This is a genomic window from Streptomyces sp. NPDC048353 (assembly GCF_055587165.1).
This window is the reverse complement of the sequence record NZ_JBVJGU010000001.1, coordinates 846,740-958,349: the sequence shown is the minus strand read 5'-3', so window position 1 is coordinate 958,349 and position 111,610 is coordinate 846,740. Positions and strand designations below refer to the sequence as shown.

Below are 111,610 nucleotides of genomic sequence, written 5' to 3'. Positions count from 1 at the left end.
CACGAGCTGACCAAGGACAGCGCGGGCGACCTGAAGAAGCTCGACGGGCAGCTCGCCACCCTGCAGAAGCAGGCCGAGGACCTCGCCAAGGCCGCGCCGACCCTCGAAGAGGACCTCGACGGTGCCGTCGCGAAGATCAACAAGCTCAACACCGGGGCCCAGAAGGTCGCCAAGGGCGCCGACCGGCTGCACACCGGCCTCACCACCGCCAAGACCGGCTCCAAGAACCTCGACAACGGGGTCGGCAAGCTCAAGAAGGGCGCCGGTGAACTCGACGGCGGCCTGTTCAAGCTGGTCGACGGCTCGGGCGAGCTGGCCACCGGCCTCCACGACGGTGTCGGCAAGATCCCGGACTACGACAAGCAGGACCGCGACCGCCGTACGGAGGTCATGGCCGACCCGGTCGAGCTCGCCTCCCAGTCGATGCACAAGGCGCCCAACTACGGCACCGGTTTCGCCCCGTACTTCATCCCGCTCTCCCTCTGGGTCGGCGCGATGGTGGCGTACATGCTGATCCAGCCGCTCAACCGGCGCGCCCTGGCAGCCGGTGCCTCGGCCTGGCGGATCGCGCTGGCCGGCTGGCTCCCGGTCGCGGCGATCGGGCTGCTCCAGGTCGCCGCGCTGATGTCGGTGCTGCACTGGGGCCTCGGCCTGCAGATGGCCAGCGCCGCCGGGACGGTCGGCTTCCTCGCCCTGGTGACCTGCTGCTTCTCCGCGATCATCCAGTGGCTCAACGCCCGCTTCGGCGCGGCGGGGCGGATCCTCGTCCTCGCGGTGCTGATGCTGCAGCTGACCTCGGCGGGCGGAACGTACCCCGTGCAGACCAGCCCGGGCTTCTTCAACGCCATCCACCCCTTCCTGCCGATGAGCTACGTGGTCGAGGCGCTGCGGCGGCTGATCACGGGCGGCGGGACCGGTCCGGTGTGGCAGGCGGTCGCGGTGCTGTCCGCGTTCACGGTGGGCGCCCTGGCGCTGACCGCCCTCTCGGCCCGCGGCAAGCAGGTGTGGACCCTGGACCGCCTCCACCCCGAACTGTCCCTGTGACACCGGGACCCCGACAGCCGCCGCACCTGTGAGAATCGAGCCATGGACAGCAGCAGCACCAGACGCCGGGCCACGCGCGCGAAGCTCTACGAGGCCGCCGTCACCCTCATCGCCGAGCAGGGCTTCTCGGCGACGACGGTGGACGAGATCGCCGAGCGCGCGGGCGTCGCCAAGGGCACGGTGTACTACAACTTCAAGAGCAAGACCGAACTCTTCGAGGAGCTGCTGCGGCACGGCGTGGGCCTGCTCACCGCCTCCCTGCGGGACGCGGCCGAGGAGACGGAGAAGCGGGGCGGGAGCCGGGTCGACGCGCTCGACGCGATGATCCGGGCGGGCCTGGTCTTCATCGACCGCTATCCGGCCTTCACCCAGCTGTACGTCGCCGAACTGTGGCGCACGAACCGGGCGTGGAACGAGACCCTGCTGGTGGTCCGTCAGCAGGCGGTGGCCGTGGTGGAGGGCGTCCTGCGCGAGGGCGTCGAGGGCGGGGAGCTGAGCGAGGAGATCGACATCCCGCTGACGGCGGCGGCGCTGGTCGGGATGGTCCTGGTAGCCGCCCTCGACTGGCAGGCGTTCCAGCGGGAGCGCTCGATCGACGACGTGCACAGCGCGCTCTCCCGGCTGCTGCACGGGCGCGTGAGCGGCCGCTGACGGCAGACGAAAGACGCCGGTCCGATGAGGCTCGATCCCCCCGAGCCTCGCCGGACCGGCGCTTCTTTCATCCCCCGTGCACCCCCGTTACGGCAGGTGCGCGGCCCCGATCCGCAGCCCCGTGTCCGCGGTTGCGGGGCCGCGCCCCTTCCGTGGTCTCCACTCTGCCGTCCGCGCAGGTCGGAGCCCATCCGCGCGGCTACTCATCTCCGCGCCTGAGTACGGGTACTCACGGCCGCGTCACGGTCCCCACGCGCGCGTGGCGCCCGCTGGCTACGATCGCGTGCGTGTCCGTACTCCCCCTGGTCTTCACCAGCGGCTGGGCGAGCGGGATCAACGCGTACGCGGTGGTCCTGCTGCTCGGCCTCTTCGGCGCGACCGGTCTCACCGACGAGGTGCCCGCGTCGCTGCAGCGCACCGACGTCCTGATCGCCGCCGGGGTGCTCTTCCTGTGCGAGGCGGTGGCGGACAAGATCCCGTACGTCGACTCCGTCTGGGACTCCGTCCACACGGTGGTCCGCCCGGTCGCGGGCGCGGTGGTCGGCGCGCTGCTCGCCGGGCAGTCCGGTTCGCTGCCGGAGCTGGCCGCCGGCGCGGTGGGCGGCTCCACCGCCCTGCTGAGCCATGTCGTCAAGGCCGGGACGCGGATGGCGATCAACACCTCGCCGGAGCCGTTCTCCAACATCGCGGCGAGTGTCGCGGAGGACCTCGGCGTCGCCGGGATCATCACCTTCGCGATCTTCAATCCGCAGGCCGCGGCGATCATCGCCGCCGTGCTGCTCGTCCTCGGTCTGGTGATACTGGGCTTCCTCGCCCACCGCATCCGCCGCTTCCTGCGCCGCCGGGCCCAGCGCCGGGAGGAGAAGCGGCTGGCTGCCGCCCGGCCCCGCCACCCCGGCGGATAGGGTCCCTGACATGGCACGGATTGTGGTGATCGGCGCCGGCATGGGCGCCATGGCGGCGGCCGCGCGGCTGGCCGTGGCGGGCCACCGGGTGACGGTGTACGAACGCACGGAGACCTACGGCGGCGCGGTGCGCCGCCTCGCCCGCGACGGGTTCGCCTTCGACACGGGGCCGGGGCTGCTCCATCTGCCCGCCGTCTACCGCGATCTGTTCGTCAAGACCGGCAAGGAGCCGCTGGAGGAGTGCGTCGAGCTGACGCAGGTCGACCCGGCGAGCCGCCATGTCTTCGCCGACGGCACCCTGGTCGACCTCCCCAACGCCTCCCGCGCGGGGACGGTCGCCGCCCTGGACGCGGCGCTCGGCGCCGGCGCGGGCGAGCGCTGGGGCGCGTTCATGGTCCGGGCCCGCGAGGCCTGGGACCGCACCCGGCGCCCGCTCCTGGAGGAGCCGCGGACGGCGGACACCGCGGCGCTCGCCCGGGAGCCGTATCCGGCGCCGAAGGCGGGGCTGTTGCGCCGCCCCACGACGACGCTCGCGCGGATCGGGTCGCGGGAGCTGCGCGACCCCCGGCTCGCCGCGCTCCTCGACTCCTACGCCTGGGCGTACGGCTTCGATCCGGCCACCGCCCCGGCCGCGGCCGCCGTCCTGCCGTACATGGAGCAGACGTTCGGGACGTGGTACGTCCGGGGCGGTCTGCGGGCGCTCGCGGACGCGGTGTACGCGCGGTGTCTGCGGCGGCGGGTGGAGTTCGTCTTCGACGCGCGCGTGGACCGGGTCCTGGAGAAGGACGGGCGGGCGGCCGGGGTGGTGCTGGCCGGCGGCGAGACCGTGGCGGCGGACCACGTCGTCGCGGGCGCGCCCGTGCCCGCGCTGTACCGGGACGGGGTGGTGGCCCGGGCTGCCGGGGGCGACGGGCCGGGGCACCAGGCCGACGGGACGGGCCGGGTGACGGTCTGTCTGGCGCTGCGCGGTGCCCGGGAGGCCGGGGCCGCGCACCGGACGGTCGTGCACGCCTCCGGGGACCGCCCCACCACGACCGTGCTGCGGCCCGACGATCCGTCTCTCCGCCCCGACGCCGGCCACGAGTCGGTCACCCTCACGGCGGCGCTGCGCCTCGACCCGGCGTACGACGCGACGGCGGTCGGCGAGGCGATGGTGACGGCGGCGGAAGCCGCCGTGCCCGGGCTCCGGGAGCGGCTGCTCTGGCGGGAGGTCCGCACCCCGGACGACACCCTGCGCGAGACGGGCGTCGCCGGCGTGCCGGGTCCGGCCCTTGCGGGCGGCTCGGGCGCCTTCCTGCCCGCCGCCAACCTCTCGCCGCTGCCGGGCCTCTACTTCGCCGGAGGCTGGTCCCACCCGGGCGGCGGGCTGGCCCACGCGGGCATGTCGGGGGCGCTGGTCGCCGGCCTGATCGTGGAGGGCGACGACTTCCGCGGCTCACGGTGAGGGGCGGACGGCTTTCTCCTGCCGTCTAGTACCGGTACTGCTGGTCGTTGCCGTAGTCGTGGTGTTCCTGGCCCTGCGGGTACGGGGGCTGTTCGCCGTCGCGCTGCTGCGGCACCCAGACTCCGCCGGGCGGCGTGTCGTAGCCGTAGGACGGGGCGTACGGGTCGGCGTAGGGCTGCTGGCCGCCGGTGCCGTAGTCGTACGTGCCGTACTGCTGGCCGTCCGTCGTCGGGCCGATGTACGGGTCGGAGTAGGCGGCGTACTGCTGCTGTCCGCTGCCGTAGTCGTAGCCCGGCTGCTCGTACGCGGGCTGGTCGTAGCCCGGCTGGTGGCCGTAGCCCGGCTGCTCCTGGTGGGGCGCGTACGGGTCGTAGCCGCCGTAGGCGGGGCCCGCCTCGGACCGGGCGGCCGTCTGGTCGTAGGCGCCGGCGTAGACGCCGTACTGGCCGGTGTCGTCGGGCATCGGCTGGGGCTCGTACACCGCGGTCCGCTCGGCCGCGGAGGGCTCGGCCGCCGCCGGCTCGTAGGCGACCTCGGTGACCTCCAGGGTGGGGCCGGCGGCCTCGGCCGGCGCGGTGGACCTGCGGCGGCGGCTCGCGCCCGGGTTGCCGCCGATCGCCCATCCGGTGGAGAAGCCGCGGCGGAAGGAGAGCGTCACGTAGGTCTGTCCGACGGCGAAGGCGACGGCGCCCGCGATGATCACGGCGACCGAGGGCAGCAGGACGCCGAGGACGACGCCGAGGAAGCCGCAGAACGCCAGGACGCGCCAGCGCAGCCGCGCCTTGTACTGCAGGAGCACCTCACCCAGCAGCCACAACGCCACGACACCGAACGCGATGTAGAGGACCGTCCACCCCATGCCCGCCCCTCTCCTACGGCCACCGCCGCGGGTCTGGGGCGGGTACGCCGGTCACGACTGCACGTGCAGTCCGAGATTCTCGTAGATCTCCAGCGTCGCGGTGGAGTTGTTCAGCGTGATGAAGTGCAGTCCGGGGACACCCTCGGAGAGCAGACGCGCGCAGAACTCCGTCGCGAACTCGATGCCAATGGAGCGTACAGCGGCCGGATCGTCCTTGACGGCGAGGATGCGCTCTTTCACATCGGCCGGGAACGCGGCGTTGCTCAGCTGGGGCAGCCGGTCGAGGGTCTTGACGTTCACAACGGGCATGACTTCGGGGATGATCGGCGTCTCGCAGCCGGCCTTCTGGACGCTGTCGCGCATCCGGAGGTAGTTCTCCGGGTCGAAGAACATCTGGGTGATGGCGTAGTCGGCGCCGGCATGGCACTTGTCCACGAAGTGCCGGATGTCCGTGTCCCAGTCGGTGGAGCGGGGGTGCATCTCGGGGAAGGCGGCGACGCCGACGCAGAAGTCGCCGGACTCCTTGATCAGCCGGACCAGGTCGGCGGCGTACCGCACGCCCTCCGGGTGCTCGATCCACTCCCCCAGCGGGTCGCCCGGCGGGTCGCCGCGCAGGGCGAGCATGTTGCGGATCCCGGCGTCGGCGTACTGGCCCAGGACGTTGCGCAGCTCGGCGACCGAGTGGTCGACGGCGGTGAGATGGGCCACCGGGGTGAGGACGGTGTCGGCGGCGATCTTCTGGGTGGCCTTGACCGTCCCGCCGCGGGTGGACCCGCCGGCGCCGTAGGTGACGGAGACGAAGCTGGGGGCGACCGCCTCGATCCTGCGCAGGGCGTTCCAGAGGCTTCGCTCGCCCTTCTCCGTCCTGGGCGCGAAGAACTCGAAGGAGTACGAACGCTTGCCGGACGCGAGGATGTCGCGGACCGTACGAGCGCGGTCCGAGCGGGTGGAAGCGGTTCCTAGGGCCATACCGGCAGGTTAGACGGGGTACCTCCGCCGACGAAGCGGAGTCCGAAAGATGGACGTCATCCGGCCGCCCGCTCGTGGACGCGCTTGGCCAGGCGCGCGGTCGCCGCGGCGGGGTCGTCGGCCTCGGTGATCGCCCGGACGACGACGATCCGGCGGGCGCCCGCGTCCAGGACCTCGTCGAGGGTGGTCTCGTCGATGCCGCCGATGGCGAACCAGGGGCGCTCCTGGGGCAGGGAGGCGGCGTACCGCACGAGCCCGAGGCCGGGAGCGTACCGGCCGGGCTTGGTGGGGGTGGGCCAGCAGGGGCCGGTGCAGAAATAGTCCACGCCCGGTTCGGCGACGGCGGCGTCGACCTCGGACTCGGCGTGGCAGGAGCGGCCGATCAGCACTCCCCCGGACTCGGTCCGGGGGGATTCCCAGCCGAGGATGGCGCGGGCGGCGGGGACGGGCAGGTCTCCCTGGCCGAGGTGCAGCACGTCGGAGCCGATGGCGTGGGCGACGTCGGCCCGGTCGTTCACGGCGAGGAGCGTGCCGTGGCGGCGGCAGGCGTCGGCGAATACGGCGAGGTGCTCCAGCTCCTCGCCGGCCTCCAGGCCCTTGTCGCGGAGCTGCACGATGTCCACGCCGGAGGAGAGCACGGCGTCGAGGAACGCGGGCAGGTCGCCCTGGCGCCTGCGGGCGTCCGTGCAGAGGTAGAGCCGGGCGTCGGCGAGCTGCGCGCGTGGCGTGGACATGGGTGGTTCCCCCCGTGGGCTGCGGTGGTGCCGTGGGGCCGGGGCGGGCCCGGCCCCACGGGCCTCCTGTGGTGGCGTGGGTGCGTCAGACGGCGAGCGCCTGGGCGCGGCGCTTCACCTCCGTGCCGCGATTCTCGCTGAGGGCCTGCGCGGGCGTGCCCGGCAGGGTCGGGTCGGGAGTGAAGAGCCACTCCAGCATCTCTTCGTCGGTGAAGCCGTCGTCCTTCAGGAGCGTCAGGGTGCCGCTGAGGCCCTTGACGACCTTGTCGCCGTCGATGAAGGCGGCGGGCACCTGGAGCGCCCGGTTCTCTCCGCGGCGCACGGCGATGAGCTGGCCCTCCTTGACCAGCTGCCGCACGCGCGTCACCTCGACATCGAGCATTTCCGCGATGTCGGGGAGGTAGAGCCAGGCGGGGACGAGAGCATCGATTCTTGCGTCAATCTCGGTCACGGGAACAAGCCTGCCATCTGGGACTGACAGTCGGTAGTCGGGCCCCGTGGAGTGTCCGCGCCCGGCCGGGGCGGGGGCATGGGCGCGCGGCTCCGGCCGGGCCGCTGGGCACGTCTCAGAGGACCGCCGTCTTCAGGGCGACGGCCGGGTCGGTGGCCCGGGCGGGGTCGAGGCGGGCGGCCGCCTCGATCAGCTTGCGGCCCTGGGCCAGGTCGCGGGGGCGGCCCACGGCGAGCAGGGCGACCAGGACGCCCGCGCGCAGCCAGAGGACGGACCAGGAGGCGCCGGCGGGGTCGCCGCGGCGGACGAGCGCGTCGGCGGTGGTGTGGTGGCCCGCGTACTGCACGAAGCGGCCGAACTGCTCGGACCAGAAGTACGGCACCGGGTCGTAGGCCCCGGGGTTCTCGCCGATGATGTCGGCCGCGACCGTCCGCGGGCCCTGGAGGGCGTTGTCCCAGTGGTGGACCAGGAGCCGCTCGCCGTAGCGGGCGGACGGGAAGGAGGCGCAGTCGCCGACGGCGTACACGCCGGGTACGGAGGTGCGCAGCCGGTCGTCGGCGGTGAGGGAGCCGCCGGCGTCGAGGGTGACGCCGGAACCGGTGAGCCAGTCGGTGGCGGGGCGGGCGCCGATGCCGACGACGACGGCGTCGGCGGGCAGCCGCCGCCCGTCGGCGAGGACGACGCTGCCGGCCTCGAAGCGGTCCACGCGCGCGTGGGTGAGGAGAGCGGCGCCGCTCTCCTCGTACCAGCGGGCCATGGGGGCGGCGACCTCGGCGGGCAGGGCGCCCGCGAGCGGGTGGTCGGCGGCCTCCACGACGGTGACGGCGCAGCCCGCCTCGCGCGCGGCGGTGGCGAACTCGGCGCCGATCCAGCCGGCGCCGACGACCACGATGTCGTGGCGCCGTTCCAGGACGGGCTTGAGCCGGGCGGCGTCGTCGAGGGTGCGCAGCAGATGGACCCCGGGCACGCCCTCGGTGCCGGGAAGGGTGACGGGCTGGGCGCCGGTGGCGACGACCAGGACGTCGTAGGGGACGGGCCCGGCCTCGGTGTCGATCTCGCGGTCGCCGGCGCGCAGGCCGGTGACCTCCAGGCCGAGGCGCAGCTCGATGGCGAGTGCTTCGAAGTCGACGTCGAAGGCCGAGTCCTCGGCCTTGCCCAGGAGTACGGCCTTGGAGAGCGGGGGCCGGTCGTAGGGCTGGTGCGGCTCGGCTCCGATGAGGGTGACGGGGCCTTCGAAGCCCTGTTCGCGCAGGGCGACGGCGGTCTGCACCCCCGCCATCCCGGCGCCCACGATCACGACGTGCTGCTGTGCCTGCTTCTGCTCGCTCACCCGATCACCTTACGCAGCTGACGTGCCGTCAGGAAGGCGGCGGTCGCACCCGCGACGGGCCGGCTCCTCCCGCCGGGGCCGTCCGCCCGGCTCGGCGCCTCTTCCCGCCCGCGCCCCGGGGGAGGCGGGAGGCTCCCTTACCGGCCGCCGAGGGCGGGGGTTAGTCTGACCGTCAACGTAGAGCACTCGCGGGAGCCCGGACGCACCGGGCTGAGAGGGAGGCTGGCCGGCCTCCGACCGTACGAACCTGATCCGGGTCATGCCGGCGAAGGGAGGGGCTGGACGCCCATGCCATCACGTACGCCACACCTCGGTGCGCCGTCCGCGCGCACCCCGGACTCCGGTGCGCCGTCCGCGCGCGCCTCGCACGTCCGGACACCGCACGTGCACACCGCGCACCCCGGGACACCACCCGCCCGTGCCTCCTCGGACGTCCTCGTCATCGGGGGCGGGATCATCGGCCTCGTCACGGCCTGGCGCGCGGCGCAGCGCGGGCTGCGGACGGCGCTCGTCGATCCGGAGCCCGGGGGCGGGGCGGCGCGGGTGGCGGCCGGAATGCTCGCCGCCGTCACCGAACTCCACTACGGCGAGGAGACCCTGCTCGGCCTCAACCTCGCCTCCGCGCGCCGCTATCCCGACTTCGTCGCGGAGCTGCGGGACGCCACCGGCCAGGACGTCGGCTACCGCTCCTGCGGGACGCTCGCCGTCGCGCTGGACGCCGACGACCGGGCGCACCTGCGGGAGCTGCACGCCCTGCAGACGCGGTGCGGTCTGGAGTCGGAGTGGCTCAGCGGGCGCGACTGCCGCCGTCTGGAGCCGATGCTGGCCCCGGGCGTCCGGGGCGGGCTGCGGGTCGACGGCGACCACCAGGTCGATCCGCGCCGGCTGGCCGCCGCGCTGGTCACCGCCTGCGAGCGGGCCGGGGTGGTCGTCCACCGGAGCGTCGCCGAGCGGCTGACGGTGGTGCGCGACCGGGCCGTGGGCGCGGTCCTCGCGGACGGGACGGAGCTCGGCGCCGACCAGGTCGTCCTCGCCGCCGGCAGCCTCAGCGGCCGGCTCGACGGCGTACCGGAGGAGGTGCTGCCGCCCGTACGGCCCGTCAAGGGGCAGGTGCTGCGGCTGAGCGTGCCGCCGGCGTACGCACCGTTCCTCTCCCGGACGGTCCGGGCCGTGGTGCGCGGCAGCCACGTCTATCTGGTGCCGCGCGAGAACGGGGAGCTGGTCGTCGGGGCGACGAGCGAGGAGCTGGGCTGGGACACCACCGTCACGGCGGGCGGGGTGTACGAACTGCTGCGCGACGCGCACGAGCTGGTGCCCGGCATCACCGAACTGCCGCTCACCGAGACCCGGGCGGGCCTGCGACCCGGGTCCCCGGACAACGCGCCGCTGCTCGGGCCGAGCGCCCTGCCGGGGCTCCATCTGGCCACCGGCCACTACCGCAACGGGGTGCTGCTCACCCCCGTCACCGGCGACGTCATGGCGGAGGTGCTGACCACCGGCACGCTCCCGGACGAGGCCCGTCCCTTCACTCCCCGCCGCTTCTCTCCCGTACGTCTGGAGCAGCCCGCATGAACGTGCTGAACGTGTCCGTGAACGGGGAGCCGCGCACGCTTCCCGGCCCCGTCTCGCTCGACGCCCTGGTCGCCACCCTCACCGCTGCGCCCTCGGGGGTGGCCGCGGCCGTCAACGAGACCGTGGTGCCGCGCGGCCGGTGGGCCGTGACGGTCATCGGCGACGGCGACCGGGTCGAGGTCCTCACCGCCGTCCAGGGAGGCTGAGCCGATGTCCGACGACACCTTCGTCCTCGCGGGTACGGAGTTCTCCTCGCGCCTGATCATGGGCACGGGCGGGGCGCCCAGCCTGGACGTCCTGGAGCGCTCGCTGGTCGCCAGCGGCACGGAGCTGACGACGGTCGCCATGCGGCGACTGGACCCGACGGTGCGGGGCTCGGTCCTCTCCGTCCTGGAGCGGCTCGGGATCCGGGTCCTGCCGAACACGGCGGGCTGCTTCACGGCGGGCGAGGCGGTGCTGACCGCGCGCCTGGCCCGGGAGGCCCTCGGGACCGACTGGGTCAAGCTGGAGGTCGTCGCCGACGAGCGGACCCTGCTGCCGGACGGGGTGGAGCTGCTCGACGCGGCGGAGACGCTGGTGGACGACGGCTTCACGGTCCTGCCGTACACCAACGACGACCCGGTCCTCGCGCGGAAGCTGGAGGACGTCGGGTGCGCCGCGATCATGCCGCTCGGTTCGCCGATCGGCTCCGGGCTCGGGATCCGCAACCCGCACAACTTCCAGCTGATCGCGGAGCGGGCCGGGGTGCCGGTGATCCTGGACGCGGGGGCCGGGACGGCTTCGGACGCGGCGCTCGCGATGGAGCTGGGGTGCGCGGCGGTGATGCTGGCGTCGGCGGTGACCCGGGCGCAGGAGCCGGTGCTCATGGCGTCGGCGATGCGGCACGCGGTCGAGGCGGGCCGGCTGGCGTGGCGGGCGGGCCGCATCCCCCGCCGCCATTTCGCCGAGGCGTCCTCCCCCGCGGAGGGCCGCGCCGCCCTGGACCCGGAGCGTCCCGCGTTCCGATGACGTGATCCCGGCCACCCCGTCCCGTCACAGGTGCGCTGCAGTCGCCGGTGGCGGCGACGGGGTGTCCGCGGGGACTCGTAAACTCGGGGCCGTGGACACGACCCTTCAGGACCCTCTCGTCGGGCAGCTGCTCGACGGCCGCTACCACGTCGACGCGCGCGTCGCCGTCGGCGGGATGGCCACGGTCTACCGGGCCGTCGACACCCGCCTCGACCGGGTGCTCGCGCTCAAGGTGATGCATCCGGCGCTGGCGACCGACGCCACCTTCGTCGAGCGGTTCATCCGCGAGGCGAAGTCCGTGGCGCGGCTCTCCCACCCCAACGTCGTCGGGGTCTTCGACCAGGGCGCGGACGGGGCGTACGTCTATCTCGCGATGGAGTACGTCGCCGGCTGCACCCTGCGCGACGTGCTGCGCGAGCGCGGCGCCCTGCAGCCCCGGGCCGCGCTGGACATCCTGGAGCCCGTCCTCGCGGCGCTCGGCGCCGCGCACCGGGCCGGTTTCGTCCACCGGGACATGAAGCCGGAGAACGTCCTGATCGGGGACGACGGCCGGGTCAAGGTCGCCGACTTCGGTCTCGTACGGGCCGTCGGCTCGGCCACGAACACCACCGGCTCCGTCCTCGGCACGGTCTCGTACCTCGCCCCCGAGCAGATCGAGCACGGCACCGCCGACACCCGCGCCGACGTGTACGCCTGCGGTGTCGTCCTGTACGAGATGCTGACCGGCGGGAAGCCGCACGGCGGGGACACGCCCGCCCAGGTCCTCTACCGGCACCTGAACACCGACGTCCCGGCCCCCTCGGCCGTCGTCCCCGGCCTCGCGGTCGAGCTGGACGAGCTGGTCACGGCGGCCACCGCTCGCAACCCGGAGATCCGCCCCTACGACGCCGTCGCGCTGCTCGCCCTGACCCGGGAGGCCCGGGCGGCCCTCGGTGACGAGCAGCTCGACGCGGTGCTGCCGGGGGCGCGCGCCGAGACATACGGGGCGGGCGAGGACGGCTCCGAGGACCGGACCAGCGTGATCCCGCGCACCGCCGTGCCGCAGCACACGAGCCGGCTGGCGATGCCCCCGGAGCCCGAGCCGGAACCGCGTCCCTCGCGCCGGGCAGGCGGCTTCGCGGGCGCCGGTGGCGTGGGGCCCGGTGCGCGCCGGCTGCCCCGCCCGCGCGGTCCCCTGCTCGTCCTCGCCCTCGTCCTGGTGGCCCTCGGGCTCGGCGGCGGCGTCTGGTACATCAATTCCGGCCAGTTCACCCGGGTCCCCGCCATCCTCGGCCAGAGCGAGGCCCAGGCCACGCAGCGGCTGGAGAAGGCGGGCCTGGAGGTCGGGAAGACCCGGCGCGCGTTCAGCGAGGTCTACGAACGCGGGACGGTCATGGCCACGGACCCGGCCCCGGGCGAGCGCATCCGCGGAAACGGCACGGTGACGCTTACCCTCTCCCGCGGCCCGGAGATCGTGAAGGTCCCCCGCCTGGAGGGCAGGACGCTCGCCGAGGCCAAGCGGATGCTGACCGAGGAGGGCCTGGCCCCCGGTGTGGTCACGGAGGCCTTCAGCGAGGACGTGCCGCAGTCCGCGGTGATCGGCTCCGACCCCGGGCCCGGCACCGAGCGCTCCCCCGACTCGGCGGTCGCCCTGATCGTCAGCAAGGGCGCCCCGATCGAGGTTCCCTCCGTGTCCGGCGAGTCCGTGGCCGACGCCACCCAGACGCTGCGGAACGCCGGGCTGAAGGTGCAGGTCGCGGCCGAGCGGATCGACTCCCCGCGGCCGGCCGGTTCGGTCGCCGCCCAGTCCCTGGCCGAGGGCAGCCGCGCCGCCCGCGGCGACACGATCACCCTCACGGTCTCCAAGGGGCCGAGGATGATCGAGGTGCCCGACGTCATGGGCGAGCAGATCGACACCGCGCGCGAGCGGCTGGAGGGCGCCGGCTTCGAGGTGGAGGTCAAGAAGACCTTCCCCTTCCTCGGCGACACCGTCTCCGCCCAGTCCGTCGAGGGCGGCTCCACCGCCCCCGAGGGCTCCACCGTCACGCTCACGACCAAGGGACTGTAGAGACTCATGCGCAACCCCGTCGGCGGCCATGTCCCCGTGGCCGGCGGCCTCGCCACGACCGGCCTGGCCTACGCCCGCGAGCTGGGCGCCGAGGCCGTCCAGGTCTTCGTCGCCAATCCGCGCGGCTGGGCCACCCCGGTGGGCAACCCCGCGCAGGACGAACGGTTCCGCGCCGCCTGCGAGGCCGCTTCGATGTCGGCCTGGGTCCACGCCCCGTACCTCATCAACTTCGGCTCGCACACCGAGGCGACGGTCGAGAGGTCGGTGGAGTCGCTGCGGCACTCGCTGCGCCGGGGCCGGGAGATCGGCGCCAAGGGCGTGGTGGTGCACACCGGCTCGGCGACCGGAGGCCGCCCGCGCGAGGAGGCGCTGGCGCAGGTGCGGGAGCGGATGCTGCCGCTGCTCGACGAGCTGACGCACGAGGACGACCCCTTCCTGCTCCTGGAGTCCACGGCCGGGCAGGGCTCCTCGCTCTGCTCCCGTACGTGGGACTTCGGGCCGTACTTCGACGCGCTGGACCACCACCCGCGGCTCGGGATCTGCCTGGACACCTGCCACATCTTCGCGGCGGGGCACGACCTGACCGGCCCGCACGGCGCGACGCAGACCCTGGACCTGCTGGTGGAGACGGTCGGCGAGGGCCGACTGAAGCTGATCCACGCCAACGACTCGAAGGACGTCGTCGGGGCGCACAAGGACCGGCACGCGAACATCGGGTCGGGCCACATCGGCCAGGAGCCGTTCCGGGCGCTGATGCGCCACCCGGAGACGGAGGGCGTGCCGCTGGTCATCGAGACGCCCGGCGGCAAGGAAGGACACGTGGCGGACGTGGAGCTGCTGAAGAAGCTCCGCGGCTGACGCCCACACGTTGAGGAATACCCCTAGGGGGTATACGGTTCTTGGAGAGGCAGGAACCGCTATCCGACGTTGGGGGCTCGTCATGGAGCACGAAGCGCACACCGGCCACCCCGGCCGGCAGGACCACCGGAACCCTCACGACCACCACGGAGACCACACGGCCCACGGGCACCACGGCGGCGGCGCGGTGTCCTGGTCGATGGCCGTGAAGGCGACGCTGCACTGCCTCACCGGATGCGCCATCGGCGAGGTCCTCGGCATGATCATCGGCACGGCCCTCGGCTGGGGCAACGCCCCCACGATGGCGCTCGCCATCGCCCTGGCCTTCCTCTTCGGCTACTCCCTGACCCTGTGGGCCGTCGTCCGCGCCGGGCTCTCACTCAAGGCGGCCATCGGCGTCGCGCTCGCCGCCGACACCCTCTCCATCACGGTGATGGAGATCGTCGACAACGGGGTCCTGCTGCTGGTCCCGGGCGCCATGGACGCGCATCTGTCGGACGCGCTCTTCTGGGGCGCCCTCGCCTTCGCCTTCCTCGTCGCCTTCCTGATCACCACACCCGTCAACAAGTGGATGATCGGCCGCGGCAAGGGCCACGCGGTGGTCCACCGCTACCACCACTGACCCCGCCGCCCGGCTCGGCGACCCGGGGCGGCTACAGCTCCGGGCCGTCGCCCGGCTCCTCCTGGTAGGAGTAGCGCTGCTCCGTCCAGGGGTCGCCGATGTTGTGGTAGCCGCGCTCCTCCCAGAAGCCGCGGCGGTCGGCGGTCATGTACTCCACGCCGCGGACCCACTTGGGCCCCTTCCAGGCGTACAGATGGGGCACCACGAGCCGCAGCGGGAAGCCGTGCTCGGCGGTGAGCAGCTCCCCGTCCTTGTGGGTGGCGAAGATCGCGCCCTCGGCGGCGAAGTCGGAGAGCCGCATGTTGGCGCTGAAGCCGTACTCGGCCCAGACCATGACGTGCGTGACGTTGGCGGCCGGCGGGGCGAGCTCCAGGACCGTACGGGCGGGCACACCGCCCCATTCGGCCCCGAGCATGCTGAATTTCGTGACGCAGTGCAGATCGGCCACCACCGTCGAGAACGGCAGGGCGGAGAACTCCTCGTGGTTCCAGCACCGCTTGTCGCCATCGGCGGTCGCGCCGAAGACGCGGAATTCCCAGCGGTCGGGCTTGAACCTGGGCACGGGGCCGTAATGGGTGACCGGCCAGCCGCGCTGCAGCCGCTGCCCCGGCGGAAGATCCGACTGCGCCGCTTCCCGGTGTACTCCGCTCTCCGGCTGACCCATGTCCTCCATGGTGACAGACGGCGAGGGGTGGTCATGACCAGTGAACGCCGGGGTAGGAGCCTTTCGGGGCAACTCCCACTAAGCCTGCACTTACTGGACGCCCCCCATCCGTGGTGCAAGGATGCGGCCATCCTGCCCAGTCATTACGTAGACATGCGTGGAAGGAGCCTCTGCGATGCAGGGCGACCCCGAGGTCCTCGAGTTCCTCAACGAGCAGCTGACCGGCGAGCTTACGGCCATCAACCAGTACTGGCTGCACTACCGCATCCAGGACAACAAGGGCTGGACCAAGCTCGCGAAGTACACCCGCGAAGAGTCCATCGACGAGATGAAGCACGCGGACAAGCTCACCGAGCGCATCCTGATGCTCGACGGGCTGCCCAACTACCAGCGGCTCTTCCACGTCCGGGTCGGTCAGACGGTCACCGAGATGTTCCAGGCGGACCGCCAGGTGGAGGTGGAGGCGATCGACCGCCTCAAGCGGGGCATCGAGGTCATGCGCGCCAAGGGGGACATCACCTCGGCGAACCTCTTCGAGGAGATCCTGGCCGACGAGGAGCACCACATCGACTACCTCGACACCCAGCTTGACCTGATCGAGAACCTCGGTGAGTCCCTCTACATCTCGACGCTGATCGAGCAGCCCAGCTAGGTCTAGGCGGCTTCGGAGAGCTCGTCCGGGACCGGCAGGTCGGTCGCGAGGGCGGGCATGCCCTGGTCGAGGAGCTCGCGCCGGGGGCAGTTGCCGCGGCCGAGGATGGCCTGGATACGGCGGACACAGGAACCGCAGTCGGTCCCGGCCTTGCAGGCGGAGGCGATCTGGCGGGGTGTGCAGGCGCCCGCGTCCGCGTGGGCCTTCACCTGCTTCTCCGTGACACCGAAGCATGAGCAGACGTACACGCGGTTCACCTCCTGCCGAGATCGATAAGGCTAACCTAACCTTACCCGGCACGCCCGGCGCGTAAAAGCCCCGTGAACGACGGTGGGGCGCGGATCACATGGATCCGCGCCCCATCGTCGTAGGAACACACCTACTGATCGCGACCGCTAGTCGCGGTACAGCTCCGCCACCAGGAAGGCGAGGTCCAGCGACTGGCTGCGGTTGAGCCGCGGGTCGCAGGCCGTCTCGTAGCGCTGGTGCAGGTCGTCGACGAAGATCTCGTCGCCGCCGCCCACGCACTCGGTGACGTCGTCGCCGGTGAGCTCGACGTGGATGCCGCCCGGGTGCGTGCCGAGGGCCTTGTGGACCTCGAAGAAGCCCTTGACCTCGTCGAGCACGTCGTCGAAGCGGCGGGTCTTGTGGCCGGAGGCCGCCTCGAAGGTGTTGCCGTGCATCGGGTCGGTCACCCAGGCGACGGTCGCGCCGGAGGCGGTGACCTTCTCGACCAGCTCCGGGAGCTTGTCCCGCACCTTGTCGGCGCCCATGCGGACGATGAAGGTCAGCCGGCCGGGCTCGCGCTCCGGGTCCAGGCGGTCGATGTACGTCAGCGCGTCGTCGCCGGTGGTCGTCGGGCCGAGCTTGATCCCGATCGGGTTGGCGATCCGCGAGGCGAACTCGATGTGCGCGTGGTCGAGCTGGCGGGTGCGCTCACCGATCCAGACCATGTGGCCGGAGGTGTCGTACAGCCGGCCCGTGCGCGAGTCGGTGCGGGTGAGGGCGCCTTCGTAGTCGAGCAGCAGCGCCTCGTGGGAGGCGTAGAACTCGACGGCCTTGAACTCGGCCGGGTCGGTGCCGCAGGCCTTCATGAAGTTCAGCGCGTTGTCGATCTCGCGCGCCAGCTGTTCGTAGCGCTGGCCCGAGGGGGACGACTTCACGAAGTCCTGGTTCCAGGCGTGCACCTGGCGCAGGTCGGCGTAGCCGCCGGTGGTGAAGGCGCGCACCAGGTTGAGCGTCGAGGCGGACGCGTTGTACATCCGCTTCAGGCGCTCCGGGTCCGGGACGCGGGCCTTCTCGTGGAAGTCGAAGCCGTTGACGGAGTCGCCGCGGTACGTCGGCAGCGTGACGCCGTCACGGGTCTCGGTCCCCTTCGAGCGGGGCTTGGAGTACTGCCCGGCGATGCGGCCGACCTTGACGACGGGCACGGAGGCCGCGTACGTCAGGACGGCGCTCATCTGGAGCAGCGTCTTGAGCTTGGCACGGATGTGTTCGGCGGACACGGCGTCGAAGGCCTCGGCGCAGTCGCCGCCCTGGAGCAGGAACGCCTCGCCACGGGCGACGGCTCCCATCCGGGCGCGCAGCTGGTCGCACTCGCCCGCGAAGACGAGCGGCGGATACGACTCGAGGTCCGCGATCACATCGCGCAGAGCCTCGGCATCGGGGTACTCGGGCTGCTGCGCCGCGGGCAGGTCTCGCCAGGTCGCCTTGGCGACGGCGTGGGAATCAGCGTTCACGGTCACACCACCACAGTACGTGGCGGCGGGCGCCGTCCAAGCCACTGACCGCTTGCTGAGACGGATGAGAGGGACACGACAGAGCCGATGGGCTACGATCTCGGCCATGTTCGCGCAGACGACCCGTAACTGGTGGTGGACCGCTCATCCGGCGGCCCACTGACTGCGCGTACCCGAACACGCGAAGGCCGCCCGAGGGGCGGCCTTCTCTGTTTTCCCGGGCCGTTCCTCTCCGCTCCACGGAAGGAACGCATCGATGGACCTCTCCCGCCTCCTGGACGACTCCTGTCCCCCGTTCGCGCTGCTGCGCCGCCGTACCCCGGGCCGTGACCACGACACCGTCGAGGTGCTGATCGGCGCGGTGCACGAGGCGGAACGGCTCGCCGACCTGCCGGTCGGGCCGCTGCCGACGCTCGCGCTCGTGCCGTTCCGGCAGATCCGCGAGCGGGGCTTCGACGTCCGCGACGACGGCACACCGCTCTCCGTGCTGGTCGCCGAGGAGGCGTACGAGCTGCCGCTGGCCGCCGTGACGGAGCGGCTGCCGGCCCATGACGTACGGGTGGAGGGCGGCGGGTTCGACGTGTCGGACGCGGCCTACGCCGCCACCGTGCGGCGGGTGATCGACGAGGAGATCGGGTCCGGGGAGGGCGCCAACTTCGTCATCCGGCGCACCTACACGGGCGAGATCCCGGGCTTCGGGCGGGCCGACGCGCTGGCCCTGTTCCGGCGGCTGCTCACCGGCGAGCGGGGCGCGTACTGGACGTTCGTCGTCCACACCGGGGAGCGGACGCTGGTGGGCGCGAGTCCGGAGGTGCACGTCCGGATGTCCGGGGGCACCGTCGTGATGAACCCGATCAGCGGCACGTACCGCTATCCGTCCGGCACCGCGCCGACCCCCGAGGGCCTCCTCGCCTTCCTCGCCGACCGCAAGGAGACCGAGGAGCTGTCCATGGTGGTCGACGAGGAGCTGAAGATGATGTGCACCGTCGGCGACCGGGGCGGGGTGGTGATCGGGCCCCGGCTCAAGGAGATGGCACATCTCGCCCATACGGAGTACGAGCTGCGCGGCCGCTCCTCCCTCGACGTGCGGGAGGTGCTGCGGGAGACGATGTTCGCGGCGACCGTCACCGGGTCCCCGGTGCAGAACGCCTGCCGGGTCATCGAGCGCCACGAGTCGGGGGGCCGCGGCTACTACGCGGGGGCTCTCGCGCTGCTCGGCCGGGACGAGAGCGGGGCCCAGACGCTGGACTCGCCCATCCTGATCCGTACCGCCGACATCTCCGCCGGCGGCCGGCTGCGGGTGCCGGTCGGCGCGACGCTGGTCCGGCACTCCGATCCGGCGGGCGAGGTGGCCGAGACGCACGCCAAGGCGGCCGGGGTGCTCGCCGCCCTGGGGGTACGGGAGGGGCGGCCCGGCGACGGGGCGGCGCCGGCGGGTCGGCTCGCCGACGATCCCCGGGTACGGGCGGCGCTGGACGCGCGGCGGGCCGACCTGGCGCCGTTCTGGCTGCGGATGCAGGTGCGGTCGGCGGAGCTGAGCGGCCACGCCCTGGTGATCGACGCGGAGGACACCTTCACCGCGATGCTCGCCCACCTGCTGCGCTCCTCCGGGCTCGACGTCTCGGTGACGCGCTACGACGAGCCGGGGGTGCGGGAGCTGGCCCTCGCGCACGAGGGTCCGGTGATCCTCGGCCCCGGGCCCGGCGACCCGGGGGACACGGCCGATCCGAAGATGCGGTTCCTGCGGGGGCTGACGGCCGACCTGGTCCGCGACCACCGCCACGGCCTGCTGGGCGTCTGCCTGGGCCATGAGCTGATCGCGGCCGAGCTGGGTCTGGAGATCGTCCGCAAGCGGGTGCCGTTCCAGGGGGCGCAGGTGCGGATCGACCTCTTCGGGCAGGAGCGGACGGTCGGCTTCTACAACAGCTTCACGGCCCGCTGCGACGACCGGACGGCGACCGAGCTGGCGCTGCACCGGATCGAGGTGAGCCGGGACGCGGAGACGGGCGAGGTGCACGCGCTGCGCGGGCCGGGCTTCGCGGGCGTGCAGTTCCACCCGGAGTCGGTGCTGACAAAGGAGGGGGCGGAGCTGACCGCGTCGCTGCTCGCCGGGGTGCTGGTCTAGGGGTTTGCCCCAAGGGGTCAGGGGGCGGCGGGGACCAGGACGTTCTCGCTGCGCCGGCCCTCGGTGTAGTCGAGGACGTTGCGGAGCGTCGTGGCGACGATCTGGCCGACCGCGTCGACGGTGTAGTACGCCTGGTGGGAGGTGACCACGACGTTGGGGAAGGTCACCAGGCGGGCCAGGGTGTCGTCCTCGACGACCTCCAGGGACTTGTCGAGGAAGAAGAGCCCGGCCTCCGCCTCGTAGACGTCGAGTCCCACCCCGGTGAAGCGGCCGGCCCGCAGTTCGGTGACGAGGGCTTCGGTGTCGACGAGGCCGCCGCGGCTGGAGTTCACCAGGATGGCGTCGTCCTTCATGGCCTTGAGCGCGGCGGCGTCGATGAGGTGGCGGGTGGCCGGCATCAGCGGGAGGTGGAGGCTGACGACGTCGGACTCGGTGAGGAGCCGGTCCTTGTCGACGTAGGCCATGCCGAGGTCGGCGCAGGCCGGGTTCGGGGAGACGTCCCAGCCGAGCAGCCGCATGCCGAAGCCGTGGGCGATCCGGGTGAACGCCTCGCCGATCTTGCCGGTGCCGAGGACGCCGACGGTGCGGCCGCGCAGATCGCGTCCCATGAGCCCGTCGAGCCGGAAGTCGAAGTCGCGGGTCCGGTTCGAGGCGCGCACGATCCGCCGGTTGACCGCCATCGCCAGCGTCCAGGCGAACTCGGCGACGGAGTAGGGGGAGTAGAAGGAGACCCGGGCGACGGTGAGGCCCAGGCGTTCGGCCACGTCGAGGTCGATGTTGTTGAAGCCGGTGGAGCGCTGGGCGATCATCCTGGTCCCGCCGTCGGCGAGGGTCCGCAGCACCCGGGCGCCGAGGTCGGCGTTGACGCTGGTGGAGACGATGGGGTGGCCGGCGGCGAGGGGGGCGGTGTCCTCGGTGAGGAAGACGTCCAGGCAGCGGACCTCCTGGTGGCCGTGGAAGGCCGCCTCGATCAGCGGCTTCTCGTCCGCCTGCACACCGAACGCCAGGATCTCCACGGAGCCCCTCCGGGGGTTTGCCGGTTTTGTCTGGTACTCGGCGAATATACGGTCCCCGGAGGCGGCGCGCGTGCCTCAGGTGAGGAAGCCCCCCGCCTCCGTGCAACGGACGGGGGAATCGTCAGGCGTCGTCCAGGCCGCGCTCGATGGCGTAGCGGACGAGCTCCACGCGGTTGTGCAGCTGGAGCTTGCCGAGGGTGTTCTGGACGTGGTTCTGCACCGTGCGGTGCGAGATGACCAGGCGTTCGGCGATCTGCTTGTAGCTCAGCCCCTTGGCGACCAGGCGCAGGACCTCGGTCTCGCGTTCGGTCAGCTGGGGGGCCTTCGGCTCGTCGGCGCCCGCGGTGGGGGCCGGCTCGGAGGCGAGCCGGCGGTACTCCCCGAGGACCAGGCCCGCCAGGCCCGGCGTGAAGACCGGATCGCCGACGGCGGTGCGGCGGACCGCGTCGATCAGCTCGGCCGTGCTGGCGGACTTCAGCAGATAGCCGGTGGCGCCGGACTTGACCGCCTCCAGGACGTCGGCGTGCTCGCCGCTCGCCGAGAGCACCAGGACCCGCAGCGCCGGGTCGGCGCCGACCAGCTCCTTGCAGACCTGGACGCCGGGCTTCGCCGGCAGGTTGAGGTCCAGGACGAGGACGTCCGGGCTCACCGCCGTGGCGCGCCGCACCGCCTGTTCGCCGTCACCGGCCGTGGCGACCACGTCCAGGCCGGCCTCGGCGAGGTCGCGCGCGACCGCGTCCCGCCACATCGGATGGTCGTCGACGACCATCACCCTGATCGGCCCGGCCGTCGAGGACCCGTCCACCCGCTGCTCGCTCATCTGTCCGTTCACCTTCCCCCGTGGCTCCCGCGCTGACGCGGGACCTTCAGTTCCACTTCCGTGCCCTGGCCGGGGACCGAGATCAGCTCGGCCGTACCGCCCAGGTCCCGCAGTCTCCCCCGGATGGACAGGGCCACGCCCATCCGGCCCTCGCCCTCGGCCTGCGCCAGCCGCCCCTCGGGGATGCCGGGGCCGTCGTCCCGTACGGTCACGATCACCTCGTCCGGCCAGTCCTCGACCAGGATCCACGCCCGCGCGTCCGCCCCCGCGTGGACCCGGACATTGTCCAGGGCGGCACCGACGGCGGCGGCCAGTTCGCGGGCGGCGGCCGAGGGGAGCAGGACGGGAGCGCCGGGGTCGGAGAGGGTGACCCGGGCCCCGGCCCGCGGGGCGAGCAGGGACCGCAGATCGACCAGGGCGGTCGCGGAGGCCGCCGTGCCGGCCTCGTCCTCGGAGACGTCGACGTAGCGGACGACGGCTCCCTCGGACTCGTCCTCGGAGACCAGGGAGGGCCGGGTCAGTCCGCCGGCGACCAGGGTGCGCAGGGCGACCTCCTGCTCCCCGGCCATCCGGCCCAGCTCGGCGGCCTCGCCGCCGAGCGCCGTGCCCCGCCGCTGCACCATCGCCAGGACCTGGAGCACGCTGTCGTGGATGTCCCGGGCGAGCCGCTCCCGCTCCCGGGTAGCGGCCTCGATCTCCAGGGCGCGGGCGAGGGTGCGCTCGGAGGCGCGGGCGACCTCGACGACGTAGCCGATGGCGATGGAGGCGACCCAGACGAGGAGCACGTTGTGCAGGGTGTCGCGGCTCGGGTGGCCGCGCTCGATGATGTTGGCGACGGCGACCAGCGAGGAGGCGAAGCCCGCCCAGCGCCAGCCGCCCTTGATGGCGTACGCGAGGACGGCCCCTGCGGTCCATATCGACGGCAGGGTGGGGCCGTCGACGGTCCGGGCCTGGTCGTCGGCGAGCGGGGTGAGCAGGATGCCGGTCAGCGCGACGGTGAGGTCGGCGACCAGGAAGCGCCGGGTGCAGCCGGCGGCGTTGGCCACCTTCGGGAGGGTGGCCAGGTTCCAGACGCACAGGACGGTGAGGAAGCCGATGGCCACCCAGGGCCGCTCGAAGGAGTCGCGCGAGAAGACGAAGAGCAGCACGGCGTAGACCATGGTCAGGACACGGTAGGCGGTGAGCGCCCGCCACAGCGGCTGCTCGACCGACATCCGCACGACTCGCTCGCGTTTGGCCATCTCCCCCACCCCACGACGCCCCCCGGCAGGGGTCAGGCGCCGGACTCTTCCCGTGCCGCGATCTCGGCCTTGACGGCTTCCCTGGCGGCCTTCTCGGCTTCGGCGATCTGCCGCTTCGCGGCCGTCGCGTAGATGTCGACGTACTCCTGGCCGGACAGCTTCATGATCTCGTACATGACCTCGTCGGTCACCGAGCGCAGGATGAAGCGGTCCCCCTCCATGCCGTGGTAGCGGCTGAAGTCCAGCGGCTTGCCGATCCGGATGCCCGGGCGCATCAGCTTGGGGACGACCTTGCCGGGCGGCTGGATCTTCTCGGTGTCGATCATGGCGACCGGGATGACGGGCGCGCCGGTGGCCAGGGCCACGCGCGCGAGGCCGCCGGGCTTGCCGCGGTAGAGCCGGCCGTCGGGCGAGCGGGTGCCCTCGGGGTAGATCCCGAAGAGTCCGCCCTTCTCGATGACGTCGATCCCGGCCTTGATCGCCGCCTCGCCGGCGCCGCGCGCGCCGGAGCGGTCCACCGGCAGCTGGCCGACGCCCTTGAAGAAGGCGGCGGTGAGCTTGCCCTTCACCCCGGGCGAGGTGAAGTACTCGGCCTTGGCGATGAAGGTGACCTTGCGGTCGAGCACGGCGGGGAGGAAGAAGGAGTCGGAGAACGACAGGTGATTGCTCGCGAGGATCGCCGGCCCCTCGTCGGGGATGTTCTCGAGGCCCTCCACCCACGGCCTGAAGGCCAGCTTCAGCGAGCCTCCGATGGAGAACTTCATTGCGCCGTAGATCAACTCGGGTACCTTCCGTGTGCCGTCGGACAGACCATATCCCGCCGTGTCCCACGCCCCCGCGCCGGAGCGGCCCACGGCGGGGCACCTTCGTGTCTACGGACCTGGTCGGTGTCGGTCCGGTCGCGTACCGTGAAGTCCTTCCCTCTTGCCGTCGCTTCGTCGTACCTCCCGAAGCCGAACCCCGAACAGGAGACCCCGGTGCCGGTCCTCCCTGGAGCCGAGCCGTACCGCCATGAGGGCGGAGAGGTCGGCGTCCTTCTCTGTCACGGATTCACCGGATCCCCGCAGTCGCTGCGGCCCTGGGCCGAGTACCTCGCCGAGCGCGGGCTGACGGTGTCGCTGCCCCTGCTGCCCGGGCACGGCACCCGCTGGGAGGACATGCAGCTCACCACCTGGCAGGACTGGTACGCGGAGGTGGACCGGGCCCTGCGGGAGCTGCTCGCCCGGTGCGAGCGGGTCTTCGTCTTCGGCCTGTCGATGGGCGGGGCGCTGGCCCTGCGGCTCGCGGCGAAGCACGGGGACGCGGTCCGGGGCCTGGTCCTGGTCAACCCCGGCAACAAGGTGCACGGTGTCGCCGCGCACGCGCTGCCGGTGGTCCGCCACCTCGTCCCCACGACGAACGGCATCGCCAGCGACATCGCCAAGGAGGGCGTCACCGAGATCGGGTACGACAAGGTGCCGCTGCACGCGGCGCACTCGCTGCGCCGGTTCTTCCGCACGGTGGACGCGGAGCTGCCGCAGGTCACCCAGCCGCTCGTCCTGCTGCACAGCCCGCAGGACCACGTGGTGCCGCCGGCGGACTCGGCCCGCATCCTCAGCCGGGTCTCCTCGACGGACGTCCGCGAGGTCCTGCTGGAACAGAGTTACCACGTGGCGACGTTGGACCATGACGCGGAGCGGATCTTCGAGGAGAGCTGGGCGTTCGTCGGCCGGCTCGCTCCGGACGTCGTAGGGGAGAAGGGGAGCACGAGCGGTGGCTGAGCAGCAGGACGGGGAGCGCGAGCCGCAGCCCATCGACGAGGAGGCGGCCTGGGCCGCGATCGTCGCTGGGTACGGCGAGGAGCCGACGGATCCGCCGGGCGCGCGGCCCTTCCGGTCGGTCGAGGACTTGGCGCTGCCCGAGCCGGTGGAGAGCGAGAGCGAGAGCGACGGCGACACCGAGGACGAGGCCGAGGACGAGGAGCCGGAGAGACCGGCTCTCGGCAGCTCGGTCGTCTTCGCCCCCGGGGTGAGCGTGGGCGGCGGCCCGCGTGACTACCGGCTCGCGGACCCGGACGAGGAGCCGGCCGAGGAGCCGGCCGAGGAGACCGGGGACGGCGAGCCCGGCGCGGGGAGCAAGACCGGCAAGCGCGCCGCGAAGGACGACGACGGCGAGGGCCACTTCGTCCCCCCGGAGCCGCCGCCGCTGCCGGAGGCCGACGCGACGACGAAGTTCGCGTGGCTGGGCGTGGTGGGCGGCCCGGTCCTGATGCTGCTGGCGGTGCTCCTCGGGTGGGACATGACCTGGTGGATGACGACCCTGTGCGTGGGCGGCTTCCTGGGCGGCTTCGCGACGCTGGTGGCCCGGATGAAGCACGACGACGACGAGGACGGCTTCGACGACCCGGGCCGCGGCGCGGTGGTGTGAGCGGGGCGCGGCCCTCGACAGGCCGGTGACCAGGACCCCGGGCGGGGGCCGAGGCCCGGTGGGGCCGGCGGTGGCGTGACCGGCGCGCCCACCCGCTTCCGGGCGCCCGGGCGGCGTGCTCAGCCCGCCGGGCCCCGCCTGCTCAGCCCGCCGGGATCCGCACCGCCGCCGGGCCCCGCGTGCTCAGCCCGCCGGGATCCGCACCGCCGCCAGCACCGGCAGGTGGTCCGTCGCCGCCCTGAGGTCCGCCTCCGGGAGGCCCGTCGGGACACCGCAGCCGAGGAACTCGACCCCCGGGGTGGCGAGGATCGCGTCGATCCGCTGGTACGGATCGCCCGGCGGGAAGGTGCGCTCCCCGCCCCAGGGGGCGACCTGCCACCCGTCCCGCAGCTCCTTCGCCAGCCGCGTGAAGCTCCGGCCCTCCGGGCGCTCGTTGAGGTCCCCGGCCACGATCGTGTGCGGCACGCCCATGGCCGCCACCCGGTCCAGGACCATCCCCGCCTGCGCGTACCGCTCCTCCTCGCGCAGGCTCAGATGGCAGCTGATCAGCCCGACCCGCGCCGCCCCGAACCGTACGACCGCCGTGGCGAGGCCCCGCCGGTGCTGCCCCGGGGTGAGCGGCAGCAGCACGTCCTCGGTGCGTTCCACGGTCGCCCGCAACGAGCACATCAGCAGCGGCCCGGCGGCGGTGGCGCCCCCGCTCAGCACATAGAGGTCGCTCTTGGCGGCGAGCCGGGCCGCGTGCTTGCGCCAGCGGAAGAAGCGGGGCGCCTCCTGGACGAAGACGAGGTCGGGCGCGCAGGCCCGGATGACCCGGGCGAGGGCGTCCTCGTCGTCCCGCTGGGAACGGACGTTGTAGGACAGCACCCGGACGACGGCCGAACCGTCCGCTTCGGTGCGGGAGTTGGGCAGCTCACTGATCGCCATGCCCAGCAACATACGACAACCGCCCGCCGTACCCCGAGGGGCACGGCGGGCGGAGTCATGAGGAGTACGGGACGGTGTCAGCCCTGGCGGGCGAGGTCCGCCGCGCCGACCAGGCCGGCCTCGCCGCCGAGCTGGGCCGCGAGGACCTGCGCGTGCGGGCGCCACTGGCCGCCGATCAGCCAGCGCCGGAAGGACTTCCGGATCGGGTCGAGCACCAGCTCGCCCTCGTCCGACACACCGCCGCCGACGATGAACGCCGACGGGTCGAACAGCGACGCCAGGTCGGCCAGGCCCGCGCCCGCCCAGCGGGCCAGCTCGCGGAAGGAGTCCACGGCCACCGGGCAGCCCTGCCGGGCGGCCGCGCTGACGTGCTTGCCCTCGATGCCCTCCGGGGTGCCGTCGCCCAGCGCGAGGAGGATGGCGGCGTTCTCCGGGGTGGCGTTCGCGCGCTGCCGGGCGTACCGGACGAGGGCGCGCCCGGAGGCGTACTGCTCCCAGCAGCCCTGGCTGCCGCAGCCGCACAGCAGGCCGTCGGGGACGACCCGGATGTGGCCGAACTCCGCGGCGACGCCGAAGCGTCCGCGGCGGAGCTTGTTGCCGATGATGATGCCGCCGCCGAGGCCGGTGCCGAGCGTGATGCAGATGACGTCGTCGTGCCCCTGCCCCGCGCCGAACCGGTACTCGCCCCAGGCCGCCGCGTTCGCGTCGTTCTCGACGACGACCGGCAGGCCGACCCGCTGCTCGACCTTGTCCTTCAGCGGCTCGTGCCGCCAGTCGATGTTCGGCGCGAAGAGGACGGTGGCGCGCTTGTCGTCGACGTAACCCGCCGCACCGATGCCGACGGCCTCGATCTGATGACCCTTGCCGGCCTCGGACACAGCGGCGCAGATCGCGTCGACGATGCCTCCGGGGGTCGGCGGGGTGGGCACCTTGTGCGTGTCGAGGATGTTGCCCTCCTCGTCGACCACGCCGGCCGCGATCTTCGTGCCGCCGATGTCGACGCCGATGGTGAGTCCCATGTGTCCCTCAGTTTTCGGTCGAGCCCCGCTAGGGGCAACCGTACCCGAGGGGCGCGACCCTACCGCTCAGTCGGACCGCTCAGTCGAGATCGATGTGCTGCCCGGTGCCGGGGCCCTCGTCGCGCGGGTCGTCGGGACGGTCGGCGGGGGCCGCGTCGCCCTTTTCCGCGCGCGACGGGCCGGTCCCCTCCCGGGTCCAGCGCGTCTCGTGGCTCTCGACCGCGGAGCGGTACGCGGCGAGCAGTTCGTTGCCCGCGGCCGCGAGGTGGTCGAAGACCTGCGGGTTCCGCTCGATGACGGGCTCGACGGCGGCCTTCGCCTGGTGGACGATCTGCTGCACCGTGTGCTGGACCGCGCCCTGGGCGGCCATGCCGCCCAGCGGGCCCCGCAGACCGGAGACCTTGTCGGCGACGGCGTCGAAGAGTCTGCGGAACTCCTCGGCGGCCGAACCGGGCTCCGTGCCGGCGCGGGCGCGGCGGCGGGCCTTCTCGGCCTCCAGGTCCTCGGCGCACGCCTTGGCCCAGGCATCCGAATCGCTCATGGCGTACTCCTTACGGCTTCTACCGTCGACGGTACACGGGCGCAGCGGTGTCCGTTACGACGTCTTCGGCCAGAGGCCGGTGTCGGGGGTGAACCGGATCCGCAGGTCGCCGTCGACGAGAGCGGCGCCGGAGACGGTGCAGCGGCGCAGGACGGGCGGCAGCGGGACGTTCCGGCGGAAGGGCCCGGCGGCGAGGAGGAGTTCGTCCCCTCGGCGTACGAGGGACAGCTCCTCCTTGACGGCGCCGGGCAGCGGGAGGTGCCAGACGAGGATGCCGTCGTCCTCGCGGCGGTCCTCGACCCGCCACGCGGGGGCGGGCCGCTCGACCGGGTCCCCGGCCTTCTCCGCCACGGCGAGCGTGACGAGGTCCTCGGGGCCCTCGGGGTCGCGGCCGAGGTGGGGCAGGGTGTGGACGGTGCCGTCGTAACCGGTACGGAGCCGGTCCAGGTGCTCTCGCCGGCGGGCGGCCAGGGCGGCGAACCAGGGGTCGGCGGAGTCGGCGGGGAGCATCCGGTTGGCGACGACGGCGTCGAGGGCGAGGCCGTGGAGCGCGAGTCCGAGGCGGGCGGTGCGCAGGGCGTCGTGGGCGTCCGGGCCGGGCTCGACGACGAGGCGGACGGTGGTGTCCGGGGCGTCGACGACCGCCTGGACGGCGGCGAGTTCGGCCTCCCAGCGGCCGGTGGTCTCGTACAGCCACTGGGCGGGCATGGGGACGCCGGCCAGCTGGGCGAGCATCGGACGCAGGGCGCGGGCGGCCTGTCGTTCGGCGGGCAGGAGGCGGCGCAGATAGCGGCGGAGCTGCTCGGGCAGGGCGAGGACCGCGAGGGCGTCAAGGAGCGGCGGCATGTCGACGACGACCAGGTCCCGGTCCGTGGCGGCGGCGTCGCGCAGGGCACGCAGGAGGGCGAAGGGGCGGCTGCCGGGGAGTTCGGTCAGCTCGGCGTCCTCCAGGGGGGCCGCGCCGAGGAGGTCGAGGGCGGTGGCGGAGCGGGCCTGGAGGTCCAGGAACTCGCGGCGGAAGTCGGCGGCCGGGTCGGGGCGCAGGATCCGCAGGGCGCCGGGGGCGGCCGCGGCGAGCGCCTCGTCGGGTCGCTCGGACACCAGCAGGACCCCGCGGCCCGCCCGCGCCTCGGCGAGGGCGGTCGCCGAGGCGACCGTGGTGCGCCCGGCGCCGCCGGGGCCGGTGACAAGGATGATCCGCATGCGGCGACGTTATCGGTGTGCGCCGCCCGCCCGGGCCCCCGGGGTCGCCGGGGGCGGGCCCGTCGGGAGCCCGGTTCCGCCGCCGGCCCGTGGGGCCTGCGGGGGCGGTGGCTCAGGCGCCCGACTCCACGCGCTTCTTCAGGCCGGCCAGCGCGCGGTCGATGATGACCTTCTCCGCCTTGCGCTTGATCATGCCGAGCATCGGGATCTTGACGTCGACCGTCAGCTGGTAGGTCACCTCGGTGCCCCTGCCGCCGTTCGCGGGGGCGAGCCGGTAGGAGCCGTCGAGGGCGCGGAGCATCTGGGACTTGACCAGGGTCCAGCTGACCTCGTGGTCGCCGGTCCAGGTGTACGCCAGGGTGTGGTCGTCCTTGATCGCGCCGGCGTCGAGCAGCAGCCGGACCTTCTCCGCGCGGCCGGCCGGGTCGGTCGCCAGGACCTCGGCCTCCTTCACCTCGCCCGTCCACTCGGGGTAGCGGGCGAAGTCGGCGATCACGCCCATGACGTCGGCCGGTGCCGCCTCGATGGTGATGCTCGAGCTGGTGTGTTCGGCCATCGCGGTGGTTCCTCCACTGTGCGGTCCGGCGGAAGTCGAAGGGCACGAACGTGCCGACCGAAGGCTATCGCGCCCCCGGGGCCGGGCTTTCACCACTCCAGCGCCCACGGCCTCCCGGTCGCGGCGAAGTGGCCGACGTTCACGCATTCCGTGGCGCCGATCCGCATCCGCCGCGCCAGCGGCTGGTGGACGTGACCGAAGAGGGCGTAGCGGGGCCGGGTGCGGCGGATGGCGTCGAGGAGGGCGCGGCTGCCGCGCTCGAAGCGGCGCGCGACCGTGTCGTAGGTCAGCTCCGGCACGTCGGGCGGGATGTGGCTGCACAGCACGTCGACGGCGCCGAGGGCCTCGACCTTCGCCGCGTACTCCTCGTCCGAGATCTCGTACGGGGTGCGCATCGGTGTCCGCAGGCCGCCGCCGACGAAGCCGAAGACCAATCCGCCGAGCTCGATCCGGTCGCCGTCCAGGACGGTGGTCCCGGGGCGGGCGAACTCGGGCCACAGGCGCGGGATGTCGACGTTGCCGTAGGTGGCGTAGGTCGGCGTGGGGAAGGCGGCGAACATCTCGGCGTACTGGCGGCGGACGGCCGCCTCGATGGCCGTGTCGCGGTCGACCTCGAGCGCGGTCCAGAGCCGTCTGCCCAGCTCGCGGGCCTCGTCGAAGCGGCGCGCGGTGCGCAGTTCGACGATCAGGTCGGCGTTCTCGACGCCGAAGAGTTCGGGGAAGATCCCCCGGCTGTGGTCGGCGTAGTCGAGGAAGAGCACGAGGTCACCGAGGCATATGAGGGCGTCCGCCCCCTCCCCCGCCTTGGCGAGGGCGCCGGTGTTCCCGTGCACATCACTGACGACATGGACTCTCATGCCTGGCATGGACCCACCTTAGGGGGTCGGACCTGCGGTTACTTCCAAGTCCGCGAAGGAGTGGACTACTGTGCGCGAAGCACCGCCATACATGTGTGACGCATGGAACATCTGACCTGACCCCCCTATCGGGAACCGAGTACTGATGGGTAACGTCCGGGCAGTCCAGTCGTGCTCACCCCACTGAGCACCTGCCCGATCTTGGACTTCACCGGTGCATCACACAGAGCCGTGGCGCCGGCGCCCGATGAGGAGCAGCAGTCTTGCGCGAGTTCAGCCTTCCGGCCCTGTACGAGGTCCCCACGGACGGCAACCTGACGGATCTCATCCGCCGCAACGCCTCTCAGCACCCCGATGTCGCCGTGATGGGACGCAAGGTGGCCGGCGTCTGGACGGACGTCACCGCCGAGCAGTTCCTCGCCGAGGTCCGCGGGGTCGCGAAGGGGCTGATCGCCGCCGGTGTGGAGCCGGGTGACCGGGTGGCCCTGCTGTCCCGGACCCGTTACGAATGGGTCCTTCTCGATTTCGCGATCTGGAGCGCCGGCGGTGTGACCGTCCCGGTGTACGAGACCAGCTCGCCGGAGCAGATCCAGTGGATCCTCGGCGACTCGGAGGCCACGCTGGTCCTCGCGGAGTCCGCCGCCCACGAGGCGGCGGTGGAGTCGGTGCGCTCCGGCCTGCCGGAGCTCAAGGGCGTCTGGCAGATCGAGGCCGACGCGGTGGCCCGCCTCACCGCGTCCGGCGCGGAGGTCTCCGACGCGCTTCTCGACGAGCGGATGTCGTCCGCGCACGCCGACGACCCGGCGACGATCGTCTACACCTCGGGCACCACGGGCCGCCCCAAGGGCTGTGTGCTGACCCACCGCGCGTTCTTCGCCGAGTGCGGCAACGTGGTGGAGCGGCTCAAGCCGCTGTTCCGTACCGGAGAGTGCTCGGTCCTGCTCTTCCTGCCCGCCGCGCACGTCTTCGGGCGTCTGGTCGAGGTCGCCTCCGTGATGGCGCCGATCAAGCTGGGCACGGTGCCGGACATCAAGAACCTCACCGACGAACTGGCCGCGTTCCGGCCCACCCTGATCCTCGGTGTGCCGCGCGTCTTCGAGAAGGTCTACAACTCGGCGCGCGCCAAGGCGCAGGCGGACGGCAAGGGCAAGATCTTCGACAAGGCCGCGCACACGGCGATCGCGTACAGCCGCGCGATCGGCACGCCGCAGGGACCCTCGCTCGGTCTGCGGATCAAGCACCGGATCTTCGACAAGCTGGTCTTCTCCAAGCTGCGCGCGGTCCTCGGCGGCCGCGGCGAGTACGCGATCTCGGGCGGCGCGCCGCTGGGCGAGCGGCTCGGCCACTTCTTCCGGGGCATCGGCTTCACCGTCCTGGAGGGCTACGGCCTGACGGAGTCGTGCGCGGCGACCGCGTTCAACCCCTGGGACCGGCAGAAGATCGGCACGGTCGGGCAGCCCCTGCCCGGGTCGGTGGTCCGGATCGCCGACGACGGCGAGGTGCTGCTGCACGGCGAGCACATCTTCTCGGGCTACTGGAAGAACGAGGCCGCCACGGCCGAGGCGCTCGCCGACGGCTGGTTCCACACCGGTGACATCGGCACGCTCGACGAGGACGGCTACCTCGCGATCACCGGCCGGAAGAAGGAGATCCTGGTGACGGCGGGCGGCAAAAACGTCGCCCCGGCGGTCATCGAGGACCGGATCCGGGCGCACGCGCTGGTCGCGGAGTGCATGGTGGTGGGCGACGGGCGGCCGTTCGTCGGCGCGCTGGTCACCCTGGACGAGGAGTTCCTCGGCCGGTGGGCCGCCGACCACGGCAAGCCGTCCGGCTCGACAGCCGCTACGCTGCGCGAGGACGCGGAGCTGCTCGCCGAGGTGCAGCGGGCGGTGGACGACGGCAACGCGGCGGTGTCCAAGGCCGAGTCGGTGCGGAAGTTCAGGATCCTGAACTCCCAGTTCACCGAGGAGGCGGGGCACATCACCCCGTCGCTGAAGCTGAAGCGGAACGTCGTGGCGAAGGACTTCGCCGACGAGATCGAGGCGATCTACCGCGCCTGACGGTCGCCCAGAACGCCCCTGGCAGCCCGCGTCGGGCCGCCGGGGGCGTTCGCGCGGTCCGAGAGCGTGTTCCGGGAGCGGGTTCCGGAGCGTGTTCCGCGTCCACCACCGGTCACGGCGACCCGCCGTGCCACCGGCACCCGAGGCAGAGACAGACATGAGGAGCAGAGGTTTCATGCGGCTCAAGCGCACCGCCGTCCTGGGGGCGGCCCTGACCGCCCTGGTCACGGTCACGGGCTGCAGCAGCAGCTGGGGAGAGGACGCCGGCCTGGCGAAGGCGGGCGACCTGGCGGGCGTCGAACGGATCGTCAGCGAGCACACGCTCTGCAGCGATCTGCGGGCGGCCTCCGGGGACGGCTCCATGAACGAGGAGGCCAAGGACCCCGCCTGGGGCATAGGCCAGCGCGCGGTCTGCGGCGACGACCGCGAGGACACTCTGACCCTGCTGACCGTCACCGACATGGAGAAGTTCCAGAAGGCGAACCGGGATGCGGCGGCCAAGGGCGGCGGCGGCCGTTTCCTCATCGGCCAGGACTTCGCGCTCGTCCCGGGCGACGAGCGGGTGGCCCAGAAGCTCAAGGACTCGGGCACCCTCCTCTTCACCTGCGAGAAGGACTTCAAGATCCCCGACGGGTACCGCCAGGAGGAGCTCCTGGTGGACGGCTGCGCGCTGACCGACTACCTGCCCGCCCGGCTCTCCGGCTGACACCGGGGAGCGGCGGCGCCCGCCCGGTCGCGGTCCGGGGCCGGCGGGCGCCGTCGGGGCATCGTCAGAGCAGCTCCTTCAGCCGCTCGGCCAGCAGGTCCCACCGCCAGCGCTCCTCGACCCAGGCGCGGCCGCGTTCGCCCATCCGCGCGCGCAGCTCCGGGTCGAGCAGCAGGGTCGCCACCCGGTCCGCGGACTCCTCGGGGGAGTCGCCGCGCACCACCCAGCCGGTCTCGCCGTCGAGCACCGCGTCCGGGGCGCCGCCCGAGTCCCCGGCGACGACCGGCAGGCCGGTGGCCGAGGCCTCCAGATAGACGATGCCGAGCCCCTCGACGTCGAGGCCGCCCCGGCGGGTCCGGCAGGGCATGGCGAAGACGTCGCCGGCGCCGTAGTGGGCCGGCAGCTCGGCCCAGGGCACGGCGCCGGTGAAGCGTACGGAGCCGGCCACGCCGGTCGTCGCGGCGAGCCGCCGCAGATCGTTCTCGTACGGGCCGCCGCCGACGATCAGGAGCACCGCGTCCGGCACCCGGCGCAGGATCGCCGGGAGGGCCCTGATCAGCGTGTCCTGCCCCTTGCGGGGGACGAGCCGGGAGACGCACACCACCACCGGCCGGTCGGTCAGCCCGAGCCGTTCGCGTACCGCCTCGCCGCCGGACCCGGGGTGGAAGGTCTTCTCGTCGACGCCCGGCGGGAGCTGCGTCATCCGTTCGGCCGCCGCCGGCGTGAGCGCCGAGGCGATCCGCGAGCGGGTGTACTCGCCGAGGTAGGTGATCGTGTCCGTGTGCTCGCCGATCCGCCGCAGCAGCTGCCGGGAGGCGGGCAGCTGCGCCCATCCCGCCTCGTGCCCGTGCGTGGTGGCCACCAGGCGCCGCGCGCCGGCCCGCCGCAGCGCGGGCGCCATCAGGCCGAGCGGCGCGGCCGCCCCGAACCAGACCGACTCGCAGCCGTGCTCGCGCAGCAGGGCGGTCGCCCGGGCGGTGACGCGGGGGGTCGGCAGGAGCATGGTGGTGCGGTCGCGTACGACCGTGAAAGGCTGTTCCGCGTCGAACGCGGCGGTCGCCTCGGTCCCCTCGCGGCCGCGCTTCCACGTGGAGGCGTAGACCACGATCCGCTCGGGATCCAGGCGCAGCGCCATGTTGTGCAGGAACGCCTGAATTCCGCCGGGGCGGGGCGGGAAGTCGTTGGTTACGATCAAGGTCTTGTGCATCGTGGCCGAATCTACCGTGGCCGCGCCGCCGCCCGGCAGCACCTCCGCGACAGCGGACCGACAGGACGAGGACGAGGCAGGGATGACGGGCGTACTGGGCGCGCTGCGCGGGCGCGCGGCCGACGGCGCGGAGCTCAGGCTTCCGCTCGCGGTGTGGGCGGCGACGAGGGCGGTACTGCTGCTGTGCGTCTTCAAGGTGCTGGTGATGCCGGGCCCCGACGTCACCAGCGACATCGAGCACATCTACCAGGGCTGGTACGAGGTCCTGCGGACGGGCACGTACCCGCTGGACGACGTCAGCTGGCAGTACCCGCCGGGTGCCGCCCTCGCGGTCCTCTCCCCCGCGCTGCTGCCGTTCCTCGGCTACTCCTCCGCCTTCTTCGTCCTCGCCCTCCTCTGTGACGCGGTCGTCCTCGGCCTGCTGCTGTACACGGGCAGGCGCCCCGGCCGCACCCCGCGCGGCGCCTGGATCTGGATCGCCGGTGTCCCCCTGCTCGGCCCGACCGCGTTCGCCCGGTACGACCTGATGGTCACCGCCGTCGCGGTCGCCGCCCTGCTCGCGGCGCCCCGGCGCCCCGGGGTCCTGGGCGCGCTGGCCGGCTTCGGGGCCGTGGTGAAGGTCTGGCCGGCGCTGCTCCTCGCGGGCACCCCGCGCGGCCGGGCCACCCTGCGCTCCTGGTCGACAGCGGCGGGCGCGGCGGCCGGTGTGCTGCTGCTGTGCACCCTCGCGGCGCCGGGTGCGCTGGCCTTCCTCGGCTACCAGCGGGACCGGGGTACGGAGGTCGAGTCGCTCGGCGCGCTCGTCTTCCACGTGGCGCGGCACGTCGGCTGGGAGGGCGAGCCGCGGATGAACTACGGCTCGATCGAGTTCCTCGGCCCGGGCGTCGCCGCCGTCTCCACGGCCGCGATGGCGCTGGCGGTCGCCGTCTTCGCCTGGCTGCTGCTGTGGCGGTTCCGGGCCCGCGCCTTCTCCACCACGACCCCGGCGGACGCGGCGTTCGTGGCGGTGCTGCTGTTCACCACCACGAGCCGGGTGATCAGCCCGCAGTACATGATCTGGCTGGTCGGGCTCGCGGCCGTCTGCCTGGTCTACCGCGCGAGCCGGATGCGGCGGCCCGCGATCCTGGTCCTGTGGGCGACGGCGGTGACGCAGCTGGAGTTCCCCGTCTGGTTCTCGCATGTGACCGACAGCGACCCGCTGGGCCTCACCCTGCTGCTGGTACGGAACGGGCTGCTGGTCGCCGCCTCCGTCTCCGCCTGCCGCGTCCTGTGGCGCCAGACGGTGACCGAGCCGCGCGAGCGGACCCCGGCGGCGCCGGTGCGCGCGGACCGGGCGAAGGCCCTGTCGGCCCCCTGAAACCGAACCGGAGCCGTACGAGACCTCCGCGTCCCCCCGGGTTTCAGGCCAGCCGCTCGGACAGATGGCGGCGCCAGGCGGCGGTGAACGCGTCGGGCGTCGTGCCGAGGACGTCGTGCAGGGCCTTCTCCACCGCGCCCTCGCGGGAGGGGTGGGCGCCCACCGCGCGGTAGAAGTCGGTCAGTTTCCGCTCGCCCCACCGCTCGGCGATCAGGGCGCACGCCAGCCAGCCGCCCTCGTACGCCCGTGCCAGCGCCTCCCCGTCGGCGCCGAAGGCGAAGGCCCGGTCGTCGGGGAGCGTCGCCGGGAGGTCGCCCGCGGCGACCGCGCGGTGCAGCTCCGGGGCGGCCTGGGCGGCGGAGCGGCCGGTGCCGCGGTAGGCCACCCAGTCGGCGAAGCCCTCGGAGAGCCAGACCGGTGTGGCGGGCGAGGTCGCGGCCCGGGTGGCCACGTGCGTCGTCTCGTGGGTGAGCACGATCTGCCGGCCGAAGGCGCCGAGCGCCCCGTACGCCTCGGGGTTGACGATCACGCGGTCGGCGGGGGAATCGGGGCCGCCGCGGACCTCGCCGGTGGTGACGGCCGCGATGCCCCGGTAGGAGGCCCCCGGCGCCCCGAGCAGGCCGCCCATCGCGTCCAGGGAGGACGGGACGAGGACGACCACCCGGCCCGCCCAGGCCGACGGCCAGGCAGCCGAGACCGCGGGCACCGCTTCGTCCGCCGCGGCCGCGATCGCCCGCAGGCGCTCCTCCGGCTGCCCGACGCCGAGGACGAGGCTGTGCCGTCCCCGTACCGCCTCCACCTCGCCCTGCTGCCACAGCTGCTGGACGGCGGTCTTCTCGCCGGGCCGGTCGGCGCTGACGTACCACCGGCCGTGCCGCCGGGTCAGTTCCAGGAGGCGCTCGGTCGTGACGGGCCCGGGGTCGTAGCCGCGGACCTGGTAGCGCAGCTCCGCGCGGACCGTCGCCCGGCCGCCGTCCGCCCGGTCCACGTCGGTGACCCGGTAGTTCCAGGAGCCGAGCGGCACCTCGGCGAGGTGGTCGAACTCCCGCAGGGCGGCCGGGGCGAGCGAGGGGTCGAGTCCGACGGTGTAGGCGGCCTCGTCCCGGGCGAGCAGCGCCCGCGCCTGGCGGTCGAGCAGGCCCTGGATCTCCCGGGGCGCCGGGTCGGCGGGCCCGGGGGCGGCGCACCCGCCGAGGGCCAGCAGCGCGGTCAGCAGGCAGGCGGCGCCGCGCGCCCCGCCCGCTGTGGGGCGATCCCCCCGCGTCCTCCGCCCCTGCCGTGCCACGCCCTCGATCGTACGGGCACGCGAACGGCGGGCGTACGGTCAGACCCGGGTCACCGTGACGTGCGACATCATCCCGACCGGGTCGTAGCGCACCCGCGCCCCGGGGTAGGGGGCGTGGATCACCTGGCCGTTCCCGGCGTAGATGCCGACGTGGCTGGCGTCGCTGCGGTACGTCACCAGGTCGCCCGGCTGCGCCTGCGAGAGCGGCACCTGCCGTCCGGCGTACCGCTGCGCCGAGGAGGTCCGGGGCAGGCTGATCCCGGCCTGGCGGTACGACCAGACCATGAGGCCCGAGCAGTCGAAGCCGGAGGGGCCGGTCGCGCCCCAGACGTAGGGCCGGCCGATCGCGCTGCGGGCGGCGAGGACGGCGGCGGCGGCCCGTGAGGAGCCCGGCGCCAGGCCGGCGAGCGGCGGCAGCTCGTCCCGGCCGGAGCGGGAGGCGCGGGCGTCGCTGTCGAAGGACTCGCGCTCCTCCGCGGTGAGGGAGGCCAGCAGCCTGCGGGCCTCGGCGAGCTTCCGCTCGACCGTCCGCTTGTGCCCGGCGACCTGGGTCCTGCTGCGCTCCAGCTCGGTGAGGAGCCGTCGCGCCTCGCTCCGCTTCTGGGTGGAGGCGCGCAGTTCGTCCCGGAGCAGGCCGAGCGCGACGCCCTGCCGGGAGGCGACCCGGTCGAGGACCGAGGCCCGGTCGAGGTAGGAGTCGGGGTCGGCGGAGAGCAGGAGGGCGAGGGCGGGGTCGATGCCGCCGGAGCGGTACTGGGCTCCGGCGACCGAACCGAGGGCGCCGCGCATGCGGTTGATGCGCTCCTGGCCGCGCGCGACGCTGTCCTGGGCCTGGGAGAGCGTCCTGCGCAGGGCGTCGGCCCGCTCGTCGGCCTTGTTGTAGCCCTCGGTGGCCCGTTCGGCCTCCTCGTAGAGCCGGTCGACCGTGGCCTTGGTGGACTCGGCGGTGCCGCTCGGGTCGGCGCTCGCGGGGACGGCGCCGAAGGCCGTCGCCGCGGTGGCCGCGGCGGCGGTCAGGACGGTGACCCTGGCGGGTCGTCGATGGGACGCCACGTATCGCGCTCCGTTCAGCTGTGCCCGGACTGGCGCGGCAGACAGTAGCCGGAGATCACCGCGCGTCCAACGAAGGCGCCGGGCACACAAAGTGACGCCCCGCCGGAGACCACAGGTCACCGGCGGGGCGTCAGGTCAGGCAGGGGCGCGACGAACCACCCGATCGGGCGTCAGGCGGCGGGAGCCGCCCGACGGGCCGGAGGCGTCAGATGCGCACGCCGAACTGGAAGGTGCCCATGTAGTCCATGGACTCGTAACGGACCACGGCGCCCGGCTTGGGGGCGTGCAGGATGGTGTTGTTGCCCGCGTACAGGCCCACGTGCGACAGGCCGTTGAAGAAGACCAGGTCGCCCGGCTTGAGCTGACTGCGGCCGATCTTCACGCCGTCGTTCTGCTGGGTGTAGGTGGTGCGGGTGAGGCTCACGCCGGCCTGGGCGTAGGCCCACTGGGTCAGCCCGGAGCAGTCGTACGCGCCGGGGCCCTCGGCGCCGGACTGGTACGGCTTGCCGAGCTGGGTGGCGGCGGCGTTGAGGGCGGCACCGCCGCGCTGGGAGGCGGGGACCTCGTTGCCGAGTTCGAGGCGGTCGCCGGCGGCCCGGCTGGAGCGCTGGGCCTCTTCCTGGCGCATCTTGGCGCGCTCGGCGGCGGTCAGGGTGTTGAGTAGCTTCTGCGCCTCGGCGAGCTTGCCCTGGAACTTCTTCTTCTTCTCGCCGAGGGTCTTGCGGACGTCCTCGAGGTCGGCGAGCTTCGTCGTCGCCTCGGCGCGCTGCTGGGCGAGAGTGCGCTGCTTGGCCTGGATCGACTGGAGCACGTCGGCCTGCTTGGCGCCGAGCTGGTCGATCGCGGACGCCTTGTCGAGGTAGGTGTCCGGGTCGGAGGAGAGGAAGAGCTGGACCGCCGGGTCGATGCCACCGGAGCGGTACTGCGCGCTGGCGACGGAACCGATGTTGTCGCGCAGGGTGTTGAGCTCCTGCTGCCCGCGGGCGACCTTGTCCTGGAGGGCGCCGATCTCCTTCTGGAGCTTGCCGCGGCGCTCTTCGGCCAGGTTGTACTGCTCCGTGGCCTCCTCGGCCTCGTGGTGCAAGTCGTCGACCTTCGACTTCACATCGTCGATCTTCGGCTTCGGAGCCGCCTGGGCGCCGGTCTGGGCGGTGAACGCGACAGCTGCCGCGGCGGTCACGGTGAGCACGGTCACGCGGGCGCGGCTCGGCTGCTTGGGACGACGGTGGGACGCCACGAAGGCGAGCTCCTTCTTCCTCGAGCCGCCCGACCAGGCTGCGGCAGGCGGTTCCTCCGCTGACATCCCCGATGGATGATCAACCGCGCGAAGGTTCGAGGCCTGACCCTAGTGACCAAGTTGTGATCAGTTCAAATCCTCACGGGCAAAATCTCGCCCACCCGGCACTTTATTTACACACATCGCACAGGCAGTGATGAGCACTTGACCGTGCGCCCCCCAGAATTCGGGCAATACGGCCAGGAGTTGCCATGCGTCACGAGGGGCGCGAAAGCCGCTTCAGCAACAAGGCGGACGCGACCGGGCGGGCGCCTGACTTGGCGACCCCGTCGGCGACCTCGCGGTCGGTGGAGACCACCACGACCGGCCGGCCCGGCGGCTCGGCCCGGACCAGCTGCCGGATCAACTCGTCGGCGGTGACGCCCGGCTTGGAGAACAGCACCCGCACCCCGCGCGGTGGCGCCAGCAGGACGGGGGCCGCCAGCTCCGCCCCGTCGAAGACACAGGTGACCTCGGCGCCCGAGCGGGCCGCCAGCGCGGAGAGCCCGCCGAGCAGCCGCAGCCGCTGCTTCTCCAGCGGCATGGTCGGATAGCCGGTCTTGGTGACGTTGTAGCCGTCCACGACCAGATGGGCCTGCGGCAGCGCGAGGAGCTGGTCGAGCAGCGCCGGGTCCGTCTCGGACAGGGCGCGGGCCGCGATGTCCTTCGGTGACATCCGGCCGGGCTCCACCGCGTCCACGGTGTCCGCCGGGTGGATGGAGACGGGTGGCAGCGCCAGCTCGCGGCGCAGCCCCTGGGCCGCGTCCAGGACCGTGTCGAGCAGCAGCCGCAGCCGCATGTCCTCCACCGAGCGCCCCTCGCGGGCGGACCGGCGGCTGGCCTCCAGGGCGGCCTCGACCTCGGCGAGCCGGGCCTTGAGCCGGCGGCTCTCGCTCTCGGCGGAGGAGACCTGGGCGGCGGCCTCCGCCCTGACGGAGTCGATCTCGGCCTGGGTGCGGCGCAGGGCCGCCTCGCCCCGCTTCACATCGCTCTGGGCGCTGCGCAGCTTGCGGTGAAGCGATTCGGCTTCCTTGCGGGCCGCCTCCAGATCGTGGCGCAACTGCTCGGTCTCGCCCCGGCCGCGCTCCTTGGCCGCGGCGACCTCCTCGCGCAGCCGCTCCAGTTCGCGGCGCCCGGCCTCGTCGGCCCGCTCGGCGTCGGCCCGCTGGACCTCCTCGCCGGCGGCGGCGACCAGCTTGACCCAGCCGGCGGGCCGCAGCACGTAGGCAGCCGCGGCGATGTCGACGGGGTCGGCCGCGGCGGGCGGGGCCCCCGACTCGACAGTCCCGGCCAGCTCCGGCTGGGCCTCCCTGAAGCGCTCGCCGATCCGCTGCCGGAAGAGCGGGTCGCTCTCCAGGGCGGCGGCCATGGCGTTGCCGGCGAACTTGGCGCGACGGGTGGGGGTGAAGCGGGCGTACTGCCGCAGCGGACCGGGCAGCTCCGCGACGGTCAGCCCGCCGAAGGCGTCCGAGACGATCGCGACGACCCGGCGCCGTACGCCTTCCGGCAACGGCCGGTCGAGCGCCTCGGCGGCGTCACCTGCCGCGCCGGCCGGCTCGTCACCGTGCGCGGGCTGCTCCACGATCCGTCACCCCTATGTCGTTCGCACCGCTCCGTCAGGAAGCGGTGCCGGGCCTGTCCACCAGCTCGATCTGGTCCACCGCGTTGCACCACCGGCAGCGGACCGACTCGATGGTCTCACTGACCACCTCGCGCTCCTCCACCTTCGGCTCCCCGGCGAGGTCCAGATGGACGTACTCGACGACCTTGGAGGAGCGCGTCACGTCGAACCGGGTCAGGTTGCCGCAGAGTGTGCAGCGCCAGCGGGTCTCGGCGGTCGGCAGGGGAACCGTCGTCATCGGGCCGTCCTCTTTCATGTGCGGGATGCGGGAGCCGCGGTGCGCCGTCGAACTGCGGTGGTACTGCTCGTCACCCTACGGCCTCGGGGGTCCACGCTGCGCGGGTGGAGCCCGGCTCGCGGGCGGCCGCCGGGCGCCCCGGCGAGGCGCTCTGTCCAGGTCGGCCCTGGTACGCCATGATCTGTCCATGATCGACTGGCGGGCGGCGGCCCTCGGCGCGTGGCGGGGTGCCCGGAGCGGCCCCAGGGTGACCTACGGCCTGATCGCCGTCTGCACGGTGACCTTCCTGATCGGCCCGGCCTCGGGCCTCAATCCGGTGTACGGCGGCGGGGACGCGCTCCTCGCGGCGCAGAGCACGTACTTCCACCGCTGGGGTGTCCTCCCGGCCGAGCTGACGAGCGGCGAGCCGCGCGCCCTGCTCACCCCGCTGACCGCGCTCTTCGTCCACGGCAGCTGGCTGCACCTGCTCGGGAACATGCTCTTCCTCTACGTCTTCGGCGCGATGGCCGAGGAGCGGATGGGGGCGGCCGGGTTCCTCCTCTTCTCCGTCGGCTGCGGCTACCTCGCCCTGCTGGGCTACGCCGCGGTGCACGCGACCAGCGAGCAGACGCTGGTGGGGGCCTCGGGGGCGATCTCCGGAGTCCTCGGGGCGTTCCTCTACCTCTTCCCCAGGGCCCGGGTGACCAGCCTCTTCCCGTTCCTCTTCTTCCTGCCGCTGCGCTTCCCCGCCTGGATCGTGCTGATCTTCTGGTTCGTGCTGCAGTGGCTGGCGGCGCGCTCGGCGGGGCCGGGCCCGGGCGTCGCCTATCTGGCGCACGTGGTGGGCTTCACCATCGGCTTCCTCTACGCCTGGGGCCGCTACCACCGTGGGGATAAGGTGAAGTCCCCAGCCGCGGCGACCGAGGGAGAAAGCCAGCCGTGATCACCGCGATCGTGCTCATCAAGACCAGTGTGGACCGCATCCCCGAGATCGCGGAGTCCATCGCCGCGCTCGACAGCGTCAGCGAGGTCTTCTCGGTGACCGGTACGTACGACCTGATCGCCATGGTCCGGGTGCCCCGGCACGACGACCTGGCGGACGTCATCCCCGGCCGGATCAGCAAGATCCCGGGCGTCGAGGGGACGGACACGCACGTCGCGTTCCGCACGTACTCCCAGCACGACCTGGAAGCGGCCTTCGCCATCGGACTGGAGTCCTGACGCCGGCGCTCCACCGCCCGCCCGGCCCGGCCCGGAGGGCATGACGAAGGGGGCCCCGAGCGGAGCCCCCTTCATCCGTACGAGTGATGGTCAGCCGCGGTCGGGGACGCAGCGGCCGTCCTCGGTGCGGTACTTCCACTGCGCGCCGTCCCGGACCAGCTCCTTGACGGCCCGTACGAATCGCTCCACGTGCTCGTCCGGCGTACCGGCGCCGAAGCTCACCCGGATGGCGTTCAGCGACTTCTCGCCCGGCTCGCCCTCCGGGGCGCCGCACTCGCCCACCTGCTGCTGGTCGCCGCCGAGGAGGGTGCGGACCAGCGGGTGGGCGCAGAAGAGGCCGTCGCGGACCCCGATGCCGTACTCGGCGGAGAGCGCCGCGGCGAAGTGGGAGCTGTTCCAGCCCTCCACGACGAAGGAGAGGACGCCGACGCGCGGGGCGTCGTCGCCGAAGAGCGAGAGCACCCTGACCTCGGGCACCTCGGCCAGGCCCGCGCGCACGGTGTCGATCAGGCGCCGCTCGCGCGCCACGAGGGTGTCGAAGCCGGCCTCGGTCAGCGCCTTGCAGGCGGAGGCGATGGCGTAGACGCCGATCACGTTCGGCGATCCGGCCTCGTGGCGGGCGGCGGTGGTGTGCCACTCGACGTCCACTCCCCCGTCGGTCCGGCGGGCGACCTTCCGCGAGGCGCCGCCGCCTGCGAGGTACGGGTCGGCGTCCTGGAGCCAGTCGGCGCGGCCGGCGAGGACGCCCGAGCCGAACGGGGCGTACAGCTTGTGGCCGGAGAAGGCGATCCAGTCCACGTCCGACTCCGCGACGGAGACCGGGTGGTGGGGGGCGAGCTGGGCGGCGTCGAGGACGATCCGGGCGCCGTGGGCGTGGGCGGCGGCGGCCAGCTCCTTCACCGGCCACAGCTCGCCGGTGACGTTGGACGCGCCGGTGACGCAGACGAGGGCGGGGCCGTAGGGGTCGCGGTCGGCGAGCGCGCGCTCCAGGGTCTCGACGGCCTCGGCGGGGGTGCGCGGGGCGTTGAGGTAGGTGACCCGGGCGTCCTTCCACGGCAGCAGCGAGGCGTGGTGCTCGGTCTCGAAGACGAAGACCTCGCAGCCGGCGGGGATGGCCCGGGCGAGCAGGTTGAGGGAGTCGGTGGTGGAGCGGGTGAAGACGACCTGGTCGTCCGGGCGGCAGCCGAGGAACTCGGCGACGGTGGCCCGGCTGTTCTCGAACAGGTCGGTGGAGAGCTGCGAGAGGTATCCGGCGCCCCGGTGGACGCTGCCGTAGTACGGCGCGTAGGCGGCGACGTCGTCCCACACCCGCTGGAGGGCCGGCGCGCTGGCCGCGTAGTCGAGCGCGGCGTACGACACCTCGCCGCCGGTGACGAGCGGGACGGTGACATCCCGTCCGAGAACGGGCAGCGGGGCACAAACCGACTGGTCGGCGGCAGCGGTGGAGACAGACATGGCGAACTCCCGTACGAGGCAGGCGAGATCCCGCGCCGGCGGATACGCGGCAGCGCTGGGAGAAGAAAGAGGGGTGTGCGGAGAAGGGCCGGAAAAGGCCCTATCGCATTCGCGTGCTCACAAGAGGCTCCCTGAGGACCAGGACCCCAAGGCTTCGAGGGGTCCGCGCTTGCCGTGGACCTTGCTGTCCACGGCCTGGTCTTCACCCGGGGCACCCCGCCACGGACGGAGGGTTGCCGGACAGCAAGCCGGGGCTTCGTAGCTGTCACTCATGACCTGGCACAGAACGTATGTCAGCTGATCGTGTCCGCGCAACCCCGTTCCGCATTCCGGAACGAGGCAGCGCGGGTTGCGCAGATGTCTTCTAGGCGTTGCTGGCGGTGATCCAGCGCTCCAGCGCCTTGCGGGCGGCTCCGGAGTCGAGGGACTCGGCCGCCTTCGCGATCCCGCCGCGCAGTTGCTCCACCAGGGTGCCCCCGCCCGGCTCCAGCGCCGTGAGCGCCGCCGCGGAGTTGAGCAGCACCGCGTCCCGTACGGGACCGGTCTCACCCGCCAGCAGCCGACGGGCCACGTCGGCGTTGTACGAGGCGTCGGCGCCGCGCAGCGCCTCGACGGGGACGATGTCGATGCCGACGTCCCTCGGGTCGAACGCCTCCTCGCGCACCGCCCCGTCGCGGACCACCCACACCCGGGAGGTGGCGGTGGTGGTCAGCTCGTCGAGGCCGTCGTCGCCGCGGAAGACCAGCGCGGAGGAGCCGCGCTCGGCGAGCACGCCGGCCATGATCGGGGCCATCCGGGCGTCGGCGACACCGGTCGCCTGGGCCCTGACCCGGGCCGGGTTGGTGAGCGGACCGAGGAAGTTGAAGACCGTCCGGATCCCCAGCTGGCCGCGCGCGGCGGCCACATGGCGGAGCGCGGGGTGGAACTTCACCGCGAAGCAGAAGGTGATCCCGGCCTCCTCGGCGACCTCGGCCACCCGCCGCGGGGTCAGCTCCAGGTTGACGCCGAGCTTCTCCAGGACGTCGGAGGCACCGCTGGCGCTGGACGCGGCCCGGTTGCCGTGCTTGACGACCTTGGCCCCCGCGCCGGCCACCACGATCGCCGACATGGTGGAGATGTTGACGGTCTTCGCGCCGTCGCCGCCCGTGCCGACGATGTCCACGGACGCGCCCGGGACCTCGATGAGGTTGGCGTGCTCGTACATGGTCCGGACGAGGCCGGTGATCTCCTCGACCGTCTCGCCCTTGGCGCGCAGCGCGACCGCGAAGCCGGCGATCTGGGCATCGGTGGCCTCGCCGCGCAGGATCCGGTCCATCGCCCAGGCGGTGTCCTCGGCGCTCTGGTCACGGCCGGTCAGCAGGCCGTCCAGCACGGCCGGCCAGGAGCGGCCCGCCGTGTGAGGTCCTCCAGCGGGGGTCGCAGCGCTCATGGCAGCTCCTGGTCATCGCGTGACGAGACGAATACAAGGCCACCCTATCCACCCGGGGAGACGGCAAAGAGCCCCGTCCATCGAATGGACGGGGCTCTCGCCGTGGCGACCTCGAGGGTGCCCGCTCAGGGCGAAGCCCTGAGGGGACTCGGGTGATCAGTGGTGGCCGTGGCCGCTGGTGATCTCCTTGTACTCCTCGGCGGTGGGCTTGGCCACCTGGTTGTCCTGGCCGTAGTAGCCCCGGTTGAGCTTGATCCGGAGCTTCTCCATCCGGCCCACCTTGCGCTCGACGCCGTTCTCGTCGACGGCCGCGGGCAGCGCCGCGGGCTCGTACTGCTCGTGCGCCGTGAGCGTGTACAGCTGGCCCTGGCTGAGCGGCTCGTGGATCTCGACGAACTCACCGTGCGGCAGGCGCTTGATGATGCCGGACTCGCGACCGTGCAGCACCTTGTCCTTGTCCCGGCGCTGGAGGCCGAGGCAGATCCGCTTGGTGATGATGAACGCGATGACCGGGCCGACGAAGAACGCGATCCGGACGAACCAGGTGATCGCATTGATCGACAGGTGGAAGTGGGTCGCGAAGATGTCGTTGCCACCACCCACGAGCATGATCATGTACGCGGTGATCCAGGCGACACCGAAGGCGGTGCGCGTCGGAGCGTTGCGCGGGCGCTGCGCGATGTGGTGCTCGCGCTTGTCGCCGGTGATCCACGACTCGATGAACGGGTAGACCGCGATCGCCGCGAGGACCGCCGGGAAGATCGCCAGCGGGATCATCACGCCGAGGACCAGCGTGTGGCCCCAGAGGTTGATCTCCCAGCCCGGCATGACACGGATCAGACCCTCGGCGAAGCCCATGTACCAGTCGGGCTGGGCGCCGGTGGACACCTGGTCCGGGCGGTACGGGCCGAGCGCCCAGATCGGGTTGATCGAGGCGATCGCCGAGATGACCGCGATGACACCGAAGACCAGGAAGAAGAAGCCTCCGGCCTTGGCCATGTAGACCGGCAGCAGCGGCATGCCCACGACGTTCTTGTTCGTACGGCCGGGGCCCTCGAACTGCGTGTGCTTGTGGTAGAAGACCAGGATCAGGTGCGCCACCACGAGGCCGAGCATGATGCCGGGCAGCAGCAGCACGTGGGCCGAGTAGAACCGGGCCACGAAGTCGCCGCCGGGGAACTCCCCGCCGAACAGGAACATCGACAGGTACGTGCCGACGATCGGCACGGACAGGATCGCGCCCTGCATGAAGCGGACACCGGTGCCGGAGAGCAGGTCGTCCGGGAGCGAGTAGCCGGTGAAGCCGGTGAACATGCCCAGGAAGAACAGCAGGAAGCCGAACAGCCAGTTGATCTCACGCGGCTTGCGGAAGGCGCCGGTGAAGAACACGCGCATCATGTGCACGAACATGCCGGCGATGAAGATCAGCGCCGCCCAGTGGTGGATCTGCCGGATGAGCAGACCACCGCGCACGTCGAACGAGATGTGCATGGTCGAGTTGAACGCCTCGGACATCAGCTGACCCTGCAGCGGGACGTAGCTGCCGTGGTACTCCACCTCGTTCATCGACGGGTGGAAGAACATGGTCAGGTACACACCCGTGAGGATGATGATGATGAAGCTGTAGAGGCAGATCTCACCGAGCATGAAGGACCAGTGGTCCGGGAAGATCTTCCGCATGTTGGCCTTGGCCAGGGAGTAGATCCCCAGGCGGCCGTCGGCCCAGTCGGCGACCCGCTCACCGGCGGGCGCCTTCTTCTGCGTATCGGTCACAGTGCTCATCCGCGCTCCCAGAAGGCAGGGCCGACGGGCTCGTCGAAGTCGCCGAGCGCCTCGAGGAAGCCCTTGTCGTTCACACCGATCCGCAGCTGCGGAAGGGCGTGACCGGCCGGGCCGAAGATGACGCGGGCGCCGTCGGACAGGTCGAAGGTGGACTGGTGGCACGGGCAGAGCACGTGGTGCGTCTGCTGCTCGTACAGGGAGATCGGGCAGCCCACGTGGGTGCAGATCTTCGAGAAGGCGACGATGCCCTCGTGCGACCACTCGAGCTCGCGCTTGTCCTTGATGTCGTCCGGCTGGATCCGGACGATCATCAGGGCGGCCTTGGCGATCTCGGTCTGGAAGTTGTGGTCGTGCTCCGAGAGGCCCTCGGGCATCGCGAAGGTCAGCGAACCGACCGCGACGTCCTCGGGACGCAGCGGCTCGTGCGTGTTCATGTTGATGAGCTGCTTGCCCTTGGCCCACAGCGTGCTGCGGAGCTTCTTCTCGGGCAGCGGACCCATGTCACGCAGGAGCACGATGCCGGAGAGCGGTACGAGGGCGAGCGCGCCGAACATGGTGTTGCGGATCAGGCTGCGCCGGCCCATGCCGGACTCGGCGGCACCGGCCGCGAAGTCCGCCATCACCTTCGCCTTGGTCTCCGGGGAGGCCTGGATCGGGTGACGGTCGTCCGCCATCTCGACGTCGGACATCAGGGTGCGGGCCCAGTGGACCGCGCCCGCGCCGATGAAGAAGAGCGCCGCGCCGAGGGTCAGACCCAGGGCGAGGTTGAGCGCGCTCACCCGGCCGAGCGGCCAGACGTACACGATCTTGTCGACCGGGAAGATCACGTACGAGGCGATGAAGCCCACCGTGGCCAGCATCGACAGCGTGAACATGAAGGCGACCGCACGCTCGGACCGCTTGGCGGCCCGCTCGTCGATGTCCTGGATGCGCGGCTTGTGGGGCGGGAGCCCCGGGTCGGCGAACGGGTCGTCGGCGACCTTCACCGCGCCGTGCGCGGTGTCCTGCTCACTGGGCAGGTTCTCTTCTGGAATCTCTTGGGTACTCATGACTTCTTGGCCTTAGCGGTGTGGGCCGCGACCCAGACGGCAACGGCGATGAGCGAACCGAGGCCGAAGATCCAGCCGAAGAGCCCTTCGCTGACGGGGCCGAGGCCACCGAGGGAGAGCCCGCCGGGGTTGTCGGCCTTTTCGCCGTTGACGGCCTGGACGTACGCGATGATGTCCCTCTTCTCCTTCTCCGGCATGGTCGTGTCCGGGAAGGAAGGCATGTTCTGCGGGCCGGTCTGCATGGCCTCGAACATGTGCTTCGGGCTCACGCCTTCGAGGCTCGGGGCGTACTTGCCGTGCGTCAGCGCGCCGCCCTCACCGGTGAAGTTGTGGCACTGGGCGCAGTTGGAGCGGAACAGGTCGCCGCCGCGCGCGATGTCGGCGCCGTCGGGGCTGTACTGCCCCTCCTTCGGCGTGATGGGGCCGGCGCCGAGGGAGGCGACGTACGCCGCGAGCTGGTCGATCTGAGCCTGCGTGTAGATGACCTTCTTCTTCGGCACCTGGGCGCCCGGCTGCTGGGCCGGCATGCGGCCGGTGCCGACCTGGAAGTCCACGGACGCCGAGCCGACGCCGACCAGGGAAGGGCCGTCAGAGGTGCCCTGACCGCCGGTTCCGTGGCAGCTGGCGCAGCCGACGGAGTAGAGCTTCTTGCCCTCCTCGATGGCGAGGGACTGGGCGGTTTCATCGGCCTTCGCCGTGCCCGCGGGCGCGAACGCGGCGTACAGCCCCCCAGTGGCCGCCAGCGCGAGAAGGAGGACGACGACCGCCGCCAGCGGATGGCGTCGTCGTGCGGAGAGCTTTTTCACGGATTACCCCGGTGTCAGGATCTTCTGCGTCGATGCTTGCTGGATGTCTCGGTGCGCCGAGAGGCGACCGATTACTTGATCATGTAGATCGTGGCGAAGAGGCCGATCCAGACGACATCGACGAAGTGCCAGTAGTAGGACACGACGATGGCGGCGGTTGCCTGCTCGTGAGTGAACCTCTTGGCGGCGTACGTCCGGCCCAGGACCAGCAGGAAGGCGATGAGACCGCCCGTCACGTGCAGGCCGTGGAAGCCGGTGGTGAGGTAGAACACCGAGCCGTAGGGGTCCGACGAGAGCGACAGGCCCTCGTGCTTGACCAGCTCGGTGTACTCGAACACCTGGCCGCCGATGAAGATCGCACCCATCACGAACGTGATGATGAACCACGACCGGAGCTTCTTCACATCGCCCCGCTCGGCGGCGAAGACGCCGAGCTGGCAGGTGAGCGAGGAGAGCACCAGGATCGTGGTGTTGGCGGCCGAGAACGGGAAGTTCAAGACCGAGGCCTTTTCCGCCCAGTACTCGGCTCCCGTCACCGATCGCAGGGTGAAGTACATCGCGAAGAGGGCCGCGAAGAACATCAGCTCGGAACTCAACCAGATGATGGTTCCGACGCTGGTGAGGTTCGGCCGATTGACCGACGGGTGCGCGTGCCCGGTTTCTACTGTCGTTACTGTCGCCACGACCGACATTATGTCGGTCGCTTATCCCGCCCTCACTCCGGGGGGTGCCGTTCGGAGTGTCAGGGGGGTGTGTCCAGCCCGAACGGCCCATCGAAGTGGCCTCCCAACCGGGGTCGAACCGGTGTTGACGGGGTGTGGGACGGAGTAGCATCCGCCGCATCGGTTGATGACCTTCACGGAGGAACGATGCAGTCGAGCGCCACGGTCCTGGTCTACAGCGACGACGCGAACACCCGCGAGCAGGTGCGGCTCGCCGCCGGCCGCAGGCCCGCGGCGGACGTTCCCCCGGTCGAGTACATCGAGTGCGCGACACTCCCGGCGGTACTGAAGCGCCTGGAGGCGGGCGGGGTGGACGTCTGCGTCCTGGACGGCGAGGCGGTGCCCGCCGGCGGGATGGGCGTCTGCCGGCAGATCAAGGACGAGGTCTTCCACTGCCCGCCGGTGCTGCTGCTGATCGGCCGCCCGCAGGACGCCTGGCTGGCCACCTGGAGCCGTGCGGACGCCGCGGCGACCCTCCCGGTCGAGCCGGTGGAGTTCGCGGCGTCCCTGGCGGCCCTGCTGCGCACCCGCCTCGCGATCGACGCCTGACCCAGGCCCTAAATGGAGGGCCGCAGGCGGGCGAGTTCGGTCGGGGCGGTGGGGTTCTTGGCGTCGGCCACCAGGGCGCTGCCCTGCCGCCACTCGTCCCAGGGCAGGTTCCAGTCGCCGAAGCCGTTGCCGAAGGTGTCCATCGTGTCGCCGTAGCTGTTGACGGTCTTCACGATGTCGCCGGGGCGGACGGTCTCGAAGAACCAGGCCGCGTTCCCGGTCGACATGCCGACACAGCCGTGGCTGACGTTCGCAACTCCTTGCGAGCCGACGGACCAGGGCGCGGCGTGGACGTATTCACCACTCCAGGTGACCCGCGTCGCGTAGTAGACGGGCAGGTCGTACGACTCCGAGCTGCCGGCGGCGATGCCGACGCTGGTGCCCCGCATCCGGACGTAGTACTCCTTGCCCAGGACCACTTTGATGCCATTACGGGTGGAGAAGCCCGGCTTTCCGGTGGTCACCGGAATGGTGTTGATCACTTCTCCGTTGCGCCGCACGGTCATGTAGTGCGTGCCGGCGTCCGCGACCGCCTCGATCCGGTCGCCGATCGTCAGCTTCAGCGGCTTCGACTCGCCGCCGTAGAGCTTGTCGCCGACCTTGACCCCGGTCAGGTTCGCGCTCACCGCGATCGAGGCGCCGGCCGGCCAGTACTCCTTCGGACGGAAGTGCAGCTTCTCGTTGTCCACCCAGTGCCAGGAGCCCTCGACGGCGGGCATGGAGCGCACCTTGAGGGCCCGTTCGACCACCGCCCTGGCCGCCTTGTCCTTCACCGGGAGGCTGAGGTCGGCCGTGATGGGCTGCCCGACGCCGTACTTGCCCGCCTCCGGGCCGAACTCCACGGTGAGGGCCCCCTTGGCGGGCGCCGTCTCGAACGTGTACGTACGGCTGCCGGGCGCGCCGTCCTCGTCCTCCGTGGCCACCCTGACGGTGTACCGGGCGCCGGCGGTCAGGGAGCCCGTGGAGCGCCAGCGGAGGCCGTCCGCGGTGAGTTCGCCCGCCAGGTGGTGCCCGGCCGCGTCGACGGCCGTCACATCGGTGATGCGGCCCTCGTCGCCCTTGGCGGTGATCTCCAGCGCCTTGTCCGGGTCGGCCTTCTTGCCGTCCACGGGAGCGTTGAAGGAGATCTGCTGCGCCGCGTCGTAGGGCCTGGTCGACAGCGGGTGGCCCCCGGACCCCGAGCAGGCGGTGACGCCCGCGGTGACGGCGACGGCCAGGAGAGTGCAGCTCACAACAGTCCGAATGCGCGGCGTGTCGTTCATGACATCACCGTAAGAACATTCCTCCGACCCAGCGCGCCGAGTGCTGCAAAAGAGGGGCCCGGCCGCTTCGGTGACGAAGCGGCCGGGCCCCTCGGGGTCCTGCGGGGTGGATCGGGCGCTGCTACTGGTTCTGGTTCTCACCGCGGTAGAACTCGAACACCCAGCCGAAGAGGCCGACCAGGATCAGCGGAGCCGAGAAGTACATGATCCACCAGCCCATGGCGACGCCCAGGAAGGCGAGGGCGCCACCGACGGCGAGCGAGAGCGGCTGCCAGCTGTGGGGGGCGAAGAAGCCCACCTCGCCGGCCTCGTCCGCGACGTCGGCCTCCTTGTCGTCCTGCGCCATCGCGTCGACACGCTTGGCCGTGAAGGCCAGGTAGTAGCCGATCATGATGGACAGGCCGAAGGCCAGGAAGAGCGCCGTGGTGCCGACCGGCTCCTTCGACCACACGCCATAGAGGATCGCCATGGCGAGGATGAAGACGCTCAGCCAGATGAACATCTTGCCCTGGATCTTCACTTGCCGGCCTCCTTCTCACCCGCGAGGGCCTTCTCGGCACCGTGGTTCTCGAGCTGGTCGATCGCCGCGATCTCCGGGTGGTGCAGGTCGAACGCCGGGGATTCGGAGCGGATCCGCGGCAGGGTGAGGAAGTTGTGGCGCGGCGGCGGGCAGGAGGTCGCCCACTCGAGCGAGCGGCCGTAGCCCCACGGGTCGTCGACCTCGATCTTCTTGCCGTACTTGGCGGTCTTCCACACGTTGTAGAGGAACGGCAGGATCGACAGTCCGAGCAGGAACGAGGAGATCGTCGAGATCGTGTTCAGCGCGGTGAAGCCGTCGGCGTCGAGGTAGTCCGCGTAGCGACGCGGCATGCCCTCGGCACCGAGCCAGTGCTGCACCAGGAAGGTGCCGTGGAAGCCGATGAACAGCGTCCAGAAGGTCATCTTGCCGAGCCGCTCGTCCAGCATCTTGCCCGTGAACTTCGGCCACCAGAAGTGGAAGCCGGCGAACATCGCGAAGACCACGGTGCCGAACACGACGTAGTGGAAGTGCGCGACGACGAAGTACGAGTCGGAGACGTGGAAGTCCATCGGCGGCGAGGCCAGGATGACGCCCGTCAGACCACCGAAGGTGAAGGTGATCAGGAAGCCGATCGTCCAGAGCATCGGTGTCTCGAAGGACAGCGAGCCCTTCCACATCGTTCCGATCCAGTTGAAGAACTTCACGCCGGTCGGTACGGCGATGAGGAACGTCATGAAGGAGAAGAACGGTAGGAGGACGCCGCCCGTGACGTACATGTGGTGGGCCCACACGGTCACGGAGAGACCGGCGATCGCGATGGTCGCGGCGATCAGACCGATGTAGCCGAACATCGGCTTGCGGCTGAAGACCGGGATCACTTCGGAGACGATGCCGAAGAACGGCAGGGCGATGATGTACACCTCTGGGTGTCCGAAGAACCAGAAGAGGTGCTGCCACAGCAGGGCACCGCCGTTGGCCGCGTCGAAGACGTGGGCACCGAACTTGCGGTCCGCCTCCAGGGCGAACAGCGCGGCCGCCAGGACCGGGAAGGCGAGCAGGACCAGGACACCGGTCAGCAGCACGTTCCAGGTGAAGATCGGCATGCGGAACATCGTCATGCCCGGAGCGCGCATGCAGATGATCGTGGTGATGAAGTTGACCGAGCCGAGGATCGTGCCGAAGCCGGAGAAGGCCAGACCCATGATCCACATGTCGGCGCCGACGCCCGGCGAGCGGACGGCGTCCGACAGCGGGGCGTAGGCGAACCAGCCGAAGTCGGCCGCACCCTGCGGGGTGAGGAAGCCGGCCACCGCGATGATCGAGCCGAAGAGGTACAGCCAGTACGCGAACATGTTCAGCCGCGGGAACGCCACGTCGGGCGCGCCGATCTGCAGCGGCATGATCCAGTTCGCGAAACCGGCGAACAGCGGCGTCGCGAACATCAGCAGCATGATCGTGCCGTGCATCGTGAACGCCTGGTTGAACTGCTCGTTCGACATGATCTGCGTACCCGGACGGGCCAGCTCGGCGCGCATGAAGAGCGCCATGAGTCCGCCGATGCAGAAGAAGACGAACGACGTGACGAGGTACATCGTCCCGATCGTCTTGTGGTCGGTGGTCGTCAGCCACTTCACCACGACGTTACCGGGCTGCTTGCGCCGTACGGGCAGCTCGTTCTCGTATGAGTCCTCAGCTGCTGCGGCGGCACCCTGGGGTTCGTTGAGGATGCTCACAGTTGCTTCTTCTCCGCGTTCCTGGCCGGGACCGTCTGCTCAATGCCCGACGGGATGTAGCCGGTCTGCCCCTTCTCCGCCAGCTCCTTCAGGTGCTGCTGGTAGCGCTCCGGGGAGACCACCTTGACGTTGAAGAGCATCCGGGAGTGGTCCACACCGCACAGCTCGGCGCACTTGCCCATGAAGGTGCCCTCACGCGTGGGGGTGACCTCGAAGGCGTTCGGGTGGCCCGGGATGACGTCCTGCTTCATCAGGAAGGGGACGACCCAGAAGGAGTGGATGACGTCACGGGAGGTCAGGACGAACCGGACCTTCTCGCCCTTGGGCAGCCACAGGGTCGGGCCCGGGTTGCCGTTCTGCGGGTTCCGGTCGCCCGGGATGCCCGCGTCGTAGACGCCGCCGGCGTTGGCCGGGAACTGTGTCTTGTACCTGTCGGGCAGGTTCTCCAGGTTCTTGTCCGTCTTGGCGTCACCGGTGACACCGGGCACGTCCTCGATGTAGTTGAAGCCCCAGCTCCACTGGTAGCCGACCACGTTGATGGTGTGGGCCGGCTTCGGGGTGAGCTCGAGGAGCTTCGACTCGTCGCGCGCCGTGAAGTAGAAGAGCACGGAGACGATGATGAGGGGGGTGACCGTGTACAGCGCCTCGATGGGCATGTTGTACCGCGTCTGCGGAGGTACCTCGACCTTGCTGCGGCTGCGCCGGTGGAAGATGACGGACCACAGGATCAGACCCCAGACCAGGACGCCCGTGGCGAGCGCAGCCGCCCACGAGCCCTGCCAGAGGGAGAGGATCCGAGGTGCCTCTTCCGTCACCGGGGTGGGCATACCAAGGCGGGGGAAGTCTTCCCAGTTGTACGAGCAGCCGGTGGCTGTCGCCAGGATCAGGCCCGCAGTCAGCACCTGCGGCAGCTTCCGCCGCATCGGGCGCCGAGACGTGGGGGTACCACCCGCGCCTTGGCTGCGGGGGAGGTCGGAGCCGTTGGGACTCACGTAGCGCCTTCCCGAGAGTCTCGGCCCGCGCTGGTCGGCTACGGCCGCCTCGCTGGTCGGTCGCCGCCCCGGCCGCGGGCAGGGGTTTGGATGTTTATGCGGACCAAACCCTACTGGACGCTATTTGGGGTCGCGCGGGGAGGGTGCCCAACGCGCCGTCCGACTCCCCGAAGGGGTGGACTCCGGCATTCCGCGGGTGGGGCCGGCGCCCCCGCGAGGCGGCCGACCGGCGGCATGGACGGGGCATCTGACGGGGGCTCACGGGCGGGGGCTCTACCGTGGTCCGGTGCCCTACTTCGACGCCGCCTCCGCCGCCCCGCTGCACCCCGTCGCCCGCCAGGCGCTGCTTGCCTCCCTGGACGAGGGCTGGGCCGACCCGGCCCGGCTCTACCGCGAGGGGCGGCGGGCGCGGCTGCTCCTCGACGCGGCGCGGGAGGCCGCGGCGGAGGCGGTGGGCTGCCGTCCCGACGAGCTGGTGTTCACTCCTTCGGGGACGCACGCTGTTCACTCCGGGATCTCCGGAGCCCTCGCGGGCCGTCGGCGTGTCGGGGACCGGCTCGTGGTGTCCGCGGTGGAGCACTCCTCGGTGCTGAACGCGGCCGGGGCGCACGCGTCGGCCGGCGGCCGGGTCACCGAGGTGCCGGTCGGCCGGTCGGGCGCGGTGGCGGCCGAGGAGTTCGGGGCGGCCCTGGACGCGGAGACGGCGCTGGCCTGTCTGCAGTCCGCCAACCACGAGGTGGGGACGGTGCAGCCGGTGGCCGAGGTCGCCGAGGCGTGCCGGGCGGCGGGGGTCCCGCTCCTCGTCGACGCGGCCCAGTCGCTGGGCTGGGGGCCGGTCGAGGCCGGCTGGTCGCTGCTGGCGGCGAGCGCGCACAAGTGGGGCGGTCCGGCGGGGGTGGGGCTGCTCGCGGTACGCAAGGGGGTGCGGTTCGCCGTCCGGGGGCCGGTGGACGAGCGCGAGGCCGGGCGGGCGGCCGGTTTCGAGAACCTGCCGGCGATCGTGGCGGCGGCCGCGTCGCTGCGGGCGGTGCGGGCGGAGGCCGCGGCCGAGGCGGTACGGCTCCGGGAGCTGGTGGACCGGATCCGCGGGCGGGTGCCGGAGCTGGTGCCGGACGTGGAGGTGGTGGGCGATCCGGTGCGGCGGCTTCCGCACCTCGTCACCTTCTCCTGTCTCTATGTCGACGGGGAGACCCTGCTGCACGAGCTGGACCGCGAGGGGTTCTCGGTGTCGTCCGGTTCGTCGTGCACGAGTGCGACGCTCACCCCCAGCCATGTGCTGCGCGCGATGGGGGTGCTGAGCGAGGGCAACGTGCGGGTGTCGCTGCCGGCCGGGACGCCGGAGGAGGAGGTGGAGCGCTTCCTCGACGTGCTGCCGGGGGTGGTCGGAGCGGTGCGCGAGCGGCTGGGCGCCCCGGGGCCGGCCGCCACGACCGGCGGTTCGCGGGCGCTGGTGGTCGACGCCCTCGGCAGGCGCTGCCCGATTCCGGTGATCGAGCTGGCGAAGGTGATCGGCGACGTCCCGGTGGGCGGCACGGTGACGGTCCTCGCCGACGACGAGGCGGCGCGGCTGGACATCCCGGCCTGGTGCGAGATGCGCGGTCAGGAGTACCTGGGCGAGGAGGCGTCCCCGGGGGGCGGCACGGCGTACCGGGTGCGGCGGGTGTCGTAGCCGGGGGCGTGGGTGGTCCCGGGGTCCCGGGGCCCGCGTGGCGCGGGCCCCGGGAGCGGGTGGCCGGAGCCGTCCGGCTCAGTTCAGGTGGGTCTGGACCTCGGCACCGGCCTCGTGGCCGTACGCCTTCACGAACCGCTCCATGAAGTTGGCGCGGCGCAGGGTGTACTCCTGGGTGCCGAGGGTCTCGATCACCAGGGTGGCGAGCATGCAGCCGACCTGGGCCGCGCGCTCCAGGCTGACGCCCCAGGACAGGCCGGTGAGGAAGCCGGCGCGGAACGCGTCGCCGACGCCGGTCGGGTCGACCTTGGCGTCCTCCTCGGCGCAGCCGACCTCGATGACCGGCTCGCCCACGCGCTCGATGCGCACACCGCGCGAGCCGAGGGTGGTGACCCGGTGGCCGACCCGGTCGAGGATCTCCGCGTCGGTCCAGCCCGTCTTGGACTCGATCAGGCCCTTCTCGTACTCGTTGGAGAAGAGGTACGTCGCGCCGTCGAGGAGGGTGCGGATCTCGGAGCCGTCCATGCGTGCGATCTGCTGCGAGAAGTCGGCGGCGAAGTTGATGCCCCGCGCCTTGCACTCCTCGGTGTGTCGCAGCATCGCCTCGGGGTCGTCGGCGCCGATCAGCACCAGGTCGAGGCCGCCCACGCGGTCGGCGACGGCCTTCAGCTCGATCTGCCGGGCCTCGCTCATGGCGCCGGTGTAGAAGGAGCCGATCTGGTTGTGGTCCTTGTCCGTGGTGCAGACGAACCGGGCGGTGTGCAGGACCTCGGAGATCCGCACGGAGCCGGTGTCGACGCCGTGGCGGTCCAGCCAGGCGCGGTACTCGTCGAAGTCGTAGCCGGCCGCTCCGACCAGGATCGGGTTGCCGCCGAGCTGGCCCATGCCGAAGCAGATGTTGGGGCCGACACCTCCCCGCCGGATGTCGAGGTTGTCGACGAGGAAGGAGAGGGAGACCGTGTGCAGCTGGTCCGCGACGAGCTGGTCTGCGAACCGGCCGGGGAAGGTCATGAGGTGGTCGGTGGCGATGGAGCCGGTGACTGCGATACGCACGGCTGGGCGCTCCTGCGGGACGGAGTGGCGTTGACAGTTCACGCTATCGGGCCGGAGGCCCCCCTGCCGAACAGCGGAAACTACCCCAGAGTAGGGCTTTTCACCGAAGCCGTCCCGTGCGTACGGTGCGCGTATGTCCACGCACCCCGCTCCCCGGGAGCCTCAGGAGTCCGAGTTCAGCCTCGCCCAGCTGCGCGGCGACAGCGCGCGGATGGCTCCGCACTGGGTGGTGCCGACGGCCGCGGCGGCCGATCCGGTCTCCCCCTCGCGGATCCACGGCGTCGTCGTCCCGCCCGCCTCGGCACGGCTGATCGCCGCCACGCCCGAGTACGGCGTCTGAGCGACGGAACCAGCCGCTCCCCGTTTCCGTCCCATCCTTGTCTTCGACAGGAAGTCCGGCGGGACGAAGGAGCGTGCGGTGAGCGGTACGGAGAACCCGCGACGGAAGCGTACGGCGCCGTTGGTTGCATCGGTGGCGGCGGGAGTGCTGCTGGCCGCCGGCGGGGGCGTGTACGTCGCCACGACGGCGTCGGAGGGCGGTGACGGCGGGACGAGGAGCGGTGCCGCCGCTCCCCCGCCGCTGAACCTCGACGCCAAGGGCGACACCGGCGGCTCGGGCATCGCGCCCGGCGAGCCGGACCCGAACGACGGCGGAGCCGTCTACAAGGCCAAGGGCCCACTCCCCAAGGGGCCCTCCTCGGCCGCAGTCCACCGGCCCGAGGGCCGGGTCACCTCGGCGGAGGTGACCCGGCTGGCGCAGGCGCTGGGCATCGCGGGCGCCCCAAGGCTGGAGGGCGCGGTCTGGAAGATCGCGCCGGAGAAGGACGCGTCCGGGCTGCGGCTGGACGTGTCCGCCGAGGCTCCGGGCAGCTGGACCGTCTCGCGGCAGGACGGCGGCCCGGCCGGGGACACCTGCCTGAAGGGAAAGGCGTGCCCGCCGCCGGGCGAGCCCAAGCCGCCGCGCGGCGGGGTGCCGGTGAGCGAGGCGGCGGCGAAGGCCGCGGCCGCCCCGGTCCTGAAGGCGATCGGGCAGGGCGACGCGAAGCTGGACGCGACGCAGGTGATGAACGGGACCGTACGGGTGGTCAACGCCGACCCGGTCGTCGGCGGGCTGCCGACGTACGGCTGGTCGACCGGCCTCCACATCGGCCCGGACGGCACGCCGGTGGCGGGCAGCGGGCAGCTGAAGGCGCCCGCGCCGGACGGGACGTATCCGGTGCTCGGGGCGCCGAAGGCGCTGGAGGAGCTGAACAAGGCGTCCGGGGAGAAGCCGATCGGGATCGGCGGCTGCGCGACCGACCCGCCGGCGACGACGGACCGCCCCGAGGCGAGCTGCGAGCCGCAGGCGGCGCCGCGCGAGCTGGCCGTGACGGGCGCCGCCTTCGGTCTCGCCTCGCAGTTCGTGGACGGGCGGCGGGCGCTCGTCCCGTCGTGGCTGTTCCGCGTGGAGCCGGCGGCGGGCGAGAAGCCGTACACCGTGGTCCAGACGGCGGTGGCCCCCGAGCACTTGGCCCCGCCGGCGAAGCCGTCCACGCCCCCGGCCCCCGACGAGGGCACGGCCCCCGCGCGGCAGATCGAGTCGTACCGTCTCGACAGCACGGGCACCAAGCTGACGGTGACCTTCTGGGGCGGGGTGTGCAGCACCTACACCGTCACCGCGGACCAGGGGGCGGGGAAGGTCGCGGTCCGGGTGAGCGAGCGGCCGACCGACCCGGGCCGGGCCTGCATCGCCATCGCCGTGGAGGTGACCAAGACGGTGACGCTCACCCAGCCGCTGGGGGCCCGGACGGTGATGGACGCGGCGAGCGGGGAGCCGGTGCCGAAGAAGTAAGCGTGCCGGGGTCCACGCGGGCCGTGGACCCCGGCGGACGCGCAAAGGCGGCCGCCCGGATGACCGGGTGGCCGCCTTCGCGTGGGTCCGCGTCGCCGCTACGGCTCAGCTGAACGAGTCGCCGCAGGCGCAGGAGCCCGTGGCGTTCGGGTTGTCGATCGTGAAGCCCTGCTTCTCGATGGTGTCGACGAAGTCGATGGAGGCGCCGCCCAGGTACGGGGCGCTCATGCGGTCGGTGACGACCTTGACGCCGTCGAAGTCCTTGACGACGTCGCCGTCGAGCGAACGCTCGTCGAAGAAGAGCTGGTAACGCAGGCCGGAGCAGCCGCCGGGCTGAACGGCGACGCGCAGCGCGAGGTCGTCACGGCCCTCCTGGTCGAGCAGGGCCTTGACCTTGGCCGCGGCGGCGTCAGACAGGAGGATGCCGTCGCTGACAGTGGTCTTCTCGTCCGATACGGACATCTGCTTCTCTCCCGGGTTGTACGGAGACTGCTTGCCGCCGGTTGCAACCGGCGGGGCCCCGGATTCATTCCGGCTGGAGGCCTAGTCTTTCCCCTTCATGCTCGCACACCGGACCGGCGACCGGTACGCGCCAGTGGACACGGCGCAGCGCGGACTTTCGTCACATCGACACTATGGCCATCGTCAAAGTGACGTGAAGCAGTTATCATAGATAGTGTCATTTAGACGAAAAGGCTTCGCTCGCAGACTCGCAGACAAGAAAGGGTGCGTGACGTGACCACCGCCCAGCCCCTGGACGTCCAGCCGACGCCGCTCGCCCTCCTGCTGCTCGGCCGCGAGGCCGACCCCCGGAGCGAGCGCGGCGTGGAGTGCCCCGGCGACCTGCCGTCGCCCTCCGACCCCGACCTGGTGGAGCGCGCCCGCGCCGCCAAGGAGAAGCTCGGCGACAAGGTCTTCGTCCTCGGGCACCACTACCAGCGCGACGAGGTCATCCAGTTCGCGGACGTCACCGGCGACTCGTTCAAGCTCGCCCGCGACGCGGCCGCCCGCCCGGAGGCGGAGTACATCGTCTTCTGCGGCGTGCACTTCATGGCCGAGTCGGCCGACATCCTCACCACCGACGACCAGAAGGTCGTCCTGCCGGACCTGGCGGCGGGCTGCTCGATGGCGGACATGGCCACCGCCGAGCAGGTCGCGGAGTGCTGGGACGTGCTGACCGAGGCCGGGATCGCCGAGCGGGTCGTCCCCGTCTCGTACATGAACTCCTCCGCCGACATCAAGGCCTTCACCGGCAAGCACGGCGGCACGATCTGCACCTCGTCCAACGCCAAGCGCGCCCTGGACTGGGCCTTCGAGCAGGGCGAGAAGGTGCTCTTCCTGCCCGACCAGCACCTGGGCCGCAACACCGCCGTCCGCGAGATGGGGATGACGCTGGAGGACTGCGTCCTCTACAACCCGCACAAGCCGAACGGCGGCCTGACCGTCGAGGAGCTGCGGAACGCCAAGATGATCCTGTGGCGGGGCCACTGCTCGGTGCACGGCCGGTTCTCGCTGGACTCGGTCGAGGACGTGCGGGCGCGGATCCCCGGCGTGAACGTCCTCGTCCACCCGGAGTGCAAGCACGAGGTCGTCGCCGCGGCGGACTACGTCGGCTCCACGGAGTACATCATCAAGACCCTGGAGGCGGCCCCGGCCGGCTCGAAGTGGGCCATCGGCACCGAGCTGAACCTGGTCCGCCGGGTCGCCGCCGCGCACCCGGACAAGGAGGTCGTCTTCCTCGACAAGACGGTCTGCTTCTGCTCGACGATGAACCGGATCGACCTGCCCCACCTGGTGTGGGCGCTGGAGTCGCTGGCCGAGGGCAAGCTCGTCAACCGGATCGAGGTCGACAAGGAGACCGAGAGCTTCGCCAAGCTCGCGCTCGAGCGGATGCTCGCCCTCCCGTAACCGCCCCCGGCGCCCGTCAGGGCCGGCCGGAGCATCGCCGAAGGGCGCCCCGCGAGCCGCGGGGCGCCCTTCGGCGTGCCCGGCCCTCTCCGCCCCGCGGGCGGGACGCCGGAGGCCCGGCTCCGCACCGTGGGGTGCCGAGCCGGGCCTCTTTCCGCCGGGGCCGGGAGCGTCAGGACGTCCCGTACCGCACGGCGTCAGATGTCCAGCCGGTCCAGCGCGTCCAGCAGGGTCGCGTCGCCGGGGGTCACGTCGGGCTGCTCGGGGTCGCCCGAGGAGCCCTCCCGCTTCGCCTTCTTCGCCACCTTCTTCTTCGCGCGGCGCTCCTTGCGGAGTTCGACCATCGCGTAGAGCGTCGGGACGAGCAGCAGGGTCAGCAGCGTCGAGGTGATCAAACCGCCGATCACGACCACCGCGAGCGGCTGGGCGATAAAGCCGCCCTCGCCCGTGATGCCGAGCGCCATCGGCAGCAGCGCGAAGATCGTCGCCAGGGCCGTCATCAGGATGGGGCGCAGCCGGTGCCGGCCGCCCTCGACGACCGCCTCGACGACGCCCAGGCCCTGGGCGCGGTACTGGTTGATCAGGTCGATCAGGACGATCGCGTTGGTGACCACGATGCCGATCAGCATCAGCATGCCGATCATCGCCGGGACGCCCATCGCGGTGCCGGTGACCACCAGCAGACCGATCGCGCCGGTCGCCGCGAACGGGATGGAGACCAGCAGGATCAGCGGCTGGATCAGCGACCGGAAGGTCGCGACCAGGAGCATGAAGACGATCGCGATCGCCGCGAGCATGGCCAGGGCCAGGTTGGTCTGCGCGTCGGACTGGTCCTCGGAGAGACCACCGATGGAGGCGGTCGCACCCTCCGGCAGGTCGAGCGCGTCGATCTTCGTCTGGAGGTCGAGGCTCACCGCACCGGTGTTGTCACCGACCGGCTTGGCCGTGATCGTCGCGGCGCGCGCCCCGTCGATCCGGGTCATCGCGACCGGACCGGGGACGAGCTTCACGTCGGCGATGTCGCCGAGCTTGACCGGCCCGAGCGGCAGGGCCTTCAGGCTCGCCATCGTGGTGGCCGGCTTCGCCGAGGTCAGGACGATGTCCCGCTCGGTGTCGTTCAGGATCGCCTTGCCCGCCGGGGTGCCCCGGACCGCCTGCGCGACGGCCATGCCGAGGGTGGTGTCGTCGAAGCCGAGCTCCGCCGCCTTGGCGTTGGCCTTGACCGAGATCCGCGGCACCGACTGCGACAGGTCGCTCTGGACGTCGGTGACGTCGTCGAGCGTGGCGACCTCGGCCTTGACGGCCTCGGAGGCCTTCTTCAGGGTGTCCGCGTCGGCGGCCTTGACGACCACGCTCAGGTCCTGGCTGCCGAAGCCGTCGCCGGCCGCGATCGTGGTGTCGCCGATGCCGTCGAGCTTCGCCAGCGCCGCGTCGATCGCGTCCCGGGTCTTCTCGTACGACGCCGAGTCCTCCAGCGTCAGCTGGTACGAGGCCTGGTTGGCGCCCGTGCCACCGCCGAAGGCGGCCATGAAGCCCGAGGAGCCGACGGTGACCTGGTAGTCCTTCACCCCGTCTGTGGAGGCGACGACCTGCTCGACCTTCTTCGCGGCCTCGTCGGCCGCCGCGAGGCTGGTGCCCGGAGCCAGCTCCTGCTTGATGCTCATGACCTCCTGCTCGCCCTGGTCGAAGAAGTTCGTCTTCAGGAGCGGGGCCATGCCGAAGGTGCCGAGCAGCACGACGATCGCGATCGCCACGCTGGTGAGGCGGCGCCGGGTCGCGAACCGCAGGACCGGGACGTACAGGCGCTGGAGCCGGCTCCTGCTCTCCTTCTCCTCCGCGAGGCGCCGGGCCTCGTCCGGGTCCTCCGACGTGCCCTTGGGGGCGCGCAGGAACCAGAACGAGAGGACCGGGACCACCGTCAGCGAGACCAGGAGCGAGGCCAGCAGGGCCGCGGTGACCGTCAGGCTGAAGGAGCCGAAGAGCTCGCCGACCATGCCGCCGACCAGACCGATCGGCAGGAAGACCGCGACCGTGGTGAGCGTGGAGGAGGTCACCGCGCCCGCGACCTCGCGGACCGCGGTGATGATCGCCGCCTCGCGCTCCTCGCCGTAGCCGAGGTGCCGCTTGATGTTCTCCAGCACCACGATCGAGTCGTCGACGACCCGGCCGATGGCGATGGTGAGGGCGCCCAGGGTCAGCATGTTGAGCGAGAGGTCACGGGTCCACAGCACGATCAGGGCGAGGACGACCGAGAGCGGGATGGAGACCGCGGTGACCAGGGTGGAACGGATCGAGGCGAGGAAGACCAGGATCACCAGAACGGCCATGACGAGGCCGAGCGCGCCCTCCGTGGTCAGACCGGAGATCGACTTGGAGACGGCGGGGCCCTGGTCGGAGACGACGGTCAGCTCGGCGCCCGCGCCGAGGTCCTTGCGCAGGTCGGGCAGCTTCTCCTTGACGGCGTCGGAGATGGCGACGGCGCTGCCGTCGTTGTCCATGGTGGCCATCACGGCGAGGCTCGGCTTGCCGTTGGTGCGGGTGATGGAGGCGCGGGTCGCCTCCTCCTGCTTCACCTCGGCCACGTCGGCGAGGCGCACGGCCTTGCCCTTCGCGGGCTTGACGCGCAGGTCCTGGAGCTGCTGCAGCGAGGTGAAGCCGCCGCCGACCTGGACCGTACGGCTCTTGCCGTCCTCGGCGAACGAGCCGGCCGGGACCGTGCCGCCGCCCGAGCGGATGGCCTCGACGAGCTTGCCGGCGTCGAGTCCGGCTGCGGCGAGCTTGGCGGTGTCGGGGGTGACCGAGACCTGCAGGTCCTGGACGCCGTCGACGGAGACCTGGCCGACGCCGTCGATGTCCTCGAGGGCGGGGACGACGGTCCGGTCCAGCTGGTCGGCGAGCGCCTGCTGGTCCTTGTCGGAGGTGACGGCGAGCACGACGGTCGGGATGTCGTCGGTGGAACCGGCGACGACCTGCGGGTCCACACCGTCGGGCAGCGCCACGCGCGCCCGGTTCACGGCCTGCTGGACGTCGGCGACGAGCTGCTTGGTGCCCTCGTCGCCGTAGTCGAAGGTCGCCATGATGACGGCGTTGCCCTCGGAGGCGGTGGACGTGATGCCCGTGACGCCGTCGACCGCCTTGAGGGAGCTCTCGAGCGGTTCGACGACCTGCTTCTCGACCACGTCGGGGGAGGCGCCCTGGTACGGGGCCAGGACCGAGACCATCGGCAGTTCGATCGAGGGCAGCAGCTGCTGCTTCAGCTGCGGTATCGCGATCGCCCCGAAGACGATCGCGACGATGGACATCAGCCCTATCAGGGCCCGTTGCGCGAGGCTGAATCTGGACAGCCAGGACATGGGGTCTCTCTTCTGTGGCGTGCTCGGCGGTTCGGTGCGTGACGGCCGACGGGCCTTGAGGGAGGCCCGCTTATACGATCGGCCATGAGAGCCGCCGGATCCTCGCCCCCGGGGGCCAGATCCTTATGCCGCGCATACCGCGCCTGGAGTACGCCGGGGTACTCCCTCACTCCACCCTTGGACGTACCAGGCCCGACTCGTACGCCGTGACCACCAGCTGGGCCCGGTCGCGGGCGCCGAGTTTGGCCATGGTCCGGTTGACATGCGTCTTGACCGTGAGGGGGCTGACGTCGAGGCGTTCGGCGATCTCGTCGTTGGAGTGGCCGCCGGCGACCTGGACGAGCACCTCGCGCTCGCGGGTGGTCAGGGCGCCCAGCCGCTCGGCGTGCGAGGCCGGCTCCTCGCCGTCCTCCGGGCCCGCGCTCCCGCCCTGCGCGAGGAACCGGGCGATCAGCCCCTTGGTCGCGACGGGCGAGAGCAGGGCCTCGCCGGCGGCGGCGATCCGGATCGCGTTGAGGAGCTCTTCCGGCTCGGCCCCCTTGCCGAGGAAGCCGGAGGCGCCGGCGCGCAGCGACCGTACGACGTACTCGTCCACCTCGAAGGTGGTCAGCATGACGATCCGTACGGCGGAGAGTTCCGGGTCGGCGGTGATCAGGCGGGTGGCGGCGAGGCCGTCCGTGCCGGGCATCCGGATGTCCATCAGGACGACGTCCGCCCGCTCGGAGCGCGCGAGGGCGACGGCCGCGGCGCCGTCGGCGGCCTCCCCCACGACCTCCATGTCCGGCTCGGAGTCCACCAGCACCCGGAACGCGCTGCGGAGCAGGGCCTGGTCGTCGGCGAGCAGCACCCGGATCGTCATGTGTCCTCCCCCGTACGGGCCGTGGTGGGCAGTATCGCCTGGACGCGGAACCCGCCGCCGTAGCGGGGTGCCGCGGTCAGGGTGCCGCCGAGGGCGATGACCCGCTCCCGCATGCCGAGCAGGCCGTGGCCGCCGGTGTCCGCGGCGGCCGCGGGCTGGGGCGTGCCGTTGTCGAGGACGGTGACCTCGACGGTCCGTCCGACGCGCACGACGCTCACCTCGGCCTTGGCGTCCGGGCCCGCGTGCTTGCGCACGTTGGTCAGGGCCTCCTGGATGATGCGGTACGCGGCGAGGTCGACGGCCGAGGGGAGGGCGTCGCCGTCGTCGGTCCTGGCCAGCTCGACCGGCAGGCCGGCGTGCCGGAAGGTGTCGAGGAGTTCGTCGAGGACGGCCAGACCCGGGGCGGGCTCGGTGGGGGCCTCCGGGTCGCCGGACTGGCGGAGCAGGCCGACGGTGGCGCGCAGTTCGTTGAGGGCGGAGCGGCTGGCGTCACGGACGTGGGCGAGCGCTTCCTTGGCCTGGTCGGGCCGTCGGTCCATGACGTGGGCGGCGACCCCGGCCTGGACGTTGACCAGCGCGATGTGGTGGGCGACGACGTCGTGGAGGTCGCGGGCGATCCGGAGGCGTTCCTCGGCGACCCGGCGCCCGGCCTCCTCCTCCCGGGTCCGCTCCGCGCGTTCGGCGCGCTCGCGGATGGCGTCGACGAAGGCGCGCCGGCTGCGGACGGCGTCCCCGGCCGCGGCGGCCATGCCGGTCCAGGCGAAGAGGCCCAGGTTCTCCTGGGCGTACCAGGGCGTCGGCCCGAAGAGCATGGCGGCGCAGGTCAGTGCGGCCATGGTGGCGAGGCCGACGCGCCAGGTGGTGGGACGGTCGGTCCGGGCGGCGACGGTGAAGAGCGCTACGACGGCGGACATGGCGACGGGGGCCGGAGTGTCGTCGGTGACCAGTTCGACGAGGGTGACGGCGCTGGTGAAGGCCAGCACGGGGAGGGGGGCGCGGCGGCGCAGGACCAGGGCGGCGGCGCCGAGGACCATGATCAGGACGCTGGTGGTGTCGGGGGTGCGGTCGCCGAAGGTGGGGCCGTTGGGGCTGCCGTGCGGGTCGGCCAGGGAGCCGACGACCATGCAGACCAGTACGGCGAGGGCGAGGCCGGCGTCGAAGGCGAGCGAGGCCAGGTGCGGGTGCCCCCGGACGAAGCCGGGGGCAAGGCGCGCCCGCAGTCGGCGCCGGCCGCGCGAGAAGCCGCTGTCGAGGGAGGTCACATCGGGCAACGGTACGGGGTGGAGACGCACCGGTGCCCCGCCCCTGGGCGGGACGGGGCACCGGAGGGTGTCGGGGTGCGAGCAGGTCCGGGTGCGGACCGGGACGCGTCCGGGCGAAGGGCCGAGGCTGGACCGTCCGTGAGTCCGGCCAGGGCCGGGCCGCCCGTCCCGTACGGACCGGGCGGGACCGGTCCGTACACGCGTCCGTCCGCGCTCAGCCCGGGATCAGGCCGTCGTCGGAGAGCATCTCGCGCACCTCTTCGAGGGTCGCGTCCGGAGACGGCAGGATCAGCTCCGACGGCTCCAGCGCCTCGTCGGCGAGGGGCTCGCCGAGGGTGCGCACCGCGTCGAGGAGAGCGGAGAGGGTGCGGCGGAAGCCGGCACCGTCACCCGACTCCATCTCGGCCATCAGCTCGTCGTCGAGCTTGTTCAGCTCGGCGAAGTGGCTGTCGGCCAGTCGCCACTGGCCCTCCCCCATGATCCGTACGATCATGACGCGCCATCCTTAAGGGCTCGAGGGGCTCGGTCGGTCCCGACTCGTCACTGCTTGTCGAAGCGGGGGTGCGACTGCTGCTGGTCCTGCGGGGCGGCCGCGCCGGCGCCGCCCTCGATGGCCTGCTTCGAGGCCGAGGGGCCTCCCGCGAGCTCCGCCTTCATGCGCTGGAGCTCCAGCTCGACGTCCGTGCCGCCGGACAGCCGGTCCAGCTCCGCCTGGATGTCGTCCTTCGCCAGTCCCGACTGGTCGTCGAGCGCGCCGGAGGCGAGCAGCTCGTCGATCGCGCCGGCCCGGGCCTGGAGCTGGGCGGTCTTGTCCTCGGCGCGCTGGATCGCCACGCCGACGTCGCTCATCTCCTCCGAGATGCCGGAGAACGACTCGGCGATCCGGGTCTGCGCCTGCGCCGCCGTGTAGGTCGCCTTGATGGTCTCCTTCTTCGTGCGGAAGGCGTCGACCTTCGCCTGCAGCCGCTGCGCGGCCAGCGTGAGCTTCTCCTCCTCGCCCTGCAGCGTCTGGTGCTGCACCTCGAGGTCGCTCACCTGCTGCTGGAGCGCCGCCCGCCGGGACAGCGCCTCGCGGGCCAGGTCCTCGCGGCCGAGCGCCAGCGCCTTGCGGCCCTGGTCCTCCAGCTTGGCGGACTGGCCCTGGAGCTGGTTCAGCTGCAGTTCGAGGCGCTTGCGGGAGGTCGCCACATCGGCGACACCCCGGCGGACCTTCTGCAGCAGCTCCAGCTGCTTCTGGTAGGAGTAATCGAGGGTCTCGCGCGGATCCTCGGCCCGGTCAAGGGCCTTGTTTGCCTTCGCGCGGAAGATCATCCCCATACGCTTCATGACACCGCTCATGGGCTTCGCGCGCCCCCTTCTGACGGACTCGGCTCAAGCACTCCAACAGGATCCACAGTACGGTCCCTGTCTCCATTACCGCACTGTTCGGGGCCGGATGTGCTCCTCCCCAAGGACGACTGCGGGCGGGTCTCCTCCAGCCCAGGGAGTAGACGGATCTCAGGGGAGACCCGCGCATGTCGTCCGTACGTACCTCCACAGACGCGGGCTGTTAGCGGATCGTTCCCGGCGGGGCTGGGGTCCATGCTTCCCACCACGTACCCTTGGGTTTTGTGTTCCGTAGCCGTTCCAAGGAAGAGAAGGCCCCCACCGATCAGGTGACGGCGGACCTCTCCACGCAGCCCCGCGACCCGCAGGCCCCCAAGGGCCGCCCGACTCCGAAGCGGAGCGACGCGCAGACCCAGCGCCGTCGTGCCGCGACGGTGCCGACCGACCGCAAGGAGGCCGCCAAGCGCCAGCGCGAAGCCCGCCGCTCCGACCTGGCTCGTCAGCGCGAGGCGCTGGCCAGCGGTGACGAGCGCTATCTGCCGGTCCGAGACAAGGGTCCGGTCCGCCGCTTCGTGCGCGACTTCGTCGACTCGCGCTTCGCCATCGCGGAGTTCTTCCTCCCGATGGCCGTGGTGATCCTCGTCCTGTCGATGATCCGGATCCCGTCGCTGCAGAACATCTCCCTGCTGCTCTGGCTCGGTGTGATCGTGATGATCGTCATCGACTCGATCGGCATCTGGCTGCGGTTGAAGAAGCAGCTGAACGAGCGCTTCCCGAACGAGCCCAAGCGCGGCGCGGTGGCGTACGGCCTGATGCGCACGCTCCAGATGCGCCGACTGCGGCTGCCGAAGCCGCAGGTCAAGCGCGGAGAGCGGCCCTGAGCGGCGAAGGCTCCGGCTCCGCCGTGGGCAGCACGCTGCTGCCCGTCGTCTCCCCGTGGCCGCTCGGCCACGGGGGTCTGCGCGAGACCGTGCGGCAGGAGCTGATCGCGCGCCAGCTGGACGAGCAGATAGCCAGCCGCTACCCCGTGGGGCAGCGGCTGCGGATCCTCGACGCGGGCATGGGACAGGGCGCCCAGGCACTGCGTATGGCCAGGGCCGGACACACCGTGACCGGCCTGGAGGCCGATCCGGAGCTGCTCAAGGCGGCCCGTGAGGCGCTGGCGACCGAGCCGGCCGGGATCCGTGAGCGGGTCCGGCTGATCGAGGGCGACGGCCGCGAGACCGGGGTGCACTTCCTGCCGGGCAGCTTCGACGTCGTGCTCTGCCACGGCGTGCTGATGTACGCGGACGAACCGGACGCGCTCCTCGCGGGCCTGGCCCGGATGCTGGCGCCCGGGGGCCTGTTGTCCCTGGTCGTACGGAACGCCGAGGCGCTGGCCATGCGGCCTGGGCTGGCCGGGGACTGGGCGGGCGCGCTGTCCGGTTTCGAGACGGACGTCTACACGGACGACAACGGGCTGAAGGTGCGCGCCGACCGGCTCGACGCGCTGACGTCGACGCTCGCCGGGATCGCGGCGCCGCTGCACGCCTGGTACGGCGTGCGGGTCTTCACCGACGGCGTGCCCGGCGACGTGGGCCTGCCGGCCGCGGAGGAGCTGGACCGCCTCCTCACCGCGGAGGACCGGGCGGGCCGCACGGACCCCTACCGCCGCGTCGCGGCGCTGCTGCACCTGTGCGGGGTCCGGGGCTAGAGCGGCCTCCGGCGCCAATGCCCCGCCGCGGGCCCCGGGCGCGAGCCGGGCGGGGCACCGGCCTTCGAGGCTAGGCCCCGCCGCGAGCCGCCGGGGCTGGGGGCCGGTGGTTCCCGTACGGCCCCGGCCCGTCAAGGGCTCTCGTACGGCCCCGGCCCGCAGGGGCTCTCGTACGGCCCCGGCCCGTCAGGGGTGCGGGGCCTTCGCCACCGCACCCCCTTTGCCGGGCGCCTTAGCCCTCCGCGTTCAGGGGCATCGGGCCGTAGATCTTCGTGCCGTCCTCGGAGAGGGTGACCTGGTCCGCGCCGCCCTCCAGGAGGTCCTTCCAGAACTCACCGATCCAGGATTCGGCGTCCCCCTGGGTCGTGAACTCCTCCGGCGCCACCGCCGGCTGGACCTCCGTGCCGTCGGACTTCTCGAACCGCCACGTCCATGCCATGTCCGCCTCCTGGGCTCACCGGATGATCGGTTTCCTGCCCGCAGCGTAGCCGGGCGCGCACCCTTCGGGGTGACGCGGGAGGATCAAGGGGTGGAACTGACTCTGCTCGGCACCGGCGCCCCCCTCGGGCTGCCCCGCCCCGACTGCCCCTGCGCCGTGTGCGCGACCGCCCGAGGCCCGCTGGCGCGGGCGGCCACCGCGCTGCTCGTGGACGGGGCGCTGCTGCTCGACTTGACGCCGGGGGCCGCGCTGGCCGCCGCCCGGTCCGGGCACTCGCTGGTCGGCGTACGGCAGGTGCTGCTGACGCATCCGCACGACGGGCCGGCCGTGGAGGTGCCGGCCGGGCTGCCCGCCGCGGGGAGGGTGCCGGACGGACGGGAGTTGACGCTCATCAGCGGGCACCGGGTGCGGGCCGTGCCGATGGACTCCCCCGGCACGGGGTACGAGGTGACCTCCCTCGACGGCGAGCGGCTGCTCTACCTGCCGCCCGGCGGCGCCCCCGCCGGCCTGCCGGACCACGGATCGCCGTACGACATCGTCATCGCGGACGTCGTCGGCCGGCCCGACGCGCTGGCCCGGCTGCGGGCGACCGGGGCGGTGGCGGCGCGTACCGAGGTCGTCGCCGTACACCTGGACCACGACGTGCCCCAGGGCGCGGAGCTGGACCGGCGGCTCGCCGCGGCCGGGGCGCGGGCGGTGGCGGACGGGACGACGCTGTACGTCGGCGAGTACCACCCGCTGCCCGAGGTGCCGCGCCGCACGCTGGTGACCGGCGGGGCCCGCTCGGGCAAGTCGGTCGAGGCGGAGCGGCGTCTGGAGTCGTTCCCCGACGTGCTGTACGTGGCGACCGGCGGGAGGCGGGAGGGCGACCCGGAGTGGGCGCAGCGGGTGAACCTGCACCGGGAGCGGCGGCCGGGCACCTGGCGGACGGCGGAGACCTGCGATCTCGTACCTCTCCTGGCGGCGGACGGTCCTCCGCTGCTGGTCGACTGTCTGTCGCTGTGGCTGACGGACGCCATGGACCGGTCGGGGGCGTGGGACGACGAGCGGTGGGCGCGCGGCGGGCAGCGGGAGCTGCGCGAGGGGATCGACGCACTGGTGGCGGCGGTGCGGGCGACCTCCCGTACGGTCGTGGCCGTGACCAACGAGGTCGGCTCGGGCGTCGTGCCGGCGACAGCGTCGGGGCGCCGGTTCCGGGACGAGCTGGGCCGGTTGAACGCCGCCGTCGCGGACGAGTGCGAGCAGGTGCTCCTCGTCGTCGCGGGACAGGCCCTGGTGCTGCGCGGGTAGGGTGCGATCACCGATGGCCACCGCCGACGTCACGAGGAAGAGCCTTGAACCTGGACGACTTCTCCGATCTGATCGAGCGCCCCGACGGGGGGATACGGCGTGACGCCGAGGAGCGCAGGGAGCGGCTGATCGTGCCTCCCGGCGCGCTCGGCCGGCTCGACGAGCTGGGCGAGTGGCTGTCGGCGGCGCAGGGTTCGGTGACGGTGCGGGCGATCGAGCAGCCGCGGGTGGTGCTCTTCGCGGGCGATCACGGGGTGGCCTCGCTCGGGGTGTCGGGCCGTCCGGCCGGGACCGCGTACGAGCTGGTGCGCGCGGTGCTCGACGGTGCGAGCCCGGTGGCGGTGCTGGCCCGCCGGGCCGGCGTGCCGGTGCGGGTGGTGGACGCGGCGCTTGACTGCGACCCGGAGCTGCTGCCGGCCGAGGTGGTGCGGCATCGGGTGCGGCGCGGCAGCGGCCGGACCGACGTCGAGAACGCGCTGACCTCCGAGGAGGCGGCCGCGGCCGTCGCGCTGGGTGTCGCGATCGCCGACGAGGAGGCCGACTCGGGCACGGACCTGGTGGTCCTCGGGGATCTGAGCGTGGGCGGGACGACCCCCGCGGCCACGCTGATCGCGGCGCTGTGCGGTACGGACGCCTCGGTGGTCACCGGCCGGGGCGGCGCGGGCATCGACGATCTGGCGTGGATGCGCAAGTGCGCGGCGGTGCGGGACTCGCTGCGGCGGGCGCGGCCGGTCCTGGGCGACCAGGTGGAGCTGCTGGCCGCGGTGGGCGGTGCGGACCTGGCGGCGATGACCGGATTCCTGCTGCAGAGCGCGGTGCGGCGAATGCCGGTGATCCTGGACGGTGTGGTGGGCGCGGCCTGTGCGCTGGTGGCGCAGCGGGCGGCGTTCCGGGCTCCTGACTGGTGGCTCGCGGGGCAGGTGAGCGGGGAGCCGGCGCAGGCCAAGGCGCTGGACCGGATGGCGCTCAACCCTCTGCTCGACCACGGCGTCACTGTGGGCGAGGGAACCGGGGCGTTGCTCGCTCTTCCCCTCGTCCAGGCAGCGGCCGCACTGGCCGCCGAGCTGCCCGAGCAGCCGGAACCGACCATTCCGGACCAGCCCGCGGAGTTCGCCGCGGACGACGGGAACTGACGGCCGATCACGACACCGGACGCGGCCGTCCGCCACGCGCGGACGGCCGCGTCCGGCGACCGACCATGACGAGCGATGCCCCATATGATCGCTTTTCATGGGAGAGGTCCGTTTGTCCATCGAAGGAGCGCCCGGGGGAACCGCCCGATCGCGGCGCGCTGCCGCGTTCGCCGTCTGGTATCTGCGCGCCGTCACGTTCGTCAACTTCCTGAGCGCCGTCTGGGTCTCGCTCGGCCAGGACCTCCGCCGGCACAACACGGACGACTACTTCACGCCGTACCTGCTGACGGCGGGCTTCGCCTCGGGCGCCTTCACGCTCTTCCTGGCGATCACCATGCGCCGCCGCAAACGGGCCGCCTGGATCCTCAACACCGTGCTCAGCGGCCTCTTCCTGCTGCTCTTCGCCCTCGCGATGCTCTTCCCGGAGATCCGGCGGCACGCGCAGAACTGGGTCTCGCTGGCCCTGACCGCCGCCTTCGTCCTCGCGCTGCTGCTCGGCCGCAAGGAGTTCTACGCCAAGGGCGACCGGTCCAACCCGCTGCTTGCCGCCGTCGTGGCGGTCGGCGGGCTCCTGGTGACCTCGCTGCTGGCCGCGGTCCTGGTCACCGTCACCGACACCTCGTCCGCCGGCTCCAGCTTCCTGGAGCGCTGGCGGTACGGCGTGATGCGGCTCGTCACGCTGGCCTCCGACGACTCCCGCTTCGAGGGGATCGCTCCGCCCGGCTGGGTCGACGTCACCATCAACGTCCTGTCCACGCTGCTGCTGTTCGCCGTGCTCTTCGCCGCCTTCCGTTCGCGCCGCGCCGTCGATCCGCTCACCGAGGCCGACGAGGACAGGCTGCGCGCCCTGCTCGACCGGAACGGCGACCGCGACTCGCTCGGCTACTTCGCGCTGCGCCGCGAGAAGAGCGTCGTCTGGTCGCCCAGCGCGAAGGCCGCCGTCGTCTACCGGGTCGTCGGCGGGGTCTCGCTCGCCTCGGGCGACCCGATCGGCGACCCGGAGGCCTGGCCCGGCGCCATCGAGCCGTGGCTGGCCGAGGCCCGCGAGCACGGCTGGATCCCGGCCGTCATGGGCGCGAGCGAGGAGGCCGGCACCATCTACGCCCGGCACGGCCTGGACGCGCTGGAGCTGGGCGACGAGGCGATCGTGGACACCGCCGAGTTCACCCTGGACGGCCGGGCCATGCGGACCGTGCGGCAGGCCTTCAACCGGGTCAAGCGGGCCGGGTACGAGGTCCGGATCCGGCGCCACGAGGACATCCCGGCCGACGAGATGGACGAGCTGCTCCGCAAGGCCGACGACTGGCGCGACGGCGCCACCGAGCGGGGCTTCTCGATGGCGCTCGGCCGGCTCGGCGATCCGCGCGACGGCCGGTGCGTGATGCTCGAGTGCACCGACGGCGCCGGAGAGCTGCGGGCGGTGCTCTCCTTCGTGCCGTGGGGCCCCGAGGGCCTCTCGCTGGACCTGATGCGCCGCGACCGGGACGCCGAGAACGGCCTGATGGAGTTCATGGTCATCGAACTCCTCCAGCGCTCCGGGGAGATCGGGATCACCCAGGTCTCGCTGAACTTCGCGATGTTCCGTTCCGTCTTCGAACGTGGCTCGAGGCTCGGGGCGGGACCCGTGCTGCGGATGTGGCGTTCGCTGCTCAGCTTCTTCTCCCGCTGGTGGCAGATCGAGTCGCTGTACCGCGCCAACGCCAAGTACCGACCGATCTGGGAGCCCCGCTTCATGCTCTTCGAGAAGAGCGCCGATCTGCTGCGCATCGGCCTCGCCGCGGGCCGCGCCGAGGGGTTCCTGGAGGCCCCCGGCCTGCCGAAGTGGCTCCACCGCACCCATCTGGAGGGCAGACGGTGAGCCCCGGTCTCAAGGGCTTCGCCCGCCGCGAGTGGGGGCCCCTCTTCACCACCGTACGGACGGCGCTCGCCGCGAAGGGGTGGCGGGCCGTCCCGATGACCCTGGCCGCCGTGTGCCTCACGGCCCTGTTCCAGCTGGTGCAGAACCAGGGCTGGGGCTATCAGCCGGTGCAGGACATCGGTTCGGTGCGGGCCGAGGACCCGCTGGGGCTCGCCCTGCTCCGTACCCCCTTCTCGCTCTTCGTCCCGGCGCTCGACCTGCCGGTGTGGGGGGCCCTGGCGCAGATCCTGTTGGTCTTCGGGATCGCCGAGATCTGTCTGGGGCGGTGGCGGACGCTCGTCCTCGCCTACACCGCCACGCTGGCCGGGACGCTGTACGCGCGGATCGGCATCGCCCTCGGCCCGGACTCCCCGCTGGGGCTGCCGGCCTCCGACGCGCGGGTCGTCGACACCGGCCCGTCGGCGGCCGTGGTCGGGCTCGCCGTCTTCGTCTGCTGGCGCTACCGCGCCTGGTGGACCGGGGCGCTCGTGGTCGTCGCCATGGTGGTGGAGGTGCTGGTCAAGAACAATCTCGCGGGCAAGGAGCACCTGGCGGCGATCGCGGCCGTCCTCGTGCTCGTCGCGTGCGCCGCCTGGCGGGAGGGCCGTCAGGACGGGTCGGAGCCCCGCCCCGGGACCCGCTCCTGGAAACCGCCGATCAGATCCTGAGCCTTGCGCCGCACCTTGTCCCAGCGCCGGTCGTGGCGGTAGGTGCGCAGCCGGGAGCGGGCCCGGGCCCGGTGCCGCCGGCGGTAGAAGTGGCGGGACCACCAGGAGCCGGGGCGGGCCAGGCGGATCGCCCCGACGACCGCGACGAACGGCACCAGGGTCCCGAGCACCGCCAGCCGGAACTTCCCCTTCACCAGCGCGACCAGGACGAAGAGGAAGTTCCCCAGCAGGGTGAGGATGAAGGCGGCCCGGTTCTGGCGTTCGCCGGGGGTGAGTTCGTTGACGCCGAACGGCGAGAAGCCGCCGAGGACCAGCATGACCAGGGCGGCCGTGAGGACGACGACCTCGACGCTCTTGCGGCCCTGGTCGCTCCAGTAGACGTCGTCGAGGTGGAGGATGAGCGCGAACTCGTCCAGGACGAGTCCCGCGCCGATCCCGAAGACCGCGGCGAAGACACAGGCGGTGACCCCCTCCCGGCCGCTGGCGACCGCGCCGAAGCCGCCGACGACGGTGAGGACGACCCCGGGCACGACATGGTGGATGTGCAGCCCGCCCGCGGACTGCACATTGCCGAACGGGCCCTTCCCCGCCCGGATCATGCGCACGATCATCCGCGTGACCAGGAAGGTCACCACGAACGAGAACAGGGCGATGAGCAGCGGGAGCTTCCCTGGCTCGACGAAGTTGCGGTAGAACCAGTGACCCATGCCACCTGCTTCCGGTATGCGCGATATGCCCGTACTGCGGAACTTATACTGCCGGGCTCTGGCTTACCCTGCCCGGATGGACGGCCTGCGTTTCGCCTTCGGCACCCTCACCGTGCTCCCCACCCGCATCACCCGCTGGGACCGGGACACGGCGCGCGCCGGCATGCTCTGGGCCCCGCTCGCCGGCCTCGTCGTCGGCCTCTTCTCCGCCGCGCTCGGCGGTGCGCTCCTGCTGCTCGGCTCGGGCCCGCTGCTCGCGGCCGTGGTCACGGCGGCGGTGCCCGCGGTGATGACCCGCGGCCTGCACCTGGACGGGCTCGCGGACACGGCGGACGGGTTGGGCAGCGCGAAGCCGGCCGAGGACGCGCTGCGGATCATGAAGCAGTCGGACATCGGCCCGTTCGGTGTGATCACCCTGCTCTTCGTCCTGTTCGCCCAGGTCGCGGCCTTGTACCGGCTGTACGAGGAGGGCTGGGCGTACGGCACGGTGGCCGCCGCCCTCGCCGCGACCGTCGCCCGCCTCGCCCTCACCCACGCCTCCCGCACCGGCATACCGGCGGCCCGCCCGGAGGGGCTGGGCGCGATGGTCGCCTCCACCGTCCCGCCCCGCCCGGTCACGCTGCTCACCGCCCTGGTGCTGCTGGCCTGCGTGGCCTCCGGTGCCCTGTTCTCGCCGTACGACGCCCTCCGTCACGTCCTCGCGGCGGGGGCGGCGCTGGCGGCGGCGGCCTGGCTGCTGCGGCGGTGCGTACGGAGGTTCGGAGGGGTGACCGGGGACGTGTTCGGGGCGGTGGAGGAGACCGCGGCGACGGTGGCGCTGGTGGGGCTGACGCTCGGCCCCCACTGACCGGGCCGGACGAGCCGTACCGGACGAGCCGTACCGGACGCGTCGTCAGCAGGGTTTGCGCCACACCCCCAGGTCGTACTCCTTGCGCATCGAGCTGAGGCCGAGGGTGCGGGCCCGGGGGCAGAAGGCGGGGGTGTCGAGTTCGTATTCGACGTGGAAGACCGCCTTGCCCGCCTTCACGAACGGGGTCAGCCGGTCGCACTCGTCGTACTGCGCGCACTGTTCGTTGACCGCGAAGTCGAAATCCGGGAGCAGTTCGGGGATCTGGTCCAGGTCGTTCTTCAGGCCCACCGACAGGCCCCGGTCGTGGGCCAGTCCGGCGATGAGGCGGTTGTAGCGGAGCTGGTCGGCGGCGGTGAGGGGGAAGCCGGTGCGGTTCCGGTAGCCGTCCATGTTGTCGGGTTCGACCGCGTCGAAGCCCTTCGCGCGGCACATGTCGAGGCGTTCGGCCATGAGGGGGCCGAGGAGGTCCGTGCGGCGGATGTCGAGCCAGCGCTCGCCCTGCCAGCCGTTGCCCTCGCCGAGCAGGGAGGCGGGGAACTTCGACGCGTCGGGCCGGAACTCCTCCCAGGCGCCGGTGGAGAGGTAGCAGATCACCTTCCGGCCGCGCGCGTGCAGATCCGCCACCGTGGCCGCCGGGTGGTCGAAGCCGTCGATGTCGTAGACGGGGACGTCCACGGACGGGTCGAGGCGGCCGCTGAGCTGCCACTGCCAGGCGACGCCGGGCTTCGGCTGCCAGCGGGCGGACGGGCGGCCGTCGTCCGGACCGGTGTCGTCCCGTGCGCTCGTACAGGCCGTCACCAGGAGCAGCAGGGCGGCGAGGAGCAGGAGCGGGCGCCTCACCGCGCCGCCCGCAGGGGGTGCGGGAGCGTGCCCCACGGGTGGGCTCCGGCGCCTGGGACCGCGCAGTGCACGCGGGTCGTCGGCAGGGCGTCCGGCGGGGCGGCGTAGACGAGGTGGCAGTAGTGGTCGGCGACGGGCAGGTCGAGCGTGCGGTAGAGGTCCCAGGGGCCCTCGAAGGTGACCAGCAGGTCGGCGATGTCGGCGTAGCCCCGGTCGGGGTGGGCGCCGTGGTTGAGGACCAGCGTCCGGGCCCCGGCGGCCCGCGCGGCGACGCCGAGGCGGCCGTAGTGGGCCAGGCCCTCCGGGTCGGTCGGCACCTGGTCGAGGAAGGCCCCGTCGGCGCCGTACCAGTCGCGGTGGCGCAGGAGTTCGGCGACGACCTCGCCGTGCGGGCGGCGGCCGTAGGCGGTGTCGGTGTAGCCGAGCACCCGCACCCCGGCGTCTCGGAGCCGCCCGGCGACGGCGGCGAACGCCGGGTCGGGGGCCTCGCCGGCGCCGTCGGCGGGGTTGAGTACGACGCCGTAGAGCGACGGCGCCGCCTCGATCACCGAGGCCCAGGCGTCCGGGCGGTCGGCCGGGTGTTCGTAGAAGGGGACCAGAAGGGAGCAGGTCACAGGGCGGTCCAAGGCGCTCTCCAGGGGGCGTCATCGATCGTGCCGGGTTCGCCGCGCCCCCCGGAGGGCGTGTGTCGAAGGTCCCGTCTGGCTGCGGGCGGACGACGCTACTTCCGAAACACGCCCTAGACGCGGTGGGCGGTGGGTCGTATGAGCAGAGCACAGGTCAGGACCGCGAGGACGGCCGCCGCTCCCGCGACGATCGCGGGGCGTCCCTCGGCCGGTACCAGAATCTGTGCCCCCGCCGCGAGCAGGCATACCGCGGCGGCGCCGCGGACCGCGCCGAAGGCCTGGAGCAGCAGCCCCAGCCAGAGCACGACGCCGACGAGGAGCAGCGCGAGGAGCCGGGCGGCGCCCGGTGCGGGGGCCTCGGGCCGGAGCAGGGCGCAGGTGACGGTGAGGGCGAGGAGGACGGCGAGGTAGCCGCCGAGGCAGCGGGCGAGGACGCGGGCCGTGGCGCGGCGGAACTCCCGGGCGGTGGTGAGGGCCTTGAGCCGTGCCGCGCCGGCGCTGCGGAAGCGGTGCAGCAGCCACTCCGCCGGCCCCATGGAGAGGGTCAGCGCGACGACGGCCGCCGGGTCCGCCGTCCACAGCACGAGCAGACCGGTGCCGAGGCCGAAGAGGCCGTACGGCAGGGAGGCCGTGATCCGGGGGCCCGCGGTGCCGCGTGCGCCCGGCCGGGCGCCGGGCCGTAGGACGAGCGCGGCGAAGACGACGCTCGCGGTGAGCGCGGCGAGCAGCAGCCCGGTGCGCAGCGCGTCCGGCAGGTCGTACCGGAAGGCGGGGAGGGCTCCGGTCAGCGGCAGCAGCGCGCAGAGCAGGGCGCGTTCGCGGCCGAGGACGAGCAGGACGGTCGCGGCGGCGAGGTAGCACGCCTGGCCGGCGGCGAACAGGGCGGCGTGCCACTCCCCCGGCCCGGCGGCCGCGCAGGCGACGGCCGTGCCGGCGAGGGCGCCCGCCGGTGCGCCGAGGAGCAGCGCGCGGGCGGCGGCCCGCCGGTCGCCGAGGCCGAGCCAGGAGTACGCGCGGTGCGCCAGCGCCTGGTTCCACACCCAGCCGGTGACGGCTCCGGCGAGCAGCGGGATCGTTCCGGCGGGGAGGCCGTAGGGGCCGCGCGGTCCGGCCAGGAACGGCGCCCCGAGGACGTAGGCGAGGCCGGGCAGGGCGAAGACCAGCCCGCGCAGGAGGCAGCCGGCGAGACCGGTGTGCCAGGGTGCGGCGGGCGGGGCCTCGGGGGCGGGGTGGCGCCGTTCGACGCGGGCGTAGAGGTCCTCGGCGAGGGTGAAGGAGTCGGCGCGGCCGTAGGTGAGACGGATGTGGTCGTCGGTCATGCCGTCGGATTCGAGTATGGCGGCTATCTCGTCGGGGTGGACGGCGGCGGCCGCCAACGCGTCCAGGCGGTGGGCGAGTTCGTCGAGCGGGTCGGCGGCGATCCGCTCGGTGCCGACCGGGCGGCCGGTGTCCGTGCGGACGCAGGCCGCGTGGTCGGGCGCCGGGTCCGGCGCCCCCGGGTCGCCGCCCGCGGGCTCGGCGGTGCCTCCGTCGGGCGCGTCGGTGGCCAGGGAGCCGTACGGCCGCTGACGGGGTATCACCGGAAGGGTGTCCCGCATCGTGCCGTTCGTCAGCCAGAGGGAACCGCTCATGACAGCGAGCCTCCCCCGACGAGGTCCTGCCGCCAGGGGTCGGTGAGGCGGACGGTCCAGTCTCCCGGGTCGGGGAGCGGGCTGACGGGCTGTCCGGCGAGTTCGAGGTAGATCTGCCGGAAGCCGTCGACGGAGCGGTGCAGGGTGAAGCGGTCCACGACCCGCTGGCGTGCCCGGCGTCCCAGCTCCGCCCGCCGCGCGCCGTCGCGCAGCAGTTCGGTGACGGCCGCGGCCATCACCGCGGGCTCGCGCGGCGGGACGACGAGGCCGGTGTCGCCGACCGCCTCCCGCACCCCGCCCACGTCCGTCGACACCGTCGCCCGGCCGCAGGACATCGCCTCGATCAGCGAGAAGGGGAACCCCTCGCTGATTGAGGAGAGCATCACGACGCTGCCCGCCGCGTACGCGCCGGCCACGTCCGAGACCCGGCCCTCGAAGGTGATCCCGTCGGTCACGCCGAGTTCGGCGGCGAGCTTCTCCAGGCGGGTGCGGTAGTCCTCGCCTCCGGCCGGGACCGGGCCGAACAACCGCAGGCGCAGTTCCGGGAGTTCGGCGCGGGTGATCGCGTACGCCCGGATCAGCGTCTCCAGGTCCTTGATGGGGTCGACCCGGCCCGCCCAGCTGAGCGTGGGGACCTCGGGCTCGGGGCCGGCGTAGGGGAAGGCGGCCGGGTCGACGCCGTTGTAGACGGTCCGGATGCGGTCGGCGGGGGCGCCGCCGCGCTCCTCCCAGCGCCGGTTGTACTGGTTGCAGGGGGTGATGAGGTCGGCCTTGCGGTAGCCGAGCGAGTTGAGCTCGCGGTAGAAGCCGAGCATCAGGGCCTTGACCGGCCAGCGTTGGGCTTCGGTGCGGTAGCCGAGGTAACGCTCGCGCAGGTAGATGCCGTGTTCGGTGAGCAGGAAGGGCGCTCCTTCGAAGTGCTGGGCGGCGAGGGCCGGCAGCGTGGCGAGTCCGCTGGAGACGGCGTGCGCGACGCTGCCGTCGGCTATCCGGGCGGCGAGCGGCCGGAGGGCGTGCTCCAGCAGGTCGGTGGCGGTCAGCGCGTCGTGCACGGTGGGGCGGGCGGCGGCGGTCGGCAGGTGCGGCAGGGTCCAGATCCGCATCAGCGCGCGCAGCACCCGCTCGGAGCGCAGGGCGGCGGTGAGCTGCCCGCGCCGGGCGAGTCCGGCCAGGGCGTAGAGGCCCTCGCCGAAGTCGTGGCCGGCGCCGGGGTCGAGGACCGACAGCAGGAAGCGTTCGTACGTCTCCAGGAAGCGGCGGCCCGCACGCCCCCGCGGGGGCCGGCCGTGAGCCGGCCCCGGGGCGGCCCCCCACAGGGGGAACGAGGTGTGGCGGTAGAGGTTGGGCGGCAGCTCCCAGGTGACCGGTTCGCGTCCGCTGCCGGTGAGCGCGAGGACGGCGAAGTCGACCTCGGGCATGCCCCGGACGAGCTGGTCGCACCAGGTGCTCACTCCCCCGTGGACGTGCGGATAGGTGCCTTCGGTGAGCATGGTGACGTGACGGCCACTGCTCGGCATGTGCGTTCCCCCCAGAACGTGCTGGTCAGGCGGACGGGAGCGTAAGTGTGATCGCGGTCTGCAGCAGCTCGGGGGTGGTCCAGGCCGAGCGGCTGCCGGCGTACGCCGTCCCGAAGGGCGTCGTGCCGAGGAGGAGGCGCTTGCGGGTGCCCTCGGGGGCGGTGATCGGGGCGTTCACTCCGGACGGGGCCTTGACCGTGACGGTCGCGCCGACGCGGTAGGCGGTGACCATTCCGGCGGCGAGGGCCTGGTCCCAGGCGGCCCGGCGGCTCAGCTCGGTGCCGACGTCGCGCTGGCGCGGGTTGACCAGCGGGGCGCTGTCCGCGAAGAGGCCGCGGTAGTCGGCGAGGACCCGGTCGAGGACGGGGTAGAGCAGCCGCTCCTCGGCGAGGTTGGACTGGTGGACGTAGTGCGGGCGCGGGTCGTTCGCCACGATGTGGGAGAGCGCGATGCGGGCTTCCTGCGGGACGATGTGGGAGGCGTACCCGGTGGCGGTGTCGAGCGGGCCGGGCAGGCAGGTGGAGGCCGGGTTGGTCTCGCAGATCCCGCTGCCGCCGTCGGCGCGCGAGGTGTAGATCCAGTTGTACTCGTCGGCCATCTCGGCTGCCGTGCCCACGTTGTAGTACACGTTCATGGGGTGGCGGGGGACGGTCCTGGCCGCGCCGACGGGGCGCTGGGCGGGCTCCCGGGAGTTGTCGCTGGCCAGCCAGGTGACGCCGTTGTCGGCGAGGGCGCCGGCGAGGTGGGGGTTGTCGGCGTTCTGCTGCGGCAGGGTCTTGAGGCCGGAGTGCTCGCCGGTGACGAGTTCGCTCCGGTCGACCGCGATGCCCTTGCCGACGGCCCAGGTGTGGTTGTTCCGGATCTGTGCGGAGATCTCGCTCCGGCTCGTCCACAGGGTGGTGCCGGCGGTGTTCCTGGCGCACTGCCAGGGGACGGTGGTGTTGTCCTGGACGCAGCCGAGGAAGGGGTGGGTGTAGGTGTGGTTCACCCAGCGGTACTGGGCGCGGTCGGCGATCAGCCGGTCGGCGAGCGGGTCGCTGCCGGCGTGCTCGGTCTTCCACTGCTCGCCCTGGCCGCCGTTGTAGACCATGTCGAGGGTGAAGCCGGCGGACTTCTGCCAGGCGGCGGCGTGGCGGGCGTCGTCGGCGGTCATCCGGATCGGGTTCTCGCCCTCGCCGTCGCCGCCGACGCAGTCGAAGTCGCCGGGGGTGCAGTTGCGGGCGGTGTCCCAGCGGGCGTCGGGGGCGAAGACGTCGTCGACGTGGACCGAGAAGTAGTTGCGGCTCTGGCCGAGGTGGACGCCCTGGGTGAGCCATTCGACGATGCCGCGGGCGAGCGCCCGGAACTGCCGCTGGTACTGGTTGTAGGCGAAGGTGACGACCAGTTCGCGGCGGCCGTCGTGGGCGTATTCGCCGATCAGGCTGGCGCGGGCGCCGTCCTCGACGGGCATGTCGAGGTAGCTGGTGTAGCCCGCGCGGGGGCGGCCGGCGTAGCCGTGGCTCTCGGAGAGCGTGGGGTCGTTGTCCTCGAAGGTGAGCGGCCCGTCGAGGTGTTTGAAGGGGCCCGCCTTGCCGGCGGCGGTGACGGAGGCGGTGGTGCCGTCGAGGGGGCCGGAGAAGCCGTGGTCGTTGGTGTAGTCGAGGCCGACGCCGGGGTGGGCCCAGGTGTAGGCGTCGACCTGCGGGATGCCGTAGCTCTTCTCGTACGCGACGAGGGCGGCCTGTTCGGCGGAGTCGGGGCCGAAGGCGGCTTCGTGCGGGGCGACCACGCCCTGGAACTTGGCGCGGGGGCGGCCGGTGGCGCTGTCCGTGGGGTCGCTGAGGAAGGCGGCCGTGATGACCGGCCGGCCGGGGTCGTTCAGGTCGATCCTGCGGTAGGGCACGCCGGTGGAGCGCAGTTCGGAGGTGATGGCCTCCACCGCGCTGCCGCCGTCGTCGAGCACCAGGACGGTGAGGTCTATCCGCGGGGCCGGCGGGGCGGCGGCGCTCGCCGTGGCCGACGGGAGGACCGTGGCGAGCAGGGCGGCGGCGAGCAGGGCGCCCGCCGTACGGCCCCGGCGACCGGAGCGGGCGGCTCCGGGCGTCCGGGCCCCGGCGGCGCCGGTTCCGCGGATTCCCGGCGCTCCCGGCGTGTGGAGCGGGTCGGGTCCCGGCGTGCGGATTCGGTCGTATTCCATCGAGTCGTGTCCCCCCTCGGCAGGTCGCCCGAACCGGGGGGCCTGTGGAGATGATGCGAAGACGCGGGTGCCGCGCTTGCGTGAATGAGGCGAGTGTGGACGAGCGTTCCGACTCTGCGCGGTAAACGTGAAAGAGACACCACGGATGAGTGAATCACCGTCGCCGTGAGCGAACACGGACGGCGAGCGTAGGCTCGTTCACGGCGCCGTCTGGGCCGAAATACGATGCGGCGGGCACGGTCGGCCCATCCCTCGACCGCCACAGGACTCAATGGAAGCGAGATTTCACCACCGTGACTGCTCTCACTCTCAGCACCGCCGGTGCGGCGACGCTGCGCGCCGACGCGCTCGTCGTCGGCGTCGCCAAGTCGGGCAAGGCCCTCGTCGTCGCTCCGGGCGCCGAGGCCGTGGACAAGGCGTTCGACGGCCGGCTCGCCGCCGTCCTGGAGACCCTGGGCGCCTCGGGTGCCGAGGGTGAGGCCCTCAAGCTGCCCGCCCCCGCCGGCCTGAAGACCCCCGTCGTCCTGGCCGTCGGCCTGGGCGCGGCGCCCGAGGACGGCGAGCCGTTCGGCGCCGAGGCCCTGCGCCGCGCCGCCGGCAACGCCGCCCGCGCGCTGTTCGGGGCGAAGAAGGCCGCGTTCGCGCTGCCGGTCACCGCCCCGGAGGACGTGGAGGCGATCGCGGAGGGCGCTCTGCTCGGCGCGTACGCCTTCACCGCCTACCAGGAGATCGGCAAGGACGGGAAGCGGCCGCTGGCCGAGATCGCCCTGCTGGGCGCCAAGCCGCGCGACAAGGCCTTCAAGGCGGCGGCGGAGCGCGCGCTGGCGCTGACCGAGGAGATCAACCGCGCCCGCGACCTGATCAACATGCCGCCGAACGACCTGACCCCGGCCGCCTTCGCCGCCACGGCTCAGGCCGCGGGCAAGGAGCACGGCCTCAAGGTCCAGGTCCTCGACGAGAAGGCGCTCGCCAAGGGCGGCTACGGCGGCATCCTGGGCGTCGGCGCCGGTTCGCAGAACCCGCCGCGCCTGGTCCGGATCGCCTACACCCACCCGGACGCGGAGCGGACCCTGGCCCTGGTCGGCAAGGGCATCACCTACGACTCGGGCGGCATCTCGCTGAAGCCGGCCGGGCACAACGAGACGATGAAGTGCGACATGAGCGGCGCGGCCGCCGTGTTCGCCGCGGTCGTCGCGGCGGCCCGGATCGGCCTGGCCGTCAATGTCACGGGCTGGCTGGCGCTCGCCGAGAACATGCCGTCGGGCTCGGCCACCCGCCCGGGCGACGTGCTGCGGATGTACAGCGGCCGGACCGTCGAGGTCCTGAACACCGACGCCGAGGGCCGGCTCGTCCTGGCCGACGCGCTGGCGAAGGCGTCCGAGGAGAACCCGGACGCGATCGTCGACGTGGCGACCCTGACGGGCGCGATGGTCCTGGCGCTGGGCAACCGGACCTTCGCGATCATGGCGAACGACGACGACTACCGCACCGCGATCCACGAGATCGCCGGCGAGGTCGGCGAGCAGTCCTGGCCGATGCCGCTCCCGGCGGACCTGCGCAAGGGCATGGACTCCCCCACGGCCGACATCGCCAACATGGGCGAGCGGATGGGCGGCGGCCTGGTCGCCGGTCTCTTCCTCAAGGAGTTCGTGGGCGAGGGCATCACCTGGGCCCACCTGGACATCGCGGGTCCGGCCTTCCACGAGGGCGCGCCGTACGGCTACACCCCGAAGGGCGGCACGGGCTCCTCGGTCCGCACCCTGGTGAAGCTGGCGGAGCGCACGGCCGACGGCGAGCTCTGACGGTCCGCGCGACGGGTACGGCCCCGGGGAGGGTTCCCGGGGCCGTACCCGTCGCCCGTCCGGCGCCCCCGGGGGGCCGGGCTCGCCGGAAAACACCCCCTCACCCGGTCTCACTGAGCGGCCCCGCGTCCCGCCGTCCGGCAACAAGTGCGAAGATGGGTTCTCGGCAGGACAGGGCCCCCACCACAGGGCCGAATAAAAAGCGGCCGAACACCAGCCGCCGCCCGGTCAGAAGGCCGGCGACCGGCGCACATGCATGGAGGACGTGACGTGGCGAACGACGCCAGCACCGTTTTCGACCTAGTGATCCTCGGCGGCGGTAGCGGCGGTTACGCCGCGGCGCTGCGCGGAGCGCAGCTGGGCCTGGACGTCGCACTGATCGAGAAGAACAAGCTCGGCGGCACCTGCCTGCACAACGGCTGCATCCCCACGAAGGCCCTGCTCCACGCCGGTGAGGTCGCGGACCAGACCCGTGAGGCGGAGCAGTTCGGTGTCAAGGCCTCCTTCGAGGGCATCGACATCAAGGCCGTGCACAAGTACAAGGACGACGTGATCTCGGGCCTGTACAAGGGTCTGCAGGGTCTGGTCGCCTCTCGCAAGGTGACATACATCGAGGGTCACGGCCACCTCTCCTCCCCGACTTCCGTCGACGTGGACGGCCGCCGCGTCGAGGGCCGGCACGTCCTCCTCGCGACCGGTTCCGTGCCGAAGTCGCTGCCGGGTCTGGAGATCGACGGCAACCGGATCATCTCCTCGGACCACGCGCTGACCCTGGACCGTGTCCCGGAGTCCGCGATCATCCTCGGCGGCGGTGTCATCGGCGTCGAGTTCGCGTCGGCGTGGAAGTCCTTCGGTACCGACGTGACGGTCATCGAGGGCCTGAAGCACCTGGTGCCGGCCGAGGACGAGAACAGCTCCAAGCTTCTCGAGCGCGCGTTCCGCAAGCGCGGCATCAAGTTCAACCTCGGCACGTTCTTCCAGTCCGCCGAGTACACCGACAGCGGAGTCAAGGTCACCCTGGCCGACGGCAAGACCTTCGAGGCGGAGGTGCTGCTCGTCGCCATCGGCCGCGGCCCGGTCTCGGCCGGTCTCGGCTACGAGGAGCAGGGCGTCGCGATGGACCGCGGCTACGTCCTCGTCGACGAGTACATGCGTACGAACGTGGAGACGATCTCGGCCGTGGGCGACCTGGTCCCCACGCTGCAGCTCGCGCACGTCGGCTTCGCCGAGGGCATCCTGGTGGCGGAGCGCCTGGCCGGTCTGAAGACCGTCCCGATCGACTACGACGGCGTGCCCCGGGTGACGTACTGCCACCCCGAGGTCGCCTCCGTCGGCATCTCCGAGGCCAAGGCCAAGGAGATCTACGGCGCGGACAAGGTCGTCGCCCTGAAGTACAACCTCGCGGGCAACGGCAAGAGCAAGATCCTGAAGACCGCGGGCGAGATCAAGCTGGTCCAGGTCAAGGACGGTGCCGTGGTCGGCGTCCACATGGTCGGTGACCGCATGGGCGAGCAGGTCGGCGAAGCGCAGCTGATCTACAACTGGGAGGCGCTGCCGGCGGAGGTCGCGCAGCTCATCCACGCCCACCCGACCCAGAACGAGGCGCTCGGCGAGGCGCACCTGGCGCTGGCCGGCAAGCCTCTCCACTCCCACGACTGACGCTCACGTCATCCACGGGCGCGACGACCACTTCCGCAATTCGTTAGGAGCAACTGAAACCATGTCGGTTTCCGTAACCCTGCCGGCGCTCGGCGAGAGCGTCACCGAGGGCACCGTCACCCGCTGGCTCAAGGCCGAGGGTGAGCGTGTCGAGGCCGACGAGCCGCTGCTCGAAGTCTCGACCGACAAGGTCGACACCGAGATCCCCGCCCCGGCCTCGGGCGTGCTGGCCTCCATCAAGGTGGCCGAGGACGAGACCGTCGAGGTCGGCGCCGAGCTGGCCGTCATCGACGACGGTTCGGGTGCCGCCGCCCCGGCCGCCGAGCCCGCGCAGGCCGAAGCCCCCGCCGAGGCCCCGCAGCAGGAGGCCCCGCAGCAGGAGGCCCCGGCCGCCGCGCCGCAGGCCGCCCCCTCCACCGAGGTCCAGGAGCCGGCTCCGGCTCCGACGGCCGAGGCGACCTCCGGCGGCGGTTCCGCCGAGGGCACCGACGTCGTCCTGCCGGCGCTCGGCGAGAGCGTCACCGAGGGCACCGTCACCCGCTGGCTGAAGTCGGTCGGCGAGTCGGTCGAGGCCGACGAGCCGCTGCTCGAGGTCTCCACGGACAAGGTCGACACCGAGATCCCCGCCCCCGCCTCCGGCGTTCTCCTGGAGATCGTCGTCGGCGAGGACGAGACCGCCGAGGTCGGTGCCAAGCTGGCCGTCATCGGTGCCGAGGGTGCTGCCCCGGCCGCCGCTCCGGCTCCGGCCGCTCCGGCCCCGGCGGCCGAGGCCCCCGCCGCTCCGGCTCCGGCGCCCGCTCCGGCCGCCCCCGCGGCTCCCGCCCCCGCCCCCGCTCCGGCTCCGGCTCCGGCCGCCCAGGCTCCGGCTCCCGCCGCTCCGGCCCCGGCCGCCCCGGCTCCGCAGGCCCCGGCCGCTCCCGCCCCCGCCGCCGCACAGCCGGCGGAGGACGGCGCCTACGTGACCCCGCTGGTCCGCAAGCTCGCCACCGAGAACGGTGTCGACCTGGCGGCCGTCAAGGGCACCGGCGTCGGTGGCCGTATCCGCAAGCAGGACGTCCTCACGGCCGCCGAGGCCAAGAAGGCCGCTCCGGCTCCGGCGGCCCCGGCCGCCGCGGCGCCGAAGACCCCGGCCCTGGAGACCTCTCCCCTCCGCGGCCAGACCGTCAAGATGCCTCGCATGCGCAAGGTCATCGGCGACAACATGATGAAGGCGCTGCACGGCCAGGCGCAGCTGACCTCGGTCGTCGAGGTCGACATCACCAAGCTGATGCGCCTGCGCGCCGCCGCGAAGGACTCCTTCGCGGCCCGCGAGGGCGTCAAGCTGTCCCCGATGCCGTTCTTCGTGAAGGCGGCGGCCCAGGCGCTGAAGGCCTTCCCGGTCATCAACGCCCGGATCAACGAGGACGAGGGCACCATCACGTACTTCGACTCGGAGAACGTCGGCATCGCCGTGGACTCCGAGAAGGGTCTGATGACGCCGGTCATCAAGAACGCCGGCGGTCTGAACCTCGCCGGGATCGCGAAGGCCACCGCCGAGCTGGCCGGCAAGGTCCGCGGCAACAAGATCACGCCGGACGAGCTCTCCGGCGCGACCTTCACGATCTCCAACACCGGCTCGCGCGGCGCGCTCTGGGACACGATCATCGTGCCGCCGAACCAGGTCGCCATCCTGGGCATCGGTGCCACGGTCCGTCGTCCGGTCGTCGTCAACCACCCGGACCTGGGTGAGACGATCGCGATCCGCGACATGACGTACGTCGCGCTCTCCTACGACCACCGTCTGGTGGACGGCGCGGACGCCGCCCGCTACCTGACCGCGGTCAAGGCGATCCTCGAGGCCGGCGAGTTCGAGGTCGAGCTCGGCCTGTAGGCAAGCTACCGAGCTGTAACAAGGCTCACCAGCGGCGCCCCTGTTCGGGAGTACTCCCGGCAGGGGCGCCGCCGTATTGTCATAGGCGTCAGCACGTCCCTAAGGAGCGGCTTCATGAGCGTGCCCGTCGTCCACTCGCTGCGCGAACAGATCCGCGAGCACATCGTGGAGGGCATCGTCAGTGGTCGCTGGAAGCCGGGCGAGCGGATCGTGGAGCGGCGGATCGCCACGGAGCTGGAGGTCAGCCAGACCCCGGTCCGGGAGGCGCTGCGCGAGCTGGAGTCGCTGCGGCTGATCGAGTCGGCCCCCAACAAGGGCGTACGGGTACGGAACCTGACGGCGGCCGACCTGGAGGAGAGCTACCCCGTCCGGGCCGGTCTGGAGCAGATCGCGGCCGAGCTGGCGGCGACCCGGCTGGCGGCCGACTGCTCGGCCCTGGAGCCGCATGTGACGGCGCTGTACGAGGCGGACCGGACGGCCGACGGCACGGCGCAGGTGCGCCACACGGTGGCCTTCCACCGGGAGCTGGTGAAGGCCGCGGGCAACAGCGTGCTGCTGCACACCTGGGAGGGCCTGGGCATCGAGGTCTTCACGGCGCTGTCGATCCGCTGGCTGGGCACGGTGCAGAAGTCGTACGCCGAGGAGCACCAGGAGCTGGTGGAGGCGTTCCGCCGGGGTGATCCGAACATCGGCGCGATGGTCAAGGCGCATGTCCTGGGCTGCGCCCCCAGGGCCTGACCTCCCCTTTCTCTCGTGAGCGGATCCGTTGCGGCGGGTCCGCTCATTCGTGCGAGCGCCCTCTCAGACGGCCCTACCCGTACCGCCCCTCACCTGCGAAAACAAGGCACCCGGTGCCCTGTTTCGCGGCACCCTGTGCCGACTTTCTCGATCTGAAGAGGTTTTCCCCTTCAACCCTTTGATCGATCATCGATCGTCGGATTACAGTCTTCGGCGGGCCGCACCCCGGCCCTTCGCCCTGTCCTGCCAGACACGGCACCCCTTCTCCACCCCCATCTGTCCGGAAGGCGGCGATCATGACCGATCCCGTAGGCAAGAATCCGAGTGAGCTCGACCAGCTCCCGGACCGTGACACCGAGGAGACCGCCGAGTGGGCGGCCTCCCTCGACGCCGTCACCAAGGCCGCCGGCCCTCATCGGGCCGCCTACCTGATGCGCCGCACACTCCAGCACGCCGAGGGCGCGGGCCTGGCCCTGCCCAAGCTGCTGGAGACCGATTACGTCAACACCATCCCCACCTCCGCCGAGCCGGCCGTCGACGGCGACGAGGAGATGGAGCGGAAGATCACCGCGTGGAACCGCTGGAACGCGGCCGCGATGGTCTCCCGGGGGGCCAAGCACGGCGTCGGCGGCCACATCGCCACCTTCGCCTCCGCGGCCTGGCTCTACGAGACGGGCTTCAACCACTTCTTCAAGGGCAAGGAGCAGGACGGCTCCGGCGACCAGCTCTACATCCAGGGCCACGCCTCCCCCGGCATCTACGCCCGCGCCTTCCTCGACGGCCGCCTCACCGAGGCGCACCTCGACAACTTCCGGCAGGAGTCGGGCGGCGAGGGCCTGCCCTCCTACCCGCACCCGCGCCGCCTCCCCTGGCTGTGGGAGTTCCCGACCGTCTCCATGGGTCTGGGCCCGCTCTCCGCCATCTACCAGGCGCGCTTCAACCGCTACCTCACCAACCGCGCCATCAAGGACGTCTCCGCCTCGCACGTGTGGGCGTTCCTCGGCGACGGCGAGATGGACGAGCCCGAGTCGACGGCGGCCCTCGCGCTCGCCGCCCGCGAGGGTCTGGACAACCTGACCTTCGTCATCAACTGCAACCTGCAGCGCCTCGACGGACCGGTCCGCGCCAACTTCAAGATCGTGCAGGAGCTGGAGGCCCAGTTCCGCGGCGCCGGCTGGAACGTCGTGAAGTCCCTGTGGGGCAACGCCTGGGACGAGCTGTTCGCGCTCGACACCGCCGGCGCCCTCGTCCGCCGCCTCCGCGAGGTCCCGGACGCGCAGGTGCAGACGTACCAGACCCGCGACGCCGCCTACATCCGCCAGGACTTCTTCGGCTCCGACCCGGCGCTCGTCGAGATGGCGAAGCTGCTGAGCGACGACAAGATCCTGGAGTGCTTCCACCTCTCGCGCGGCGGCCACGAGCCGCGCAAGGTGTACGCCGCGTACAAGGCCGCCCTGGAGTTCAAGGGCGCGCCGACGGTCATCCTCGCGCAGACCGTGAAGGGCTTCACCCTCGGCGAGGGCTTCGCCTCCAAGAACGCGAACCACCAGATGAAGAAGCTCTCGGTGGACGAGTTCAAGAACATGCGCGACCTGCTGGAGCTGCCGATCTCGGACGCGCAGTTCGTCGACGGTGTGGTGCCGTACGGCCACCCCGGCGCCGACGCCCCCGAGGTCCGCTACCTCCAGGAGCGCCGCGCGGCCCTCGGCGGCCCGGCCCCGGCGCGCCGCACGCACGCCCTCGCGCCGCTGCCGGCCCCGGCGGAGAAGGCCTTCGCCGCCTTCGACAAGGGCTCCGGCTCGCAGTCGGTGGCGACCACCATGGCCTTCGTCCGCCTCGTCAAGGACCTGGTCCGCGACAAGGAGACCGGCAAGCGCTGGGTCCCGATCGTCCCGGACGAGGCCCGCACGTTCGGCATGGAGTCGCTCTTCCCGTCGCTCGGCATCTACTCCCCGAAGGGGCAGACGTACGAGCCGGTCGACCGCGACCAGCTGATGTACTACAAGGAGGCCGTCAACGGCCAGATCCTCAACGAGGGGATCACCGAGGCCGGGTCCATGGCCGACTTCATCGCCGCCTCCTCGTCGTACGCGACGCACGGCGAGGCGATGATCCCGTTCTACATCTTCTACTCGATGTTCGGCTGGCAGCGCACCGCCGACCAGATGTGGCAGCTCGGCGACCAGCTCGGCCGCGGCTTCCTCGTCGGCGCCACCGCGGGCCGTACGACGCTGACCGGTGAGGGCCTGCAGCACGCGGACGGCCACTCCCCGATGATCGCGGCGACCAACCCGGCCGCCCTGAGCTACGACCCGGCGTTCGCCTACGAGGTCGCGGCGATCGTCAAGGAGGGTCTGCGCCGGATGTACGGCGAGGCCGCCGAGGGCGAGGACCGGGACGTCTTCTACTACCTCACCGTCTACAACGAGCCGATGCCGCAGCCGGCCAAGCCGTCCGGCGTCGACGAGGGCATCATCAAGGGCCTGTACCGCTTCAACACGGCGGAGTCGGCCGGTCTGTCGGTGGCCGCGGACGCCGCGCGCGTCCAGCTCGTCGGCTCGGGCACGGCCATCCACTGGACGCTGGCCGCGCAGAAGCTGCTCGCCGAGGAGTGGGGTGTGGCCGCCGACGTGTGGTCCGCGACCTCCTGGACCGAGCTGCGGCGCGACGCGCTGGAGGCCGACGCGGCGCTGCTGCGCGGCGAGGAGCGGATCCCGTACATCCGTCAGGCGTTCGACGGGGTCGACTCCCCGGTCCTGGCGGTGTCGGACTACATGCGCCAGGTGCCGGACCAGATCGCGCAGTGGGTCGAGCAGGACTACTCCTCGCTCGGCGCGGACGGCTTCGGTCTCTCCGACACCCGTGCGGCGGCCCGTCGTCACTTCGGTGTCGACGCCGAGTCGATCGTGGTCGCGGCCCTGGCCCAGCTCGCCCGCCGCGGCGAGGTCCAGGCCTCGGCGGTGAAGGAGGCGCGCGAGCGCTACGGCCTGTAGCGGCCGCCGGTCGGCCGGGCAGAATGCGTGTCATGCGCGCTGCCCGGCTGATCAAGATGGTGCTGCTGCTCCAGTCCCGTCCGTCGATGACGGCGGCCGAACTGGCCGAGGAGCTGGAGGTCTCCGAACGCACCATCACCCGCGATGCCCTCGCCCTCTCGGAGGCGGGGGTTCCGGTGTATGCGGACCGGGGACGGGCCGGGGGCTACCGGCTGGTCGGCGGCTATCGCACGCGGCTGACGGGCCTGGCGCGCGGCGAGGCGGAGGCGTTGTTCCTGTCCGGGCTGCCGGGCGCGCTGCGGGACATGGGCCTGGAGGACGCGGCCTCGGCGGCCCGGCTGAAGGTGTCCGCCGCGCTGCTGCCCTCGCTGCGGGACGCCCCGGACTCGGCGGCCCGGCGGTTCCTGCTCGACGCGCCCGGCTGGTGGCAGGAGCCACTGACGCCCGAGCTGCTGCCGGTGATCGCGGAGGCGGTCTGGGACGACCGGCTGATCACGGCGCGCTACCGGCGCAGTGACGGCGAGGTGGAGCGCGTCCTCGCCCCTTACGGCCTGGTCCTGAAGGCGGGCGTCTGGTACCTCTGCGCGCGCTCCGGTACGGCGCTGCGTACCTACCGGGTGGACCGCTTCGCGGCCGTCGCCCTCGCCGAGGAGCGTTTCACCCGCGACGAGGGGTTCGACCTGCAGGCCTTCTGGGCCGAGCGGTCGGCGGAGTTCGCCCGGTCGATCCTGCGCGCCGAGGTCGTGCTGCGGCTCTCGGCGGCGGGGGCGCGCCGGCTGCCGTACGTGACCGACCGCGCGGCGGCCGAGGAGGCGCTGGCGGCCGGCTCGACGGACGCCGAGGGCCGGGTGACGGCGACGCTCCGCGTGGAGGACGAGGAGGTCGCCTTCGCGCAGCTGCTCGCGCTGGGCCCGGAGGCGGAGGTGCTGGGGCCGGCCTCGCTCCGGGACCGTTTCGCCGAGGCGGCCCGGGCCCTCGCCGCGCTCTACCGGTAGTCGTCCACCGACACGTCCCCGCCGGCCTCCTTGGCCGCGATGAAGGCCCAGGCGTCCGGGCGGGAGCCGTCCGCGTCCGTGAAGCCGTACTCCCGGGCGAGCTGGGCGCTGGAGAGGGACCGGCCGTTCCAGCGGGCCCGGTCCGGGTCCGCGGCCAGGGCGGCGACCGCCCGGCCGACGTAGACCGGGGACTCGGCGACGGCGAAGTCGGGGAGCTTCTCGACCGCGTCGCGCCAGTTCGCCTCGGTCACCCCGAAGTGGTCCAGCATCTGTTCGGAACGGAGCCACCCCGGGGTGATCGCCACGGCCGTCCCGCCGACCTCCTTCAGGTCGTGCGCGAGGGCGTAGGCCATCCGGAGCGGCGCGTTCTTGGTGAGGTCGTAGAAGAAGTTCTCCCGGAAGCGGGTGTTGTACTCGGCGGTCCCGTCCGTCACCTCCACGACCAGCCCGCCGGGGTGGCGGACCAGCAGCGGCAAGGCGACGGAGCTGGTGATGACGTGCGTCTTGACGCCCAGTTCCAGCATCCGCAGCCCGCTGTCCAGGTCCGTCTCCCAGATCTTCTTCCCGAAGGCGGGGACGAGGAGGTGCTCGCCTCCCCAGACGTCGTTGACGAGGATGTCGAGGCGGCCGTGGTCCCGGTCGATGCGGGCGACGAGGGCCCGTACCTGCTCGACCTCCAGGTGGTCGGTGGGGACGGCGATGCCCTCGCCGCCGGCGGCCGTCACCAGCTCGGCCGTCTCCTCGATGGTCTCGGTGGACCGGTTGACCTCGCTGACCTTGGCGCGGGTGGTGCGGCCGGTGACGTACACCGTGGCGCCCGCGGCGCCCAGCTGGACGGCGATGGCGCGGCCGGCGCCCCGGGTGGCGCCCGCGACCAGGGCGATCCTGCCGGCGAGCGGCTCGTGCGTGCCGGTGTGCGGCGTCGTTTCAGTCGTCATGGGACGACCTTGGCAGGAAAGCCGGACATCCTCTGTCGGGTTTGATTCCGCCGTTTCGGGGTGCGTCGCCCTCCCGCACGGTCGATGCTTGGTCCGTGATGGACGAGACGGAGTTCTGGGAGATCATCGACTCCACCCGCGAGGCCGCCGAGGGCGACCCCGAGGACCACGCCGACCTGCTCGTCGAGCGGCTGCTGCAGTACGACCCGGACTCCGTGCTCGACTTCGCCCGTCACTTCGAGGCCCGCTACAACCGCGCCTACCGCTGGGATCTGTGGGGCGCGGCGACGGTCCTGCTCGGCGGGGCCGGCGACGACGCCTTCGACTACTTCCGGTGCTGGCTGATCGGCCAGGGGCGTGAGGTCTTCGAGGGCGCGGTGCACGATCCGGACGCGCTGGCCGATCTCCTCGACGAGTTCGACGAGGAGATCGACGGGGACGGCGAGGAGCTGGGGTACGCGGCGGACGAGGCGTACGAGCAGCTCACCGGCGCCGAGGCGCCGGACCTGGGGATCCCGCCGCAGCCGGCCGAGCCGGAGGGCAGCCCGCTGGACCTGACGGACGACACGCCGCTGGCGGCGCGCTACCCGAGGCTGTGGGAGCGCTTCGGGGCGTAGGGCGGGGACGCGCTCGTCGGCGGCCGGTGCGCCACGCCCGTGGCACGGGTCCGTGAGTTCACCCGACCGGCGGCACACTGCCGTACGCGGCGAATTCGCCTTCGGGGGCGGATATGCGGTGCTGCCGCCAGGAGAGCTAATCAAGCTCCCCCTATCCGGACTATCCCTCGGATAATCGACGATGCGACTCCGCATATTTTCACCACGCTGCACATCCTCGAATACGTTTGTATTAATCCCCCCTTTTTGCTCTCACCTCGCCGGTGGCACACGAATTTTCCTGCGTAATATGCAGCACCAGCTAGAAGGCCTCCCGGGCAATCGATACGGCCCGGTACGCCACGGCCTCCCACAGAAATTGGCCTCTTGATGAAGCTGCATATCCCTCACACGGCTCGGCGCCGTGTCCTTTCCGGCGGGGTGGCCTCGGCCCTCGCCGCGACCGTCGCCGCCGTCATGGTCGCCGTCTCGTCGACACCGGCCATGGCCATCGCGACGCCCGTCCCTCTGGGCACCACCGCCAGCTACTCCGTTCTGGCCGGTCAGGGCGTCACGAACACCGGCAACTCGGTGCTCGACCACGACCTCGGGACGCACCCGAACCCGGCCATCACCGGATTCCCGCCCGGACTCGTGCTCGGCGCGATCCACCCCGCGGACGCCGCGGCCGCCCAGGCCAAGAGCGACCTGGTCGTGGCGTACAACAACGCGGCCGGACAGTTGACGGGCCAGGCCCCGGACTTCCCGCTCGCGCCCGGGATCGGTGGGGGGCAGGTGCTGCTCCCCGGCGTCCACCGGGCCACGTCCGGTGTCGGGCTGACCGGCGACCTGATCCTGAACGCCGGGGGAAACCCCAACGCGGTCTGGGTGTTCCAGATCCCGGAAGCCCTGACGACGGCGACGAACAGCCGGATCCTGCTCACGAACGGCGCTTCGCCGTGCAACGTGTACTGGCAGATCGGCAGTTCGGCGACCCTGGGCACCACCTCCACCTTCGTGGGCACGATCATGGCCCTGACCTCGATCTTCGTGAACCAGGGGGCGAGCGTCGAGGGCCGGGCGCTGGCCCGTAACGGCGAGGTGACGCTCAACAACAACCGGATCTTCCTCGGCGGCTGCGCCACCGGTGGCACGACGACCGGCACGACCACGGGCACCACCACCGGCGCGACGACGGGCACCACGACCGGCACGACGACGGGCACGACGACCGGCACCACGACCGGCGCGACGACGGGCACGACCCTGGGCCTGATCGGCGGCAGCCTCATCGGCGGGCCGAACGTCGGCCTGGTGAGCGGCGGCACCTCCGGGAACATCTCCGGCAACACCTCCGGGAACACCGCGGGCAACACCGCCGGGAACACGACCGGCGGCGACACGTCGGGCATCACCGCCGGGAACACCGGCGGGCACATGACCGGCGGGCACGGCGGCAAGCCCGGCGGACCGGACCACGGCGGACCGGACCACGGCGGGCCGGACCACGGCGGGCCGGACCACGGACACGAAGGCCCCGGTAAGCCGGGCCACGGCGAGCACTCCGAAGGGCACTTCGGCTACGCCGACAAGCCCGGGGGCCCCGAGGGTCACGAAGACCACGCGGGCTGAACGGCAGGCTCCGCGACCCCCGTTCACCGGATGACGGCGCGCGGCGGAATCCACCCCGGATCCCGCCGCGCGCCGTGGGCGAGAGCCGCGCAGCTTTCAGGCACGAGCGGTGCGTACGAGAGAGACAGGGTGGGCGGTGTCGAGCGGATTCGAATCAGCGGCCGTGAAGGACCATCAGCACTCCGATTCGGGTCCGGACCCGCGGCCCCCTCGCGACGGAGCCGCTCCGCCGGACGGCCGGCCCCGGGGGGCCCGTCCGCTGAAGGCGGTGCTGCACACCTGCGTCGTCCTGTGCCTGATCACGACCGTGGTCCATATCGTCATGGTGTTCCTGCACGTGGCCCCCGCCAATCCCGTTTCCAAGCGGTACAACGCTCAGGTGAACGGCTGGGTATATCCGCTCTTCGAGCAGAATTGGCGGCTCTTCGCCCCGGACCCCGACTCCTTCAACCGGAAAGTCCTGGCGAGAACCGCGCACACCGATTCCAGCGGCACGATGCGCGTGAGTCCCTGGTTCGACCTGACCGACATGGACTATTCCGCGGTCGACCACAGCGCGCTGCCGAGCCACACCTCGCAGAATCTCCTGCGCCGCGCCTGGAGTTCCTACGTCGATACGCACGGGGGAAGCGACACCTCGCGCTCGGAGCGGGCCACGATGATGCAGCAGTATCTGCGCAATATCGCCGCGGACCGCGTCGCCGCCCGGCACAAGGGCGGCACCTTCGAATTCGTGCAGCTCCGGGTCGTCACCCTGGCCATCCCCGCGCCCGGCACGGCCACCGGAAACCGCCCGCCGGTGACCACCGAGAACCGGCTCCTGCCCTGGTGGAAGGTGACCCCCGATGGGAAATGAGCAGACCGATCACGATGCCTCGCTCGCCGGCACCGCCCGCTGGTGGGTCCTCGACCGGATCGGAACCCTGTGGGCACTTCTCATCGAGCGGCCGGTGTCGCTGTACGCCGCCGCGGTTCTGCGGATCGGCTACGGACTCCTCTATCTGGTCTTCCTGCTCCGGGAGTTCCCGTACCGGAACGAGATCTGGGGTCCCGACTCGCCCTGGACGGCCGCGCTGGCGGAACAACTCTTCGACCAGACGGGCTGGAACAGCGTCCTGATCCTGTCCGCCGACCCCGCCTACTTCGAGCTCTGCTACGTGCTCGCCCTCGTCACGTCCGCGCTGTTCATGCTGGGCTGGCGAACCCGCGTCATGTCCGTCCTCTTCGCCGTCGTGGTGACCTCGTTCCACGCGCGGGCGATCTTCATGACGGACGGGGGCGACAACCTGGTCCTGCTGATGTCCCTCTACCTCGTCCTCACCGCCTGCGGGAGGCGATGGTCCCTGGACGCACGCCGAGAGCGGCTCAGGGCGGTTCGTACGGCCCCCGCGCCGGAGCCGGTGAGAAGCCTCCCCGCCCGGCAGCTCCGGGACGCCCGCACCACCTTGACCACGGTGGTGCACAACTGCGGCCTCTTCGTCATCGCCGCGCAAGTCTGCTTCCTCTACGGATCAGCCGGCCTGTACAAGATCCAGGGCACCACCTGGGGCGGTGGCACCGCGCTCCACTTCGCCCTGAACCTCGAACTGTTCCAGCCCTGGCCCGCGCTGTCCCACCTCGTGACCGCCTACCCGATGGTGATCGCCCTCGCCGGCTACGTGACGGTGCTCGCGCAGGTCGCCTTCCCGTTCGTGCTCTTCGGCAGGCTCAAGTACCCCGTCCTGGCCGTACTGTTCGGCATGCACATCGGTATCGCGGTACTCATGGGGCTGCCCCTCTTCTCCGGCGCGATGCTCATCGCGGACGCTGTGTTCCTCCCCGACCGCTTCTACACCTCCCTGGCCCGCCTCTGGCGGCGCGCGGTACGGCGGACGGGGGCTCGACGGCCGGCGCCCGACCGAGCGCCGGCGTCCCGCTCCGTCCCCGCGCAGGGCGGGCCCGCCGCTTCGCCGGGCACACCCGACCCGTACGCCCCGGGGCATCAGGCCATGACGGGGAGGCCGCCGACGCGACTCGGCTCGTCGCCCAGCGCCGACGACGTGTAGAGCTTGATCGTCTTCGTGATGAGGTCGCGGGTCTCGTCCGCGCTGAGGGCCTGGGCCTTCAGGTGGTCGTGCATCATGCGGTACTGCCGCACAGCGGAGGGCTTCTCCAGGCACAGGTCGCTGGTGAACCTCTCCAGGTACACCACCGCCCCGAGACTGTCGGGGAACCGGAGGAGGGAGAACCGCCCGGTCAGGCCCGGGTACGCGCCCGCGGTGTGCGGGAGCACCTGAACGGTGACGTGCGGTTCGGCGCTCAGGGTGTGCAGGTGCTCCAGTTGCTCGCGCATGATCTCCCGGCTGCCGACCACGCGTCGCAGAGTCGATTCGTCGAGGACGACCCCCAGGCGAAGAAGGCCGGCGGGGTCGTAGATCCGGTGCTGGCGGCGAAGCCGCACCTTCAGACGGGCGGCGGCCTGCTCGACGGTGAGGAGCGGGATCGTTTCCTCGATGACCGCGGCCGCGTAGGCGGGCGTCTGCAGAAGGCCGGGGACCACCATGGGCTCGTACGTGTCGATCGAGACGGCGGCCGTCTCGAGGTCGACGTAGGCGCTGTGCGGGATGTCGCCGTAGGTGCGCCACCAGCCCTGCACGCTCGACGCCCTGGCCAGCGCCATCAGCGAATCGACGACCTGTTGGTCGGTGACGCGATAGAGCCTGCACAGGTCCCGCACGTCGCGAAGGCTGACGGCACGGCGGCCGGTCTCCATGTGGCTGACCTTGGCCTGGGAGATCAGCAGATGGGCCGCCACCTGCGCACCGGTCAGGCCGCTGGCCAAACGGAGCCGGCGCAGCTCGGCTCCCAGTCGTCGTCCCCTGACGGTGGGGTCGTTTGTCGCCGCCACGGGTGGTGTACCTCCGGGTCCAAGCCTGTGCGTGCGCAGACAGGGTGGCATCTGGCACCGACGGTGATCACACGCCGCTCCGCCAGACCCGGCGGGGAACGAAAACGGATAGTGACCCTGTAATTTGCCGCTCGGCAAGTCCCGGAGCCCGGTCTCAGGACGTGCCCCTGACGTCAGAAGTGGGTGCCGCCGTCGATGCGGACCTCGGTGCCCGTGATGAAGCGGCCGTCCTCACTGGCCAGCATGGCGACGACCCCGGCGACGGTCTCCGGCCCGGCGAAGCCGTGGCCGAGGGCGGGCGCGAGCTTCACGAAGAGGGACAGGTCGGCGTCCTCGGGCAGGCCGGGGCCGACGCTCTGCCGGCTGGCGCCGGTGCCGTCGGTCATGCCGGAGGAGATCGAACCGGGCTGCACGGCGGTGAAGCGGATGCCCCGCCGGGCGTACTCGGCGGCCAGGGCGTGGGTCATGGACTGGATGCCGCCCTTGGAGGCGGCATAGGCGGCCATGTAGGGGTGGGCGAACATCGCGGAGGTGGAGGAGAAGTTGACGACGGCGGATCCGTCGCCCTCCAGCAGGGCGGGTATCGACTCGCGGATCACCAGGAACGTACCGGTGAGGTTGATCCGGACGACCTGCTCGAAGGCAGCGAGGCTCGTCTCGTGGGTGTGCGAGGAGCGCAGGATCCCGGCCGCGTTGACCAGGACGTCGAGGCCGCCGAGCGCTCCCACGGCGGCGGCGACGCCCGCGCGCACCGAGGTCTCGTCGGCGACGTCCACGACCACGGTCGTCAGGCGCTCCGCGTCGGCTCCGGCCCGGGCGACCGTGTCCTTCAGTCCGGCTTCGCTGATGTCGGCGGCGACGACGCGTCCGCCCTCGGCGAGCATGCGGAGCGCGGTGGCCTGACCGATGCCGGAGCCGGCTCCGGTGACCAGGGCGCGGCGGTTCTCGTAGCGGTTCATGTCTGTTCCGGCCTCTCGCTGGGTGCCTCGGATCGGGGTGTGCGGTGTCTGCGGGAGCTGGGCGGCGGGATGCGGCTGCTCGGGCGGCCCCCCGTCACTCCGTCAGCGACCGCCCCATGAACACGTCGTCGACGTACCGGCCGTCCAGGAAGAACTCCCCGGGCAGCACGCCCTCGACCGCGAAGCCCTCGGAGGCGTAGAGGGCGCGGGCCGGCGCGTTGTGCCCGAGCACGCGCAGGGTGATCCGCCGACCGCCCCGACGCACGGTCTCCGCCATCGCGGCGCGCAGCAGCGCGCGGGCCACGCCCCGGCCGCGGGCCTCGGCGGCGACGGCGAGGCCCTGGATCTGGCGGACGTGCGCGTTGCAGGCGAGCGGGGTGGGCCGCCCGAGCCGCACGTAACCGACGATCACACCGGCCTTCCCGGTGCCATCGGCGTGCTCGGCGTACTCGGCGACCAGGTGGTCCTCGGGCCGGTGACGGTCGTCGAAGAACGGGGCGTACGGCGGCTGGGGCGCGGGCACCACCGCGTGCAGCGGTGACCAGGTGGCACGGTCCAGCGCGCCGAGGGCGTCCTCGTCCTCGGCGCGGGCGGTACGCGTGCGTAGCGGTGTCTCCGGCGCGGCCATGACCGCCACTGTGCCACGGCCTCGCGGGAGGGGGGCAGGATGGCCCCATGCAACGCTCCCGCATCGCCGTCACCGGCGCCTCCGGACTCATCGGCTCGGCCCTCGTGCGCTCCCTGCGCGCCGACGGCCACCACGTCTCCCGCCTGGTGCGGCGGCCCGCGCGGACGGCGGACGAGGTGGAGTGGGACCCGGCCCGGCTGTACGTCGACTCCGCCGGGCTGGTGGGCGTGGACGCGGTCGTGCACCTGGCGGGCGCCGGGGTGGGCGAACGCCGCTGGACCGAGGCGTATCGCAAGGAGATCCGCGACAGCCGCGTGCTCGGTACGACGGCGATCGCGCAGGCCCTCGCCTCGCTGGCGGAGCCGCCGAAGGTCCTGGTGTGCGGGACGGCCCTGGGCTATTACGGCGACACGGGGACGCGGGCGGTGGACGAGAGCGCGCCCGCGGGCGAGGGCTTCCTCCCGTCGGTGTGCGTGGAGTGGGAGGCCGCGGCGGCCCCCGCGGAGGAGGCCGGCATCCGGGTCGCGTACGCCCGCACGGGCCTGGTGGTGGCCGGTGAGGGCGGGGCGTGGGGGCGGCTGTTCCCGCTCTTCCGCGCGGGGGTCGGCGGCCGGATGGGCGACGGCCGGCAGTACTGGAGCTTCATCTCGCTCCACGACGAGGTGGCCGCCCTGCGCCATCTGATCGACGACGACTCCCTGTCCGGGCCGGTGAACCTGACGGCCCCCGAGCCGGTCACCAACCGGGAGGTGACGGCGGCGATGGGCCGCGTCCTGCGCCGCCCGACGCTGCTGACGGTGCCGGCGCCGGCGCTGCGTGCGGTGCTCGGCGGTTTCGCGGAGGACGTGCTGGGGAGTCAGCGGGTGCTGCCGGGGCGGTTGTTGGAGTCGGGGTTCGACTTCGCGTTCCCGACCATCGACGAGTCGATCCGCGCGGCGGCCTGACGGCTCCGGGCCGGGCGTCTTCCGGCGCGGAGGCCTGACGGCTGCGGGTCCGGGCGTCTTCCGGCTCGGCGGCTCGACGGCCGCGGGTCCTGGCGTCTTCTGGCTCGGCGGCTCGACGGCCGCGGGTCCGAGGGGCGGCGCCCGGGGGCGCGGTCGGGGTCGGGTGTGCGCCACCCCGTGCTGCGTGCACCCCGGCGCGCGCGGCTGGCATCCGCCGGAGCGGTCCCTAGGCTGGACGGCCCCTGAATGCGCGCGAGGTACCGCGGACGCGAACTCGGGCATTCCGGGGGTCTGTTGGGGGCATGAGCCTCCCAGCAGCCGCGCCGACCCGGGGAGGGGCACGTGCTCAGTACCGCACGCCATGCGCACCACACGGACGACGTCACGGACGTCGTCATCGTCGGAGCGGGAATCGCGGGACTCGCCGCCGCCCACCGGCTGACCAGAGCGGGGCTCGGCGTCATCGTCCTGGAGGCCGCCGAGCGGGTCGGCGGCCGGATGGTCACCGACGAGGTCGACGGTTTCCGGCTCGACCGCGTCGGCCCGCTGCTCACCCTGTCGCAGGCGGAACTGCGCCGCACTCCCGGTCTCGACGGCGCCCTGCTGCGTCCGTTCGCACCGGGAGCCCTGGTGCATTGCGACGGACGGTACGTCAGGAGCGGCGGGACGGGGAGCGTGCGGGGGGCGTTCACCATGGCGCGCGCCCTCGCGAGCGCCCCCCGGCAGGCGGCCGCGTCGCTGGACCACGCGCGGCTGGGGGCCGCGCTGGCCCGGCTCGCCGCCACGCCCGCGCAGCGGCTGTCGACCCGGCCGGAGCGGACCGCCCGGGAGGCGCTGAACGCCCGGCTGCCGTCCCGTACCGTCCAGGGATTCCTGCGCCCGGTGCTGGCCGCTCTGCTCGGCGACCCGGACCTCGCCGTGTCGAGCCGGGTGGCCGACCTGGCTCTGCGGTCCTTCGCCCGGGGGCGGTTGTGCGTGCCGCAGGGAGGGTCGGGGACGCTGCCGGAGCTGATGGCGGCCTCGCTGCCGCCGGGGACGGTCCGTACGGGCGTCCGGGTCACCGACGTCTCGACGACGAGGGTGACGACGGCGGAGCACGGGGAGGTCGGCTGCCGTTCGGTCGTCCTGGCGACCGGGGCGCGTACCGCCGCGGAGCTGCTGCCGGGGCTGCGGACGCCGGAGTTCCACGCGGTCACGGTGCTGCACCACACGGCGCCCGCGGCGCCGCTCGCCGCTCCGCTGCTGCTCGTGGAGTCCGACCCGGGAGGCCCGGTCGCGCACACGGCGGTGATGAGCGCGGTCGACCCGACGCGCGCGCCGGCGGGCCGGACCCTGGTCACCTCGACGATTCTGGGCACCCCGCCGGACGACGCGGAGCGCCGGGTCCGCAAGCACCTCGCCACGCTGTACGGCACGTCGACGGACGAGTGGGAGCTGCTCGCCCTGCGCCACACCGCCGACGCCTTTCCCTCGATGCCCCCGCCGCACGACCCACGCCGTCCGGTCCGCCTCCTCGCGGGTCTCTACGTCTGCGGCGACCACCGCGACACGGGCACGCCGGAGGGCGCGCTCTTCTCCGGCCGCCGCGTCGCCCACGCCCTCCTGACCGACCTGGGCGTGCGCCCGGCGCAGGCGGAGCGGACGCGGGCGGCCGACGTGGCGGCGTAGCGGCGGACCGCGCCGGCGCCGGAGGGCGCCCTCTTCTCCGGCCGACGGGCCGCGCCGGGACACGGGGCCCGACGCGGGCCGTCGGGCGGTTCTCAGGCCCGGCGTAAGGGCCCTGGCACGCCGGGCTCGGGGCGCGGCGGGCCCCTGAGTACGAGGCCTGGAGCACCCGCCCCCGTGCCCCGCTACGGCGGGGCAGGGGGGTCGCGCCTCGCGGCGGGGTGGTCAGCCGATGGCGGCCACGCGGTCGCGGTAGGTGCGGACGGCCGCCGCGTCGCGGTAGGGCTCCAGGCGGCGTTCGAAGTCGCGGACGTATTCGATCGCACGGGCCGAGCGCATCTCGGAGGCCTGCTGGGCGGCTTCCGCACCCAGGGCGCAGGCCTGGTCCAGTTCGCCGAGGCCGAGGCGGGCCGTGGCGAGGACCACCCGGCAGAAGAGGCGGCTGCGCGCGAAGCCCGGCGCGCGCAGTTGCAGGGAGCGTTCGGCGTGCTGCGCCGCCGAGCGGTACTGCTGGAGGTCGCGGTGGCTGTGCCCGAACTCGTCGGCCAGCTGCGCCTCGTCGAACGGGCGCGCCCAGTACGGCACCTCGTCGCCCGGCCGGGCCGCTTCGAGGGCGCGCTCGGCCCGGGCGAGCGAGGCGCTGCACGCGCGGGCTTCGCCGAGGACGCCGTGGCCGCGCGCCTCGACGGCGTGCAGCAGCGCCTGGACGACGGGCGGGGCGGAGGAGCCGACGCCCTGCTGGGCGACCCGCGCGAGCTGCACGGCCTCCCGGCCGTGCCCGAGGTAGACGGCCTGCCGGCTCATGGTGATCAGGACGTACGAGCCGTAGGCCCGGTCACCGGCCGCTTGGGCGAGCCGCAGCGCCTGGACGAAATAGCGCTGGGCCAGACCGTGCGCGGCGATGTCGAAGGAGGTCCAGCCCGCCAGGCGCGTCAGGTCGGCCGCGGCGCCGAAGAGGCGGCGGCCGACGGTCTCGCCGTAGGTGCCGCGGAGCATCGGCTCGGCCTCGTGTTCGAGGTAGCGGACGAGGGCCTGGCGGGCGTGGCCGCCGCCGTAGGCGTGGTCGAGGGTGCGGAACAGTTCGCCGACCGAGCGCAGGGCGGCGATGTCCCCGCTGGAGACGCGCTGTCCCGGCCCCCGGTCGGTGCCGCGCTGCCGGGGCACCGAGAAGCGGCCCTGGGCCGGGACCCGGGCGTCCGGGACGGTGCGTGGCCCGGTGTCGGGGCCGGGGCGGAGTCCGCCGTCGGCGCCGCCCCGGAGGTCCGTGCCGAGCCGGGCGTCGGGGCCCGGGCGGCCCTCCGTGCCGAACCTGCCCTCGGCGGCCCCGGCTCCGCGCCGCTCGGTGCCGAGCCGGCCGTCCAGGGCGCCGGGCCGGGACTCCGCCGTCGGCGCCGGGCGGGTGTCCGGGCCGGGGCGGGGGCCGCCGGGGGCGTACATGTCCCCGCGCGCCACCCGCTCGTCCGCGCGGCCGATCAGCCAGTCCCGGCTGGGGACCACGAGGCCCGCCGGGGTGAAGGCGATCTTGCGCAGTTCGGCGTGGCTCCCCGAGTCCTTCCGCCAGAGCCCGCTGACGATGTCGACGGCCTCCTCGGGCGTCGCGGCGAACTCCAGGCCGGCGTAGACCGGCGCGCACGCGTCGAGGCCGAGGTCCTGTGCGGAGAGCCGGCGGCCGAGGCGCCGGGTGAAGACCTCGGCGATCAGGGCAGGGGTGGTCCCGCGCGGCTGCTGACCGCGCAGCCAGCGGGTCACGGAGGTCTTGTCGTACCGCAGGTCGAGGCCGTGCTCCAGGCCTAGCTGGTCCACCCGTCTGGCCAGGCCCGCGTTGGAGAAGCCGGCTTCGGCGATGAGTGCGGCGAGCTGGCGGTTCGGGATGCGCTGCGGGGGTCGTTCCGTCATCAGCTGTGCGGTCTCCTGCCTTCCGGGCCCGGGTGGCAGCCCTCGTGGACCCTCATGGAACGGCGCGAATTTAGCGGCACTCACCGCCCGTACCGCCACCTTCGCCCCACATTCATCCGATCGTGTGAGGATTGGGGGCACCGCTGACGTGGCAGCCGCCCGCCGTACCTGCCGGACCGGGCCGCGCGGTGCCGCCGTACAGTGGCAGGGGCGCGAACGACGCAGGGTGCCGAGCCGGCCCCCCGGGAGGATCCCCGGATCCCGGCCTCCGGCGCCCAGGAGGAGGCATGGCCGTGAGTGAGCTGCGATTCGTCCGCTTGGGCTTCGGCGAGGAGGCCGTCGAGTACCGGGCGGCCTGGGACAAGCAGCGCGAGGTGCACGCGGCCCGGTTCGCCGACGAGGTCGGGGACACCTGTCTGCTCCTCGAGCACCCTCCCGTGTACACGGCGGGACGGCGCACGGCGGAGAGCGAGCGCCCTCTGGACGGTACGCCGGTGGTGGACGTGGACCGCGGCGGCAAGATCACCTGGCACGGCCCCGGCCAGCTCGTCGGGTACCCGATCATGAAGCTGCCCCGCCCCGTCGACGTCGTCGCGCACGTCCGCCGTCTGGAGGAGGCGCTGATCCTGACGGCCGCGGAGTTCGGTCTCGAGACCACCCGGATCGAGGGCCGCAGCGGGGTGTGGGTCCTCGGCGATCCGGTGGAGCAGCGCCCGTCGCTGGGCGGTCTCTCGCTCGACTTCGACCCGCGGCTGACCGACGAGGAGTTCGATCCGCGGCTGAACGGTCCGGAGTACGCCCCGTCCAACGCCGGCCAGCGCCGCGAGGACCGGAAGCTGGCGGCGATCGGCATCCGGGTCGCCAAGGGCGTCACGATGCACGGCTTCGCGTTGAACGTGAACCCCGACAACACCTGGTTCGACCGGATCATCCCGTGCGGCATCAGGGACGCGGGGGTGGCCTCGCTCGCGAACGAGCTGGGCCGTGAGGTCACGATCGAGGAGGTCCTGCCGGTGGTGGAGAAGCACCTGAGGGCCGTCCTCGAGGGCGCGGACCTACAGCCGCGCGAGGTCGTGCGCGAGACGGCCCCGGCGGCCGCGCCGGCGTCCGCCGACGCCCCTGCCGTCGCCGCCGCGTCGGCTTAGGGATCTCCGGCGGGGAATGCCGGGGTCTCGCCGCAGGTTGGCCAGACGGATAACCGTACGAAACAACGGGCGTACCCTGGTGGGCGCCGAAGAATCGAAGCTACAGGGAGCCGGTCGTGTCCGCAGTCGCACCCGACGGACGCAAGATGCTGCGCCTGGAGGTCCGTAACGCTCAGACCCCCATCGAGCGCAAGCCCGAGTGGATCAAGACCCGGGCGAAGATGGGTCCCGAGTACACGAAGATGCAGAGCCTCGTGAAGAGCGAGGGCCTGCACACGGTCTGCCAGGAGGCGGGCTGTCCGAACATCTTCGAGTGCTGGGAGGACCGCGAGGCCACCTTCCTCATCGGCGGTGACCAGTGCACGCGGCGCTGCGACTTCTGCCAGATCGACACGGGCAAGCCGGAGGCGCTGGACCGTGACGAGCCGCGCCGGGTGGGCGAGTCGGTCGTCACGATGGACCTGAACTACGCCACGATCACGGGCGTCGCGCGCGACGACCTGGAGGACGGCGGCGCCTGGCTGTACGCGGAGACGGTGCGCCAGATCCACGAGCAGACGGCGAACCGCGCCGACGGCCGTACGAAGGTGGAGCTGCTCGCTCCGGACTTCAACGCGGTGCCGGAGCTGCTGGCGGAGGTGTTCGCCTCGCGTCCGGAGGTCTTCGCGCACAACGTCGAGACGGTGCCGCGGATCTTCAAGCGGATCCGTCCCGGTTTCCGTTACGAGCGTTCGCTGGACGTCATCACGCGGGCGCGTGACTACGGTCTGGTCACGAAGTCGAACCTGATCCTGGGCATGGGCGAGACCCGTGAGGAGATCAGCGAGGCGCTGGCTCAGCTGCACGAGGCGGGTTGCGAGCTGATCACGATCACGCAGTACCTGCGCCCGTCGGTCCGGCACCACCCGGTGGAGCGCTGGGTGAAGCCGCAGGAGTTCGTGGAGCTGAAGGAGGAGGCCGACGAGATCGGCTTCTCCGGCGTGATGTCGGGCCCGCTGGTGCGGTCGTCGTACCGGGCGGGCCGCCTCTTCCAGCAGGCGATGGAGAAGCGCAGCCGAGCCGAAGCGTAGGTTGCGGGTCCGCCCGAGGAACGAGGGCGGGGCTGGAGTCCGACCCGTGTGAAACGGCGCACAAGTAGTTACTGGCCAGTAGTGGCCGAATTCGTCGCGATCCGTACACCTCCGCAGGTCAGGAGGGCGTACGGGTCGCTTCGGCGGTTCCGGGGTGGTCCAACCGGCCGCATCAACGTTTCATCAGTGTTTGACCGCCGGGTCATGCGCTGGTAACACCGAACCGTGACCCTTGGGTCACGGAGGGTTGTCTTGGACCGCCGCTCCCCTCGCCCTTTCCCCCACCTCGTCTCATCCGCTCTTGAGGGAGGACCCACATGCAGGCCCAGGCCGCGACGCATGTCCGTGCCACCGCCATCCCGTCCGTCACCGATGCGCTGAAGGCCGTGGAGGCTCTGCTCCTCGCCGGTGGCCAGCGCACCGCCCGCCGCAACGCCTGGACCTCGGTCCTGGAGGACCGCCGCCGGGCGAAGGACCGGGTCGAGGCCCAGCACGTGATGGAGGCGGTGGCGGGTCGCGCTTCCCGGGCCACGTAAACTTCAGGACATGGCGAGGAAGGCAAACACGGGCAGCGGTGACGCTGCGAACCAGGGGCGACTGAAGCAGATCGCCCTCACGTACAAGATGACCCGAAAGGCCGACCCGAAGGTCGGGCTTGTCGTCGCTGGCGTGGGCATCGTCGTACTCGGTGTCCTCCTCGCGATCGGCTTCCTGATCGGGCACCCGGTCTACGTCGGAATCCTGGGCTTCATCCTGGCCCTCCTGGCGATGGCGATCGTCTTCGGCCGGCGTGCCGAGAAGGCGGCCTTCGGCCAGATGGAGGGCCAGCCGGGCGCGGCGGCCGCGGTGCTGGACAACATCGGGCGCGGCTGGACGACCACCCCGGCAGTGGCGATGAACCGGAACCAGGACGTCGTGCACCGCGCGGTCGGCCGGGCCGGCATCGTGCTGGTGGCGGAGGGCAACCCGAACCGGGTGAAGACGCTCCTGGCGGCCGAGAAGAAGCGGATGGCCCGGATCGTCGTGGACGTCCCGGTCCACGACATCGTCGTCGGCAACGGCGAGGGCCAGGTGCCGCTGAAGAAGGTCCGCACGACCATGCTGAAGATGCCTCGGGTGCTCTCCGGCCCGCAGGTGACGGTCGCCAACGACCGGCTGCGGGCGATGGGCGACCTGATGAGCAACATGCCGCTGCCGAAGGGTCCGATGCCCAAGGGCATGCGGATGCCGCGCGGCGGAAAGATGCGCTGACGTCAGGCGTACGAAGCGCGAGGAACGAAGCACGAGGAAGGGCGCCGTCGGAACCGGGAGGTTCCGGCGGCGCCCTTCTCGTCGTCGGTGCGGGTGTGGTGCCGGGGCGGTCAGAGCCGGATCTGGACGGCGCCGGCGAGGCGGTCGTGGAGGCCGCGGCCGTCGCGGTCCCAGATGAGGGCCGGGATGGCGAGGCAGACGAGCACGCTGCGGAGCACGACCCGGAGGAAGCCGAGGCGTCCGCCGTGCACGGAGGCCACCCGCAGGCCGAAGAGGCGCTTGCCGGGGGTGAAGCCGACGGTGCCGACGGTGAGCACGCTCACGGCGAGCAGGATGACCAGGGCCCAGTTGCCCGTCGCCTGGTTGTAGCCGTGGGTGACGAGACCGTATGCGATCAGCATGCACAGCGCCCAGTCGACGGCGAGGGCGCCGATCCGCCGCCCGGGGCGGGCGATGGAGCCGGGCCCCTCCTCGGGCAGACCGAGCTGCTGCCCCCGGTAACCGAAGTCGACACCGGCGTCCTCGGCCGCCGCGCGGGGTCCCGAGAGCCACGATCCCAATGCTTGCCTGTTGTCCACGCGTCCACGGTACTGTGCCCGCTTTCGATCACTTCGGCCCGGGTCCGCACCGGCCCGCCGCGGTGTCGGTCACACGCGCGCCGGTTAACTTGGGCGAAACAAATGGGTCATGCTTGAGAAATCCCGTCTGCCTAAGGTCGGGACCAGCGTGTGCCACCGCACTGGCCGCATGACCGAGCTGCAACCCCGCCCCTCCCCGGGCCGGGAGTAGGAGGAGTTGGATGTTCCAGAACGCCGACGAGGCCAAGAAGTTCATCAAGGACAACGACGTCAAGATGGTCGACGTCCGTTTCTGTGACCTTCCGGGAGTGATGCAGCACTTCACGATCCCGGCGACGGCGTTCGACCCGTCCGACGAGCTCGCCTTCGACGGTTCGTCGATCCGCGGTTTCCAGGCGATCCACGAGTCGGACATGGCCCTGCGCGCCGACCTGTCGACGGCCCGTCTGGACCCGTTCCGCCGTGACAAGACGCTGAACATCAACTTCTTCATCCACGACCCGATCACGGGCGAGCAGTACAGCCGTGACCCGCGCAACATCGCGAAGAAGGCGGAGGCGTACCTCGCCTCCACCGGCATCGCCGACACCGCGTACTTCGGCCCCGAGGCGGAGTTCTACGTCTTCGACTCGGTGCGCTTCGAGACCTCGGCGAACCAGGGCTTCTACCACATCGACTCCGAGGCCGGCGCCTGGAACACCGGCAAGGTCGAGGACAACCGGGGCTACAAGGTCCGCTACAAGGGCGGCTACTTCCCGGCCCCGCCGGTCGACCACTTCGCCGACCTGCGCGCGGAGATCTCCCTGGAGCTGGAGAACGTCGGCCTCCAGGTCGAGCGCCAGCACCACGAGGTCGGCACCGCCGGCCAGGCGGAGATCAACTACAAGTTCAACACGCTGCTCGCCGCGGCCGACGACCTGATGCTCTTCAAGTACATCGTGAAGAACGTCGCCTGGCGCAACGGCAAGACCGCGACCTTCATGCCGAAGCCGATCTTCGGCGACAACGGCTCGGGCATGCACGTCCACCAGTCGCTGTGGTCGAACGGCGACCCGCTCTTCTACGACGAGCAGGGCTACGCCGGCCTGTCGGACACCGCCCGCTACTACATCGGCGGCATCCTCAAGCACGCCCCGTCGCTGCTGGCCTTCACCAACCCGACGGTGAACTCGTACCACCGTCTGGTGCCCGGCTTCGAGGCCCCGGTCAACATGGTCTACTCGCAGCGCAACCGCTCCGCGGCCATGCGCATCCCGATCACGGGCTCGAACCCGAAGGCCAAGCGCGTCGAGTTCCGCGCGCCGGACCCGTCCTCGAACCCGTACCTCGCCTTCTCGGCGCTGCTCCTCGCGGGCCTCGACGGCATCAAGAACAAGATCGAGCCGGCGGAGCCGATCGACAAGGACCTCTACGAGCTGGCTCCCGAGGAGCACGCGAACGTCCAGCAGGTCCCGACCTCGCTCCCGGCGGTCCTCGACGCCCTGGAGGCGGACAACGAGTACCTCCAGGCGGGCGGTGTCTTCACCTCCGACCTGATCGAGACCTGGATCGACTACAAGCGCACGCACGAGATCGCCCCGATCCAGCTGCGTCCGCACCCGCACGAGTTCGAGCTCTACTTCGACCTCTAAGCCGTACGTCCGGCCCCTCGGGCCGTACGCCCGGCGCTCAGCGCGGTGAAGGCCGCCACCCCGTGCGAGGGGTGGCGGCCTTCGCCGTCCGGGCGCGGTCCGGCGCCGGGGGCCGGTGTCAGCGGCCGTAGCGGATGAAGGTGCGCACCATGCGGCAGGTGGTGTCGGACGGCGGGTGGATGCCGAGCTGCTCGGCCGTGGTGCGTATCGTCGCGTTGCCCGCCTTCGCCGGGTCGTAGACCCCCGAGTCGAGCAGGGCGATCGCGAGGCGCATGGCCTTCAGCCGGCGGTTGTGGCTGACGTACCACTCGCGGGGGCGGCCCGCGGGCAGCGGCTGCTTCCGCAGGGGCTTCCAGGGTTCGAGGGACAGCGTCCGGATCGTGGCGACGGCCATGGGCGACCTCCTGGCGAACGGTGGGCGCGGGCCCTCCCCGGGACCCTCA

The 111,610-nt window shown here is 72.3% G+C and carries 104 protein-coding genes and 2 riboswitches (1 of these 106 only partly in view); of the genes, 49 read left to right on the top strand and 55 right to left on the bottom strand.

What is annotated here, in order from left to right; genetic code table 11:
• From ACZ6RC_RS04295 to ACZ6RC_RS04280, 4 genes are all read left to right on the top strand, one after another.
• Positions 1-1,044: the 3' end of a YhgE/Pip family protein gene (locus ACZ6RC_RS04295; protein WP_469579167.1), read on the top strand. 1,044 nt of this gene lie to the left of the window's left edge; 1,044 of the gene's 2,088 nt are visible here — the last part of the coding sequence; the start codon falls outside the window, past its left edge; its stop codon occupies positions 1,042-1,044.
• 42 nt (positions 1,045-1,086) lie between these two features.
• Positions 1,087-1,695: a TetR/AcrR family transcriptional regulator gene (locus ACZ6RC_RS04290; protein WP_391140754.1), complete on the top strand. Its 609-nt coding sequence runs from the start codon at positions 1,087-1,089 to the stop codon at positions 1,693-1,695.
• A gap of 287 nt (positions 1,696-1,982) precedes the next feature.
• Entirely contained in the window at positions 1,983-2,600 is a 618-nt protein-coding gene (locus ACZ6RC_RS04285) for a DUF4126 domain-containing protein (RefSeq protein WP_469579165.1), read from the top strand.
• Positions 2,601-2,610: 10 nt separating this feature from the next.
• Positions 2,611-4,044, top strand: a complete 1,434-nt coding sequence (locus ACZ6RC_RS04280; RefSeq protein WP_469579164.1) for a phytoene desaturase family protein — start codon at positions 2,611-2,613, stop codon at positions 4,042-4,044.
• Positions 4,045-4,069: 25 nt separating this feature from the next.
• On the opposite strand, the gene ACZ6RC_RS04275 is transcribed toward ACZ6RC_RS04280, so the two are convergent.
• The 5 genes from ACZ6RC_RS04275 to ACZ6RC_RS04255 all read right to left on the bottom strand — a co-directional run bounded on the left by ACZ6RC_RS04275 (position 4,070) and on the right by ACZ6RC_RS04255 (position 8,336).
• Positions 4,070-4,903 carry a hypothetical protein gene (locus ACZ6RC_RS04275; protein WP_391140757.1) on the bottom strand — a complete coding sequence of 278 codons (834 nt, stop codon included), beginning with the start codon at positions 4,901-4,903 and terminating at the stop codon, positions 4,070-4,072.
• 51 nt (positions 4,904-4,954) lie between these two features.
• The gene (gene metF / locus ACZ6RC_RS04270; protein ID WP_391140758.1) at positions 4,955-5,872 is read right to left on the bottom strand and encodes a methylenetetrahydrofolate reductase [NAD(P)H]; all 918 of its coding nucleotides are present in this window, start codon (positions 5,870-5,872) and stop codon (positions 4,955-4,957) included.
• A gap of 56 nt (positions 5,873-5,928) precedes the next feature.
• Positions 5,929-6,606 (bottom strand): thiamine phosphate synthase, encoded by a 678-nt coding sequence (gene thiE, locus ACZ6RC_RS04265; RefSeq protein WP_391140759.1) that lies wholly within the window; start codon positions 6,604-6,606, stop codon positions 5,929-5,931.
• An 85-nt stretch (positions 6,607-6,691) separates the two neighbouring features.
• Positions 6,692-7,057: an Rv2175c family DNA-binding protein gene (locus tag ACZ6RC_RS04260; RefSeq protein ID WP_137989908.1), complete on the bottom strand. Its 366-nt coding sequence runs from the start codon at positions 7,055-7,057 to the stop codon at positions 6,692-6,694.
• A 115-nt stretch (positions 7,058-7,172) separates the two neighbouring features.
• Positions 7,173-8,336, bottom strand: coding sequence for an NAD(P)/FAD-dependent oxidoreductase (locus ACZ6RC_RS04255; RefSeq protein WP_469579441.1), 1,164 nt, complete (start codon positions 8,334-8,336; stop codon positions 7,173-7,175).
• A 229-nt stretch (positions 8,337-8,565) separates the two neighbouring features.
• A riboswitch (TPP riboswitch) is annotated at positions 8,566-8,678 on the top strand.
• Here ACZ6RC_RS04255 and thiO point away from each other — a divergent pair.
• From thiO to ACZ6RC_RS04225, 6 genes are all read left to right on the top strand, one after another.
• Positions 8,676-9,959: a glycine oxidase ThiO gene (gene thiO / locus ACZ6RC_RS04250; protein ID WP_469579162.1), complete on the top strand. Its 1,284-nt coding sequence runs from the start codon at positions 8,676-8,678 to the stop codon at positions 9,957-9,959. (Overlaps the previous riboswitch by 3 nt.)
• Entirely contained in the window at positions 9,956-10,165 is a 210-nt protein-coding gene (thiS, locus tag ACZ6RC_RS04245; RefSeq protein WP_391140761.1) for a sulfur carrier protein ThiS, read from the top strand. The genes thiO and thiS overlap by 4 nt, the downstream gene beginning before the upstream one ends.
• Before the next feature lie 4 nt (positions 10,166-10,169).
• Complete coding sequence (locus ACZ6RC_RS04240) at positions 10,170-10,967, top strand: thiazole synthase (RefSeq protein ID WP_391140762.1); 798 nt, start codon at positions 10,170-10,172, stop codon at positions 10,965-10,967.
• 91 nt (positions 10,968-11,058) lie between these two features.
• Positions 11,059-13,014: a Stk1 family PASTA domain-containing Ser/Thr kinase gene (gene pknB, locus ACZ6RC_RS04235; RefSeq protein ID WP_469579159.1), complete on the top strand. Its 1,956-nt coding sequence runs from the start codon at positions 11,059-11,061 to the stop codon at positions 13,012-13,014.
• Between the two features lie 6 nt (positions 13,015-13,020).
• Positions 13,021-13,872: a deoxyribonuclease IV gene (locus ACZ6RC_RS04230; RefSeq protein WP_391140764.1), complete on the top strand. Its 852-nt coding sequence runs from the start codon at positions 13,021-13,023 to the stop codon at positions 13,870-13,872.
• A gap of 82 nt (positions 13,873-13,954) precedes the next feature.
• The gene (locus tag ACZ6RC_RS04225) at positions 13,955-14,494 is read left to right on the top strand and encodes a DUF4396 domain-containing protein (protein ID WP_469579157.1); all 540 of its coding nucleotides are present in this window, start codon (positions 13,955-13,957) and stop codon (positions 14,492-14,494) included.
• Positions 14,495-14,525: 31 nt separating this feature from the next.
• On the opposite strand, the gene ACZ6RC_RS04220 is transcribed toward ACZ6RC_RS04225, so the two are convergent.
• The gene (locus ACZ6RC_RS04220) at positions 14,526-15,158 is read right to left on the bottom strand and encodes a sulfite oxidase-like oxidoreductase (protein ID WP_391140766.1); all 633 of its coding nucleotides are present in this window, start codon (positions 15,156-15,158) and stop codon (positions 14,526-14,528) included.
• Positions 15,159-15,333: 175 nt separating this feature from the next.
• Between ACZ6RC_RS04220 and bfr the strand changes: the two genes are divergently transcribed.
• Positions 15,334-15,810, top strand: coding sequence for a bacterioferritin (gene bfr / locus ACZ6RC_RS04215; protein WP_391140767.1), 477 nt, complete (start codon positions 15,334-15,336; stop codon positions 15,808-15,810).
• Positions 15,811-15,812: 2 nt separating this feature from the next.
• On the opposite strand, the gene ACZ6RC_RS04210 is transcribed toward bfr, so the two are convergent.
• Positions 15,813-16,067, bottom strand: coding sequence for a (2Fe-2S)-binding protein (locus ACZ6RC_RS04210; protein WP_391140768.1), 255 nt, complete (start codon positions 16,065-16,067; stop codon positions 15,813-15,815).
• 138 nt (positions 16,068-16,205) lie between these two features.
• The gene (locus ACZ6RC_RS04205; RefSeq protein WP_391140769.1) at positions 16,206-17,555 is read right to left on the bottom strand and encodes a class II 3-deoxy-7-phosphoheptulonate synthase; all 1,350 of its coding nucleotides are present in this window, start codon (positions 17,553-17,555) and stop codon (positions 16,206-16,208) included.
• Between the two features lie 58 nt (positions 17,556-17,613).
• Here ACZ6RC_RS04205 and ACZ6RC_RS04200 point away from each other — a divergent pair, with 58 nt between their 5' ends.
• Positions 17,614-17,712, top strand: coding sequence for a trp operon leader peptide (locus ACZ6RC_RS04200; protein WP_469579154.1), 99 nt, complete (start codon positions 17,614-17,616; stop codon positions 17,710-17,712).
• A gap of 93 nt (positions 17,713-17,805) precedes the next feature.
• The gene (locus tag ACZ6RC_RS04195; RefSeq protein WP_469579153.1) at positions 17,806-19,674 is read left to right on the top strand and encodes an anthranilate synthase family protein; all 1,869 of its coding nucleotides are present in this window, start codon (positions 17,806-17,808) and stop codon (positions 19,672-19,674) included.
• 17 nt (positions 19,675-19,691) lie between these two features.
• Here the strand turns inward: ACZ6RC_RS04195 and ACZ6RC_RS04190 are convergent, their stop codons facing one another.
• The 4 genes from ACZ6RC_RS04190 to ACZ6RC_RS04175 form a co-directional block, all read right to left on the bottom strand.
• Entirely contained in the window at positions 19,692-20,690 is a 999-nt protein-coding gene (locus tag ACZ6RC_RS04190) for a 2-hydroxyacid dehydrogenase (RefSeq protein WP_469579151.1), read from the bottom strand.
• A gap of 121 nt (positions 20,691-20,811) precedes the next feature.
• Entirely contained in the window at positions 20,812-21,510 is a 699-nt protein-coding gene (locus tag ACZ6RC_RS04185; protein WP_391140772.1) for a response regulator, read from the bottom strand.
• Positions 21,511-21,518: 8 nt separating this feature from the next.
• Positions 21,519-22,751: a MacS family sensor histidine kinase gene (gene macS / locus ACZ6RC_RS04180; protein WP_469579149.1), complete on the bottom strand. Its 1,233-nt coding sequence runs from the start codon at positions 22,749-22,751 to the stop codon at positions 21,519-21,521.
• A gap of 32 nt (positions 22,752-22,783) precedes the next feature.
• Positions 22,784-23,515 (bottom strand): lysophospholipid acyltransferase family protein, encoded by a 732-nt coding sequence (locus ACZ6RC_RS04175; protein ID WP_453615763.1) that lies wholly within the window; start codon positions 23,513-23,515, stop codon positions 22,784-22,786.
• Positions 23,516-23,728: 213 nt separating this feature from the next.
• On the opposite strand from ACZ6RC_RS04175, the gene ACZ6RC_RS04170 reads away from it, so the two are divergent.
• Both ACZ6RC_RS04170 and ACZ6RC_RS04165 read left to right on the top strand, forming a co-directional pair.
• On the top strand, positions 23,729-24,511 hold the full coding sequence (locus ACZ6RC_RS04170; protein ID WP_391140774.1) for an alpha/beta hydrolase: 783 nt from the start codon (positions 23,729-23,731) through the stop codon (positions 24,509-24,511).
• Positions 24,504-25,157 carry a hypothetical protein gene (locus tag ACZ6RC_RS04165; protein ID WP_469579147.1) on the top strand — a complete coding sequence of 218 codons (654 nt, stop codon included), beginning with the start codon at positions 24,504-24,506 and terminating at the stop codon, positions 25,155-25,157. Before ACZ6RC_RS04170 ends, ACZ6RC_RS04165 begins: the two co-directional genes overlap by 8 nt.
• Positions 25,158-25,340: 183 nt before the next feature.
• Here ACZ6RC_RS04165 and ACZ6RC_RS04160 read toward each other — a convergent pair whose 3' ends face one another.
• From ACZ6RC_RS04160 to ACZ6RC_RS04135, 6 genes are all read right to left on the bottom strand, one after another.
• Positions 25,341-26,084 (bottom strand): endonuclease/exonuclease/phosphatase family protein, encoded by a 744-nt coding sequence (locus ACZ6RC_RS04160; protein WP_469579145.1) that lies wholly within the window; start codon positions 26,082-26,084, stop codon positions 25,341-25,343.
• A gap of 77 nt (positions 26,085-26,161) precedes the next feature.
• Positions 26,162-27,103 carry an ROK family glucokinase gene (locus ACZ6RC_RS04155; RefSeq protein ID WP_391140777.1) on the bottom strand — a complete coding sequence of 314 codons (942 nt, stop codon included), beginning with the start codon at positions 27,101-27,103 and terminating at the stop codon, positions 26,162-26,164.
• Between the two features lie 79 nt (positions 27,104-27,182).
• Positions 27,183-27,644: a DUF5304 domain-containing protein gene (locus tag ACZ6RC_RS04150; protein WP_469579143.1), complete on the bottom strand. Its 462-nt coding sequence runs from the start codon at positions 27,642-27,644 to the stop codon at positions 27,183-27,185.
• Positions 27,645-27,698: 54 nt separating this feature from the next.
• On the bottom strand, positions 27,699-28,847 hold the full coding sequence (locus tag ACZ6RC_RS04145; RefSeq protein ID WP_391140779.1) for an ArsA family ATPase: 1,149 nt from the start codon (positions 28,845-28,847) through the stop codon (positions 27,699-27,701).
• Positions 28,848-28,959: 112 nt separating this feature from the next.
• A complete protein-coding gene (locus ACZ6RC_RS04140; RefSeq protein WP_469579141.1) occupies positions 28,960-29,403 on the bottom strand; it encodes an SRPBCC family protein in 444 nt (147 codons plus the stop codon).
• Positions 29,404-29,492: 89 nt separating this feature from the next.
• The gene (locus tag ACZ6RC_RS04135) at positions 29,493-30,260 is read right to left on the bottom strand and encodes a metallophosphoesterase family protein (protein WP_469579439.1); all 768 of its coding nucleotides are present in this window, start codon (positions 30,258-30,260) and stop codon (positions 29,493-29,495) included.
• A 263-nt stretch (positions 30,261-30,523) separates the two neighbouring features.
• Between ACZ6RC_RS04135 and ACZ6RC_RS04130 the strand changes: the two genes are divergently transcribed.
• On the top strand, positions 30,524-32,320 hold the full coding sequence (locus tag ACZ6RC_RS04130; RefSeq protein ID WP_391140781.1) for an AMP-dependent synthetase/ligase: 1,797 nt from the start codon (positions 30,524-30,526) through the stop codon (positions 32,318-32,320).
• A 175-nt stretch (positions 32,321-32,495) separates the two neighbouring features.
• Positions 32,496-33,026: a hypothetical protein gene (locus ACZ6RC_RS04125; RefSeq protein WP_391140782.1), complete on the top strand. Its 531-nt coding sequence runs from the start codon at positions 32,496-32,498 to the stop codon at positions 33,024-33,026.
• A gap of 64 nt (positions 33,027-33,090) precedes the next feature.
• Here the strand turns inward: ACZ6RC_RS04125 and ACZ6RC_RS04120 are convergent, their stop codons facing one another.
• Entirely contained in the window at positions 33,091-34,233 is a 1,143-nt protein-coding gene (locus ACZ6RC_RS04120) for a glycosyltransferase family 4 protein (RefSeq protein WP_469579138.1), read from the bottom strand.
• An 82-nt stretch (positions 34,234-34,315) separates the two neighbouring features.
• On the opposite strand from ACZ6RC_RS04120, the gene ACZ6RC_RS04115 reads away from it, so the two are divergent.
• Complete coding sequence (locus ACZ6RC_RS04115) at positions 34,316-35,590, top strand: glycosyltransferase 87 family protein (RefSeq protein ID WP_469579437.1); 1,275 nt, start codon at positions 34,316-34,318, stop codon at positions 35,588-35,590.
• Positions 35,591-35,633: 43 nt separating this feature from the next.
• Here ACZ6RC_RS04115 and ACZ6RC_RS04110 read toward each other — a convergent pair whose 3' ends face one another.
• The 5 genes from ACZ6RC_RS04110 to ACZ6RC_RS04090 all read right to left on the bottom strand — a co-directional run bounded on the left by ACZ6RC_RS04110 (position 35,634) and on the right by ACZ6RC_RS04090 (position 41,063).
• Positions 35,634-36,875, bottom strand: coding sequence for a hypothetical protein (locus ACZ6RC_RS04110; RefSeq protein ID WP_469579136.1), 1,242 nt, complete (start codon positions 36,873-36,875; stop codon positions 35,634-35,636).
• A gap of 39 nt (positions 36,876-36,914) precedes the next feature.
• The gene (locus tag ACZ6RC_RS04105; protein ID WP_391140785.1) at positions 36,915-37,928 is read right to left on the bottom strand and encodes a C40 family peptidase; all 1,014 of its coding nucleotides are present in this window, start codon (positions 37,926-37,928) and stop codon (positions 36,915-36,917) included.
• 205 nt (positions 37,929-38,133) lie between these two features.
• Positions 38,134-39,165 (bottom strand): C40 family peptidase, encoded by a 1,032-nt coding sequence (locus ACZ6RC_RS04100; RefSeq protein WP_469579134.1) that lies wholly within the window; start codon positions 39,163-39,165, stop codon positions 38,134-38,136.
• 256 nt (positions 39,166-39,421) lie between these two features.
• Positions 39,422-40,786: an NYN domain-containing protein gene (locus tag ACZ6RC_RS04095; protein WP_469579133.1), complete on the bottom strand. Its 1,365-nt coding sequence runs from the start codon at positions 40,784-40,786 to the stop codon at positions 39,422-39,424.
• A 34-nt stretch (positions 40,787-40,820) separates the two neighbouring features.
• Positions 40,821-41,063 (bottom strand): hypothetical protein, encoded by a 243-nt coding sequence (locus ACZ6RC_RS04090; protein WP_260228851.1) that lies wholly within the window; start codon positions 41,061-41,063, stop codon positions 40,821-40,823.
• A gap of 187 nt (positions 41,064-41,250) precedes the next feature.
• Here ACZ6RC_RS04090 and ACZ6RC_RS04085 point away from each other — a divergent pair, with 187 nt between their 5' ends.
• Entirely contained in the window at positions 41,251-41,985 is a 735-nt protein-coding gene (locus ACZ6RC_RS04085) for a rhomboid family intramembrane serine protease (RefSeq protein ID WP_469579131.1), read from the top strand.
• Positions 41,982-42,263 carry an Lrp/AsnC family transcriptional regulator gene (locus ACZ6RC_RS04080; RefSeq protein ID WP_391140789.1) on the top strand — a complete coding sequence of 94 codons (282 nt, stop codon included), beginning with the start codon at positions 41,982-41,984 and terminating at the stop codon, positions 42,261-42,263. Before ACZ6RC_RS04085 ends, ACZ6RC_RS04080 begins: the two co-directional genes overlap by 4 nt.
• Before the next feature lie 90 nt (positions 42,264-42,353).
• On the opposite strand, the gene ACZ6RC_RS04075 is transcribed toward ACZ6RC_RS04080, so the two are convergent.
• The 6 genes from ACZ6RC_RS04075 to ctaE all read right to left on the bottom strand — a co-directional run bounded on the left by ACZ6RC_RS04075 (position 42,354) and on the right by ctaE (position 49,476).
• Entirely contained in the window at positions 42,354-43,718 is a 1,365-nt protein-coding gene (locus ACZ6RC_RS04075; protein ID WP_391140790.1) for an aminotransferase class V-fold PLP-dependent enzyme, read from the bottom strand.
• Positions 43,719-43,878: 160 nt separating this feature from the next.
• Positions 43,879-43,995, bottom strand: a riboswitch (SAM riboswitch).
• An 87-nt stretch (positions 43,996-44,082) separates the two neighbouring features.
• The gene (gene trpD, locus ACZ6RC_RS04070) at positions 44,083-45,147 is read right to left on the bottom strand and encodes an anthranilate phosphoribosyltransferase (protein ID WP_391140791.1); all 1,065 of its coding nucleotides are present in this window, start codon (positions 45,145-45,147) and stop codon (positions 44,083-44,085) included.
• A gap of 156 nt (positions 45,148-45,303) precedes the next feature.
• Positions 45,304-46,929: a cytochrome bc1 complex cytochrome b subunit gene (gene qcrB / locus ACZ6RC_RS04065; protein WP_391140792.1), complete on the bottom strand. Its 1,626-nt coding sequence runs from the start codon at positions 46,927-46,929 to the stop codon at positions 45,304-45,306.
• A complete protein-coding gene (gene qcrA, locus ACZ6RC_RS04060; protein WP_391140793.1) occupies positions 46,926-47,978 on the bottom strand; it encodes a cytochrome bc1 complex Rieske iron-sulfur subunit in 1,053 nt (350 codons plus the stop codon). The genes qcrB and qcrA overlap by 4 nt, the downstream gene beginning before the upstream one ends.
• Complete coding sequence (qcrC, locus tag ACZ6RC_RS04055) at positions 47,975-48,784, bottom strand: cytochrome bc1 complex diheme cytochrome c subunit (RefSeq protein ID WP_391140794.1); 810 nt, start codon at positions 48,782-48,784, stop codon at positions 47,975-47,977. The genes qcrA and qcrC overlap by 4 nt, the downstream gene beginning before the upstream one ends.
• 71 nt (positions 48,785-48,855) lie before the next feature.
• Positions 48,856-49,476 (bottom strand): aa3-type cytochrome oxidase subunit III, encoded by a 621-nt coding sequence (gene ctaE / locus ACZ6RC_RS04050; protein WP_391140795.1) that lies wholly within the window; start codon positions 49,474-49,476, stop codon positions 48,856-48,858.
• A 177-nt stretch (positions 49,477-49,653) separates the two neighbouring features.
• Here ctaE and ACZ6RC_RS04045 point away from each other — a divergent pair, with 177 nt between their 5' ends.
• The gene (locus tag ACZ6RC_RS04045; RefSeq protein ID WP_391140796.1) at positions 49,654-50,055 is read left to right on the top strand and encodes a DNA-binding transcriptional response regulator; all 402 of its coding nucleotides are present in this window, start codon (positions 49,654-49,656) and stop codon (positions 50,053-50,055) included.
• A gap of 8 nt (positions 50,056-50,063) precedes the next feature.
• Here the strand turns inward: ACZ6RC_RS04045 and ACZ6RC_RS04040 are convergent, their stop codons facing one another.
• From ACZ6RC_RS04040 to ctaC, 4 genes are all read right to left on the bottom strand, one after another.
• The gene (locus ACZ6RC_RS04040; protein ID WP_469579127.1) at positions 50,064-51,317 is read right to left on the bottom strand and encodes a L,D-transpeptidase; all 1,254 of its coding nucleotides are present in this window, start codon (positions 51,315-51,317) and stop codon (positions 50,064-50,066) included.
• 121 nt (positions 51,318-51,438) lie between these two features.
• Positions 51,439-51,837 carry a cytochrome c oxidase subunit 4 gene (locus tag ACZ6RC_RS04035; protein ID WP_391140798.1) on the bottom strand — a complete coding sequence of 133 codons (399 nt, stop codon included), beginning with the start codon at positions 51,835-51,837 and terminating at the stop codon, positions 51,439-51,441.
• Positions 51,834-53,570, bottom strand: a complete 1,737-nt coding sequence (ctaD, locus tag ACZ6RC_RS04030; RefSeq protein ID WP_391140799.1) for an aa3-type cytochrome oxidase subunit I — start codon at positions 53,568-53,570, stop codon at positions 51,834-51,836. Before ctaD ends, ACZ6RC_RS04035 begins: the two co-directional genes overlap by 4 nt.
• Positions 53,567-54,562, bottom strand: a complete 996-nt coding sequence (gene ctaC, locus ACZ6RC_RS04025) for an aa3-type cytochrome oxidase subunit II (protein WP_391140800.1) — start codon at positions 54,560-54,562, stop codon at positions 53,567-53,569. The genes ctaD and ctaC overlap by 4 nt, the downstream gene beginning before the upstream one ends.
• 286 nt (positions 54,563-54,848) lie before the next feature.
• On the opposite strand from ctaC, the gene ACZ6RC_RS04020 reads away from it, so the two are divergent.
• The gene (locus ACZ6RC_RS04020; RefSeq protein ID WP_469579124.1) at positions 54,849-56,231 is read left to right on the top strand and encodes an aminotransferase class V-fold PLP-dependent enzyme; all 1,383 of its coding nucleotides are present in this window, start codon (positions 54,849-54,851) and stop codon (positions 56,229-56,231) included.
• Positions 56,232-56,309: 78 nt separating this feature from the next.
• Here the strand turns inward: ACZ6RC_RS04020 and ACZ6RC_RS04015 are convergent, their stop codons facing one another.
• Entirely contained in the window at positions 56,310-57,284 is a 975-nt protein-coding gene (locus ACZ6RC_RS04015; protein ID WP_391140802.1) for a carbohydrate kinase family protein, read from the bottom strand.
• 133 nt (positions 57,285-57,417) lie between these two features.
• Between ACZ6RC_RS04015 and ACZ6RC_RS04010 the strand changes: the two genes are divergently transcribed.
• Positions 57,418-57,624, top strand: coding sequence for a hypothetical protein (locus ACZ6RC_RS04010; RefSeq protein WP_391140803.1), 207 nt, complete (start codon positions 57,418-57,420; stop codon positions 57,622-57,624).
• Between the two features lie 78 nt (positions 57,625-57,702).
• Complete coding sequence (locus tag ACZ6RC_RS04005) at positions 57,703-59,115, top strand: hypothetical protein (RefSeq protein WP_391140804.1); 1,413 nt, start codon at positions 57,703-57,705, stop codon at positions 59,113-59,115.
• A gap of 105 nt (positions 59,116-59,220) precedes the next feature.
• On the opposite strand, the gene ACZ6RC_RS04000 is transcribed toward ACZ6RC_RS04005, so the two are convergent.
• Positions 59,221-59,577, bottom strand: a complete 357-nt coding sequence (locus ACZ6RC_RS04000) for a HesB/IscA family protein (protein ID WP_018848827.1) — start codon at positions 59,575-59,577, stop codon at positions 59,221-59,223.
• Positions 59,578-59,841: 264 nt separating this feature from the next.
• Between ACZ6RC_RS04000 and nadA the strand changes: the two genes are divergently transcribed.
• Positions 59,842-61,023 carry a quinolinate synthase NadA gene (nadA, locus tag ACZ6RC_RS03995; RefSeq protein ID WP_469579122.1) on the top strand — a complete coding sequence of 394 codons (1,182 nt, stop codon included), beginning with the start codon at positions 59,842-59,844 and terminating at the stop codon, positions 61,021-61,023.
• Positions 61,024-61,220: 197 nt separating this feature from the next.
• On the opposite strand, the gene ACZ6RC_RS03990 is transcribed toward nadA, so the two are convergent.
• The 5 genes from ACZ6RC_RS03990 to ACZ6RC_RS03970 all read right to left on the bottom strand — a co-directional run bounded on the left by ACZ6RC_RS03990 (position 61,221) and on the right by ACZ6RC_RS03970 (position 67,835).
• The gene (locus tag ACZ6RC_RS03990; protein WP_469579120.1) at positions 61,221-64,376 is read right to left on the bottom strand and encodes an efflux RND transporter permease subunit; all 3,156 of its coding nucleotides are present in this window, start codon (positions 64,374-64,376) and stop codon (positions 61,221-61,223) included.
• A gap of 166 nt (positions 64,377-64,542) precedes the next feature.
• Positions 64,543-65,235, bottom strand: a complete 693-nt coding sequence (locus ACZ6RC_RS03985) for a response regulator (RefSeq protein ID WP_391140807.1) — start codon at positions 65,233-65,235, stop codon at positions 64,543-64,545.
• Complete coding sequence (locus ACZ6RC_RS03980) at positions 65,232-66,497, bottom strand: sensor histidine kinase (protein ID WP_391140808.1); 1,266 nt, start codon at positions 66,495-66,497, stop codon at positions 65,232-65,234. The genes ACZ6RC_RS03985 and ACZ6RC_RS03980 overlap by 4 nt, the downstream gene beginning before the upstream one ends.
• A 214-nt stretch (positions 66,498-66,711) precedes the next feature.
• On the bottom strand, positions 66,712-66,990 hold the full coding sequence (pspAA, locus tag ACZ6RC_RS03975; RefSeq protein ID WP_391140809.1) for a PspA-associated protein PspAA: 279 nt from the start codon (positions 66,988-66,990) through the stop codon (positions 66,712-66,714).
• A gap of 47 nt (positions 66,991-67,037) precedes the next feature.
• A complete protein-coding gene (locus tag ACZ6RC_RS03970; protein WP_391140810.1) occupies positions 67,038-67,835 on the bottom strand; it encodes a PspA/IM30 family protein in 798 nt (265 codons plus the stop codon).
• A 272-nt stretch (positions 67,836-68,107) separates the two neighbouring features.
• Between ACZ6RC_RS03970 and ACZ6RC_RS03965 the strand changes: the two genes are divergently transcribed.
• Positions 68,108-68,704, top strand: coding sequence for a DUF3043 domain-containing protein (locus ACZ6RC_RS03965; protein WP_391140811.1), 597 nt, complete (start codon positions 68,108-68,110; stop codon positions 68,702-68,704).
• 89 nt (positions 68,705-68,793) lie between these two features.
• Positions 68,794-69,516 carry a class I SAM-dependent methyltransferase gene (locus ACZ6RC_RS03960; RefSeq protein ID WP_469579436.1) on the top strand — a complete coding sequence of 241 codons (723 nt, stop codon included), beginning with the start codon at positions 68,794-68,796 and terminating at the stop codon, positions 69,514-69,516.
• A gap of 232 nt (positions 69,517-69,748) precedes the next feature.
• Here the strand turns inward: ACZ6RC_RS03960 and ACZ6RC_RS03955 are convergent, their stop codons facing one another.
• Entirely contained in the window at positions 69,749-69,955 is a 207-nt protein-coding gene (locus ACZ6RC_RS03955) for a hypothetical protein (RefSeq protein ID WP_391140812.1), read from the bottom strand.
• 90 nt (positions 69,956-70,045) lie between these two features.
• On the opposite strand from ACZ6RC_RS03955, the gene ACZ6RC_RS03950 reads away from it, so the two are divergent.
• The 4 genes from ACZ6RC_RS03950 (at position 70,046) to ACZ6RC_RS03935 (ending at position 74,943) form a co-directional block, all read left to right on the top strand.
• Positions 70,046-71,245 carry a bifunctional adenosylcobinamide kinase/adenosylcobinamide-phosphate guanylyltransferase gene (locus tag ACZ6RC_RS03950; RefSeq protein WP_391140813.1) on the top strand — a complete coding sequence of 400 codons (1,200 nt, stop codon included), beginning with the start codon at positions 70,046-70,048 and terminating at the stop codon, positions 71,243-71,245.
• Positions 71,246-71,289: 44 nt separating this feature from the next.
• Positions 71,290-72,378 (top strand): nicotinate-nucleotide--dimethylbenzimidazole phosphoribosyltransferase, encoded by a 1,089-nt coding sequence (gene cobT, locus ACZ6RC_RS03945; RefSeq protein ID WP_391140814.1) that lies wholly within the window; start codon positions 71,290-71,292, stop codon positions 72,376-72,378.
• Between the two features lie 97 nt (positions 72,379-72,475).
• A complete protein-coding gene (locus tag ACZ6RC_RS03940; RefSeq protein WP_469579116.1) occupies positions 72,476-74,236 on the top strand; it encodes a phosphatidylglycerol lysyltransferase domain-containing protein in 1,761 nt (586 codons plus the stop codon).
• Positions 74,233-74,943 carry a hypothetical protein gene (locus ACZ6RC_RS03935; protein WP_469579114.1) on the top strand — a complete coding sequence of 237 codons (711 nt, stop codon included), beginning with the start codon at positions 74,233-74,235 and terminating at the stop codon, positions 74,941-74,943. Before ACZ6RC_RS03940 ends, ACZ6RC_RS03935 begins: the two co-directional genes overlap by 4 nt.
• On the opposite strand, the gene ACZ6RC_RS03930 is transcribed toward ACZ6RC_RS03935, so the two are convergent.
• On the bottom strand, positions 74,883-75,650 hold the full coding sequence (locus ACZ6RC_RS03930; protein ID WP_391140817.1) for a hypothetical protein: 768 nt from the start codon (positions 75,648-75,650) through the stop codon (positions 74,883-74,885). The two genes, ACZ6RC_RS03935 and ACZ6RC_RS03930, sit on opposite strands and share 61 nt — an antisense overlap.
• A gap of 76 nt (positions 75,651-75,726) precedes the next feature.
• On the opposite strand from ACZ6RC_RS03930, the gene cobS reads away from it, so the two are divergent.
• The gene (cobS, locus tag ACZ6RC_RS03925; RefSeq protein ID WP_469579112.1) at positions 75,727-76,497 is read left to right on the top strand and encodes an adenosylcobinamide-GDP ribazoletransferase; all 771 of its coding nucleotides are present in this window, start codon (positions 75,727-75,729) and stop codon (positions 76,495-76,497) included.
• Positions 76,498-76,542: 45 nt separating this feature from the next.
• On the opposite strand, the gene ACZ6RC_RS03920 is transcribed toward cobS, so the two are convergent.
• From ACZ6RC_RS03920 to ACZ6RC_RS03900, 5 genes are all read right to left on the bottom strand, one after another.
• Entirely contained in the window at positions 76,543-77,340 is a 798-nt protein-coding gene (locus ACZ6RC_RS03920) for an endo alpha-1,4 polygalactosaminidase (RefSeq protein ID WP_469579110.1), read from the bottom strand.
• Positions 77,337-77,966, bottom strand: a complete 630-nt coding sequence (locus tag ACZ6RC_RS03915) for a spherulation-specific family 4 protein (protein ID WP_391140820.1) — start codon at positions 77,964-77,966, stop codon at positions 77,337-77,339. Before ACZ6RC_RS03915 ends, ACZ6RC_RS03920 begins: the two co-directional genes overlap by 4 nt.
• 113 nt (positions 77,967-78,079) lie before the next feature.
• Positions 78,080-79,597: a hypothetical protein gene (locus tag ACZ6RC_RS03910; protein WP_469579108.1), complete on the bottom strand. Its 1,518-nt coding sequence runs from the start codon at positions 79,595-79,597 to the stop codon at positions 78,080-78,082.
• Positions 79,594-81,114: a GT4 family glycosyltransferase PelF gene (gene pelF, locus ACZ6RC_RS03905; RefSeq protein ID WP_391140822.1), complete on the bottom strand. Its 1,521-nt coding sequence runs from the start codon at positions 81,112-81,114 to the stop codon at positions 79,594-79,596. The genes ACZ6RC_RS03910 and pelF overlap by 4 nt, the downstream gene beginning before the upstream one ends.
• 25 nt (positions 81,115-81,139) lie before the next feature.
• A complete protein-coding gene (locus ACZ6RC_RS03900) occupies positions 81,140-83,290 on the bottom strand; it encodes a hypothetical protein (RefSeq protein WP_469579106.1) in 2,151 nt (716 codons plus the stop codon).
• A gap of 293 nt (positions 83,291-83,583) precedes the next feature.
• Between ACZ6RC_RS03900 and ACZ6RC_RS03895 the strand changes: the two genes are divergently transcribed.
• From ACZ6RC_RS03895 to ACZ6RC_RS03870, 6 genes are all read left to right on the top strand, one after another.
• The gene (locus tag ACZ6RC_RS03895; RefSeq protein ID WP_391140824.1) at positions 83,584-85,092 is read left to right on the top strand and encodes a leucyl aminopeptidase; all 1,509 of its coding nucleotides are present in this window, start codon (positions 83,584-83,586) and stop codon (positions 85,090-85,092) included.
• Between the two features lie 270 nt (positions 85,093-85,362).
• On the top strand, positions 85,363-86,751 hold the full coding sequence (gene lpdA, locus ACZ6RC_RS03890) for a dihydrolipoyl dehydrogenase (protein WP_391140825.1): 1,389 nt from the start codon (positions 85,363-85,365) through the stop codon (positions 86,749-86,751).
• 61 nt (positions 86,752-86,812) lie between these two features.
• Complete coding sequence (gene sucB, locus ACZ6RC_RS03885) at positions 86,813-88,621, top strand: 2-oxoglutarate dehydrogenase, E2 component, dihydrolipoamide succinyltransferase (protein WP_469579104.1); 1,809 nt, start codon at positions 86,813-86,815, stop codon at positions 88,619-88,621.
• A 114-nt stretch (positions 88,622-88,735) separates the two neighbouring features.
• Positions 88,736-89,359: a GntR family transcriptional regulator gene (locus ACZ6RC_RS03880; RefSeq protein WP_391140827.1), complete on the top strand. Its 624-nt coding sequence runs from the start codon at positions 88,736-88,738 to the stop codon at positions 89,357-89,359.
• 296 nt (positions 89,360-89,655) lie between these two features.
• Complete coding sequence (gene aceE, locus ACZ6RC_RS03875; protein ID WP_391140828.1) at positions 89,656-92,352, top strand: pyruvate dehydrogenase (acetyl-transferring), homodimeric type; 2,697 nt, start codon at positions 89,656-89,658, stop codon at positions 92,350-92,352.
• A gap of 32 nt (positions 92,353-92,384) precedes the next feature.
• Positions 92,385-93,347 (top strand): helix-turn-helix transcriptional regulator, encoded by a 963-nt coding sequence (locus tag ACZ6RC_RS03870; protein ID WP_469579102.1) that lies wholly within the window; start codon positions 92,385-92,387, stop codon positions 93,345-93,347.
• On the opposite strand, the gene ACZ6RC_RS03865 is transcribed toward ACZ6RC_RS03870, so the two are convergent.
• The gene (locus tag ACZ6RC_RS03865; RefSeq protein ID WP_391140830.1) at positions 93,338-94,285 is read right to left on the bottom strand and encodes an SDR family oxidoreductase; all 948 of its coding nucleotides are present in this window, start codon (positions 94,283-94,285) and stop codon (positions 93,338-93,340) included. The two genes, ACZ6RC_RS03870 and ACZ6RC_RS03865, sit on opposite strands and share 10 nt — an antisense overlap.
• A 98-nt stretch (positions 94,286-94,383) precedes the next feature.
• Here ACZ6RC_RS03865 and ACZ6RC_RS03860 point away from each other — a divergent pair, with 98 nt between their 5' ends.
• From ACZ6RC_RS03860 to ACZ6RC_RS03845, 4 genes are all read left to right on the top strand, one after another.
• On the top strand, positions 94,384-94,902 hold the full coding sequence (locus ACZ6RC_RS03860; RefSeq protein ID WP_469579434.1) for a DUF4240 domain-containing protein: 519 nt from the start codon (positions 94,384-94,386) through the stop codon (positions 94,900-94,902).
• A 369-nt stretch (positions 94,903-95,271) separates the two neighbouring features.
• Positions 95,272-96,513, top strand: a complete 1,242-nt coding sequence (locus tag ACZ6RC_RS03855) for an ice-binding family protein (RefSeq protein WP_469579100.1) — start codon at positions 95,272-95,274, stop codon at positions 96,511-96,513.
• A gap of 268 nt (positions 96,514-96,781) precedes the next feature.
• Entirely contained in the window at positions 96,782-97,369 is a 588-nt protein-coding gene (locus ACZ6RC_RS03850; RefSeq protein ID WP_453615489.1) for a DUF5819 family protein, read from the top strand.
• Complete coding sequence (locus ACZ6RC_RS03845) at positions 97,359-98,558, top strand: HTTM domain-containing protein (RefSeq protein ID WP_469579098.1); 1,200 nt, start codon at positions 97,359-97,361, stop codon at positions 98,556-98,558. The genes ACZ6RC_RS03850 and ACZ6RC_RS03845 overlap by 11 nt, the downstream gene beginning before the upstream one ends.
• Here the strand turns inward: ACZ6RC_RS03845 and ACZ6RC_RS03840 are convergent.
• The 3 genes from ACZ6RC_RS03840 to ACZ6RC_RS03830 all read right to left on the bottom strand — a co-directional run bounded on the left by ACZ6RC_RS03840 (position 98,495) and on the right by ACZ6RC_RS03830 (position 100,987).
• Complete coding sequence (locus ACZ6RC_RS03840) at positions 98,495-99,400, bottom strand: helix-turn-helix domain-containing protein (protein ID WP_391140834.1); 906 nt, start codon at positions 99,398-99,400, stop codon at positions 98,495-98,497. The two genes, ACZ6RC_RS03845 and ACZ6RC_RS03840, sit on opposite strands and share 64 nt — an antisense overlap.
• A gap of 173 nt (positions 99,401-99,573) precedes the next feature.
• Entirely contained in the window at positions 99,574-100,359 is a 786-nt protein-coding gene (locus ACZ6RC_RS03835; protein ID WP_469579096.1) for an SDR family NAD(P)-dependent oxidoreductase, read from the bottom strand.
• 94 nt (positions 100,360-100,453) lie between these two features.
• On the bottom strand, positions 100,454-100,987 hold the full coding sequence (locus tag ACZ6RC_RS03830) for a GNAT family N-acetyltransferase (protein ID WP_469579094.1): 534 nt from the start codon (positions 100,985-100,987) through the stop codon (positions 100,454-100,456).
• A 47-nt stretch (positions 100,988-101,034) separates the two neighbouring features.
• Between ACZ6RC_RS03830 and ACZ6RC_RS03825 the strand changes: the two genes are divergently transcribed.
• Positions 101,035-101,931 (top strand): TIGR01777 family oxidoreductase, encoded by an 897-nt coding sequence (locus ACZ6RC_RS03825; RefSeq protein WP_453615502.1) that lies wholly within the window; start codon positions 101,035-101,037, stop codon positions 101,929-101,931.
• Between the two features lie 342 nt (positions 101,932-102,273).
• Positions 102,274-103,599: an NAD(P)/FAD-dependent oxidoreductase gene (locus ACZ6RC_RS03820; protein WP_469579091.1), complete on the top strand. Its 1,326-nt coding sequence runs from the start codon at positions 102,274-102,276 to the stop codon at positions 103,597-103,599.
• A 222-nt stretch (positions 103,600-103,821) separates the two neighbouring features.
• On the opposite strand, the gene ACZ6RC_RS03815 is transcribed toward ACZ6RC_RS03820, so the two are convergent.
• The gene (locus ACZ6RC_RS03815) at positions 103,822-105,492 is read right to left on the bottom strand and encodes a regulator (protein ID WP_469579089.1); all 1,671 of its coding nucleotides are present in this window, start codon (positions 105,490-105,492) and stop codon (positions 103,822-103,824) included.
• 293 nt (positions 105,493-105,785) lie between these two features.
• Between ACZ6RC_RS03815 and lipB the strand changes: the two genes are divergently transcribed.
• The 4 genes from lipB to ACZ6RC_RS03795 all read left to right on the top strand — a co-directional run bounded on the left by lipB (position 105,786) and on the right by ACZ6RC_RS03795 (position 108,958).
• The gene (lipB, locus tag ACZ6RC_RS03810) at positions 105,786-106,637 is read left to right on the top strand and encodes a lipoyl(octanoyl) transferase LipB (protein WP_469579088.1); all 852 of its coding nucleotides are present in this window, start codon (positions 105,786-105,788) and stop codon (positions 106,635-106,637) included.
• A gap of 116 nt (positions 106,638-106,753) precedes the next feature.
• Positions 106,754-107,707 (top strand): lipoyl synthase, encoded by a 954-nt coding sequence (lipA, locus tag ACZ6RC_RS03805; RefSeq protein WP_391140841.1) that lies wholly within the window; start codon positions 106,754-106,756, stop codon positions 107,705-107,707.
• Positions 107,708-108,024: 317 nt separating this feature from the next.
• On the top strand, positions 108,025-108,243 hold the full coding sequence (locus tag ACZ6RC_RS03800) for an SCO2195 family GlnR-regulated protein (RefSeq protein WP_391140842.1): 219 nt from the start codon (positions 108,025-108,027) through the stop codon (positions 108,241-108,243).
• A gap of 10 nt (positions 108,244-108,253) precedes the next feature.
• Positions 108,254-108,958: a DUF4191 domain-containing protein gene (locus ACZ6RC_RS03795; RefSeq protein ID WP_391140843.1), complete on the top strand. Its 705-nt coding sequence runs from the start codon at positions 108,254-108,256 to the stop codon at positions 108,956-108,958.
• Positions 108,959-109,068: 110 nt separating this feature from the next.
• Here the strand turns inward: ACZ6RC_RS03795 and ACZ6RC_RS03790 are convergent, their stop codons facing one another.
• Positions 109,069-109,536 (bottom strand): RDD family protein, encoded by a 468-nt coding sequence (locus ACZ6RC_RS03790; RefSeq protein WP_391140844.1) that lies wholly within the window; start codon positions 109,534-109,536, stop codon positions 109,069-109,071.
• 221 nt (positions 109,537-109,757) lie between these two features.
• Here ACZ6RC_RS03790 and glnA point away from each other — a divergent pair, with 221 nt between their 5' ends.
• Positions 109,758-111,167 (top strand): type I glutamate--ammonia ligase, encoded by a 1,410-nt coding sequence (glnA, locus tag ACZ6RC_RS03785; protein ID WP_391140845.1) that lies wholly within the window; start codon positions 109,758-109,760, stop codon positions 111,165-111,167.
• A 118-nt stretch (positions 111,168-111,285) separates the two neighbouring features.
• On the opposite strand, the gene ACZ6RC_RS03780 is transcribed toward glnA, so the two are convergent.
• A complete protein-coding gene (locus tag ACZ6RC_RS03780) occupies positions 111,286-111,561 on the bottom strand; it encodes a hypothetical protein (protein WP_391140846.1) in 276 nt (91 codons plus the stop codon).
• Between the last annotated feature and the right edge of the window lie 49 nt (positions 111,562-111,610).

What these genes read in the sequence shown, in the direction of transcription:
- ACZ6RC_RS04115 (WP_469579437.1), top strand. Translation starts at nt 34,316, where the DNA reads ATGACGGGCGTACTGGGCGCGCTGCGCGGGCGCGCGGCCGACGGCGCG.
- pelF (WP_391140822.1), bottom strand. Translation starts at nt 81,114, where the DNA reads ATGCCGAGCAGTGGCCGTCACGTCACCATGCTCACCGAAGGCACCTAT.
- aceE (WP_391140828.1), top strand. Translation starts at nt 89,656, where the DNA reads ATGACCGATCCCGTAGGCAAGAATCCGAGTGAGCTCGACCAGCTCCCG.
- ACZ6RC_RS03880 (WP_391140827.1), top strand. Translation starts at nt 88,736, where the DNA reads ATGAGCGTGCCCGTCGTCCACTCGCTGCGCGAACAGATCCGCGAGCAC.
- ACZ6RC_RS03860 (WP_469579434.1), top strand. Translation starts at nt 94,384, where the DNA reads ATGGACGAGACGGAGTTCTGGGAGATCATCGACTCCACCCGCGAGGCC.
- ACZ6RC_RS04290 (WP_391140754.1), top strand. Translation starts at nt 1,087, where the DNA reads ATGGACAGCAGCAGCACCAGACGCCGGGCCACGCGCGCGAAGCTCTAC.
- ACZ6RC_RS04255 (WP_469579441.1), bottom strand. Translation starts at nt 8,336, where the DNA reads ATGGCGGGGGTGCAGACCGCCGTCGCCCTGCGCGAACAGGGCTTCGAA.
- ACZ6RC_RS04160 (WP_469579145.1), bottom strand. Translation starts at nt 26,084, where the DNA reads ATGGCGATCAGTGAGCTGCCCAACTCCCGCACCGAAGCGGACGGTTCG.
- ACZ6RC_RS04145 (WP_391140779.1), bottom strand. Translation starts at nt 28,847, where the DNA reads ATGCGGATCATCCTTGTCACCGGCCCCGGCGGCGCCGGGCGCACCACG.
- ACZ6RC_RS04175 (WP_453615763.1), bottom strand. Translation starts at nt 23,515, where the DNA reads ATGAAGTTCTCCATCGGAGGCTCGCTGAAGCTGGCCTTCAGGCCGTGG.
- ACZ6RC_RS03930 (WP_391140817.1), bottom strand. Translation starts at nt 75,650, where the DNA reads ATGGGTCACTGGTTCTACCGCAACTTCGTCGAGCCAGGGAAGCTCCCG.
- ACZ6RC_RS04000 (WP_018848827.1), bottom strand. Translation starts at nt 59,577, where the DNA reads ATGTCCGTATCGGACGAGAAGACCACTGTCAGCGACGGCATCCTCCTG.
- ACZ6RC_RS03990 (WP_469579120.1), bottom strand. Translation starts at nt 64,376, where the DNA reads ATGTCCTGGCTGTCCAGATTCAGCCTCGCGCAACGGGCCCTGATAGGG.
- metF (WP_391140758.1), bottom strand. Translation starts at nt 5,872, where the DNA reads ATGGCCCTAGGAACCGCTTCCACCCGCTCGGACCGCGCTCGTACGGTC.
- glnA (WP_391140845.1), top strand. Translation starts at nt 109,758, where the DNA reads ATGTTCCAGAACGCCGACGAGGCCAAGAAGTTCATCAAGGACAACGAC.
- sucB (WP_469579104.1), top strand. Translation starts at nt 86,813, where the DNA reads ATGTCGGTTTCCGTAACCCTGCCGGCGCTCGGCGAGAGCGTCACCGAG.
- ACZ6RC_RS04185 (WP_391140772.1), bottom strand. Translation starts at nt 21,510, where the DNA reads ATGAGCGAGCAGCGGGTGGACGGGTCCTCGACGGCCGGGCCGATCAGG.
- ACZ6RC_RS04045 (WP_391140796.1), top strand. Translation starts at nt 49,654, where the DNA reads ATGCAGTCGAGCGCCACGGTCCTGGTCTACAGCGACGACGCGAACACC.
- ACZ6RC_RS04090 (WP_260228851.1), bottom strand. Translation starts at nt 41,063, where the DNA reads ATGACGACGGTTCCCCTGCCGACCGCCGAGACCCGCTGGCGCTGCACA.
- ACZ6RC_RS03795 (WP_391140843.1), top strand. Translation starts at nt 108,254, where the DNA reads ATGGCGAGGAAGGCAAACACGGGCAGCGGTGACGCTGCGAACCAGGGG.
- ACZ6RC_RS03910 (WP_469579108.1), bottom strand. Translation starts at nt 79,597, where the DNA reads ATGAGCGGTTCCCTCTGGCTGACGAACGGCACGATGCGGGACACCCTT.
- thiE (WP_391140759.1), bottom strand. Translation starts at nt 6,606, where the DNA reads ATGTCCACGCCACGCGCGCAGCTCGCCGACGCCCGGCTCTACCTCTGC.
- thiS (WP_391140761.1), top strand. Translation starts at nt 9,956, where the DNA reads ATGAACGTGCTGAACGTGTCCGTGAACGGGGAGCCGCGCACGCTTCCC.
- ACZ6RC_RS04155 (WP_391140777.1), bottom strand. Translation starts at nt 27,103, where the DNA reads ATGGGACTCACCATCGGCGTCGACATCGGCGGCACGAAGATCGCGGCC.
- ACZ6RC_RS03955 (WP_391140812.1), bottom strand. Translation starts at nt 69,955, where the DNA reads ATGGCATGGACGTGGCGGTTCGAGAAGTCCGACGGCACGGAGGTCCAG.
- ACZ6RC_RS03830 (WP_469579094.1), bottom strand. Translation starts at nt 100,987, where the DNA reads ATGGCCGCGCCGGAGACACCGCTACGCACGCGTACCGCCCGCGCCGAG.
- ACZ6RC_RS04240 (WP_391140762.1), top strand. Translation starts at nt 10,170, where the DNA reads ATGTCCGACGACACCTTCGTCCTCGCGGGTACGGAGTTCTCCTCGCGC.
- cobS (WP_469579112.1), top strand. Translation starts at nt 75,727, where the DNA reads ATGGACGGCCTGCGTTTCGCCTTCGGCACCCTCACCGTGCTCCCCACC.
- ACZ6RC_RS04040 (WP_469579127.1), bottom strand. Translation starts at nt 51,317, where the DNA reads ATGAACGACACGCCGCGCATTCGGACTGTTGTGAGCTGCACTCTCCTG.
- ACZ6RC_RS03970 (WP_391140810.1), bottom strand. Translation starts at nt 67,835, where the DNA reads ATGAGCGGTGTCATGAAGCGTATGGGGATGATCTTCCGCGCGAAGGCA.
- ACZ6RC_RS04150 (WP_469579143.1), bottom strand. Translation starts at nt 27,644, where the DNA reads ATGAGCGATTCGGATGCCTGGGCCAAGGCGTGCGCCGAGGACCTGGAG.
- ACZ6RC_RS04125 (WP_391140782.1), top strand. Translation starts at nt 32,496, where the DNA reads ATGCGGCTCAAGCGCACCGCCGTCCTGGGGGCGGCCCTGACCGCCCTG.
- ACZ6RC_RS04275 (WP_391140757.1), bottom strand. Translation starts at nt 4,903, where the DNA reads ATGGGGTGGACGGTCCTCTACATCGCGTTCGGTGTCGTGGCGTTGTGG.
- ACZ6RC_RS03800 (WP_391140842.1), top strand. Translation starts at nt 108,025, where the DNA reads ATGCAGGCCCAGGCCGCGACGCATGTCCGTGCCACCGCCATCCCGTCC.
- ACZ6RC_RS04085 (WP_469579131.1), top strand. Translation starts at nt 41,251, where the DNA reads ATGATCGACTGGCGGGCGGCGGCCCTCGGCGCGTGGCGGGGTGCCCGG.
- ACZ6RC_RS04120 (WP_469579138.1), bottom strand. Translation starts at nt 34,233, where the DNA reads ATGCACAAGACCTTGATCGTAACCAACGACTTCCCGCCCCGCCCCGGC.
- ACZ6RC_RS04135 (WP_469579439.1), bottom strand. Translation starts at nt 30,260, where the DNA reads ATGAGAGTCCATGTCGTCAGTGATGTGCACGGGAACACCGGCGCCCTC.
- bfr (WP_391140767.1), top strand. Translation starts at nt 15,334, where the DNA reads ATGCAGGGCGACCCCGAGGTCCTCGAGTTCCTCAACGAGCAGCTGACC.
- ACZ6RC_RS04230 (WP_391140764.1), top strand. Translation starts at nt 13,021, where the DNA reads ATGCGCAACCCCGTCGGCGGCCATGTCCCCGTGGCCGGCGGCCTCGCC.
- ctaE (WP_391140795.1), bottom strand. Translation starts at nt 49,476, where the DNA reads ATGTCGGTCGTGGCGACAGTAACGACAGTAGAAACCGGGCACGCGCAC.
- macS (WP_469579149.1), bottom strand. Translation starts at nt 22,751, where the DNA reads ATGGCCAAACGCGAGCGAGTCGTGCGGATGTCGGTCGAGCAGCCGCTG.
- ACZ6RC_RS04220 (WP_391140766.1), bottom strand. Translation starts at nt 15,158, where the DNA reads ATGGGTCAGCCGGAGAGCGGAGTACACCGGGAAGCGGCGCAGTCGGAT.
- ACZ6RC_RS03815 (WP_469579089.1), bottom strand. Translation starts at nt 105,492, where the DNA reads ATGACGGAACGACCCCCGCAGCGCATCCCGAACCGCCAGCTCGCCGCA.
- ACZ6RC_RS03985 (WP_391140807.1), bottom strand. Translation starts at nt 65,235, where the DNA reads ATGACGATCCGGGTGCTGCTCGCCGACGACCAGGCCCTGCTCCGCAGC.
- ACZ6RC_RS04200 (WP_469579154.1), top strand. Translation starts at nt 17,614, where the DNA reads ATGAGAGGGACACGACAGAGCCGATGGGCTACGATCTCGGCCATGTTC.
- qcrA (WP_391140793.1), bottom strand. Translation starts at nt 47,978, where the DNA reads ATGAGTACCCAAGAGATTCCAGAAGAGAACCTGCCCAGTGAGCAGGAC.
- trpD (WP_391140791.1), bottom strand. Translation starts at nt 45,147, where the DNA reads ATGAGCGCTGCGACCCCCGCTGGAGGACCTCACACGGCGGGCCGCTCC.
- ACZ6RC_RS04225 (WP_469579157.1), top strand. Translation starts at nt 13,955, where the DNA reads ATGGAGCACGAAGCGCACACCGGCCACCCCGGCCGGCAGGACCACCGG.
- ACZ6RC_RS03865 (WP_391140830.1), bottom strand. Translation starts at nt 94,285, where the DNA reads ATGACGACTGAAACGACGCCGCACACCGGCACGCACGAGCCGCTCGCC.
- ACZ6RC_RS04010 (WP_391140803.1), top strand. Translation starts at nt 57,418, where the DNA reads ATGTCCACGCACCCCGCTCCCCGGGAGCCTCAGGAGTCCGAGTTCAGC.
- ACZ6RC_RS04280 (WP_469579164.1), top strand. Translation starts at nt 2,611, where the DNA reads ATGGCACGGATTGTGGTGATCGGCGCCGGCATGGGCGCCATGGCGGCG.
- ACZ6RC_RS03870 (WP_469579102.1), top strand. Translation starts at nt 92,385, where the DNA reads ATGCGCGCTGCCCGGCTGATCAAGATGGTGCTGCTGCTCCAGTCCCGT.
- ACZ6RC_RS04075 (WP_391140790.1), bottom strand. Translation starts at nt 43,718, where the DNA reads ATGTCTGTCTCCACCGCTGCCGCCGACCAGTCGGTTTGTGCCCCGCTG.
- ACZ6RC_RS03825 (WP_453615502.1), top strand. Translation starts at nt 101,035, where the DNA reads ATGCAACGCTCCCGCATCGCCGTCACCGGCGCCTCCGGACTCATCGGC.
- ACZ6RC_RS04140 (WP_469579141.1), bottom strand. Translation starts at nt 29,403, where the DNA reads ATGGCCGAACACACCAGCTCGAGCATCACCATCGAGGCGGCACCGGCC.
- ACZ6RC_RS03940 (WP_469579116.1), top strand. Translation starts at nt 72,476, where the DNA reads ATGGGAGAGGTCCGTTTGTCCATCGAAGGAGCGCCCGGGGGAACCGCC.
- thiO (WP_469579162.1), top strand. Translation starts at nt 8,676, where the DNA reads ATGCCATCACGTACGCCACACCTCGGTGCGCCGTCCGCGCGCACCCCG.
- qcrB (WP_391140792.1), bottom strand. Translation starts at nt 46,929, where the DNA reads ATGAGCACTGTGACCGATACGCAGAAGAAGGCGCCCGCCGGTGAGCGG.
- ACZ6RC_RS04195 (WP_469579153.1), top strand. Translation starts at nt 17,806, where the DNA reads ATGGACCTCTCCCGCCTCCTGGACGACTCCTGTCCCCCGTTCGCGCTG.
- ACZ6RC_RS03780 (WP_391140846.1), bottom strand. Translation starts at nt 111,561, where the DNA reads ATGGCCGTCGCCACGATCCGGACGCTGTCCCTCGAACCCTGGAAGCCC.
- ACZ6RC_RS03835 (WP_469579096.1), bottom strand. Translation starts at nt 100,359, where the DNA reads ATGAACCGCTACGAGAACCGCCGCGCCCTGGTCACCGGAGCCGGCTCC.
- pspAA (WP_391140809.1), bottom strand. Translation starts at nt 66,990, where the DNA reads ATGATCGTACGGATCATGGGGGAGGGCCAGTGGCGACTGGCCGACAGC.
- ACZ6RC_RS03845 (WP_469579098.1), top strand. Translation starts at nt 97,359, where the DNA reads ATGGGAAATGAGCAGACCGATCACGATGCCTCGCTCGCCGGCACCGCC.
- ACZ6RC_RS03900 (WP_469579106.1), bottom strand. Translation starts at nt 83,290, where the DNA reads ATGGAATACGACCGAATCCGCACGCCGGGACCCGACCCGCTCCACACG.
- ACZ6RC_RS03855 (WP_469579100.1), top strand. Translation starts at nt 95,272, where the DNA reads ATGAAGCTGCATATCCCTCACACGGCTCGGCGCCGTGTCCTTTCCGGC.